103 protein-coding genes, 1 tRNA gene and 4 pseudogenes (2 of these 108 cut by a window edge) are annotated in these 111,533 nt (G+C 67.6%); 57 read left to right on the top strand and 51 right to left on the bottom strand.

All coding sequences use genetic code 11. The features are described 5' to 3' along the window. From dnaE to lpxB, 17 genes and pseudogenes are all read left to right on the top strand, one after another. On the top strand, positions 1–969 hold the end of the coding sequence (gene dnaE / locus AC52GN_RS08590) for a DNA polymerase III subunit alpha (RefSeq protein ID WP_496526785.1). It extends 2,487 nt beyond the left edge of the window; only the last 969 of its 3,456 coding nucleotides appear in the window; its start codon lies beyond the left edge, outside the window; it ends in the stop codon at positions 967–969. Next, positions 969–1,334 carry a GFA family protein gene (locus tag AC52GN_RS08585; protein ID WP_496526784.1) on the top strand — a complete coding sequence of 122 codons (366 nt, stop codon included), beginning with the start codon at positions 969–971 and terminating at the stop codon, positions 1,332–1,334. The genes dnaE and AC52GN_RS08585 overlap by 1 nt, the downstream gene beginning before the upstream one ends. Before the next feature lie 228 nt (positions 1,335–1,562). Beyond that, entirely contained in the window at positions 1,563–2,411 is an 849-nt protein-coding gene (gene rpsB / locus AC52GN_RS08580; RefSeq protein WP_291774577.1) for a 30S ribosomal protein S2, read from the top strand. A 102-nt stretch (positions 2,412–2,513) separates the two neighbouring features. Continuing rightward, a complete protein-coding gene (tsf, locus tag AC52GN_RS08575) occupies positions 2,514–3,452 on the top strand; it encodes a translation elongation factor Ts (RefSeq protein ID WP_338578516.1) in 939 nt (312 codons plus the stop codon). A gap of 138 nt (positions 3,453–3,590) precedes the next feature. After that, positions 3,591–4,329: pseudogene (gene pyrH / locus AC52GN_RS08570) on the top strand (UMP kinase). Positions 4,330–4,369: 40 nt separating this feature from the next. Beyond that, positions 4,370–4,927 (top strand): ribosome recycling factor, encoded by a 558-nt coding sequence (frr, locus tag AC52GN_RS08565; RefSeq protein ID WP_496526783.1) that lies wholly within the window; start codon positions 4,370–4,372, stop codon positions 4,925–4,927. 34 nt (positions 4,928–4,961) lie between these two features. Next, a complete protein-coding gene (gene uppS / locus AC52GN_RS08560) occupies positions 4,962–5,720 on the top strand; it encodes a polyprenyl diphosphate synthase (RefSeq protein WP_496526782.1) in 759 nt (252 codons plus the stop codon). A 1-nt stretch (position 5,721) separates the two neighbouring features. Continuing rightward, the gene (locus AC52GN_RS08555; RefSeq protein ID WP_312218650.1) at positions 5,722–6,540 is read left to right on the top strand and encodes a phosphatidate cytidylyltransferase; all 819 of its coding nucleotides are present in this window, start codon (positions 5,722–5,724) and stop codon (positions 6,538–6,540) included. Continuing rightward, on the top strand, positions 6,537–7,733 hold the full coding sequence (gene dxr, locus AC52GN_RS08550; RefSeq protein ID WP_496526781.1) for a 1-deoxy-D-xylulose-5-phosphate reductoisomerase: 1,197 nt from the start codon (positions 6,537–6,539) through the stop codon (positions 7,731–7,733). Before AC52GN_RS08555 ends, dxr begins: the two co-directional genes overlap by 4 nt. Before the next feature lie 15 nt (positions 7,734–7,748). Beyond that, a complete protein-coding gene (locus AC52GN_RS08545) occupies positions 7,749–8,966 on the top strand; it encodes a M50 family metallopeptidase (RefSeq protein WP_496526780.1) in 1,218 nt (405 codons plus the stop codon). 53 nt (positions 8,967–9,019) lie between these two features. Beyond that, the gene (gene bamA, locus AC52GN_RS08540) at positions 9,020–11,425 is read left to right on the top strand and encodes an outer membrane protein assembly factor BamA (RefSeq protein WP_343829590.1); all 2,406 of its coding nucleotides are present in this window, start codon (positions 9,020–9,022) and stop codon (positions 11,423–11,425) included. A gap of 34 nt (positions 11,426–11,459) precedes the next feature. Further along, on the top strand, positions 11,460–12,044 hold the full coding sequence (locus AC52GN_RS08535; RefSeq protein WP_312218643.1) for an OmpH/Skp family outer membrane protein: 585 nt from the start codon (positions 11,460–11,462) through the stop codon (positions 12,042–12,044). An 8-nt stretch (positions 12,045–12,052) separates the two neighbouring features. Continuing rightward, a complete protein-coding gene (gene lpxD, locus AC52GN_RS08530) occupies positions 12,053–13,072 on the top strand; it encodes a UDP-3-O-(3-hydroxymyristoyl)glucosamine N-acyltransferase (protein ID WP_496526779.1) in 1,020 nt (339 codons plus the stop codon). Further along, positions 13,069–13,533, top strand: coding sequence for a 3-hydroxyacyl-ACP dehydratase FabZ (fabZ, locus tag AC52GN_RS08525; protein WP_046653574.1), 465 nt, complete (start codon positions 13,069–13,071; stop codon positions 13,531–13,533). The genes lpxD and fabZ overlap by 4 nt, the downstream gene beginning before the upstream one ends. Continuing rightward, positions 13,530–14,318 carry an acyl-ACP--UDP-N-acetylglucosamine O-acyltransferase gene (gene lpxA, locus AC52GN_RS08520; protein WP_088411546.1) on the top strand — a complete coding sequence of 263 codons (789 nt, stop codon included), beginning with the start codon at positions 13,530–13,532 and terminating at the stop codon, positions 14,316–14,318. The genes fabZ and lpxA overlap by 4 nt, the downstream gene beginning before the upstream one ends. Further along, the gene (gene lpxI / locus AC52GN_RS08515; RefSeq protein WP_496526778.1) at positions 14,315–15,154 is read left to right on the top strand and encodes a UDP-2,3-diacylglucosamine diphosphatase; all 840 of its coding nucleotides are present in this window, start codon (positions 14,315–14,317) and stop codon (positions 15,152–15,154) included. Before lpxA ends, lpxI begins: the two co-directional genes overlap by 4 nt. Continuing rightward, positions 15,151–16,317, top strand: coding sequence for a lipid-A-disaccharide synthase (gene lpxB, locus AC52GN_RS08510; protein ID WP_346486648.1), 1,167 nt, complete (start codon positions 15,151–15,153; stop codon positions 16,315–16,317). The genes lpxI and lpxB overlap by 4 nt, the downstream gene beginning before the upstream one ends. A 153-nt stretch (positions 16,318–16,470) precedes the next feature. Here the strand turns inward: lpxB and trpC are convergent, their stop codons facing one another. From trpC to AC52GN_RS08495, 3 genes are read right to left on the bottom strand one after another with little or no spacing between them, the layout of a single operon-like run. Further along, positions 16,471–17,274 carry an indole-3-glycerol phosphate synthase TrpC gene (trpC, locus tag AC52GN_RS08505; protein WP_346486649.1) on the bottom strand — a complete coding sequence of 268 codons (804 nt, stop codon included), beginning with the start codon at positions 17,272–17,274 and terminating at the stop codon, positions 16,471–16,473. After that, the gene (trpD, locus tag AC52GN_RS08500; RefSeq protein WP_346486650.1) at positions 17,274–18,311 is read right to left on the bottom strand and encodes an anthranilate phosphoribosyltransferase; all 1,038 of its coding nucleotides are present in this window, start codon (positions 18,309–18,311) and stop codon (positions 17,274–17,276) included. The genes trpC and trpD overlap by 1 nt, the downstream gene beginning before the upstream one ends. Beyond that, on the bottom strand, positions 18,308–18,898 hold the full coding sequence (locus AC52GN_RS08495) for an anthranilate synthase component II (RefSeq protein WP_346486651.1): 591 nt from the start codon (positions 18,896–18,898) through the stop codon (positions 18,308–18,310). The genes trpD and AC52GN_RS08495 overlap by 4 nt, the downstream gene beginning before the upstream one ends. Positions 18,899–19,022: 124 nt before the next feature. Between AC52GN_RS08495 and AC52GN_RS08490 the strand changes: the two genes are divergently transcribed. Further along, entirely contained in the window at positions 19,023–19,211 is a 189-nt protein-coding gene (locus tag AC52GN_RS08490) for a hypothetical protein (protein WP_312218114.1), read from the top strand. Here AC52GN_RS08490 and trpE read toward each other — a convergent pair. From trpE to AC52GN_RS08475, 3 genes are all read right to left on the bottom strand, one after another. Continuing rightward, a complete protein-coding gene (gene trpE, locus AC52GN_RS08485; RefSeq protein ID WP_496526777.1) occupies positions 19,208–20,725 on the bottom strand; it encodes an anthranilate synthase component I in 1,518 nt (505 codons plus the stop codon). The two genes, AC52GN_RS08490 and trpE, sit on opposite strands and share 4 nt — an antisense overlap. Next, positions 20,725–21,699 (bottom strand): peptidyl-prolyl cis-trans isomerase, encoded by a 975-nt coding sequence (locus AC52GN_RS08480; RefSeq protein ID WP_496526776.1) that lies wholly within the window; start codon positions 21,697–21,699, stop codon positions 20,725–20,727. Before AC52GN_RS08480 ends, trpE begins: the two co-directional genes overlap by 1 nt. Positions 21,700–21,877: 178 nt before the next feature. Continuing rightward, positions 21,878–22,654: a SurA N-terminal domain-containing protein gene (locus AC52GN_RS08475; protein ID WP_496526775.1), complete on the bottom strand. Its 777-nt coding sequence runs from the start codon at positions 22,652–22,654 to the stop codon at positions 21,878–21,880. Between the two features lie 131 nt (positions 22,655–22,785). Between AC52GN_RS08475 and tpiA the strand changes: the two genes are divergently transcribed. The 4 genes from tpiA (at position 22,786) to AC52GN_RS08455 (ending at position 25,999) form a co-directional block, all read left to right on the top strand. After that, positions 22,786–23,535, top strand: coding sequence for a triose-phosphate isomerase (gene tpiA / locus AC52GN_RS08470; RefSeq protein ID WP_496526774.1), 750 nt, complete (start codon positions 22,786–22,788; stop codon positions 23,533–23,535). An 85-nt stretch (positions 23,536–23,620) separates the two neighbouring features. Further along, positions 23,621–24,025, top strand: coding sequence for a preprotein translocase subunit SecG (gene secG, locus AC52GN_RS08465; RefSeq protein WP_312218110.1), 405 nt, complete (start codon positions 23,621–23,623; stop codon positions 24,023–24,025). 123 nt (positions 24,026–24,148) lie between these two features. Continuing rightward, complete coding sequence (pyrG, locus tag AC52GN_RS08460; RefSeq protein ID WP_496526773.1) at positions 24,149–25,801, top strand: CTP synthase; 1,653 nt, start codon at positions 24,149–24,151, stop codon at positions 25,799–25,801. A 69-nt stretch (positions 25,802–25,870) separates the two neighbouring features. Continuing rightward, positions 25,871–25,999, top strand: coding sequence for a hypothetical protein (locus tag AC52GN_RS08455; RefSeq protein WP_291774648.1), 129 nt, complete (start codon positions 25,871–25,873; stop codon positions 25,997–25,999). Positions 26,000–26,003: 4 nt separating this feature from the next. On the opposite strand, the gene AC52GN_RS08450 is transcribed toward AC52GN_RS08455, so the two are convergent. The 3 genes from AC52GN_RS08450 to AC52GN_RS08440 all read right to left on the bottom strand — a co-directional run bounded on the left by AC52GN_RS08450 (position 26,004) and on the right by AC52GN_RS08440 (position 29,479). Next, entirely contained in the window at positions 26,004–26,723 is a 720-nt protein-coding gene (locus AC52GN_RS08450; RefSeq protein ID WP_496526772.1) for a LamG domain-containing protein, read from the bottom strand. Between the two features lie 171 nt (positions 26,724–26,894). Further along, positions 26,895–27,953: a GGDEF domain-containing protein gene (locus tag AC52GN_RS08445; protein ID WP_496526771.1), complete on the bottom strand. Its 1,059-nt coding sequence runs from the start codon at positions 27,951–27,953 to the stop codon at positions 26,895–26,897. 80 nt (positions 27,954–28,033) lie between these two features. Next, entirely contained in the window at positions 28,034–29,479 is a 1,446-nt protein-coding gene (locus AC52GN_RS08440) for a DEAD/DEAH box helicase (protein ID WP_496526770.1), read from the bottom strand. Positions 29,480–29,702: 223 nt separating this feature from the next. Here AC52GN_RS08440 and AC52GN_RS08435 point away from each other — a divergent pair, with 223 nt between their 5' ends. Next, entirely contained in the window at positions 29,703–30,071 is a 369-nt protein-coding gene (locus AC52GN_RS08435; RefSeq protein WP_291774660.1) for a hypothetical protein, read from the top strand. Positions 30,072–30,111: 40 nt separating this feature from the next. Here AC52GN_RS08435 and topA read toward each other — a convergent pair whose 3' ends face one another. Next, the gene (topA, locus tag AC52GN_RS08430) at positions 30,112–32,736 is read right to left on the bottom strand and encodes a type I DNA topoisomerase (protein ID WP_496526769.1); all 2,625 of its coding nucleotides are present in this window, start codon (positions 32,734–32,736) and stop codon (positions 30,112–30,114) included. 152 nt (positions 32,737–32,888) lie between these two features. Between topA and AC52GN_RS08425 the strand changes: the two genes are divergently transcribed. Beyond that, positions 32,889–33,074 carry a hypothetical protein gene (locus tag AC52GN_RS08425; protein WP_291774666.1) on the top strand — a complete coding sequence of 62 codons (186 nt, stop codon included), beginning with the start codon at positions 32,889–32,891 and terminating at the stop codon, positions 33,072–33,074. Here the strand turns inward: AC52GN_RS08425 and dprA are convergent. The 7 genes from dprA to AC52GN_RS08390 all read right to left on the bottom strand — a co-directional run bounded on the left by dprA (position 33,071) and on the right by AC52GN_RS08390 (position 38,997). Beyond that, the gene (gene dprA / locus AC52GN_RS08420) at positions 33,071–34,159 is read right to left on the bottom strand and encodes a DNA-processing protein DprA (RefSeq protein ID WP_496526768.1); all 1,089 of its coding nucleotides are present in this window, start codon (positions 34,157–34,159) and stop codon (positions 33,071–33,073) included. The genes AC52GN_RS08425 and dprA overlap by 4 nt on opposite strands. Beyond that, positions 34,156–34,794 carry a glycerol-3-phosphate 1-O-acyltransferase PlsY gene (gene plsY / locus AC52GN_RS08415; RefSeq protein WP_496526767.1) on the bottom strand — a complete coding sequence of 213 codons (639 nt, stop codon included), beginning with the start codon at positions 34,792–34,794 and terminating at the stop codon, positions 34,156–34,158. Before plsY ends, dprA begins: the two co-directional genes overlap by 4 nt. 14 nt (positions 34,795–34,808) lie before the next feature. Beyond that, positions 34,809–36,107, bottom strand: coding sequence for a dihydroorotase (pyrC, locus tag AC52GN_RS08410; protein ID WP_496526766.1), 1,299 nt, complete (start codon positions 36,105–36,107; stop codon positions 34,809–34,811). After that, the gene (locus AC52GN_RS08405; RefSeq protein WP_496526765.1) at positions 36,104–37,087 is read right to left on the bottom strand and encodes an aspartate carbamoyltransferase catalytic subunit; all 984 of its coding nucleotides are present in this window, start codon (positions 37,085–37,087) and stop codon (positions 36,104–36,106) included. The genes pyrC and AC52GN_RS08405 overlap by 4 nt, the downstream gene beginning before the upstream one ends. A 23-nt stretch (positions 37,088–37,110) precedes the next feature. Beyond that, on the bottom strand, positions 37,111–38,034 hold the full coding sequence (locus AC52GN_RS08400; protein ID WP_346486672.1) for an AEC family transporter: 924 nt from the start codon (positions 38,032–38,034) through the stop codon (positions 37,111–37,113). Between the two features lies 1 nt (position 38,035). Beyond that, on the bottom strand, positions 38,036–38,500 hold the full coding sequence (gene ruvX / locus AC52GN_RS08395; protein ID WP_346486674.1) for a Holliday junction resolvase RuvX: 465 nt from the start codon (positions 38,498–38,500) through the stop codon (positions 38,036–38,038). A gap of 197 nt (positions 38,501–38,697) precedes the next feature. Next, positions 38,698–38,997 carry a helix-turn-helix domain-containing protein gene (locus AC52GN_RS08390; RefSeq protein ID WP_291774686.1) on the bottom strand — a complete coding sequence of 100 codons (300 nt, stop codon included), beginning with the start codon at positions 38,995–38,997 and terminating at the stop codon, positions 38,698–38,700. Positions 38,998–39,168: 171 nt separating this feature from the next. On the opposite strand from AC52GN_RS08390, the gene gatC reads away from it, so the two are divergent. Genes gatC through gatB form a run of 3 tightly spaced genes read left to right on the top strand, consistent with a single transcriptional unit; the run spans position 39,169 to position 42,434 of the window. Next, positions 39,169–39,456, top strand: a complete 288-nt coding sequence (gene gatC / locus AC52GN_RS08385) for an Asp-tRNA(Asn)/Glu-tRNA(Gln) amidotransferase subunit GatC (RefSeq protein WP_046653549.1) — start codon at positions 39,169–39,171, stop codon at positions 39,454–39,456. Positions 39,457–39,459: 3 nt separating this feature from the next. Further along, the gene (gene gatA, locus AC52GN_RS08380; RefSeq protein ID WP_496526764.1) at positions 39,460–40,938 is read left to right on the top strand and encodes an Asp-tRNA(Asn)/Glu-tRNA(Gln) amidotransferase subunit GatA; all 1,479 of its coding nucleotides are present in this window, start codon (positions 39,460–39,462) and stop codon (positions 40,936–40,938) included. 2 nt (positions 40,939–40,940) lie between these two features. Further along, on the top strand, positions 40,941–42,434 hold the full coding sequence (gene gatB, locus AC52GN_RS08375) for an Asp-tRNA(Asn)/Glu-tRNA(Gln) amidotransferase subunit GatB (RefSeq protein WP_452111854.1): 1,494 nt from the start codon (positions 40,941–40,943) through the stop codon (positions 42,432–42,434). Between the two features lie 170 nt (positions 42,435–42,604). Here gatB and AC52GN_RS08370 read toward each other — a convergent pair whose 3' ends face one another. Together AC52GN_RS08370 and AC52GN_RS08365 are read right to left on the bottom strand one after the other, a co-directional pair. Continuing rightward, positions 42,605–43,630, bottom strand: coding sequence for an RcnB family protein (locus AC52GN_RS08370; protein WP_496526763.1), 1,026 nt, complete (start codon positions 43,628–43,630; stop codon positions 42,605–42,607). A 152-nt stretch (positions 43,631–43,782) separates the two neighbouring features. After that, positions 43,783–44,319: an RcnB family protein gene (locus AC52GN_RS08365; RefSeq protein ID WP_496526762.1), complete on the bottom strand. Its 537-nt coding sequence runs from the start codon at positions 44,317–44,319 to the stop codon at positions 43,783–43,785. A 202-nt stretch (positions 44,320–44,521) separates the two neighbouring features. On the opposite strand from AC52GN_RS08365, the gene AC52GN_RS08360 reads away from it, so the two are divergent. The 3 genes from AC52GN_RS08360 to AC52GN_RS08350 all read left to right on the top strand — a co-directional run bounded on the left by AC52GN_RS08360 (position 44,522) and on the right by AC52GN_RS08350 (position 45,318). After that, positions 44,522–44,824 (top strand): sel1 repeat family protein, encoded by a 303-nt coding sequence (locus tag AC52GN_RS08360; protein WP_312218086.1) that lies wholly within the window; start codon positions 44,522–44,524, stop codon positions 44,822–44,824. A 93-nt stretch (positions 44,825–44,917) separates the two neighbouring features. After that, positions 44,918–45,223, top strand: a complete 306-nt coding sequence (locus AC52GN_RS08355; protein WP_291774706.1) for an ETC complex I subunit — start codon at positions 44,918–44,920, stop codon at positions 45,221–45,223. Positions 45,224–45,241: 18 nt separating this feature from the next. Beyond that, positions 45,242–45,318, top strand: a tRNA-Arg gene (locus tag AC52GN_RS08350). Here the strand turns inward: AC52GN_RS08350 and metC are convergent. Beyond that, positions 45,277–46,470: a cystathionine beta-lyase gene (metC, locus tag AC52GN_RS08345; protein WP_496528790.1), complete on the bottom strand. Its 1,194-nt coding sequence runs from the start codon at positions 46,468–46,470 to the stop codon at positions 45,277–45,279. The two genes, AC52GN_RS08350 and metC, sit on opposite strands and share 42 nt — an antisense overlap. A gap of 78 nt (positions 46,471–46,548) precedes the next feature. On the opposite strand from metC, the gene AC52GN_RS08340 reads away from it, so the two are divergent. Together AC52GN_RS08340 and AC52GN_RS08335 are read left to right on the top strand one after the other, a co-directional pair. After that, positions 46,549–47,655 carry an amino acid ABC transporter substrate-binding protein gene (locus tag AC52GN_RS08340; protein WP_496526761.1) on the top strand — a complete coding sequence of 369 codons (1,107 nt, stop codon included), beginning with the start codon at positions 46,549–46,551 and terminating at the stop codon, positions 47,653–47,655. 33 nt (positions 47,656–47,688) lie between these two features. Beyond that, entirely contained in the window at positions 47,689–49,005 is a 1,317-nt protein-coding gene (locus AC52GN_RS08335; protein ID WP_496528755.1) for a dicarboxylate/amino acid:cation symporter, read from the top strand. Between the two features lie 64 nt (positions 49,006–49,069). On the opposite strand, the gene AC52GN_RS08330 is transcribed toward AC52GN_RS08335, so the two are convergent. From AC52GN_RS08330 to AC52GN_RS08315, 4 genes are all read right to left on the bottom strand, one after another. Beyond that, positions 49,070–49,966 carry a pirin family protein gene (locus AC52GN_RS08330; RefSeq protein ID WP_291774714.1) on the bottom strand — a complete coding sequence of 299 codons (897 nt, stop codon included), beginning with the start codon at positions 49,964–49,966 and terminating at the stop codon, positions 49,070–49,072. A 79-nt stretch (positions 49,967–50,045) separates the two neighbouring features. Continuing rightward, the gene (locus AC52GN_RS08325) at positions 50,046–50,687 is read right to left on the bottom strand and encodes a hydrolase (RefSeq protein ID WP_312218081.1); all 642 of its coding nucleotides are present in this window, start codon (positions 50,685–50,687) and stop codon (positions 50,046–50,048) included. 101 nt (positions 50,688–50,788) lie between these two features. Then, positions 50,789–51,478, bottom strand: a complete 690-nt coding sequence (locus AC52GN_RS08320) for a hydrolase (RefSeq protein WP_496528754.1) — start codon at positions 51,476–51,478, stop codon at positions 50,789–50,791. Between the two features lie 104 nt (positions 51,479–51,582). After that, positions 51,583–52,452, bottom strand: a complete 870-nt coding sequence (locus AC52GN_RS08315) for a pirin family protein (protein WP_496528753.1) — start codon at positions 52,450–52,452, stop codon at positions 51,583–51,585. 126 nt (positions 52,453–52,578) lie between these two features. On the opposite strand from AC52GN_RS08315, the gene AC52GN_RS08310 reads away from it, so the two are divergent. Both AC52GN_RS08310 and AC52GN_RS08305 read left to right on the top strand, forming a co-directional pair. After that, the gene (locus AC52GN_RS08310; RefSeq protein WP_452111774.1) at positions 52,579–53,499 is read left to right on the top strand and encodes a LysR substrate-binding domain-containing protein; all 921 of its coding nucleotides are present in this window, start codon (positions 52,579–52,581) and stop codon (positions 53,497–53,499) included. 97 nt (positions 53,500–53,596) lie between these two features. Beyond that, a complete protein-coding gene (locus AC52GN_RS08305; protein WP_496528752.1) occupies positions 53,597–54,604 on the top strand; it encodes a DNA topoisomerase IB in 1,008 nt (335 codons plus the stop codon). Here the strand turns inward: AC52GN_RS08305 and AC52GN_RS08300 are convergent. The 10 genes and pseudogenes from AC52GN_RS08300 to AC52GN_RS08255 form a co-directional block, all read right to left on the bottom strand. After that, a complete protein-coding gene (locus tag AC52GN_RS08300; RefSeq protein ID WP_338578546.1) occupies positions 54,601–55,206 on the bottom strand; it encodes a cysteine hydrolase family protein in 606 nt (201 codons plus the stop codon). The genes AC52GN_RS08305 and AC52GN_RS08300 overlap by 4 nt on opposite strands. Positions 55,207–55,246: 40 nt before the next feature. Further along, positions 55,247–57,911: pseudogene (gene metH / locus AC52GN_RS08295) on the bottom strand (methionine synthase). A gap of 127 nt (positions 57,912–58,038) precedes the next feature. Continuing rightward, positions 58,039–59,103 (bottom strand): homocysteine S-methyltransferase family protein, encoded by a 1,065-nt coding sequence (locus AC52GN_RS08290; RefSeq protein WP_496528789.1) that lies wholly within the window; start codon positions 59,101–59,103, stop codon positions 58,039–58,041. 11 nt (positions 59,104–59,114) lie between these two features. Further along, entirely contained in the window at positions 59,115–60,047 is a 933-nt protein-coding gene (metF, locus tag AC52GN_RS08285) for a methylenetetrahydrofolate reductase [NAD(P)H] (protein ID WP_496528751.1), read from the bottom strand. 28 nt (positions 60,048–60,075) lie between these two features. Further along, positions 60,076–61,038, bottom strand: a complete 963-nt coding sequence (locus tag AC52GN_RS08280) for an ArsR/SmtB family transcription factor (RefSeq protein ID WP_496528750.1) — start codon at positions 61,036–61,038, stop codon at positions 60,076–60,078. A gap of 136 nt (positions 61,039–61,174) precedes the next feature. Then, the gene (locus AC52GN_RS08275; protein ID WP_496528749.1) at positions 61,175–62,104 is read right to left on the bottom strand and encodes a 2-hydroxyacid dehydrogenase; all 930 of its coding nucleotides are present in this window, start codon (positions 62,102–62,104) and stop codon (positions 61,175–61,177) included. Between the two features lie 223 nt (positions 62,105–62,327). Beyond that, positions 62,328–63,995 (bottom strand): energy-dependent translational throttle protein EttA, encoded by a 1,668-nt coding sequence (gene ettA / locus AC52GN_RS08270; protein ID WP_291774745.1) that lies wholly within the window; start codon positions 63,993–63,995, stop codon positions 62,328–62,330. A 114-nt stretch (positions 63,996–64,109) separates the two neighbouring features. Then, positions 64,110–65,036: an alpha/beta hydrolase gene (locus AC52GN_RS08265; RefSeq protein WP_496528748.1), complete on the bottom strand. Its 927-nt coding sequence runs from the start codon at positions 65,034–65,036 to the stop codon at positions 64,110–64,112. Positions 65,037–65,104: 68 nt separating this feature from the next. Then, complete coding sequence (locus AC52GN_RS08260; protein ID WP_346486697.1) at positions 65,105–65,716, bottom strand: TIGR02466 family protein; 612 nt, start codon at positions 65,714–65,716, stop codon at positions 65,105–65,107. Between the two features lie 53 nt (positions 65,717–65,769). Beyond that, positions 65,770–66,540: a tRNA1(Val) (adenine(37)-N6)-methyltransferase gene (locus AC52GN_RS08255; protein ID WP_496528747.1), complete on the bottom strand. Its 771-nt coding sequence runs from the start codon at positions 66,538–66,540 to the stop codon at positions 65,770–65,772. Positions 66,541–66,683: 143 nt separating this feature from the next. On the opposite strand from AC52GN_RS08255, the gene AC52GN_RS08250 reads away from it, so the two are divergent. Both AC52GN_RS08250 and AC52GN_RS08245 read left to right on the top strand, forming a co-directional pair. Next, positions 66,684–67,658 carry a polyprenyl synthetase family protein gene (locus tag AC52GN_RS08250; protein WP_312220467.1) on the top strand — a complete coding sequence of 325 codons (975 nt, stop codon included), beginning with the start codon at positions 66,684–66,686 and terminating at the stop codon, positions 67,656–67,658. After that, the gene (locus tag AC52GN_RS08245; protein WP_496528746.1) at positions 67,658–68,110 is read left to right on the top strand and encodes a hypothetical protein; all 453 of its coding nucleotides are present in this window, start codon (positions 67,658–67,660) and stop codon (positions 68,108–68,110) included. The genes AC52GN_RS08250 and AC52GN_RS08245 overlap by 1 nt, the downstream gene beginning before the upstream one ends. 56 nt (positions 68,111–68,166) lie before the next feature. On the opposite strand, the gene AC52GN_RS08240 is transcribed toward AC52GN_RS08245, so the two are convergent. Beyond that, a complete protein-coding gene (locus AC52GN_RS08240; RefSeq protein WP_496528745.1) occupies positions 68,167–69,372 on the bottom strand; it encodes a pyridoxal phosphate-dependent aminotransferase in 1,206 nt (401 codons plus the stop codon). 122 nt (positions 69,373–69,494) lie between these two features. On the opposite strand from AC52GN_RS08240, the gene AC52GN_RS08235 reads away from it, so the two are divergent. The 8 genes and pseudogenes from AC52GN_RS08235 to AC52GN_RS08200 all read left to right on the top strand — a co-directional run bounded on the left by AC52GN_RS08235 (position 69,495) and on the right by AC52GN_RS08200 (position 77,504). Further along, positions 69,495–70,217 carry a TVP38/TMEM64 family protein gene (locus tag AC52GN_RS08235; protein WP_496528744.1) on the top strand — a complete coding sequence of 241 codons (723 nt, stop codon included), beginning with the start codon at positions 69,495–69,497 and terminating at the stop codon, positions 70,215–70,217. Between the two features lie 13 nt (positions 70,218–70,230). Then, positions 70,231–70,848, top strand: coding sequence for a glutathione S-transferase family protein (locus AC52GN_RS08230; protein ID WP_496528743.1), 618 nt, complete (start codon positions 70,231–70,233; stop codon positions 70,846–70,848). 254 nt (positions 70,849–71,102) lie between these two features. Continuing rightward, positions 71,103–72,143 (top strand): rod shape-determining protein, encoded by a 1,041-nt coding sequence (locus AC52GN_RS08225; RefSeq protein WP_291774770.1) that lies wholly within the window; start codon positions 71,103–71,105, stop codon positions 72,141–72,143. A gap of 118 nt (positions 72,144–72,261) precedes the next feature. Continuing rightward, positions 72,262–73,338: a rod shape-determining protein MreC gene (mreC, locus tag AC52GN_RS08220; RefSeq protein ID WP_496528742.1), complete on the top strand. Its 1,077-nt coding sequence runs from the start codon at positions 72,262–72,264 to the stop codon at positions 73,336–73,338. A 20-nt stretch (positions 73,339–73,358) separates the two neighbouring features. Then, positions 73,359–73,847: pseudogene (locus AC52GN_RS08215) on the top strand (hypothetical protein); the annotation flags it as partial. A 3-nt stretch (positions 73,848–73,850) separates the two neighbouring features. Continuing rightward, on the top strand, positions 73,851–75,845 hold the full coding sequence (gene mrdA, locus AC52GN_RS08210) for a penicillin-binding protein 2 (RefSeq protein ID WP_496528788.1): 1,995 nt from the start codon (positions 73,851–73,853) through the stop codon (positions 75,843–75,845). Next, on the top strand, positions 75,842–76,999 hold the full coding sequence (rodA, locus tag AC52GN_RS08205) for a rod shape-determining protein RodA (protein ID WP_291774782.1): 1,158 nt from the start codon (positions 75,842–75,844) through the stop codon (positions 76,997–76,999). Before mrdA ends, rodA begins: the two co-directional genes overlap by 4 nt. Positions 77,000–77,027: 28 nt before the next feature. Further along, positions 77,028–77,504 carry a DUF6173 family protein gene (locus tag AC52GN_RS08200; protein WP_291774785.1) on the top strand — a complete coding sequence of 159 codons (477 nt, stop codon included), beginning with the start codon at positions 77,028–77,030 and terminating at the stop codon, positions 77,502–77,504. Between the two features lie 15 nt (positions 77,505–77,519). Here the strand turns inward: AC52GN_RS08200 and pip are convergent, their stop codons facing one another. Then, entirely contained in the window at positions 77,520–78,482 is a 963-nt protein-coding gene (gene pip, locus AC52GN_RS08195) for a prolyl aminopeptidase (protein WP_496528741.1), read from the bottom strand. 27 nt (positions 78,483–78,509) lie between these two features. Then, the gene (locus AC52GN_RS08190; RefSeq protein WP_496528740.1) at positions 78,510–78,878 is read right to left on the bottom strand and encodes a DUF423 domain-containing protein; all 369 of its coding nucleotides are present in this window, start codon (positions 78,876–78,878) and stop codon (positions 78,510–78,512) included. A gap of 48 nt (positions 78,879–78,926) precedes the next feature. On the opposite strand from AC52GN_RS08190, the gene AC52GN_RS08185 reads away from it, so the two are divergent. Further along, positions 78,927–80,096, top strand: a complete 1,170-nt coding sequence (locus AC52GN_RS08185; RefSeq protein ID WP_496528739.1) for an MFS transporter — start codon at positions 78,927–78,929, stop codon at positions 80,094–80,096. Here the strand turns inward: AC52GN_RS08185 and AC52GN_RS08180 are convergent. From AC52GN_RS08180 to AC52GN_RS08170, 3 genes are all read right to left on the bottom strand, one after another. Then, positions 80,082–80,546, bottom strand: a complete 465-nt coding sequence (locus AC52GN_RS08180; protein WP_496528738.1) for a hypothetical protein — start codon at positions 80,544–80,546, stop codon at positions 80,082–80,084. The genes AC52GN_RS08185 and AC52GN_RS08180 overlap by 15 nt on opposite strands. A 256-nt stretch (positions 80,547–80,802) precedes the next feature. Then, positions 80,803–83,370 carry a coiled-coil domain-containing protein gene (locus AC52GN_RS08175; protein ID WP_496528737.1) on the bottom strand — a complete coding sequence of 856 codons (2,568 nt, stop codon included), beginning with the start codon at positions 83,368–83,370 and terminating at the stop codon, positions 80,803–80,805. A gap of 142 nt (positions 83,371–83,512) precedes the next feature. Beyond that, positions 83,513–83,824 (bottom strand): hypothetical protein, encoded by a 312-nt coding sequence (locus AC52GN_RS08170; RefSeq protein WP_346521589.1) that lies wholly within the window; start codon positions 83,822–83,824, stop codon positions 83,513–83,515. 34 nt (positions 83,825–83,858) lie between these two features. On the opposite strand from AC52GN_RS08170, the gene AC52GN_RS08165 reads away from it, so the two are divergent. Continuing rightward, entirely contained in the window at positions 83,859–85,337 is a 1,479-nt protein-coding gene (locus tag AC52GN_RS08165) for a phospholipase D-like domain-containing protein (RefSeq protein ID WP_343829656.1), read from the top strand. On the opposite strand, the gene AC52GN_RS08160 is transcribed toward AC52GN_RS08165, so the two are convergent. From AC52GN_RS08160 to folD, 5 genes are all read right to left on the bottom strand, one after another. After that, on the bottom strand, positions 85,322–86,077 hold the full coding sequence (locus AC52GN_RS08160; protein WP_496528736.1) for an endonuclease/exonuclease/phosphatase family protein: 756 nt from the start codon (positions 86,075–86,077) through the stop codon (positions 85,322–85,324). The two genes, AC52GN_RS08165 and AC52GN_RS08160, sit on opposite strands and share 16 nt — an antisense overlap. A gap of 70 nt (positions 86,078–86,147) precedes the next feature. After that, positions 86,148–86,837, bottom strand: a complete 690-nt coding sequence (locus tag AC52GN_RS08155) for a TPM domain-containing protein (RefSeq protein ID WP_291774814.1) — start codon at positions 86,835–86,837, stop codon at positions 86,148–86,150. Beyond that, entirely contained in the window at positions 86,831–87,697 is an 867-nt protein-coding gene (locus AC52GN_RS08150; protein WP_496528735.1) for a TPM domain-containing protein, read from the bottom strand. The genes AC52GN_RS08155 and AC52GN_RS08150 overlap by 7 nt, the downstream gene beginning before the upstream one ends. 7 nt (positions 87,698–87,704) lie before the next feature. Next, complete coding sequence (locus AC52GN_RS08145) at positions 87,705–88,403, bottom strand: LemA family protein (protein ID WP_496528734.1); 699 nt, start codon at positions 88,401–88,403, stop codon at positions 87,705–87,707. A 232-nt stretch (positions 88,404–88,635) separates the two neighbouring features. Continuing rightward, positions 88,636–89,559: a bifunctional methylenetetrahydrofolate dehydrogenase/methenyltetrahydrofolate cyclohydrolase FolD gene (folD, locus tag AC52GN_RS08140; RefSeq protein ID WP_496528733.1), complete on the bottom strand. Its 924-nt coding sequence runs from the start codon at positions 89,557–89,559 to the stop codon at positions 88,636–88,638. A 93-nt stretch (positions 89,560–89,652) separates the two neighbouring features. Here folD and AC52GN_RS08135 point away from each other — a divergent pair, with 93 nt between their 5' ends. The 3 genes from AC52GN_RS08135 to AC52GN_RS08125 are packed head-to-tail and all read left to right on the top strand — an operon-like array spanning position 89,653 to position 93,328. Next, a complete protein-coding gene (locus tag AC52GN_RS08135) occupies positions 89,653–91,467 on the top strand; it encodes a PPC domain-containing protein (protein WP_496528732.1) in 1,815 nt (604 codons plus the stop codon). Beyond that, positions 91,464–92,516, top strand: a complete 1,053-nt coding sequence (gene fni / locus AC52GN_RS08130) for a type 2 isopentenyl-diphosphate Delta-isomerase (protein ID WP_496528787.1) — start codon at positions 91,464–91,466, stop codon at positions 92,514–92,516. Before AC52GN_RS08135 ends, fni begins: the two co-directional genes overlap by 4 nt. A 50-nt stretch (positions 92,517–92,566) precedes the next feature. Then, positions 92,567–93,328, top strand: coding sequence for a peptidase (locus AC52GN_RS08125; RefSeq protein WP_496528731.1), 762 nt, complete (start codon positions 92,567–92,569; stop codon positions 93,326–93,328). Between the two features lie 68 nt (positions 93,329–93,396). On the opposite strand, the gene AC52GN_RS08120 is transcribed toward AC52GN_RS08125, so the two are convergent. From AC52GN_RS08120 to hutU, 3 genes are read right to left on the bottom strand one after another with little or no spacing between them, the layout of a single operon-like run. After that, positions 93,397–93,855 (bottom strand): hypothetical protein, encoded by a 459-nt coding sequence (locus tag AC52GN_RS08120; protein ID WP_496528730.1) that lies wholly within the window; start codon positions 93,853–93,855, stop codon positions 93,397–93,399. 56 nt (positions 93,856–93,911) lie between these two features. Continuing rightward, positions 93,912–95,444 (bottom strand): histidine ammonia-lyase, encoded by a 1,533-nt coding sequence (hutH, locus tag AC52GN_RS08115; protein ID WP_496528729.1) that lies wholly within the window; start codon positions 95,442–95,444, stop codon positions 93,912–93,914. A gap of 4 nt (positions 95,445–95,448) precedes the next feature. Next, positions 95,449–97,125, bottom strand: coding sequence for a urocanate hydratase (gene hutU / locus AC52GN_RS08110; protein WP_496528728.1), 1,677 nt, complete (start codon positions 97,123–97,125; stop codon positions 95,449–95,451). Positions 97,126–97,211: 86 nt separating this feature from the next. Here hutU and hutC point away from each other — a divergent pair, with 86 nt between their 5' ends. The 7 genes and pseudogenes from hutC (at position 97,212) to AC52GN_RS08075 (ending at position 104,270) form a co-directional block, all read left to right on the top strand. Beyond that, a complete protein-coding gene (hutC, locus tag AC52GN_RS08105; protein WP_496528786.1) occupies positions 97,212–97,913 on the top strand; it encodes a histidine utilization transcriptional repressor HutC in 702 nt (233 codons plus the stop codon). A 20-nt stretch (positions 97,914–97,933) separates the two neighbouring features. Continuing rightward, entirely contained in the window at positions 97,934–98,824 is an 891-nt protein-coding gene (locus tag AC52GN_RS08100; RefSeq protein WP_496528727.1) for an agmatinase family protein, read from the top strand. Continuing rightward, positions 98,824–100,035 carry an imidazolonepropionase gene (hutI, locus tag AC52GN_RS08095; RefSeq protein WP_496528785.1) on the top strand — a complete coding sequence of 404 codons (1,212 nt, stop codon included), beginning with the start codon at positions 98,824–98,826 and terminating at the stop codon, positions 100,033–100,035. The genes AC52GN_RS08100 and hutI overlap by 1 nt, the downstream gene beginning before the upstream one ends. 36 nt (positions 100,036–100,071) lie before the next feature. Further along, positions 100,072–100,357 (top strand): annotated as a pseudogene (locus AC52GN_RS08090) (FAD-dependent oxidoreductase); the annotation flags it as partial. Between the two features lie 46 nt (positions 100,358–100,403). Continuing rightward, positions 100,404–100,661: a hypothetical protein gene (locus AC52GN_RS08085; RefSeq protein WP_496528726.1), complete on the top strand. Its 258-nt coding sequence runs from the start codon at positions 100,404–100,406 to the stop codon at positions 100,659–100,661. Positions 100,662–100,798: 137 nt separating this feature from the next. Next, positions 100,799–103,540: a valine--tRNA ligase gene (locus AC52GN_RS08080; protein WP_496528725.1), complete on the top strand. Its 2,742-nt coding sequence runs from the start codon at positions 100,799–100,801 to the stop codon at positions 103,538–103,540. A 4-nt stretch (positions 103,541–103,544) separates the two neighbouring features. After that, positions 103,545–104,270 carry a TlyA family RNA methyltransferase gene (locus AC52GN_RS08075; protein ID WP_496528724.1) on the top strand — a complete coding sequence of 242 codons (726 nt, stop codon included), beginning with the start codon at positions 103,545–103,547 and terminating at the stop codon, positions 104,268–104,270. Positions 104,271–104,343: 73 nt separating this feature from the next. Here AC52GN_RS08075 and AC52GN_RS08070 read toward each other — a convergent pair whose 3' ends face one another. Continuing rightward, on the bottom strand, positions 104,344–104,988 hold the full coding sequence (locus AC52GN_RS08070; RefSeq protein ID WP_496528723.1) for a glycine zipper 2TM domain-containing protein: 645 nt from the start codon (positions 104,986–104,988) through the stop codon (positions 104,344–104,346). 153 nt (positions 104,989–105,141) lie between these two features. Here AC52GN_RS08070 and AC52GN_RS08065 point away from each other — a divergent pair, with 153 nt between their 5' ends. Further along, entirely contained in the window at positions 105,142–106,386 is a 1,245-nt protein-coding gene (locus AC52GN_RS08065; protein ID WP_496528722.1) for a class I SAM-dependent RNA methyltransferase, read from the top strand. On the opposite strand, the gene AC52GN_RS08060 is transcribed toward AC52GN_RS08065, so the two are convergent. Next, positions 106,387–107,463: a PA0069 family radical SAM protein gene (locus tag AC52GN_RS08060; RefSeq protein WP_496528721.1), complete on the bottom strand. Its 1,077-nt coding sequence runs from the start codon at positions 107,461–107,463 to the stop codon at positions 106,387–106,389. Between the two features lie 84 nt (positions 107,464–107,547). Further along, a protein-coding gene (locus tag AC52GN_RS08055; RefSeq protein ID WP_496528720.1) for a translocation/assembly module TamB domain-containing protein crosses the window boundary here: on the bottom strand, positions 107,548–111,533 show its 3' portion. Its footprint extends 253 nt past the window's final position; only the last 3,986 of its 4,239 coding nucleotides appear in the window; its start codon lies beyond the right edge, outside the window — the gene reads right to left on this strand; it ends in the stop codon at positions 107,548–107,550.

Here is a 111,533-nt window from a genome sequence, read left to right as displayed (position 1 = left end):
TATGCGCTGGGCGCCATCCGCAACGTGGGCCTTGAGGCGATGAAACACGTCATCGAGGTGCGCGAGACGGGCGGGCCGTTCGCCGACATCTTTGACTTCCTGGAACGGGTCGACCCCAAGGCGGTGAACAAGCGGGCGCTGGAAGGTCTGGCGCGGGCCGGAGCCTTCGACAGCATCCACCCGAACCGCCGTCAGCTGTTCGAACAGGCCGATGTGCTGATGGCCTATTGCCAGAGCGTGGCGGCGGAGCGCGCTTCGTCCCAGGTCAGCCTGTTCGGCGCCGATCAGGCCGCCGCCGCCCGGCCGCGCCTGAAGAGCATGGAGCCGTGGGCCGGGCCGGACAAGCTGGATCAGGAGCTTTACGCCGTCGGCTTCTACCTGTCCGGGCATCCGCTCGAGGAACTGACGCCGGCCCTGAAACGCAAGCGCGTGACCTTCGTGGCTGAGGCGCAAGGTCTGGCCGAGGCGGGGCACGAAGCCTTCCAGATGGCCGGTGTGGTGCGCCGCCGCCAGGAACGGGCCAGCGCCCGCACCGGCGAGAAATTCGCCTTCGTCACCTTCTCGGACCCGACGGGCGAGTTCGAGTGCCTGTTCCCGCCGGAACAGTTGCGGCGGTGCCGCGAGGTTCTGGAGGTCGGAACCTCTGTCCTGGTCAAGGTGCGGGCCAAGGCGGCTGACGGCGAGGTGCGCTTCTTCGGCGACGACGCCAGCCGCATGGACGTGCTGCTGGACGACGCCCAGATCGGATTGCGGGTGGTCCTGTCGGCCCAGTCGGCGGACGCCGAGGCGCTGAAGGCGCGGCTGGATCGGGCGCGGGCGCAGGGCAAGGGCGGCGAGGTGTGGCTGCAGGCGACGCTGGGCGGCCGCACCGAGGTGGAGATCAAGCTGCCCGGACGATACCGGCTGGACGCGGCGCTGCGCGGCGCGTTGAAATCGGCGCCGGGGGTGGTGATGCTGGAGGACGCCTGATGAGCGAGACGAGCGTAAAGACCCATGCCGGGTCCTGCCACTGCGGCGCGGTGGCCTATGAGGTCGATGTCGGGCTGGATGGACTGGTCGAGTGCAACTGCTCCCATTGCTACCGGAAGGGGTTCGTTCTGGCGTTCGCGCCGCGTTCGGCCTTTCGCCTGACGAAGGAAGAGGGCGAGACGACGTCCTACTTCTTCAATCAGCACAAGATCGATCACCGCTTCTGCAAGACCTGCGGCGTGCAGCCCTTCGGCTACGGCGTGGCGCCGGACGGCGGCGAGGTGGCGGCGATCAACATCCGCACCCTGACCGACGTCGAGCCGTGGGATTGGGCCGCCCAGCGCGTGGACGGCCGCAGCTTCTGATCCGGCCGGAACGTCGGCTCGCGAGATGACATCGGGCTCGCGGCGCCTGATGCGGCCATGTTGTTCGGCCGCTTGTGTTTTTCAGGCCTTTCGCCTATATGCGCGGCGCACTTCGCACGTGGGCGTGGCGCGGTCCGGGGAGACATCCCGGCCTGCACCGTTCCGAGGGATCAGCCGATCCTTTTAACCGCCCGCGCTAGGTTTGATCGGAAAAAGGAAAACACGATCATGGCTCTGCCTGAATTCTCGATGCGTACGCTGCTGGAAGCCGGCGCTCACTTCGGCCACCAGACGCACCGCTGGAACCCGAAGATGGACCGCTACATCTTCGGCTCGCGCTCGAACATCCACATCATCGACCTGTCGCAGACGATGCCGCTGCTGCACCAGGCCCTGGTCGCCGTGCGCGACGTGGCCGCCAAGGGCGGTCGCGTGCTGTTCGTCGGCACCAAGCGTCAGGCCGCCGATCCGGTCGCGCAAGCCGCCACGCGCTGCGCCCAGTACTACATGAACAACCGCTGGCTGGGCGGCACCCTGACCAACTGGCGCACCGTCTCCAACTCGATCCAGCGCCTGCGCGAACTGGAAGGCATCGTTGAAGGCGGCGGCGAAGGCCGCAACAAGAAAGAGCTGCTGACCCTGCAGCGCGAGAAGGACCGTCTGGAACTGTCGCTGGGCGGCATCAAGGACATGGGTTCGGTGCCGGACATCATGTTCGTGATCGACACCAACAAGGAAGCGATCGCGATCCAGGAAGCCCGCAAGCTGAACATCCCGATCATCGCCATCCTGGACACCAACTCGGATCCGGACGGCATCACCTATCCGGTGCCGGGCAACGATGACGCCGCCCGCGCCATTCAGACCTACTGCGACCTGATCGCCGACGCCGTCCTGGACGGCCTGGCCGCCGGCGCTGCCGCTCAGGGCATCGACCTGGGCGCTTCGGAAGCTCCGGTCGAGCCGGCCCTGCGCGAAGCCGTCGTGGTTGAAGCCGAGGCTGAAGCCGCTCCGGCCGGCGCCGAAGGCGCGGCTGAAGAGCTGGTCGCCGCCGAGGCCGAGAAGGTCGAAGGCTAAGGACGAAGCGTTCCGGCGCCGCCGCGCGCCGGACCGACGTCAACTTGACATGCGGCCGGGCTAAACAGTCCGGCCGCCCATTTTGAATTTCAGGAGAAAGACATGGCCGAGATCACTGCCGCCCTCGTGAAGGAGCTTCGCGAGCGTTCGGGCGTCGGCATGATGGACTGCAAGAAGGCGCTGGTTGAGAACAACGGCGACATCGAAGCGGCCATCGACTGGCTGCGCGCCAAGGGTCTGTCCAAGGCAGCCAAGAAGGCCGACCGCGTCGCCGCCGAGGGCCTGGTGGCCGTCGCCGTGCGCGAAGACGGCAAGGGCGAAGTCGCCTCGGCCATCGAGTTCAACGCCGAAACCGACTTCGTCGCCCGCAACGACCTGTTCCAGTCGGCGGCGAAGGAATTCGCTCAACTGGGCCTGCACCACGAGGGCGTCGACGCCATTCACGGCGCGACCCTGGAAAACGGCAAGACGGTTCAGGACGAAGTCACCAACCTGATCGCCACCATCGGCGAGAACATGCAGCTGCGTCGCGCGGCTCGCCTGTCGGTCGGTGAAGGCGTGGTTTCGACCTACGTCCACAACGCGGTGTCGCCGGGCGTCGGCCGCATCGGCGTGCTGGTCGCACTGGAAGGCGCCGGCGACAAGGAAGCCCTGCGCGAAGTGGGCCGCAAGATCGCCATGCACGTGGCGGCCACGGCTCCGCTGGCGCTGGACACCTCGGACCTGGATCCGGCCGCGATCGAGAAGGAACGCGCTGTCCTGATCGAGAAGGCCAAGGAAGAAGGCCGCCCGGAAAACATGATCGAGAAGATCGTCTCGGGCCAGATCGCCAAGTTCCAGAAGGACGTGGTGCTGACCAAGCAGCCGTTCGTCATGGACCCGGACGTGACCATCGAACAACTGGTCGCCAACACCGGCAAGGAGCTGGGCGCCGAGCTGAAGCTGGCGGGCTTCGTCCGCATGGCGCTGGGTGAAGGCGTCGAGAAGGTCGAATCCCCCGACTTCGCGTCGGAAGTCGCCTCGATGACGGGCGGCAACTAACTCGAAACCTCTTCCCGAAAGGGAAGAAATTTCAAAAGGGCGCGTTCGGCTTTGAAGGCTGACGCGCCCTTCGTCTATGATGAGCCGCCGATTCACCTCGCGCGGATGCCAACTCCCTGTATCCACGGACCCCTGACCATGCCCGACGCCCCCTCCGAGTTTCGTTACAAGCGCGTCCTGCTGAAGGTCTCGGGCGAGGTGCTGATGGGCGATCAGCCCTACGGCATCGACATGAAGACCGTGGACGTGGTCGCCGCCGCCGTCGCCGCCGTGGCGCGCCAGGGCGTCGAGATCTGCCTGGTCATCGGCGGGGGCAACATCTTCCGGGGCCTGTCCAAGGCCGCCGAGGGCATGGACCGCGCCAACGCCGACTACATGGGCATGCTGGCCACCATCATGAACGCGCTGGCCATGCAGGGCGCGCTGGAGAAGATCGGCGTCGACACGCGGGTCCAGAGCGCCATTCCGATGGCCGCGATCGCCGAACCCTACATCCGCCGCCGCGCCCTGCGTCACCTGGAAAAGGGCCGTGTGGTGATCTTCGCTGCGGGCGTGGGCGCCCCCTTCTTCACCACGGACTCCGGCGCCGCCCTGCGCGCCGCTGAAATGGGCTGCGACGCCCTGCTGAAGGGCACGAGCGTCGACGGCGTCTATACCGCCGATCCGAAGAAGGACCCGACGGCCACCCGCTATGACACGCTGACCTATCAGGATGTTCTGGCCAAGGACCTGCGCGTCATGGACGCCTCGGCCATCGCCCTGATGCGAGACAGCGGCATTCCGATCGTGGTCTTCTCGATTCTGTGAGGAAGGCTCGCTGCACAAGACCTTGACGGGGCAGGGCACTTTCACCGTCATCACCAACAAGCCCGCCTGAGCGGCTTCGCCATTCAACGACAGGACCAAGGATATTCGCCATGGCCAAACCCGATCTCAAGACGTTCCGCGACCGAATGGACAAGTCGGTCGCCGCGCTGAAGGATGACTACGCAGGCCTGCGCACGGGGCGCGCCAACGCCGGACTGCTGGAGCCGGTCGTGGTCGAAGCCTATGGCGCGACCTCGCCCCTGACGGCCTTGGCGGCCATCAGCGTGCCCGAGCCGCGCATGATCTCGGTCAGCGTCTGGGACAAGGGAATGGTGGTCTCGGTTGAGAAGGCGATCCGCGCCGCCGGCCTGGGCCTGAATCCCGTCGTGGACGGCCAGACCCTGCGCATTCCGATCCCGCCGCTGACCGAGGAGCGCCGCAAGGACCTAGTCAAGCTGGCCGGCAAATACGCAGAGGACAAGAAGATCGCCGTACGCAACGTGCGCCGCGACGCCAACGACGAGCTGAAGAAGGCTGAAAAGGCCGGCGAGATCAGCCAGGATGAACAGAAGAAGATGGAAGCCGAGGTCCAGAAGGACACCGACGCCGCCATCAAGCGCATCGACGAGACCTTGAAGACCAAGGAAGTCGAAATCATGCAGGTCTGACGACGTCGTCAGACCTGTCCAAGGAAGGTCCCATATGTCGGCCGAGCCCGTCGCCACGGCGCCTGCAAAGGGGCCTCGTCACGTCGCCCTGATCATGGACGGCAACGGCCGCTGGGCGCAGCGGCGGGGCCTTCCGCGCGCCGTGGGCCACCGCGAGGGGGTCCAGGCCCTGCGCCGGACCATCAAGGCCGCGCCCGAACTGGGCGTGCGATGCCTGACGGTGTTCGGCTTCTCGACCGAGAACTGGAGCCGCCCGGCGGATGAGGTGTCCGACCTGATGGGCCTGGTCCGCGCCTTTGTCTGCAGCGACCTGAACCGGCTGGACGCCGCAGGCGTGCGGGTGAAGGTGCTGGGCCGTCGCAAGGGCCTGCCGGACGATATCGCCGCCATCGTCGCGCGAGCCGAGGCCCAGACGGCGCACAATGAGAAATTCCTGCTGCAGGTGGCCTTCAACTACGGCGGGCGGGCGGATCTGGTCGACGCCGCTCAGCGGTTGGTCGATCGCGCCCGTGCGGGCGAGGAGGTGGTCGTGGACGAAGAGGCGCTGGGCGCCGGCCTCTCGACCGCAGGCGCGCCGCCGGTCGATCTGATCGTGCGGACGTCGGGCGAGCAGCGTCTGTCCAACTTCCTGCTATGGGAAGCCGCCTACGCCGAGATGGTGTTCCAGGAGATCCTGTGGCCCGACTATGGAGCCGAAGCCCTGGCCGAGGCTGTCGCCCAGTTCGGCTGCCGCGAGCGTCGCTACGGCGGACGCGAGGTCATGGACGCGGCCTATGGCGAGGCGGCGAGCTGATATGGCGTTGAAGCCTCGGGATATTGCTCTGCGCGCCGCCTCGGCGGTCGTGCTGGCGCCGGCGGCGGTCCTGGCGACCTGGGCGGGCGGCGACTGGTTCTGCGCCCTGGTGGTCGCGGGGGCGGTGCTGCTGGCCTTCGAGTGGGCGCGGATGTGCGCGCCGAACCTCTGGCGGCCGATCGGGGTCAGCGTAGCCCTGGCCCTGGTCGTGGCGGTGATCGCGGCCCATGTCGGACAGATTTCCCTGGCCCTGGTGCTGATGGTGTTCGGCGCCCTGGCGGCGGGCCTGTTCGCCCGCACGCGCGGCGAGTCCCTGCTGGATACGGCCTATGGGGTGCTCTACCTCGGCTGGCCCTGCATCCTGCTGATCTGGCTGCGCGACCTGCACGAGGTGCAGGGGCTGTACTGGACGGTGCTGGTCTTCGCCGTGGCCTGGTCGGCCGACATCCTGGCCTATCTGGTCGGCAGTTTCGTCGGCGGGCCCAAGCTGTGGCCGCGCTTTTCGCCGAACAAAACCTGGTCGGGCTTCATCGGCGGGCTGACCGCCGGGATGATCGCCGGCGCCGCCATGGCGGGCTGGCTGGACATGGGGCTGCTGAACGCCTTCTGGGGCGGGGTTCTGGGTCTGACGGCCGCCCTGGCCACCATGGGCGGCGACCTGTGGGAATCGGCGCTGAAGCGGCGCTTCGGGGTCAAGGACGCGGGCAACCTGATTCCCGGCCACGGCGGGCTGCTGGACCGCGTTGATGGCCTGATGTTCGCCGTGGTGGTGGTGTCGGCGGGGCGTCTGATCGTCCTGATGCTGGAGCGGGCGGCATGATCGCGCGGCGCGTCACTGTTCTGGGGTCTACCGGATCGGTCGGCTCGTCGACCCTGGACCTGATGGAGCAGGCGCAAGCGGCTGGCTCGGCCGCGTTCGAGGTCGAGGCCCTGACCGGGGGCGCCAACATCGCCCGTCTGGCTGAACAGGCCCGCCGGTGGCGGCCGCGCATCGCCGTGACGGCCGATCCGGCGCGCTTGAACGAACTGCGCGACGCCCTGGCGGGAACCGGGGTCGAGGCGGCGGCCGGGCCGGACGCCATCGTTGAGGCGGCCGTGCGGCCTGCCGACTGGATCATGGCCTCCATCGTCGGCGCGGCGGGCCTGCGCTCGGCGTGGGCGGCGGCGGGGACGGGCGCGACCCTGGCTCTGGCGAACAAGGAAAGCCTGGTCTGCTGCGGCCCGGCGCTGATCGAGCGGGTCCGACGAAGCGGCGGGCGGCTGATTCCAGTGGATTCCGAGCATTCGGCCATTTTCCAGGTGTTTCCGGCCGAGGCGCCGGAGCGGGTGTCCAAGCTGGTTCTGACCGCTTCTGGGGGGCCGTTCCGCACCCTGCCGCGCGCGGCCATGACGCGGATCACGCCGGAACAGGCTGTGGCCCATCCGAACTGGAGCATGGGCGCCAAGATCTCGGTCGACAGCGCCACCATGGCCAACAAGGGGTTGGAGCTGATCGAGGCCGCCTATCTGTTCGACATGCCGGAAGACCGGGTCGATGTGGTCGTCCACCCGGAATCGATCATCCACAGCCTTGTGGAATATGTGGATGGTTCGACCCTGGCCCAGATGGGCGCGCCGGACATGCGGACGCCGATCGCCTGCGCCCTGTCCTGGCCGGACCGTCTGGCCTGGCCGGCGCCCAGGCTGGACCTGGCGGCCCTGGGGCGGTTGACCTTCGAGGCCCCGGACGAGACACGGTTTCCGGCCCTGCGCTTGGCGCGCGAGGCCCTGGCGGCGGGCGGCTCGGCCCCCATCGTGTTCAACGCGGCCAATGAGGTGGCGGCCCTGGCTTTCCTTGACCGGCGGCTGGGCTTTCTCAATATTGCCGCAGTCGTCGCCGACACCCTTGAGAAGGCGACGGGCGCGGGCGTGTCTTGCGGTTCCGACGATGCCTGCGACGCGGCCCTGGCGGTCGATGCGGAGGCGCGACGGATCGCGGGCGACGTCATCGCATCGCTGAACATCGCGGCCTGAGGAGATACGAACGGCATGATAGGCGTGATCAGCCAGGTTCTGACCTATGTCGTGCCGTTCCTGCTCGTGCTGACGCTTGTCGTGACGGTGCATGAGCTGGGCCACTTCCTGACGGCGCGCGCCTTCGGGGTGAAGATGGACCGCTTCTCCATCGGTTTCGGGCGCGCGATCTTTCGCCGGACTGACAAACATGGCGTCGAGTGGCGGCTCGGCTGGCTGCCGCTGGGCGGCTATGTGAAGTTTTCCGGCGATCTGGATGCGACCGGCGTTCCGGATCGCGCGGGACTGGAAGCGTTGCGAAAGGCCGTGACGGCCGAGCACGGATCGGGCGCGGAGCGTGACTACCTCTATTTCAAGCCTTTGTGGCAGCGCGCCCTGGTCGTGGCGGGCGGGCCGTTCGCCAACTTCGTCCTGGCCATCTTCATCTTCACCCTGCTGTTCAGCCTGGTGGGCGTCGAATTGCGCCCGGCGCGGGTGATGGAGGTCCAGCCTCAGTCGCCGGCGGCGCAGGCGGGCTTCCTGCCGGGCGATCTGATCACCCATGTGAACGGCAAGCTGATCTCCGACGGCGGCGAGGTGACGCGCGTCGTGGCCCTGAGCAGCGGCGATCCGGTGCGCTTCACCGTGGAGCGCGGGGACCGGGCTGTGCAACTGACGGCCACGCCGGAACGCCGGGTCGAAACGGATCGCATCGCCGGTCGGGTCACCGTCGGCCGCATCGGCCTGGCCCTGGGTTCGAACCGGAATGAGATCCGCCACGTCCGCTATGGCCCCGTCGCGGCCGTGGGGCAGGGGGTGCGCGAAACCGGCGCCATCCTGAACACGACCCTGACCTATATCGGCCGCATCTTCACGGGGCGCGAGTCGGGCGACCAGTTCAGCGGCCCGTTGGGCATCGCCAAGGCTTCGGGCGCCCTGACCAACGCCGCCGTGGCGGCCAATCCCGAGCCCTGGGCCATTGTCCGCAATCTGTTGCTGACGCTGACGAGCTTCGCGGCCATACTTTCGGTCGGAATCGGCTTTCTTAATCTGATGCCCATTCCCGTTCTGGATGGGGGGCACCTGCTGTTCTACGCCTATGAAGCCGTGGCGCGCCGTCCGATGGCCGCCCGTGTTCAGGAAGCGGGATATCGGGTCGGTCTTGCTTTGCTGGCGGGTTTGATGTTGTTCGCGACCTGGAACGATCTGCAGAAGCTCAATCTCTTCAAATTCCTCGGCGGGCTCGTCTCGTGAGCCGACGCCAGCCCCCGATGGTATCCCGCATGAATCAAAACGACAGTCGCCTCATGACCCAGACTCCTGGCCGCATTCTCGGGGTCAGCGCCCTGGCCCTGACCTTCGCCGCCGGACTGGCGCAACCGGCCCTGGCCCAGGCCGAGACGGCTCCTGCGCCGACGGCCGCCGCCCAGACGCCGCAGGTGCAGATGGCGCAGCCGGAAGCCGAGCGCGCCCTGGTCAACCGCATCCTGGTGCGGGGCAATCAGCGCATCGATCAGACGACGGTGCTGTCCTATCTGCCGATCCAGCCTGGCGACACCATCGACGCCGTGACCATCGATGTGGCGGTTCGCACCCTGTCGCGCACGGGCCTGTTCGCGGACGTGCAGATCGGCCTTCAGGCCAATGGCGACCTGATCGTCGAGATCGCCGAGAACCCGATCATCAACCAGGTGACCTTCGAGGGTAACAAGGCCCTGGCCGAGAAGAAGCTGCGCGATGAAGTGACCATCCGCCCGCGCGGCATCTACACCCGCGCGCGGGTTCAGGAAGACGTCGGCAAGATCGTCGAGCTTTATCGTCTGTCCGGCCGCATCTCGGCGACGGTGACGCCCAAGCTGGTCCAGCTGGAGCAGAACCGCGTCGACGTGGTGTTCGAGATCGATGAAGGGCCCGAAACCGGCATCGCCGCCGTCACCTTCCTGGGCAACACCGCGTTTTCGGACAGCGACCTGCGTCAGGTCATGGTCACCAAGCAGTCGGCCTGGTGGCGTCTGTTCAGCTCGAACGACAACTATGATCCGAACCGGATCGACTACGATCGCGAGCAGCTGCGGAAATTCTACACCAACCGCGGCTATTACGACTTCCGCATCCTGTCCTCCGTGGCCGAGCTGAAGCCGGACAACAGCGCCTTCGGCCTGACCGTCACGGTGGATGAGGGCGATCGCTACAACTTCGGCGAGATCAAGGTCGTCACCGAGAACGACCGCCTGAACGCCGACTTCCTGCAGATGCTGCTGCCGATCCGCTCGGGCGACCTCTATGAGAGCGACCGCATCCAGGCGGCGGTCGACACCCTGACCTTCGCCGCCGGTTCGGCCGGCTACGCCTTCGTCGAGATCAACCCGACCTATCGCGCCGATCCCGAGACCGACACCGTCAACGTCACCTTCAACGTTCGCGAAGGCCAGCGCGTCTACATCGACCGCATCAATGTGGTCGGCAACACCCGTACCCTGGACACGGTCATCCGCCGCGAGCTGATGGTGGGCGAGGGCGACGCCTTCAACCGCTCCCTGGTCGAGCGTTCGCGCAACAACCTGCGCGCCCTGGGTTTCTTCAAGGACGTCAAGATCGAGGAGACGCGCGGCAGCGCGCCGGACCGTTCGGTCGTCAACGTCACCGTGGAAGAGCAGCCTACCGGCGAACTGTCGGTCGGGGCGGGCTTCAGCTCGGTCGACTCCTTCGTGCTGAACCTGGGCATCACCGAGCGCAACTTCCGCGGTCGCGGCCAGAACGTCGTGGCGCGCGCCGAGTGGGGCTCGCTGCGTCAGCAGATCGACTTCCGCTTCACCGAGCCGAAGTTCCTGGGACGAGACGTGCGGGCGGGCTTCGACCTGTTCCACATGCGCTACGACCTGAGCAAATACTCGTCGTATGACTATCGTTCGACCGGGGGCGGGGTGCGCATCACCTATCCGCTGAACGGCTACGCCTCCTTCAGCACCCGCTATTTCCTGAAGAGCGACGAAGTCGTCATTCCGTTCGGCTATTGCGGCGGCGTGGGCGCCGGTTCGTCGGCGCTGTGCGACCAGGCGGGCTCCTACATCAACTCCTCGGCGGGCTACACCCTGCTGGTGAACCGCCTGAACGACCCGGTGCGGCCGACGCGCGGCTGGACCGCGTCGCTGCGTCAGGACTTCGCCGGTATCGGCGGCGACGTGAACTACATCAAGACCGAGGCCGACGCCTCCTGGTACTATGGCATCCGCCCCAACTGGGTGGTCAGCGTTCAGGGCCAGACCGGCTATGTCAGCGGCTGGAACGGCGATCCGATCCGCATCAACGACCGTTTCTTCAAGGGCGGCAACACCTTCCGCGGCTTCGAGACGGCGGGCATGGGCGCGCGCGACCTGACCACGACCGATGCCCTGGGCGGCAACTTCTACGCCATCGGCACGGTTGAACTGACGGTGCCGAACTATCTGCCCGACGAATACGGCATCAAGACCTCGCTGTTCGCGGACTTCGGCACCATCGGCAAGCTGGACGATCGCTATCTGGTCGACCCGGCGACGGGGCTGCGTAACCCCAACATCGTCGATGATCTGGCCTTGCGCGCGGCGGCGGGCGTGAGCATCCACTGGCGTTCGCCGATGGGGCCGATCCGTTTCGACCTGTCCAAGGTTCTGAATCGCGAAGACTACGACAAGACCGAGACCTTCCGCTTCTCGACTTCCACCCAATTCTAACCGCGGTCTGACCGCCGCCACCAAGGCCTAGATTATGAAACTCATCGCTATCGGCGCCTTCGCCCTCGCTTCGCTGACCGCTTCGGCCGCCCTGGCCCAATCGCAAGGCCCGGCCAACCCCGGCCCGGCCATCCCCGGCGTATGCGTCTATTTCAACCAGCGCGTTCTGGCTCAATCGACCGCCGGTCAGGCCGTCCAGACCCGCATGGAGCAACTGGCGCAGGAAGTTCAGGGCGAACTCCAGCCCTACGCCACCGCCATCCAGACCGAGGCCCAGGCCCTGCAGCAGGGCCAGGCGACCATCCCGGCCGACCAGATGAACCAGCGCCGTCAGGCCCTGCAGACCCGCATCCAGGAAGCCCAGCAACTGGAAGGCACGCGCGACAACGAGTTGCGCTACACCCTGGCGGAACAGCGCCGCAAGATCTCGGAGGCCATCGAGCCTCTGCTGGTCGCCGTCTATCAGGAGAAGGGCTGCGGCATCATGATCGACCGCGAGAGCGTCTTCATCATGAACCCGGCCATGGACGTGACCGACACCGTCATCCAGCGCCTGAACGCCCAACTGCCGACCCTGAGCTTCAACCGCATGCCGGTTCCGGCCCAGCCGCAATCCTAAGGCGGGCCATGCCCGATCCGAGGTTCTTCCAGACCCTGTCGTCCCTGACGGTCGCCGCCCTCGCCGAGCACATCGGCGGGGAGGCGGTCCGGGGCGGCGAGGTCGTCATCTCGGCCGTCGCGCCCCTGTCCAGTGCGGACCGGGGCGCGATTGCGTTTCTGGGCGACCGCAAGTTCGCCGCCGCCCTGGCGCAGACGAAGGCGGGGTGCGTGATCGTACCGCCGTCGGCGCTCGATGCGGCCCCGGCTGACGCCGCCGTCATCCTATCAAACGAGGCTCAGGCGGCCTGGGCGCGGGCGTCGGCCCTGCTGCACCGGCCGATCCGTCTTGATCGCGCCATCACCGCCACCGAGGCCGCTGAGGACGACACTGTGGTGGTCGAGCCTGGCGTCATCCTGGGTGAGGGCGTCCGCATCGGACGCGGCAGCCGCATCGGCGCCAACACCGTCATCGGGCCCGGCGTCCAGATCGGCCGCGACTGCCTGATCAGCTCCGGCGTCACCGTGGGCTTCGCCCTGCTGGGCGACCGGGTGAAGCTGTTGGCTGGCGCGCGGATCGGCGAGGCGGGGTTCGGCGCCGCCGGATCGAAGGCCGGACCGGTGGACATCCCCCAGCTCGGCCGCGTCATCCTGCAGGACGGGGTGACGGTCGGGGCCAACTCCTGCATCGACCGAGGCGCCTATGACGACACCGTCATCGGCGAGAACACCAAGATCGATAATCTGGTCATGATCGGCCACAACTGCGTTATCGGCCGCAACAACCTGATGGCGGCGCACACCGGCATCTCGGGTTCGGTGACCAGCGGCGACAACTGCATCTTCGGCGGCCGGGCGGGCGTGGGCGACCACATCACCATCGGCGAGGGCGCGCGCGTCGCGGCCGGAGGCGGCGTTCTGGCCGACATTCCGCCGGGCGAGACCTGGTCCGGCTATCCCGCCAAGCCCATCCGCCAGTTCTTGCGCGAGACGGTCTGGCTGTCCAAACAGGCGTCCCAGAAGAAGGGCGCGAAGGAATCGAAAGAATGAGCGAAGACAACAACATCGACTACGCCGAGGTGATGCGTCGCCTGCCGCACCGCTATCCCTTCCTGCTGGTCGATAAGGCGCAGGACTTCGTGGCGGCGACCTCGATTGTCGGCATCAAGAACGTCACCCACAACGAGCCCTTCTTCCCCGGCCACTTCCCGATCGATCCGGTCATGCCGGGCGTGCTGATCGTCGAGGCCATGGCCCAGACCGGCGCCCTGCTGATGTCCAAGTCGCTGGACGTGGCGGTGGCTGACAAGGTCATCATGTTCATGTCGATCGACGGCGTGCGCTTCCGCAAGCCCGCGCGTCCGGGCGACCAACTGCGCATGGAGGTCAAGGTCATCAAGGCGCGCGGCGACGCCTACAAGTTCCGCGGCGAGACCTTCATCGACGGCAAGCTGGCGGCCGAGGCCGAATTCATGGCCATGGTCGTGACCGTGGCGGAGCCCGCCCAGTGACCATCCACCCGACCGCCGTCGTCGACGCCTCGGCGACCGTGGCGGACGGGGTCGAGATCGGCCCGTTCTGCACCGTGGGGCCGGGCGTGGCGCTGGCCTCCGGCGTGCGTCTGGTCAGCCATGTGGTGATCCAGCAGGACGCCAGAATCGGCGCCAACACGACGATCCATCCCTTCGCCGTCATCGGCGGCGATCCGCAGCACGGCGGCTACAAGGGCGAGCCGGTGCGGCTGGAGATCGGCGAGAACAACCTGATCCGCGAGCACTGCACCTTCAACCGGGGCACGCCTCAAGGAACGGGCGTCACCCGTATCGGATCGAACAACCTGTTCATGACCGGCGCCCATGTCGGCCACGACTGCGTGGTCGGCGACAGCGTCACCATGGCCAACAACGCCACCTTGGGCGGTCACGTCCATGTCGGCGACCGGGTGTTTCTGGGCGGCCTGTGCGCCATCCACCAGAACGGCCGGGTGGGGCAGGGCGCCATCGTCGGCGGCCTGGCCGCCGTGACGCGCGACGTCATCCCCTATGGCTCGGTCTGGGGCAATCACGCCAGCCTGCATGGCCTCAACTTGATCGGGCTGAAGCGCAAGGGCTACGGCAAGGACGCGGTGCGCCGCCTGCTGGCCGCCTATCGCGACCTGTTCGAGGGGCAGGGCGTCTTCGCCGAGCGTCTGGATCGGGTCGAGCAATCCTATGCCGACCTGCCCGAGATCATGGAGATCACCGCCTTCATCCGTGACGGCGGCAAGCGCCCGCTGTGCCTGCCGGGCGCGGAATGACGACCGCGCCCAAGCTGGCCTTGATTGCGGGGTCGGGCGATCTGCCCATCCGCGTCGCCCAGCGCTGCGAGGCGGAGGGGCGCGAGGTGTTCATCATCCGCCTGAAGGGCTTCGCCGACGCCCACCTGCACCGCTGGCCGGGACAGGACTTCGGCATGGCCGAGATCGGCAAGATCGTGAAGGCCATGCGCGCCGAGGGCTGCCGCGCGGTGTGTCTGGCAGGCTATGTCAATCGGCCGGATTTCAAGACGTTGAAGCCTGATCTGAAGGGCGCGTCCCTGTTGCCCGGCATCATCGCGGCGGCGTCAAAGGGCGACGACGCCCTGTTGCGCAAGATCTTGTCGGTGTTCGAGGATGAAGGCTTCGCCGTCGAGGGCGCAGACGATATTCTGGGCGGCGAGACGCTGGCGGCGGGCGCGCTGGGCCGCGTGGCGCCGACGGCGGAGCAACTGGCGGACCTGAAGAAGGCGCTGCACGTCGCTGAAAAATCAGGTGAACTGGATATCGGGCAAGGCGCGGTCGTCTGCGACGGCCTTGTGCTGGCGGTCGAGGCCCAGGAAGGCACGGACGAGATGCTGCAGCGCGTCGCTGGCCTGCCTGCGGACCTGCGCGGCTCGCCCGGCTTTGCGCGCGGCGCGCTGGGCAAGGCGCCCAAGCCGATCCAGGATCTGCGCGTCGACATGCCCGTTATCGGACCGACGACGGTCGAACTGGCTGCCGCCGCAGGTCTGGCCGGGATCGGCGGGTTCGAGGGACGGCTGATCGTCATCGACCATGAAGGTCTGGTCGAGGCGGCCGACCGCCTGGGCCTGTTCGTCTGGGGAGAACCGCGATGAGCCGTCCGTTGAAGGTCATGCTGGTGGCGGCCGAGGCGTCGGGCGATGCGCTGGGCGCCGGGCTGGCGCGGGCGCTGAAGGCGCGGCTGGGCAAGGACGTGGTCTTCGTCGGCGTGGGCGGTCCGAAGATGGCGGCCGAGGGCGTCGCTAGTCCCTTCGATATCGCTGAACTGTCGATCCTGGGCTGGATCGAGGGCCTCAAGGCCTATGGCCGGGTCAGGAAGCGCGTGGCCCAGACGGCGGCGCTGGCGGCGGCGGAAAAGCCGGACGCCGTGGTGCTGATCGACAGTTGGGGCTTCACCATCCGCGTGGCTCAGGCGATCCGGGCGGCCTCGCCGAAGACGCCGTTGATCAAATACGTCGGACCGCAGGTCTGGGCCTCGCGGCCGGGCCGGGCGAAGACGCTGGCCGGGGCGGTGGATCACCTGCTGGCCCTCTATGCGCTGGACGCGCCGTGGTTCGAGAAGGCGGGCCTGCCGACGACGGTCGTGGGTTCGCAGGCGCTGCACGTCGATATGGCGGGGGCCGACGGCGCCCGCTTCCGCGCGGCGCGAGGCATTGCGGCGGATGCGCCGCTGCTGCTGGTCCTGCCGGGCAGCCGCCCTAGCGAGATCACGCGCATGACGCCTGTCTATGAGCAGGCGGTGAAGCAGTTGAAGGCGCAGATTCCGGGGCTGGAGGTCGCGGTCGTCGCGGCAGGCACTGTCGCCGCCGATGTGGCGGGCCGGGTCGCCGCCTGGCCGTTCCGCGCCCATGTGGTGCAGGAGGCCGACAAGTACGACGCGATGAAGGCCGCAAACGCCGCCCTGGCCACCAGCGGCACGGTTTCGACCGAACTGGCGCTGGCGGGGGCGCCGATGGTCATCGCCTATAAGATCGACGGGCTGAGCTACGTCCTGATGAAGCGACTGGTGACGGCCAAGCACATCACCCTGTTCAACATCGCCGCCGACGAGGCCATCGCGCCGGAGTTCATCCAGCACGAAGCGACGCCGCAGGCCCTGGCCAAGGCGGTGGGGCGGCTGCTGACCGATCCCGAGGCGGCGGCCGATCAGGCGCGTCGTCAGACCGGGGCGCTGGACCTGATGGGACGCGGCGGGCCGGACCCGTCGGAACTGGCGGCGGACGCCGTGCTGCGGGTGATTGCGGCGAAGGCGGGGTAGGCACCCCTACTTCCGTTCATCCCGGCGGAGGCCGGGACCCAGTGCTTTGGCTAAGTGCGCAACAGTGGCCGTCCCAAGCTCGGTTCACTAAAAACTGCGCGCGTGGTTCTTACTGGATCCCGGCGTCCGCCGGGATGAGCGGGTTAGAAGGACTTAGGCCAGCAAGGCCCGCGTCGCGGCTTCCACGTCCGCCTGGCGCATCAGGCTTTCGCCGACCAGCAGGGCGCGGGCGCCGGCGTCGGATACGCGCGCTACGTCCTGGGGTGTGAACAGGCCGCTTTCGGCGACCAGCAGCGCGCCGTCGGGGCTCAGCGCCGCCAGTTGCTCCGTCGTCGCCAGATCGACCTCGAAGGTCCGCAGCGAGCGGTTGTTGACGCCGATCAGGGCGTCGTCGCTGCCTTGAACCAGCTTGGCGGCGCGGGCCATCTCGTCCGCGTCGTGCGTCTCGATCAGGGCGTCCATGCCCCAGCGGGTCGCCTCGGCCAGCAGGTCTGCGGCCAGGGCGTCGTCCACCATGTCCATGATGATCAGAATGCAGTCAGCGCCCAGCGCCCGGCTCTCGGCCACCTGCCACGCATCGACCAGGAAGTCCTTGCGCAGGCAGGGCAGGGCGACGGACGCACGCGCGGCGCTCAGGTAGGCGTCATCGCCCTGAAAGCTGGGGCCGTCGGTCAGCACCGACAGGCAGGACGCGCCGCCGCGCTCATAGGCCTGGGCCAGAACAGGCGGGTCGAAGTCGGCGCGGATCAGGCCCTTGGACGGGCTGGCCTTCTTGATCTCGGCGATCAGGGCCGGGCGGCCGGTTTCGACGAAACGGCTGGCCAGGGCGGCGCGGAAGCCGCGCGGGGCCGTGGCCTCCTTCGCGCGCGCCTCGATCGCGTCCTGCGAGACAGCGACCTTGCGGGCGGCGACATCCTCGCGCTTGTAGGCGGCGATGCGGTCCAGAACGTCGCTCATCAGGCGTCCTCGTCTTCGATCGGCGCGTGGGAGACGCGCACCAGTTCAGCCAAGGCGGCGGCGGCGCGACCGTCGTCGATGACGGCGGCGGCGATCTCGGCGCCCGATTTCAGGTCTTCGGCCCGCCCGGCCACCACCAGGGCGGCGGCGGCGTTCAGCAGAACGATGTCGCGGTAAGGGCCGCGCTCGCCCGCCAGCAGGGCGGTCAGGGCCGCCGCATTATGCTCGGCGTCGCCGCCGCGCAGATCGTCCAGCGTCGCCAGCGGCAGTCCGGCGTCGGCGGGCGTGACGGTGAAGCGGCGCACGGCGCCGTCCTTCCATTCGGCCACATCGGTCGGGCCTGTGGTGGTCAGTTCGTCCAGACCCTGGCCGTTGACGGTCCAGGCTCGCTTGGCGCCCAGTCGGCCCAGAACCTCGGCCAGAGGCTCCAGCAGGGCGGGGTCATAGACGCCCATGACCTGATGCGTCGCGCCTGCCGGATTGCACAGCGGCCCCAACAGATTGAACACGGTGCGGAAGCCGATCTCGCCGCGCACCGGCCCGACGTGGCGCATGGCCCCGTGATAGGTCGGCGCGAACAGGAAGGCGATGCCCGCCTGGTCCAGCGCCCGCGCCTGCTGGGCAGGCGTGGCGTCCAGATTGACGCCCAGCGCAGCCAGAACGTCGGACGAGCCGGACTTGGAACTGATGGCGCGGTTGCCGTGCTTGGCGACCTTCAGCCCGGCGCCCGCCAGAACGAAGGCGGCCGCCGTCGAGACGTTGTAGGTGTGCTGGCCGTCGCCGCCGGTGCCGCAGGTGTCGATCACCTGATCGAACGGGTGGTTCAGCGACAGGGCGGCTTCGCGCATGGCGCTGGCGAAGGCGACGATCTCGTCCACCGTCTCGCCCCGAATGCGCAGGGCGGTGACGGCGGCGGCGACCTGTGACGGGGTCGGCTCGCCGCGCAGGCAGGCGGCGAAGAAGCTCTTGGCCTCATCCAGGTTCAGCACCTGTCCGTCGACCAGCTTGGCCAGCAGGGGCTTGATGCTGTCCATCACACGCTCGCCAATCGCTTGACGCCCGCCAGATCGAGGAAGTTGGCGATCATCTCGTGGCCGTGCTGGGTGGCGATGGATTCCGGGTGGAACTGGACGCCGTGGATCGGTCGCGAGCGGTGCGACAGGCCCATGATCTCGCCGTCTTCGGTCCAGGCGGTGACCTCCAGTACGTCCGGTAGCGTCTCGCGGCGCACGGCCAGCGAATGATAGCGCGTCGCCGTGAAGGGCGAGGGCAGGCCGCCGAACACGCCGCGCCCTTCATGCAGGATGGGCGAGGTCTTGCCGTGCATCAGGGTCTTGGCGCGCACCACTTCGCCGCCGAAGGCCTGGCCGATCGATTGGTGGCCCAGGCAGACGCCGAGGATGGGCATGGTCTCGGCGGCGGTCTCGATCAGCGACAGGCAGATGCCCGCCTGATCAGGGGCGCAGGGGCCGGGGGACAGCAGAACGGCCTCGGGCTGTAAGGCCCAGGCTTCCTCGACCGTCAGGTCGTCGTTGCGGACGACGTGCGTCTGCGCGCCCAGCTCCGCGAGATAGTGGACGAGATTGTAGGTGAAGCTGTCGTAGTTATCGACGACGAGGATCATGGCGAGGGCTTCTTGAAGACGGGGAGGCAGGGCGGCCCAAGCATGGAAGGCAAACGGGCCGATTGAAAGCGGACGTTAAGCTGTCCGGGCGATAGAGGGGCATCGCCATCGGAAGAAATCCGTCTTGACCCCTGTAGAATGCATCCGTGACGCTCGCGCCCTGTTGAACGAGGCGCCGAGCGAACAACCCAAGCCGCTGCGCCTGCTGGCGGCGGCCGCCTTCGCCGCGACGACGGCGGTTCTTTTGGCCGGGACCATGGTCGTGGGCCCAGGCATATCATTTGACCAGGCTGCCATGGTTTCCAATCCCTAGCCGTCGGAACCCTGGCCGCGCGTGGTCGCGGTGAATCGCCAAGCTTCGCCGGCCGCCTTCATCGGCGCCCGGGCCTTGGCCAGGGTTTCAGCGTACTCGGCAGCAGGGTCGCTGTCGGCGACGACGCCGGCGCCGGCCTGAACGAAGATCTGGCCTTTCGCGAACATGGCGGTGCGCAGGACGATGCAGATGTCCGCCTCGCCATTGGCCGAGATGTAGCCGACGCCGCCGCCATAGCCGACGCCTCGCTTTTCGGTCTCAAGCTCGTCGATGACCTCCATCGCCCGCACCTTGGGCGCGCCCGACAGGGTGCCGGCGGGCAGGGCGGCCAGAAGCGTGTCCACCGCGTCCAGCTTGGGATCGGCTGAGCCGTTCACGTTGGAGACGATGTGCATGACCTGGCTGTAGCGCTCGACCACAAAGCTTTCCGTGACCTCGACAGAACCGGGCGTCGAGACGCGGCCCACGTCGTTGCGGCCCAGGTCCAGCAGCATCAGGTGCTCGGCCCGTTCCTTGGGGTCGGCCAGAAGTTCGACTTCCAGCGCCTTGTCCTGGTCGGGCGTGGCGCCGCGCGGACGGGTGCCCGCCAGCGGGCGGATGGTGACGCGTCCATCCTTCAGCCGGACCAGGATTTCCGGGCTGGAGCCCGCCAGTTGGAAATCCACATAGTCGAGGAAGAACAGATAGGGCGACGGATTGCCGCGACGCAGCGACCGATAGAAGGCGAACGGATCCTGGCCCCACGGCGCCGAGAAGCGGTGCGCCAGCACGACCTGGAAGATGTCGCCCGCGGCGATGTAGTCCTTGGCTCGCGCCACCATGCGGCCGAAGGCGGCCTCATCGACGGGGGAGTGGAAGTCGGGCGCGGGAACCGGCTCGACCTCGCGCTGGATCGGCAGGGGGCCGCGCAGGCGGTCCTCGAAGTCCTCCAGTCGGGCCTCGGCGGCGGCGTGGGCTTGGCTCGGATCGGCCGCCGTGTCGGGATAGGCGGCGGAGATCAGGACGATCTCGTGCTTCACCGAATCGAAGATGGCGACCAGGGCCGGACGCGCCATGACGGCGTCGGACAGGTCCAGAGGGTCGGGGTTGGCCGGACCCAGCGGCTCCAGCAGACGCACCATGTCATAGCCGAAGACGCCGAACAGACCGGCGGCCATCGGGGGCAGGTCGGTGGGCAACTCGAACTTCGTCGCCGCGATCAGGGCGCGCAGGGACTCCAGCGCGGGCCTGTCGTCCGGGGTGAAGACGTCGGCCAGGACGTCGGCGCCGCGCGCAATCTCCGCCTTGCCGTCGCGACAGCGCCAGACCACGTCCGGCGACAGGGTGACGAAGGAATAGCGGCCGTTGACGGCGCCGCCTTCGACCGACTCGAACAGGCTGGCGTAACGCCGCCCGTGCCCGACCTTCAGGAAGGCCGAGACGGGGGTCTCCAGGTCATCGACCAGGCGGCGGACCAGAACCTGAGGGCGGCCCGCCGACAGACCGGCGATGAAGGCGTCGCGTTCTTGCAGCATTACTTCTTGGCGGGAGCAGGCGCCGTAGCCGGAGCCGCCGCGACCGGAGCTTCGACGCCCAGAGCTTGCAGGGCGGCGGCCGGGTCATTGCGCGACTTGGTGCGTGCGGCGGCGGCGGCGATGGTGCGGTCGGCCAGGGTGTTGGCCAGCTCTTCGGTCAGACGCGGGCGAGCCTGCTCGGCCAGCGGCGCGGCCAGGGCCGGATCGGCGGCGTGGATGGCGTCGACGCGGCCGACCACGAAGGCGGTCTGCGACTGGGCGTCGGAGAAGACCTGACCCTTGCTCTGGCCGAACAGGCCGCGCAGCACGCCGTCGCCGACCTGGGCTTGCGACTCGCGGCTCTGCTGCACGCCGGTGCGGACGGTCAGTTGGGCGCCGGCCTCGGCGGCCACCTTGGCGATGTCCTCGCCGGCGCGGACGCGGCCGGCCAGTTGTTCGGCCTTGGCCGACAGCAGGCGGGCGTTTTCACGCAGGGTCCACTGCTGACCCAGCGGGCCGCGCACTTCTTCCAGCGTGGGCAGGGCCGAGGGGCGGATGTCGTCGAGGCGGACGGCGAAATACTGACCGTCTCCGGCGTCGATGACGTCGCTCTCGCCGCCCTTGGACAGGGCGTAGGCGCTTTCCAGAACCTGACGCGGGGCGTTCATCGGCTGGCCGTCGGGCAGTTGGCCCTGCTGGGTGAAGGGCGGCAGCTGGATGACGCGGGCCTTGGCGGCCGCGGCGGCGTCGGCCAGGTTCTTGCCTTCCTGACGCGCCTTCTCGAACTGCTCGACCTTGGCGTAGGTCGCGGCCTTGACCGCTTCGGCCTGCAGCTCCTGGGTCAGGGCGGGGCGGGCGCTTTCCAGCGTCACGGCCTGACCGGCCCGGATGGCGGCCAGCTTGGCGACGGTGAAGCCCAGGCGGCCCTGGATCGGCGCCGAGACCTGGTCGACAGCCAGACCGAACACGGCGGCGCCGACCGCGGGGTCGCCCACGGCGGCCTGCGGCGTGGCCTTGTAGTCGCCCAGTTGGATGTTGTTGGCCTTGGCGACCTCGGCCGGGTTCTTGCCGGCGCGCAGGTCGGCGGCGATCTTGTCGGCGGCTTCCTTGGTCGGAACCGTCAGGGTGACGAAGGTGCGCTTTTCCGGGTCGGCCAGGGCGGCCTTGCGGAACTCATAACGCTCGTTGATCTGCTCTTCGGTGACGGTCGGGCGCGAGATCGTTCGGGCCGGGCGTGAACAGGACCAGGGAGATCATGCGGAACTCGGGGCTGCGCAGGCGCGCCTCGTTCTCCTTCATGAAGGCGGTCAGCTGGGCGTCGGTCGGCGCGCCCGCGCGGCCGGCCATGTCCTGAGTCACCGAGAACCAGCGGCCGTCGCGGGTTTCCAGCGCCTGACCCGCCAGCAGGGCGGCGTAGACGCGCGGGGCCTGCAGGCCGGCGAAGACGGCCGAGCCGACGTGCGAGGTGACGTACTGGTCGCGCAGGTCCTGCTCGAGCATTTCCGAGGTCAGGTTCTGCTGGGCCAGGGCCTGAACGTAGAGGTCCTGGTCGAACTGGCCCGTGATCTGGTTGAAGAAGGCCGGAATCTTGCGGATCTCGGCCAGCACCAGCTCCTTGCCCGGACGGATGCCCGCCTTATAGGCCCAGTCCAGGAAGCCGAGACGCTGGGTCTGGCTGTCGAGATACTGCTGATGCAGGTTCTCCTTGACCATGTCGTCATAGCTGACGGGACGGCCGGCCTGCTCCTGCAGATTGGCGCGCACGCGCTCGAAGTCGGCGCGGAACTGGTTGGAATCGACGCTGCGGTCGCCGGCGCTGATGATATGGCGCGGCCCCAGGTTGGCGAAGATGTCGGATTGCGCGCCGACGATCAGGAAGCTGAGGATGATCAGGGCGAACAGGCCGGCGGCCCATTTCGACTTGGCGAAGTTGCGGAAGAGCGTGATCATCTAAGAAGAACCTGACGAGGGCCGGCGTCGAAAGGGCGCCAAGGGTCGCGTATAGGGGGTGCGGGGCCGCCGCCGCAAGTGAGGCTTGACGACATCTTGGCTTCCGCGACCGTCGCCACTAGACAGGCCGCATGAAACAATCTGTGAAGCTGGTCGCCGGCAACTGGAAAATGAACGGCCTGGGCGCGAGCCTGGCCGAGGCTGAAACCCTCGAAAAGGCGCTGAAGGAACAGGCTGCGGCCTGCCGCGTAGCCCTGTGTCCACCCGCCACCCTGATTGATCGGATGGCGCAGGCGCTGAAGGGCGGCGTCGTCGAAATCGGCGGGCAGGACTGCCACGCCGAGGCGTCGGGCGCCTATACCGGCTCGGTCTCGGCCGGGATGGTCCGCGATGCGGGCGCCGGCCTGGTGATTCTCGGCCACTCCGAGCGTCGCGCCGGTTTCGGGGAGACCGACGCCGATGTCGCCGCCAAGGTCCAGGCCGCCCTGGCTGCCGGTCTGGAGCCGATCATCTGCATCGGCGAGACGCTTCAGGAACGCGAAGCCGGACAGGCGGTCGAGGTCGTCAGCCGTCAGGTCGCCGGTTCGCTGCCGGCCTTGCTGGCGGGCAAGGCTTTCGCCGTGGCCTATGAGCCCGTCTGGGCCATCGGCACCGGCCTGACGCCGACGCTGGAGCAGATCGAAGAGGTCCACGCCGCCGTGCGCGCGGCCATGATCGCCAGGCTGGGGGAGGGCGGCCGCGCCGCGCCGATCCTGTACGGCGGCTCGGTCAAGCCGTCGAACGCGGCCGAGATCCTGGCCGTGGCCGAGGTCGGCGGCGCCCTGGTCGGCGGCGCCTCGCTGAAGGCCGAAGACTTCCTGGGCATCATCCGCGCGGTTTGACCGCCTGACAGTTTGCTCGAAACCCGCAACGGTGTTAGAGGCCGCCGCTTGATCGGCGCGTTTCTGCGCCCACATGAATGACGCCATGCTCCAGACCATTCTGCTCGTCGCGATGATCATCATCTCGGTCGCCTTGTCGGCCGTGATCCTGCTGCAACGTTCCGAGGGCGGCGCCCTGGGCATGGGCGGCGGTCCTTCGGGATTCATGACGGCGCGCGGCGCGGGCAATCTGCTGACCCGCACCACGTCCTTCCTGGCGGTGGCCTTCTTCGTCTGCGCCATCGGTCTGACGATCGCGGGCAACTATGCGCGCGGGTCGCGGTCGGTGATCGACGCTGACGCCGTCGGCTCGATCGCGCTGGACCAGCCGCAAGAAACGGCTCCGGCCGCTCCGGAAGCCGCACCGGCGACCCCGGCCGCTCCGGCCGCGCCGTCGCTGGACGATCTGGAAGCCAGCCTGCCGGCCGGTCAGGGCGCGCCCGCCCAGTAAGGGCGTCGCCGCCATCGAGTTTGGGGAAGCGCGCCGCGAGGCGCGCTTTCTTCTTTTGATCAACAGTTAGATTTGTTCAGGGCCTCTCCGCTCCGGACGAATCATGGAGTAAGGTGTCCGCCCATGGCTCGCTATGTGTTCATCACCGGCGGCGTGGTTTCCTCTCTTGGAAAAGGCCTCGCTTCCGCCGCTCTCGGCGCTCTTCTGCAGGCGCGCGGCTACAAGGTCCGCCTGCGCAAGCTGGACCCTTATCTCAACGTCGATCCGGGCACTATGAGCCCCTATCAGCACGGCGAGGTCTTCGTGACCGACGACGGCGCCGAGACGGACCTCGACCTGGGCCACTATGAGCGTTTCACCGGCGTCTCGGCGGCCAAGTCGGACAACATCACGACCGGCCGCATCTATCAGACGATCATCGAGAAGGAGCGTCGCGGCGACTATCTGGGCGCGACCGTCCAGGTGATCCCGCACGTCACCGACCAGATCAAGCAGTTCTGCCTGAACCCGGCCAAGACCGATGCGGGCGAGGATGTGGACTTCATTCTGGTCGAAATCGGCGGCACCGTCGGCGACATCGAGGGCCTGCCCTTCTTCGAGGCGATCCGCCAGCTGGAGCAGGACCTGCCGCGCGGCCAGTCGTGCTTCGTCCACCTGACCCTGCTGCCCTTCATCAAGACCGCCGGCGAGATGAAGACCAAGCCGACGCAGCACTCCGTCAAGGAACTGCGCTCCATCGGCATCCAGCCCGACATCCTGCTGTGCCGGTGCGAGGCGCCGATCCCGGCCGACGAGAAGCGCAAGATCGCCCAGTTCTGCAACGTCCGCCCCGACAGCGTCATTCAGGCGATGGACTCGGCCGACATCTATGCCGTGCCGCTGGATTATCACCGCGAGGGTCTGGACACCCAGGTGCTGGCCCACTTCGGCCTGGATGATGCGCCCGCGCCGGAACTGTCCGGCTGGAACGAGATCGTGCGCCGCCGCCTGCATCCGGACGGCGAGGTCACCATCGCCGTGGTCGGCAAATACACGGTTCTGAAGGACGCCTATAAGTCGTTGATCGAGGCGCTGCAGCACGGCGGCGTCGCCAACAACGCCAAGGTCAATATCGACTGGGTCGAGGCCGACACCTTCGAAGGCGACCCGCAGGCCTGCGCCGAGCGGCTGGAAGGCGCCCACGCCATCCTCGTGCCCGGCGGCTTCGGCGAGCGTGGGGCGGAGGGCAAGATCGAGGCGGCGCGCTACGCCCGCGAGCGCAAGATTCCCTATTTCGGCATCTGCTTCGGCATGCAGATGGCGGTGATCGAGGCGGCGCGAAACCTGGCGGGCTTCCCCAAGGCGACCTCGACCGAGTTCGGCCCGGCGGATGAACCCGTGGTCGGCCTGATGACCGAATGGGTCCAGGGCAATGAGCGCGTCAAGCGCGAGCATGGCGGCGACCTGGGCGGCACCATGCGTCTGGGCGCCTACGCCTCGACCCTGGCGCCGGGCTCCAGGATCGCCGAGATCTATGGTCAGACCGACATCAACGAACGCCACCGACACCGCTATGAGGTGAACATCAACTACCGCGAGGCGGTGGAGCAGAAGGGCGGGCTGTTCTTCGCCGGCATGTCGCCGGACGGCGTCCTGCCGGAAACGGTCGAGCGCCGGGACCACCCCTGGTTCATCGGCGTCCAGTACCACCCGGAGTACCGCAGCCGCCCCTTCGCCCCGCACCCGCTGTTCGCCAGCTTCATCGCGGCGGCCCTGGTGCAGAGCCGGCTGGTCTGATCACGAATCCTTGTTGGGGCGTTCGCCTAACCGTGTGTCATCATGTTGTTAACCTTTTGGGCAACGCAGATGGCAGGCGAGATTCTCTACTTTCTGCACCGGCATTTCCGCCTGGTGTTTCTGGTCGGCGCGACGGTCGGCGTGATGACGCTCGGCCTGATTTTTCGCAGCCTTCTGCGCCTGCTGTTCAGCGCTTAGACCTTCAGGGGCGCGGCAGGACGAACTGACTGGGCGTCAAGGCGGAGCGAGAGAAGGCGGCCGCCCGCACCGCGCCGTTGAAGTAGTTGACCCGATTGAACCGACATCCGATCGAGGACGCTCCGGGGCCCTGTGGCTTGAAGGCCAGCGGCGCCTCGCCTTCCAGTCGGCCGTTGACGTAGCTGCGGTAGGTCGCGCCGTCGAAGGTTTGAGCGACGTGAGCCCAGGCGCCGACGGGGTGCAATTTGTCCGGGAAGATCAAGGTGTGATTGTAGCCGGGCCCCTTGGTGAAGGCGTCCAGGCACCATTGCTCGCCGAAGACCCTGATTTCAAACAGAAAACGGGTGCCGGGCCAGTCGGGTCCGGCGTCAGGAGGCGGGGTTTCCTGAAGGTGGAACCAGCGCTGCTCATGCGCCCCGCCGTCGGGGCGAAACAGGGCTTCGAAGGTGAAGCGCGACGCTCCGGCCAGGGGATGGTTCTCGATGAAAAGAGCGTCGTCGACGCCGTCGAAGGACGTCGCCTGACCCCAGGGCGAATCCGTCAGGCGGGGGCCGCCCTCCGCCTTGACGGCGTGTCCCCCGATCTCGTCCAGCCGGTCGAAGGTCCAGAGATCGGCAGGCGAGCGGAGCGTCCCGCGACCCGGAGAGGAGGCGCACGCCGCCGTGGTCAGGGCCAGACCGCCCATCAGCGTCAGACGACGGGTCGGCAAGAGGGGCGCGCGCATGTCGGAACTCCTATGACACCGGTGACCATTCTGTTCGCTCCACCGGACCGGAAGGGCGTCGACGCGATCCTGACGGCCGCATCGGCGCGGTCAAGATCGATTCGGCTGTGATGGGCGACTCAAAGGACGTCTGCGGGAGCGCTCGCGCAGAAACGGGTTTGCTGAAACCGCTCAGGCGGCGGCGGAAGCGACCGCCTCAGCGTTGGTGACCCGGTTGCGACCCGTCCGCTTGGAGGCGTAGAGGGCCTCGTCGGCGCGCTCCAGGAACTGGGACGCCGCCTCGCCGGAGCGGCGCAGCGCGAAGCCGACGGAAATGGTCACGGCGCCCAGGTCGTCGTTGGTCGAACGGCGGCGCAGGCTGCGTGAAGCGATCTCTTCGCGGGCGGCGTTCAGCGCGGCCTCGATCGCGCCCGCCGTCTCGCGCGGGAAGATGACGGCGAATTCTTCGCCGCCATAGCGGGCGGCGATGCGCGGCGCCCGCGCGATGCGGCCCAGGACGCTGGCCACATAGCGCAGCACCTGATCGCCGGTCTGATGGCCCCAGGTGTCGTTGAACCGCTTGAAGTGGTCGATGTCGATCAGGGCCAATCCGATCGGGGTCGCGTCGCTCTCGGCCTCGTCGCACATGCGCTGCAGTTGTTCGTCGAACGCCTTGCGGTTGGCCAGGTTGGTCAGAGCGTCGGTCATGGCGTCGCGACGGACCTGCTCCAGGTGGTCGCGCAGCTTGACGACCTCGCGATTGGAAGATTCCAGACGACGTTCCAGCGCCGAAGTATGGCGACGGATTCGCCGCGTGGCGTCGCTGAGCGAGGAGACGATGACGCCCAGGCTGTCGGTGTCGGGCGCCGAGGCCATGCGGTCGGCCGCCTGGGCCAGGGTGTCGCCATAGTCCGCCTGGCTCTCGCGCGCCTTGTCGATGGCTGCGGCCACCGCCGCCAGTTCGCGGTTCAGAACGACGCCGGCGTCACGAATCTCTTCCGACAGGCGGCTGCGCGGCAGGAACTCGGCCGCAAGCATCTCGGCCGTGGTGTCGGTGAACGGCGCGCCGCTGGACAGCAGGCGCGCCATTTCCTGGCTTAGCGGGCTGTCAGGCGCGCTTAGGTAGTGCAGCCAGAGTTCGAAATTCAAAGGCGTCGGCCAGACCGCCCCCGCCTGCATGGCGTCCACCGCCCGGCGCGCCAGGGCATAGGCTTCCGGACTGCGGACCGTGGTGTCGACCTGAGTGGCCATGCCTTGAGCGCCCCTGGGAAGTTCAGGCCGGAACGTTAGCCCGGCCTTCCGTAACGCAGGGTTAAACTAGGAACTGGCCGTCAGTCAGCAAAAACGACCGGTCGTCGCAGGAAGGCCGGCACGTCGTCACCAAAGGCGCTGCCGCGAACAGTCTCGGCGGGTTTGGAGACAGTCTGGGCGGCGGGAGCGCGATCTTCGGATTTCTTGCGGCTGCGCGAACGGCGGGGCGCTTCGTCGGCTTGCGGCGTCGATGTTTCGGGCGCAGCGGGAATCTCGCTGACCTCGACGGCCTCGAGCGATTTGCGCGAGCGGCTGCGTTCGCTGCGCTCGCCGCGCCCACGGCCGCGGCTGGAGCGGCTGTCGTCGCGCGGGCGGTCCTTGATCGAGGCGAAGTCGATGTCGTCCAGCGGCAGTTCGACCGGCTCCTTCTTGATCAGCTTCAGCACCTTGTCCAACGACTTGTCGTCGGCGGGCGTCACGATCATGAAGGCCTCGCCCAGGCGTCCGGCGCGCCCGGTGCGGCCGATGCGGTGGACGTAGTCGTCGGCGTGGTGTGGAACGTCATAGTTGAAGACGTGGCTGACGGCCGGGATGTCTAGGCCGCGCGCGGCGACGTCGGACGCGACCAGCAGCTTCAGCTCGCCGCTGCGGAAGTCGGACAGGGTCTTCATCCGCAACGACTGGTCCAGGTCGCCGTGAATCGGCGCGGCGTTGAAGCCGTGGACCTGAAGCGACTTGGCGACGATGTCGACTTCGGACTTGCGGTTGCAGAAGACGATGCCGTTCTGGACCTCGCCGCGCTCGACCAGGGCGCGCAGGGCGGTGCGCTTGGCCTTGGGGTCCGAGGTCGGCAGGCGGGTGATGTGCTGGGTGATGGTGTCGGCGGTCGTGGCCGGGCGCGCCACCTCGATCCGGGTCGGATCCTTGAGGAACTGCTGGGTCAGGCGCGTGATCTCCGGCGGCATGGTGGCCGAGAAGAAGAGGGTCTGGCGGCGCGGCGGCGTCAGCTTGAAGATGCGCTCGATGTCCGGGATGAAGCCCATGTCCAGCATCCGGTCGGCTTCGTCGACCACCATCATCTCGACGCCGGTCAGCAGCATCTTGCCGCGATCGAACAGGTCCAGCAGGCGGCCCGGCGTGGCGATCAGAACGTCCACGCCCTTGTTCAGGGCGGCGACCTGGTCGCCCATGGAGACGCCGCCGATCAGCAGAACCCAGTTCAGGCGGGTGCCCTTGGCGTATTTGGCGAAGCTTTCCGCCACCTGGTCGGCCAGTTCGCGGGTCGGCGCCAGCACCACGGCGCGCGGCATCCGGGCGCGAGCGCGGCCCGAGGCCAGGCGGTCGACCATGGGCAGGGTGAAGGCGGCCGTCTTGCCGGTGCCGGTCTGGGCGATGCCGAGGACGTCGCGTCCGGCCAGGGCCACCGGAATGGCTTGTTCCTGGATCGGCGTGGCGGTCGTGTAGCCGGTATCGGCGACCGCCTGAAGGGTCGTGGGCGAAAGGCCCAGCTTGGAGAATTCAGTCATGCAGTCCTGAAGGGACGGAGGATAGCGTTCGCAAACGCCTTCAGCTGACGGAACCGCCCCTCGTGGGCGAGCGGGCGGCGCGCATCGCCAGTCCTGTTCCGAGCCTGCGGCCGTATATGGAAGGCCCTACGCCTCAGTCAAGTATTTCTGTTCGGAACAGCCCGCTTGGCGCCAGCGTTTCGGCCTGTATGGTCCCGCGTCGGGACTGGGAGAGGGACGCCGAATGCGCGTAGCCGTATGGATCGCGGTGATGCTGGCTGCGCCGACAAGCGCCTGGGCGTCCGGCGGGCGCGAGGCGGACGCCATGAGCGCGGCGTTCGGCAATACCGTCGTTTCCTACTATGCCGACGGGAACTGGGTGAAACACTGGTTCGACCGCGACGGTGCCTATAGCGCCCTGTTTTCAGATGGACGCCGCCTGACCGCCCGCTGGGCGCGCGAGGGCGACAAGGTGTGTCTGAACGGGATTCGTCCGCGCATGATTCTGTCACGCTTCTGCACGCCCCTGGTCGACGCTTCGGTGGGCGAGAGCTGGCCCGGACGCGACCCTCTGGGACGCCGCGTCCGCAACGAGCTGATTGCAGGGCGGTAAGAAAAAACGCCCCCGTTCGTGAGAACGAGGGCGCTTCGTCTTATTCGGCTTCCGCAGCCTTCTTGGCGGGAGCCTTCTTTGCAGCCGGCTTCTTGGCCGCAGGCTCCTTCTTCGCCGCGGGCTTTTTCGCAGCGGCCTTCTTGGCGGGCGCCTTCTTCTTGGGCGCCGCGCCGGCCTTGGCGGCCAGCAGGGGCAGGGCGGCCTCCATCGTCATGTCTTCGGGCGCCGTGCCCTTGGGCAGGGTGGCGTTGATCTTGCCCGACTTGACGTAGGGGCCGTAGCGTCCGGCCATGACCTGAACGGCCTCGCCCGTTTCCGGGTGGGCGCCCAGCTCCTTCAGCGGCGCGGCGGCCGAGGCGCGACCCGCACGACCTGCACGCTTTTCAGCCAGCAGGGTGACCGCGCGGTTCAGGCCGACGTCGAACACTTCCTCGATGTCCGCGACGTTGGCGTAGGTGCCCGCGTGCGCCACGAACGGGCCGTAGCGGCCCAGGCTGGCGGTGATCATCTTGCCGTCCTCGGGATGCGGACCCACGTCGCGCGGCAGGCTGAGCAGGCGCAGCGCCTTCTCCAGGTCGATCGAGGCCGGGGACCAGCCCTTGGGCAGGGACGAGCGCTTGGGCTTGTCCGCGTCCGGCGGCGTGGTTTCGACATAGGGGCCGAAGCGGCCGATCTTCAGGTGCACGGGCTGGCCGGTCGCCGGATCGACGCCCAGTTCGCGATCGCCGCTCTCCGCGCCGCCGTCGGCGGCGTCAGGCGAGGCCACCGGGCGGGTGTATTTGCACTCAGGATAGCGCGAGCAGCCGATGAAGGCGCCGAAGCGGCTGGTCTTCAGGCTCAGTTGCCCCTGATGGCACAGGGGGCATTCGCGCGGGTCCGAACCGTCGCCCTTGTCGGGGAAGATGTGCGGGCCCAGCGCCTCGTTCAGGTGGTCGAGGATGGCCGTGGTGCGCAGTTCGCCTGCGGCCTGGGTCGCGGCGTGGAAGTCCTGCCAGAAGCGGCGCAGCAGGGTCTTCCAGTCCAGATCGCCCGCCGACACTTCGTCCAACTGGGTCTCCAGCGCGGCGGTGAAGTCGTACTCGACCCATTTGGCGAAGAACTGCTCGAGGAAGGCCGTGACCAGCCGTCCCTTGTCCTCGGGGAAGAAGCGGTTCTTGTCCATGCGGACGTATTCGCGGTCGCGCAGGGTCGTCAGGATGGAGGCGTAGGTCGACGGGCGGCCGATGCCCAGTTCTTCCAGCTTCTTGACCAGGGTGGCTTCCGAGAAGCGCGGCGGCGGTTCGGTGAAGTGCTGATCGGTGCGGATGGCCTCGACCTTGGCCTTGACGCCTTCCTTCAGCGCAGGCAGGCGGCCGCCTTCGTCGTCCTCGTCCTCGGCGCCCTTTTGCTTGTCGTCGCGGCCTTCTTCATAGGCGGCGATGAAGCCGTCGAAGACCACGACCTGGCCGGTGGCGCGAAGGCCCGTCTGGCCGTCGGGCGTCTCGATCTCGACCGTAGTGCGGTCCAGACGCGCCGATTCCATCTGCGAGGCGATCATCCGCTTCCAGATCAGTTCGTACAGACGCTGCAGATCGCTATCAAGCCGCAGGGTGTCGGGGCTGCGCAGGATGTTGGTCGGACGAATGGCCTCGTGCGCTTCCTGGGCGTTCTTGGCCTTAGTCTTGTAGTAGCGCGGCTCGGCCGGGACATAGGCGGGGCCGAAACGCTGGCCGATGGCCTCGCGCGCCTGGGCGATGCCCTCGGGCGTCACATAGACGCCGTCGGTCCGCATGTAGGTGATCAGGCCGCCGGTGTCGTCGACGCCCTCATACAGCTTCTGCGCCGCCTGCATGGTGCGCTGGGCGGTGAAGCCCAGCTTGCGCGCGGCTTCCTGCTGCAGGGTCGAGGTGGTGAAGGGCGGGGCGGGGGACCGCTTGGCGGGTTTCTTCTCGACCGACTTGATGGTGAAGTCGCCGCTGTGGACGGCTTCGCGCGCCGCCATGGCCATGGCCTCGGACACGATGTCCAGGCGCTGGACGCGCTTGCCTTCATGCTTGACCAGGCGGGCGGTGAAGGGGCTGTCGGCGACCAGATCGGCCTCGACCGACCAGTACTCCTGCGCCTTGAACCGCTCGATCTCCATCTCGCGATCGACGACGATGCGCAGGGCGACCGACTGGACACGCCCGGCCGAGCGTGCGCCCGGCAGCTTGCGCCACAGCACCGGCGACAGGTTGAAGCCCACCAGATAGTCCAGCGCCCGGCGCGCCAGATAGGCGTCCACCAGCTCCATATCCAGCTGGCGCGGGTTGGCCATGGCCTCCAGCACCGCCGACTTGGTGATGGCGTTGAAGGTGACGCGCTGGACGTCCTTGTCCTTCAGCGCCTTCTTCTTGTTCAGGATTTCCAGAACGTGCCAGCTGATCGCCTCGCCCTCGCGGTCGGGGTCGGTGGCCAGGATGACGCGGTCGGAGGCCTTGGCGGCCTCGGCGATCTCGGACAGGCGCTTGGAGGCCTTGGCGTCGACCTCCCAGTGCATGGCGAAGTCATCGTCAGGCAGGACGGAACCGTCCTTGGACGGCAAGTCGCGGACGTGGCCGTAGGAAGCCAGAACCTTATAGTCCGAGCCCAGGTACTTATTGATGGTCTTGGCCTTGGCGGGGCTCTCGACGATGACGAGATTCATGGCGCTCTATCGGGGAAAACGGGGCGCGAACGTGGTTGCGGCGGGCGCGGAAGTCAATCGGCGCGTTGAAGATGGGCAACCATTCCGGGTAACGTGAGTTTACAAGATACCTTAAGTTGTGTTCCTCTCAGACGTTCTCGGGAGGGTTGACGATGAACAAGACAGCGCAGCGACGCCGCAAGGCGGCGAGCCCTGATCTGACGGACTATCCGGTTCGCGAATACGTGGCCGCCATGGCTACGGAACTGGCTGGAATGGCCCGCTGGGACGGGGATGAGCGATTGGCCGGACTTCTTGAAAGCGCGGCGGATCTGGCCCGCCGGACGGCCCCCGCCTAGGTCGAGGCCAGACCGCCGGGCAACAGGGTCGCCCGCCCTGCGAGGTGAAGCTCCAGCAGGGCGGCGGCCGTTTCTGCAATCGATAGCCTGGCGGCGCGCGCCAGTTCGTCGCGGCCGATGGGCGTTGGCGACAGCAGGGCCTCGACGCGGTCCAGAACTGCATCGTCGACCTGATCCGGCGATCCGGCGCCGAACGGCGAATCAGCGGGCGGTTCGCGCAGGGTCCGCAAGGACGCGAAGGCCCGCTCGATGTCCTCGATCCCTTCGCACAGGATGGCGCCTTGCCGCAGCAGTTCGTTGGGGCCTTTGGAGCGAGGGTCCAGCGGCGATCCGGGCACGGCGAAGACATCGCGGCCCTGCTCGCCCGCCAGTCGGGCGGTGATCAGGGAGCCGGAACGGATTTCGGCCTCGACCACCACCACGCCGCGCGACAGGCCGGAGATGATGCGATTGCGGCGTGGGAAGTCGCGCGCCTGCGCCCGCGCGCCGACGGGGCTTTCCGAGACGATGCAGCCGCGCTCGACGATCTGGCGATACAGGTCGGCGTTGTCTGAGGGATAGATGTCGTCCACCCCGCCGCCCAGCACCGCGACCGTGCCGGTTTCCAGCGCGCCCAGATGCGCCGCCGCATCCACCCCTCGCGCCAGACCCGAGACCACGACGTGGCCGCTTTCGCCCAACTGCTGGGCCAGGCCGCGCGCGATGCGTTGCCCGCCCGCTGAGGCGATGCGCGCGCCGACGATGGCCATGCAGGGCCGCTGCATCAGCGACGGATCGCCCAAGGTCCAAAGCAGGGGCGGTGGCGGATCGACTGCAGCCAGGGCTTCGGGATAGGCGGCCTCGCCCCACAGGATCAGCCGCGCGCCGATGCGGGCGCCGGCCTCCAGTTCGGCCTCGACGGTTTCGGGCGTCGGGATGGAATAGCCGCTGCGCCCCCGGCTGCGGATCAGGTCGGGCAGGGCGTCCAGCGCGCGCTCGGCCGAACCGAACCGCTGCAACAGCTGGGAAAAGGCCACGGGGCCGACGCGGTCGGTCCGGGCGAGCCGGAGGCGGGCGAAACGCTCGGCCTCCGACAGCGCCGTCACGCCTTCTTCGCCCCGATCTTGGGCTCGGCGCCTTTCAGCAGGCGGCCGATGTTTTCATGGTGGCGGATGAAGATCAGCACGGCGGTGAAGACCGCCATGATGAAGATGGGCTGTGGCGCCGGCAGGCCCAGCGCAGGCAGGGGCAGCAGGGCGTAGAACGGCGTCAGCGCCGCCGCCACCAGGGCCGACAGGGAGGAATAGCGCAGGGCGAAGGCCATGATCAGCCAGGTCGCCGCCGCCAGCAGGCCCAGCGGCCAGCACGCGGCCAGGATCAGGCCGAAGAAGGTCGCCACCCCCTTGCCGCCCTTGAACCCCAGCCAGACGGGGAACAGGTGGCCTAGGAAGGCCGCGCCCCCGGCGATGGAGCCTGCGACGTCAGTCCCCAGCAGATGCCGCGCGATCAGCAGGGCGACCGCGCCCTTGCCCGCGTCCAGGATCAGGGTGGCGATGGCCAGATCCTTGCGCCCGGTGCGCAGGACGTTGGTCGCGCCGATATTGCCCGAGCCGATGTTGCGCACGTCGCCCGCGCCCGCCGCGCGGGTCAGGACCACGCCGAACGGAATGGAGCCCAGCAGGTATCCGCCGACAGCCACAAGCCCGAGCGTAAGGAGCGCCGGCCCCGTCAGATCGTGCAAGTGATTCGCTCCCCTTAACGTGCGTCGTGGACGATGCGGCCCGAAACGACGGTGAGCAAGACCTTGCCTTGCAGTCGCCGCCCGTCAAAGGGCGAATTCTTCGACTTGGAGCGCAGCGTGGCGGCGTCGATCACCACCGGCGCCCCCGCGTCGAACAGCACCAGATCGGCAGGCGCGCCTTGCGACAGCTCTCCGGCCTCCAGCCCCAGCAGGGCGGCCGGGCCCTGTGTCATCGGCCGCAGCACGTCCAGCAGGTCGACGCCGTATTCGTGGTGCAGCGTCAGGGCGGCGGGCAGCAGGGTCTCCAGACCCACGGCGCCCGGCTCGGCCTCGGCGAAGGGGCGGCGCTTGTTTTCGGCCGGTTCGGGGCAATGGGCCGAGGTGATGACGTCGATCAGGCCGTCGCGCACCGCCTCGACCAGGGCCTGCCGGTCGCTCTCGGCGCGCAGCGGCGGGTCCAGGCGGTAGAAGGTCCGGTAGTCGCCGATATCGATCTCATTGAAGCACAGGTGATTGATCGAGGCCGAGGCCGCGACCTCCAGCCCCCGCGCACGGGCGCGCGCCAGCGTCTCCAGCGCGCCCTCGGTCGAGATCTGGTCGATCAGGAAACGCGCGCCGGTTTGCTCGACCAGGGCCAGGTCGCGCTCCAGTTGGATGCGCTCGGCGATGGCCGGGGCGCCCGACAGGCCCAGCCGCGTCGCCAGTTCGCCCGAGGTCGCGACCGCGCCCTCCGACAGCCACGGCTCGGTCGGGCGACAGGCGATCAGGGCGTTGAACGATGCGGCGTAGGACATCACCCGTTGCAGGGTGCGGGTGTTGCGGATCACCCGGTCGCCGTCGGTGAAATACAGTGCGCCCGCCTCGTGCATCAGGCCGATCTCGGCCATGCGTTCACCGTCGCGCGATTGCGTGGCCGCGCCCGCCGCGCGGACGTGGACCAGATCGAGCGCCGCGCCGCGCCGCTGGATGTGGTCGATGAGGGCCGGGTCGTCGATGGCCGGGTCGGTGTCGGGCTGGACGACGATGGTGGTGACGCCGCCCGCCGCTGCTGACAGGCTGGCCGACTTCAGCGTTTCCTTGGGTTCATTGCCCGGCTCGCCGGTCTTGACCCGAATGTCGATCAGACCGGGCGCCAAACAGCGGCCCTCGGCGTCGATGATCTGCACGCCCTCCGGGCGTTGCGTCGCCTGTCCGTGGATGACCTCGACGATGCGGCCGTCCTCGATCAGGACCGCGCCGGGGCCGTCATAGTCGCTGGCCGGATCCAGCAGGCGGGCGTTGATGATAGCGATGGGCTGTTGAGAGGCGGTCATGCGGAGCCTCCCGCGCGGCGGTGGGCGAGGGCGGCCAGAACGGCCATGCGGGCGGCGACGCCCATCTCGACCTGATCCTGGATCAGGGAGACGCTCAGGTCGTCGGCCACGTCGGAATCGATCTCCACGCCCCGGTTCATCGGGCCGGGGTGCATGACCTTGGCGTTCGGTGCGGCCCAGGCCAGCTTTTCGCGGTCCAGACCCCAGAACCGAAAATACTCGCGCGTCGAGGGGATCAGCGCGCCCGCCATCCGCTCAAGCTGAAGGCGCAGCATCATCACCACGTCGCAACCGGCCAGACCTTCCTTCATGTCGTGGAAGACCTCGCAGCCCCAGCGGTCGGCGTCGCCGGGCGCCAGCGTCGGCGGTCCGATCAGCCGCACCCGTGCGCCCATCATCTGCAGCAGGGCGACGTTCGAGCGCGCCACGCGGCTGTGGGCGATGTCGCCGCAGATGGCGACCGTCAGCCCGCCCACGTCGCCGAAGGCGCGGCGCAGGGACAGCAGGTCCAGCAGGGCCTGCGTAGGGTGTTCATGCCGCCCGTCGCCCGCGTTGACGACGGCGCAGCCCACCTTCTGCGACAGCAGGTCCACCGCACCGGAAGAAGCGTGGCGCACCACCAGAATCTCCGGCTTCATGGCGTTCAACGTCACGGCGGTGTCGATCAGCGTCTCGCCCTTCTTCACCGAGGACGAGGCGACCGGCATGGTCACGACGTCGGCGCCCAGACGCTTGGCCGCGATCTCGAAGGAGGAGCTGGTCCGCGTCGAGTTCTCGAAGAACAGGTTCACGACCGTCTGGCCGCGCATCAGGTCAACGCCCTTGGCCGATTGTCGGTTGAAGTCGACGAAGGCGTCGGCCAGGTCCAGCAAGGCCAAGGCGGCCGGCGGATGGAGGTCTCCGGCGGCGAGGAAGTGGTCGCGGGGGAACGGCGTCAGCCGTTCCTTGATGAGGTCGGAGACGGGCGCTGCATGGGTCATTGAGACGTGGCTATAGGCGGGACTCAGGCCAGATGGAATAGCAGCAGGGCCGCGGGGATGCCGATGACTGAGAATACCGTCGTCGCCGCGATGATCCCGGCCATCAGCGGAGCGTCGCCGCCCATCTGACGCGCCAGCACATAGGCCGAGGCGGCGCCGGGCGCCGCGCCGCACAGCAGGGCGATTCCCTGCGCCAGTTCATCGCCGCCGTACAGGCGCGCCAGCTGCCACATGGCCAGCGGCGTCACGATCATCTTGACCGCGACCACGGCGCTCACCGTGACGCGGGTGCGCGCCAGTTCGCGGAAGCTGAGACCTGCGCCCGCCACGATCAGACCCAGCGGCAGGGCGGCCGATCCCAGCAGTTGCAGCGTTTCGGCTACGCCCGGCGGCCTTGGCGCGCCAGAAAAATTCAGCGCCAGCCCCGCCAGACAGGCCAGAAGTATGGGATTGGACATCATCGCCCGGAACAGGGCCTTGGGCGAGGCGCCGCGCTGGTCCGCGCCCCACTTGGCCAGGACGATGACGCTCAGGATGTTGCTGACCGGGATCATGGCGGCGATCACCACGGCGGCGAGGCCCACGCCCTCCGCCCCGAACACCGCCTGCACGACCGGCAGGAAGACGAAACTGTTCCAGCGGATCATGCCCTGGAAGACGCTGGTGTAGGCAGGGCCGCTGAGGGGCAGCAGCGGCTTGGACAGCAGGGTCAGGGTCGAGACGATGATGGACACGGTGACGGCGGCGGCGCCCGCCGCGCCCGCGGCCGAGCCCGACAGGTCCGCGTTCCAGATCGCCGGGATCAGGAAGCCGGGATAAAGGACATTGATGGCCAGCTTCTCGATCGGCCGCCAGGCGGCGTCAGGCAGATAGTCCGATTTCTTCAGCCCATAGCCGAGCGCCAGAAGCAGGAAAACCGGCAGGACGCCCGAGAGGAGGGCCGTCATCTCAGTCGCGCAGCCGATCCAGCGCGCCTTGCAGGATCCAGGCGGCGGCGGTGCGGTCCACCACATCGGCGCGGCGCTTGCGGGTCAGGTCCAACTCGTCGATCAGGAACCGCTCGACGGCGGTGGTCGACAGCCGCTCGTCCTGAAAGGCGACGTTGACCGGCCGGAACCGCTCCAGATTACGGGCGAAGGCGCGGCACGACTGGGCGCGGGGCCCCTCGGTCCCGTCCATGTTCAGCGGCAGGCCGATGATCAGGGCCGAGACGTTGCGGCCGTCCATGATCTTGAACAGGCGTTCGGCGTCCTGGGTGAATTTGGTCTTGCGGATGAGTTCCAGCGGGCTGGCGATGATGCGCCCGGCGTCGGAGGCGGCGACGCCGATGGTGTTCTCGCCCAGATCCAGGCCCAGCCACGGGGTGTTGGGCGGGCAGGCGGCGGACAGTTCGGAGAGATCGAATACAGGCACGGGCGGGCGTTAGGCCCAGATGGGGCGCGTGTCAAAGCGGTCCCATATACTCCCGCTCATCCCGGCGGACGCCGGGATCCAGTCCTTTGGCTTCAAGCAAGAACCTTGATCACATTGCATGATGGTCGTGAACCGTTGCGTGTGCTGCTCTTACTGGATCCCGGCGTCCGCCGGGATGAGCGGAGTTAGAGACGGACTCACACGTCGTCGTCCCCGACCGGCCCGCCTTCGTTCTCCATGCTGCGGATCGAGCGCACTTCCTTGCGCGTGAACTTCAGCCGCACGCCCAGACCGCCGTCGGTCTCGTGCAGGAAGACGGCGCCGCCTTCCTCCAGCGCGGCTTGAAGGCGGCTGCGGGCCTCGTCGCCGGGATCGACGTTCTCGCGCTCGAAGTCTGCGAGGACATCGACCGTCAGGCCGGACAGGCGGGCCACATGATCGCGCGGCCATTGCACCAGGGCGCGGGCGGCGCGGACTTGAGGGCCGGTGATCTTCATGGTCGCATCTCCTTCGATCCGCCTCTCATACTTAGGCGCCGTTGCAGCCGTCAAAAGGGGGCGTTTGGCCGCAACGGCCAGGCTCATTTCGCGCCTGCACCCAAATCCTTGTCGAAGCGGCGTCGAGACGCTAATCCCGACCCCTTAGACTCTCATGCTTTGGAGGGCCGCATGGCCATCGACGCCGCGACGGTGCGCAAGGTTGCGCATCTCGCCCGCATCAAGACCCCCGAGGACCGTCTGGAGCCCCTGGCCCAGGAGCTGAACGGCATCCTGAAGTGGATCGAACAGCTGGACGAGGTGGACGTGCAGGGCGTCGAACCGATGACCTCCAACGTGTCCCAGCCGCTGCGTCTGCGCGACGACGTGGTGACGGACGGCGACAAGGTCGCCGACGTCCTGTCCAACGCGCCCAAGTCCGCCGACGGTTTCTTCGTCGTGCCTAAGGTCGTGGAGTAAGTCATGACCGATCTGACCAAGCTGACGCTGGCCGACGCCGTCGACGGCCTGAAGGCCAAGACCTTCTCGTCCGAAGAACTGACCCAGGCTTTCCTGACCAACATCGAGGCCTCGAACCCGACGCTGAACGCCTATGTCGAGGTGACGGCGGACAAGGCGCTGGAACAGGCGCGCGCGTCCGACGCTCGTCTGGCCAAGGGCGAGGGCGGGGTGCTGGAAGGCGCGCCGCTAGGCATCAAGGATCTGTTCTGCACCGAGGGCGTGCAGACGACGGCCGGCTCCAACATGCTGCGCGGCTTCGTCCCGCCGTATGAATCGACCGTCACCGCCAATCTGTGGCGCGACGGGGCGGTCATGCTGGGCAAGCTGAACATGGACGAGTTCGCCATGGGCTCGTCCAACGAGACCTCGGCCTTCGGTCCGGTGAAGAACCCGTGGAAGTCCAAGGGCTCGAACGCCGACCTGACGCCGGGCGGCTCGTCCGGCGGTTCGGCCTCGGCCGTGGCGGCGGATCTGTGCCTGGCCGCCACCGCGTCCGACACCGGCGGCTCGATCCGCCAGCCCGCCGCCTTCACCGGCACCGTGGGCATCAAGCCGACCTACGGCCGCGCCAGCCGTTACGGCATGGTCGCCTTCGCCAGCTCGCTGGATCAGGCCGGGCCGATCGCCAAGACGGTCAAGGATTCGGCCCTGCTGCTGAACTCCATGTGCTCGTTCGACGCCAAGGATTCGACCAGCCTCGACATCCCGACCCCCGACTGGACCCAGTCGGTCGGCCAGTCGGTCAAGGGGCTGCGCATCGGCGTGCCCAAGGAATACGTCCTCGACGGCATGCCCGCCGAGATCCAGAAGCTGTGGGAGCAGGGCGTCGAGTGGCTGAAGGCCGCCGGTTGCGAGATCGTCGAGATCAGCCTGCCGCACACCAAATACGCCCTGCCGACCTATTACATCGTGGCCCCGGCCGAGGCGTCGTCGAACCTGGCGCGCTATGACGGCATGCGCTTCGGCCACCGCGCCGAAGAGTTCACCTCGCTGGACGATCTCTATGCGACCTCGCGCGCCGAGGGCTTCGGCAAGGAGGTTCAACGCCGCCTGACTATCGGCGCCTATGTGCTGTCGGCGGGTTTCTACGACGCTTACTACGTCAAGGCGCTGAAGGTGCGTCGCCGCATCGCCCAGGACTTCGATAATGTCTGGGGTCAGGTGGATGCCATCCTGACGCCGTCCACGCCGTCGGCCGCCTTCGCCATCGGCGACAAGCAGATCGACCCCCTGACTATGTATCTGAACGACGTCTTCACGGTGACGACCAATCTGGCCGGTCTGCCGGGCATCTCGGTCCCCGCCGGCCTCAGCGCCGACGGCTTGCCGCTGGGCCTGCAGGTCATCGGCAAGGCCCTGGATGAAGCGACCGTCTTCCAGGTCGCGGGCGCCCTCGAAGACGCGGCGGGCTTCGTCGCCAAGCCGGACCGTTGGTGGTGAGCATGACTGAGAACTCCAAACTGATCCAGGGCCGCACGGGCGCTTGGGAAATCGTCATGGGTCTGGAGATCCACGCCCAGGTCGCTTCGAACGCCAAGCTGTTCTCGGGCGCGGCGGTCGGCTTCGGCGCCGGGCCGAACGAGCAGGTGTCGCTGGTCGACGCAGGCTTCCCCGGCATGCTGCCGACCCTGAACAAATACTGCGTCGAGCAGGCGGTGAAGTCGGGTCTGGGCCTGCGCGCCCAGATCAATCTGAAGAGCCAGTTCGACCGCAAGAACTACTTCTATCCCGACCTGCCGACCGGCTATCAAATCAGCCAGTTGTATCACCCCATCGTGGGCGAGGGCGTGGTCGAGGTGGAGGCCGAAGACGGCAGCTTCTTCAACGTCGGCATCGAGCGCCTGCACCTGGAACAGGACGCGGGCAAGCTGATCCACGACCTGTCGCCGACCGAGTCCTACGTCGACCTGAACCGTGCGGGCACGGCGCTGATGGAGATCGTCTCGCGCCCCGACATCCGCACGCCGGAAGAGGCGGTCGCCTACGTCAAGAAGATCCGGACCATCCTGATCTACCTTGGCACCTGCGACGGCGACATGGAGAAGGGCAATCTGCGCGCCGACGTGAACGTGTCGGTCTGCCGCGCCGGGAACTACGGCAAGTTCAAGGAAACGGGCGACTTCAGCTTCCTGGGGACGCGCTGCGAGATCAAGAACGTCAACAGCTTCCGCTTCATTTCTCAGGCGATCCAGTATGAGGCGCGCCGCCAGATCGAGATCCTCGAAGACGGCGGTTCGATCACGCAGGAGACCCGTCTGTTCGACGCGGTGAAGGGCGAGACCCGCTCCATGCGCTCCAAGGAAGAGGCGCAGGACTATCGCTACTTCCCCGACCCCGACCTGCTGCCGCTGGTGCTGGAACAGGCCTGGATCGACGAGATCAAGGCCAGCCTGCCGGAACTGCCGGACGACAAGCGTCGCCGCTTCATGAGCGAGTACGGCCTGTCGCAATACGACGCGGGCGTGCTAATCTCGGAACAGGCCAAGGCCGACTATTTCGAGGCCGCCGCGAAAGGTCGCGACGCCAAGCTGGTGTCCAACTGGGTGACGAACGAGGTCTCCGCCCGGCTGGCTGCGGACAGCAAGGACTTCAGCGACAACCCGCTGCCCGCCGCCCATGTGGCCCAGCTGGTCGAACTGATCGAGACGAACGTCATCTCGTCCAAGATCGCCAAGGAAGTCTTCGACTACGTCTGGAACGGCGAAGGCTCGCCCGCCGAGGTGGTCGAGAAGCACGGCCTGAAGCAGGTCACGGACACCGGCGCCATCGAGAAGGCGGTGGACGAGATCATCGCCGCCAATCCCGACAAGGCCGCCGCCGTCGCCGAGAAGCCCCAGGCCATCGGCTGGTTCGTCGGCCAGGTCATGAAGGCCACCGGCGGCAAGGCCAACCCGGCTGCGGTGAACGACATCCTTAAATCAAAGCTGGGGCTTTGATGCTTGGGGGCTGCAGCCCCCAAACCCCCGGCTGGTCGCTAACGCTCGCGACGCGGTCGCTCGCTGCTTGAGCGACAGGGGAGTGCGTCGGGTCGAGTAGGCGAAGCCTTTCTGACCGCAGCCCGTTAAAAAGCCCCGGAGATCGCTCTCCGGGGCCTTCCTGTTTTGCGCTACCAGCGCCAGGCGTCGCGGACGACTTCGATGATGTAGCCGTTGTAGTCGTCGATCAGATAGATCGCGTTGTCGACATAGACCCACCGCGTGCCCGGAGGCGGATAGCCCAGGCCGTAGGTGCGCCAGTCGTTCACCTGATAGCGCCAGAAGATGTCCGGCAGGTACTGGCCGACGTAATACTGCCGGTTCCAATAGCTGCGCGGCACGCTGTAGTAGCCGTAGCCGGGGGCGAAATAGAAGCCGATGCGTACGCCGCTCCAGCCCCGGAAGCGTTGGTCATGACGCCACCAGTCGCTGCGATGGCGGCGATCCCAGTCCCGGCGCCACTGGTCGCGGTTCCAGCGGTTGTGGAATTCGCGATAGTCGCGATCCCGATTTCCGTTCCAGCCGGGGCGGTTCGGCCGATTGGGCCGATTGGCGTCGGGACGGCCGGGACGGTTCCAATCCGGCCGGTTCGGTCGATTGGCGTCCGGTCGGCTCGGACGATTCCAGTCGGGGCGGTCCGGTCGGTTGGCGCCGGGACGATCAGGACGATCCGGTCTCGACTGGTCGGGACGGTTGGGCCGGTTCGGGCGGTCGGGGCGTCCCGGCCGATCCGGTTGGTTGGGTCGATTCCAGTCGGGGCGATTAGGCCGGTCCGGTCGATCTGGGCGGTTGGGACGTTGCGCTTCCGGACGAGACGGACGATCCGGCCTTGATGAGTCGGGACGCTGACCCGTCGGGCGTTGACCGTCAGGGCGTTGAGGCCGTTGGCCGTCCGGCCGTGCTTGAGGCCGCGTTTGATCGGGGCGTGATTGCGGGCGAGGCGAATTCTGGCGGGGCGCTTCCTGGCGCTCGCGCGGGCGCACGGCCATGTCGCCGCGTTCACGTTGCGGCGCGGCGCGACGTTCGGCGCGGCGCGGGCTGTCTCCGCGCGTTTGAGCACGGTGCTCGGGCCGGTCCTGGGCCAGGACGGACAGAGGTGCTGCGGCGGGCACGAGGAAGGCGGAGACCGCCGCGAACATGAGAAGGGAACGTTTCATGGTCAAAGTCCTCGCACGCCCAGATTGGGCGGCTTGGGAGGAAAATGCACGAGGGCCCATGAACTGCGGCTGAACGTCGATCACAGAGCATTGTCATGAAAAATCCCCGCAAGACAGGATCTTGCGGGGCGGAAAAGACAGCAGGCGCTGCCTTAATAGACGTTGTTCATCACACTGGCGATCAGGCCGGTCGCGACCGCGATCATCAGGATGTCGTTGCCGGCGTGGACATAGCGATAACCGCGCGGCGCGGGGCGCAGGCCATAGAAGTAGGGGTCGCTGACGTAGTAGTTGCGATAGGCCGACGGCAGGTAGCCGCCCGTGCGCCAGCGATAGCCGTAGTAGCGCGGCTCGACCCGATAATAGCCATGGCCGGGGGCGTACCAGTAGCCGTTCCGGGCGCCGCGATAGTCGCGGAATTCCGGCCGCCCGCGCCACCAGTCGCGATTGTCGCGACTCCAGCGGTCATGGCGGCGTTGGTCCTGGCGCCAGTCGCGACGGTCGTGGCGGCGGTCCTGACGCAATTCACGCCGGTCATCCCGACGGTCCTGGCGCCATTCGCGGCGATCGTCACGGCGATCCTGACGCCATTCACGGCGATCGTGTCGATCCTGGGCCTGCGCCATCATGGGAGCGGCCGTGGTCGCCAGCGCCAGGGCGATGACGGCGGCCTTGGTGAGGCGGTTCATATTCAACTCCATTCGAAGCGGCGAAACCCTGTCTGAAGCCCAACTTCGGCGTCCGCGAATGAATGGCGCCTGAACCGCGCTTTCAGCTTGCGCATCGCGCCGCGCGCGGGAGGAAGGCGCGTTAACGCTAATTTCAAACCGCCGGTATTTGAATGCGTTTCCGAGGGCGGCGCAGAAGGTGCTGCTCAGGAGGGACCAAGCGATGAACGCCCACGAAACGGCGCACGAACCGACGGACCGCACGGCCTTGCCGTTGCCGACGCCGGACATGGACGGCGATGCCCTGTTCCGGTTGGGCCTGGCCTATTCGGCCGGCCTGGATGGATGCCCCATCGACCGGGTGTCGGCTCACATGATCTTCAACCTGGCGGCCATGAAGGGGTCGCTCGAGGCGAGGGGATACCGCCGCGACCTCAGTCAGGAGATGGAGCACGACGAGATCGCGGAAGCCCAGCGCGCCGCGCGGCGCTGGATCGACGCCGGCTCATCGTCTCTGGCGGCCTGACCTTTGGCGGCCTGAGAAGGCTTTCGGCGTCTGGACCGGGCGGCGGCGGCGGGGTATGCACCCGGCGAGTTCCCCGTCCGAAGGATTCCGTCCATGCTCGCTCGCATCTACCGCCCGGCCAAGACCGCGATGCAGTCCGGCAAGGCCAAGACGCGCGACTGGCGTCTGGAGTTCGAGCCGGCTTCGGCCCGCACGATCGATCCGCTGATGGGCTGGACCAGCTCGACCGACATGAACGGCCAGGTCCGCCTGTCCTTCGACACCAGGGAAGAGGCGATCGAGTACGCCGAACGCCACGGCATCCCCTTCCGCCTGCATGAGCCGAATGAGGCGCCGGTCATCATCAAGGCCTACGCCGACAACTTCGCCACCAACCGCAAGCAGTCCTGGACCCACTGAGTCCGACTGCGGCCTCCGGCGCCCTTAGCTCAACCGGATAGAGCACCCGCCTTCTAAGCGGACGGTTGCAGGTTCGAGTCCTGCAGGGCGCGCCACGCCTCCAGACCCTTCTCGAGATCGGCGACCAGGTCGGCGGGGTCTTCCAATCCGATATGCAGGCGCAGCAACTGGCCGGGCAGGTCGGGCGCGTGTTCGCGATAGACTAGTTGCGGGGTCTCAAAGGTGATCAGGCTTTCGAATCCGCCCCAGGAATAGCCCATGCCGAACAGGCTGAGCGCGCGCATGAAGGCGTGGGCGGCCGCCGTGTCGCCGCCCTTCATGATCACGCCCATCAAGGAGGCGGCGCCCTCGAAATCGCGTCGCCACAGGTCATGGCCGATCGAGCCGGCCAGGGGCGGATAAAGGACGTCGGCGACCTCTGGCCGCGCCTTCAGCCATCGGGCGATCTCCAGAGCCGAGCGGGCCTGGGCTTCATAGCGCAAGGGCAGGGTGCGGACGCCCCGCAGCGCCAGCCAGGCGTCATCCGGCGACACGTGCCAGCCCATGTCTTCGATGGCGTGGGCGATGGCGCGAACGATCTCGGGCGCGCTCGCCGCGACGCCGCCCATCAGCAGGTCGGAATGGCCGCCGACGTATTTGGTCAGGGCCTGGACGCTGACGTCGACGCCGTGCGCCAGAGGGCGGAAGGCCAGCCCGGCCGCCCAGGTGTTGTCCATGACGGTCAGGACGCCGCGCTCGCGACAGGCGGCGGCCAGCGCGGGAACGTCCGTCATCTCGAAGGTCAGGGAGGCGGGCGCCTCGATCAGCACAAGCCGCGTACGGGGCGTCAGGGCGGCCTGGACGGTCTCGATCGAGGCGTCGGCGGGGTGGAAGCGCGCGCTGATGCCGCGCGCGGCGAGATGGCGCGTCAGGAACCGGCGCGTCGGGCCGTAGACGGCGTCTGTGGTCAGCACCTCGTCGCCAGGCCGGAGCAGGGCGACCAGGGGCACGGTCACGGCGGCCAGGCCCGAGGGGACCAGGAAGGCGTCGGCGCCCCCCTCCATCTGGGCCAGCAGGGCGCGCAGTTCGCGCGCGGCGCTCGTGCCGTCCAGGCCATAGACGGGGCCGTCCGAACCATCCTGCATTCGGGCCGGGTCGTCGCTCAGCATGGTCGAGGCGCGTTCGAGCGGTGGATTGACCGGGCGGCGGCCCTGGCCGCGCCGGGTGGCGCCGGCGATCAGCCGGGTTCGGTCGGAAATGGGCGGCATGGCGGCTCCGGCGGGTTGCGGTTCGGCGCCTAGAGGGCTCTAAACTGTTCAGGGGTGCAAGACGGAGCGGCGGAACGGATGCGGAAATGGCGAGGCGGAGCGGCGGCGGCGGGCGTGGCGGCGCTCCTGGCGACAGGAGCCTGTCAGAGGACGGCTGAACCACAGGCGCCCGAGTCGCGCGAACCGTCCCGCCAGGCGCCGGTCGCCGCCGGCGAGGCGGAGCCCAGCCCGACCCTGGCGGCCGTGCGTCAGCGCGGGCGTTTGAACTGCGGCGTGCACGAGGGACTGGTCGGCTTCGCCTATACGGACAACAGAGGCGCCTGGCGGGGGTTCGACGTCGACTTCTGCCGGGCGACGGCGGCGGCTATCTTCGGCGATCCGGACGCCGTGCGCTTCGTGCCGCTGACGACGGAGCAGCGCTTCGACGCCCTGCGGGACGGGCGGGTGGACGTGCTGTGGCGCAACACCTCCTGGACCATGAGCCGGGATACGGGGGCGCAACTCAGCTTCGCCGGGATCAACTATTATGACGGCCAGGGCTTCATGGTGCGGCGCTCGCTCAATCTGAGCAGCGCGGCCGAACTGAACGGCGCGCGCATCTGCGTGCAGTCGGGCTCGACCACCGAACTGAACGTCGAGGACTATTTCCGTCGCCGGGGCATCGAATATCGACCCGTCGTGGTGGCGACCGAGGGCGAGGCGCGTCAGGCCTATGCGCGAGAGGAATGCGACGCCTTCACCGCCGACATCTCGGCCCTGGCGGCGGCCCGCACGACCCTGCCGAACCCGCAGCAGCACGTCATCCTGCCCGACGTCATCTCCAAGGAGCCTCTGGGCCCTGTGGTGCGCAGCGGCGACGATCGCTGGACAGCGGTGATCCGCTGGACGCTCAACGCCCTGATTCTGGCTGAGGAATTGGGCGTGACGCGCGCAAATGTCGCAGACCTGGGCAAGAATTCCGCTGACCCCAGAGTGCGTCGCCTTCTGGGCGACGAAGGTGACTTCGGACCCAGCCTTGATCTATCGAGAACATGGGCGAAAGACGCGGTTTCCGCAGCTGGAAACTACGGTGAGATATTCAGTCGGAATCTGGGCTCTCAGTCGTCGCTTGATCTGGAGCGCGGGCTGAATGCTCAATGGTCATCGCGACCCGGCGGGTTGATCTATGGCCTTCCTGTCCGTTAGTCCAAGGGGATGAGGGAATAGGGAAGGGACCGGATGGAGACCACGGCCAAGCGCGGACTGCCGCTTCATGTGTTGATGCTGATCGGGTTTCTGGTCGGTCTCACAGGCGGCCTCATCGTCAATCTGACCGTCGGGGGCGACGTCGGTTGGGTGCAGTGGCTGACCTCCAACATCACGGGCCCGGCGGGACAGATCTTCCTGCGCCTGCTGTTCATGCTGGTCCTGCCCCTGCTGTTCTCGGCCCTCCTCATCGGGGTGGCCGAGATGGGCGACCTGAAGGCCCTCGGTCGTGCGGGGTCCAAGAGCCTGGGCTTCACCGTCTTCATTTCGGCCGTGGCCGTGCTGATCGGCATGGTGATGGTCAATGTCTTCCGTCCGGGCGACGGGGTTGATCCGGCCCTGGCGCAACAGCTGCTGGATCAGGGGCGTGCGGGCGCCGCATCCATCGTCGGCAGCGCGCCGACCTCGGTGCAGGCGGGCGACTTCTTCCTGGACCTGATTCCGTCGAACGTCTTCACGGCGGCGGCCGAGAACCAGATCCTGCCGGTGATGGTCTTCGCCCTGTTCTTCGGCGTCGGCCTGGTCATGACCAAGAGCCCCGCCACCGACCGGCTGCAGCAGACCATCGAGGGTCTGTTCGAGGTGATGATGAAGCTCATCAACCTCGTCATCCGCATCGCGCCCATCGCCATCGCCTGCCTGATGTTCAACCTGGCGGCCCTGTTCGGCTGGGAGTTGCTGATCCGTCTGGGCGCCTTCGTGGCCGTGGCCGTGGGCGCCATGGCGATCCATATGTTCGTGGTCTATCCGCTGGTGATCTGGCTGTTCGGCGGCATGTCGCCGCTGAAGTTCTTCCGCGACATCCGCGAGGCCATGGTGGTGTCCTTCTCCACCGCCTCCTCGAACGCCAGCCTGCCGGTGTCCCTGCGCGTCGCCGAACAGGAACTGGGTCTGCCGCGCAAGATCGCTCGTTTCGTCCTGACCGTCGGCGCCACCGCCAACCAGAACGGCACCGCCCTGTTCGAGGGGGTGACGGTGCTGTTCCTGGCCCAGTTCTTCGGAGTCGACCTGACCCTGGGCCAGCAGGTGATCGTCATGCTGGTGTGCATTCTGGGCGGAGTGGGCACTGCGGGCGTGCCTGCGGGCTCCCTGCCGGTCATCGCCATGATCTTGGCCATGGTGGGGGTGCCGCCGGAAGGGATCGGCCTGATCCTGGGCGTCGATCGCTTCCTGGACATGTGCCGGACGTCGCTGAACGTCACCGGCGACCTGGTCGTCGCGGCGGTGGTGTCGCGCGGGGAAGAGGATGCCGACGCCGACGAGCCGCCTGCAGCGCCGGCCGCCGCCTAGGAAAAAGGCCGACGCAGGATCGCCTGCGTCGGCCTTGGCCTTGTCCCTGGCGCCCGGTCCCCGGTCAGGACATGGGCGGCGCGGGCGGCGTCGGATCGGGAGGCAGGGGGATGAATTCCTGATCATCCATGTCGGGCAGCTTGATGCGGCCCGCGCGCCAGTCGGCCTTGGCCTGCTCGATGCGCTCCCTGGAGGACGAGACGAAGTTCCACTCGATGAAGCGCTCGCCCACCGGCTCGCCGCCCAGCACCATGACGGTGGTCGGCTGCAGGGCATGGATCACGGACGGCGCGCCCGAGGAGAGGACCGCCATCTGGCCGTGACCCAGGGGCTTGCCGTCGTCGATCTCGACCAGGCCCTGGACGACATAGACGGCGCTTTCCGAATGATCGGTCGGAGTCTGGAAGCGGGCGCCGGGCTCAAGCTCCAGGTGCAGGTAGTGCAGCGGCGAGAAGGTGCTGACTCCGGCCTTCATGCCCATGGTTTCGCCCGCGACCAGGCGCCCCTTGACCCCGCCCTCGACCCAGGTCGGCAGATCGCCGGGGACGACATGCTGGAAGGACGGGTCGATCTCTTCCTGACCATTGGGCAGGGCGACCCAGGCCTGGATGCCTTCCAGACGCGCGCCTTCGCGGCGAGCGCGTTCGAAACGCTCCGAGTGGGTCACGCCGCTGCCTGCGGTCATCCAGTTGACCTCGGCGGGCCGGATGTCCTGCTGCACGCCCAGGCTGTCGCGGTGCGTGATCTCGCCCTCGAACAGATAGGTCAGGGTCGAGATGCCGATGTGCGGGTGGGGACGCACGTCGACCGTCTTGGGCAGGCCCGCCGGCATGTCGACCGGCCCCATGTGGTCGAAGAAGGCGAAGGGGCCGACCATGCGGCGCTTGGCGAAAGGCAGGACGCGGCCGACCTCAAAGCCGCCGAGATCCTTGCGGCGCTGGTCGATGACGAGTTCGATCATATTGATTTTCCTGGAGTAAGAAACGCTGCAACGACGCACGGGGGCGACCCGCGCACTATGGCCCGGATCGCCCGAAAGGTCAGTCCTCCTTGTCGTAGGAGAATTGGATTCCGGCCGTGCCGCCGGTTTCGATGAACAGGTTCATGAAGGCGGGGACGGTTTCCGACCGTTTCCAGTCACGCTGCAGCTCGCAGAAGAGCTGAGGCACGGAAATCATCTTTCCGCCGGCCTGTTCGATGCGGCGCAGACCCATTTCGTGGGCGGCGACCGAGGTGCCGCCGACGGCGTCGGCCACGACATAGACCTCATATCCCTCACGCAGGGCGTCCAGAGCAGGGAAGGTCAGGCAGGCCTCGGTCCACAGGGCCGTCATGATCAGCTTCTTGCGGCCGGTCGCCTCGACCGCCTTGCGGAATTCCACGTCTTCCCAGGAGTTGATCGTGGTGCGGTCATAGGTCGGGTAGTCTTTCAGGACCTTACGCAGTTGACCGATCGGCGGCTTGTTCAACCCTGTCTCGACGTTGACGGTCGAGTGGACGATAGGCAGGCCGTAGGCGACGGCGGCCTTGGCCGTGCCGACGATGTTGTTCACCAGCAGTTGGCGGTCCATCGAGGCGATGGAGTTCACCTGGACCGGCTGATAGTCGATGATGACGAAGGCCGAGTTTTCGGGGGTCAGAAGGTGATCCGACTTCGGATCGCGGATCGGTTCGCTGGCCATTGGGTGGTTCCTTTCCGGGAGAATGCGCCTGGGGCGAGGCGCGCGCATGACGCCGGGCTCCGCCCCGTCGGAGGGGGCGAGGCGAAGCCGACGCGCATGGGTCAGTCGCGTTGCGAGTCGAGCATCTCGTGATCGGTGGCGACCTGCTGAGCCTTGCCGTAGCTTTCGATCAGCAGTTGGTAGGGCGGGAAGATCTGGGTGTAGACCTCGGCCCATTGGGCGGCGTCTTCACGGCGCCAGGTCTTCTGCAGTTCCGAGGCGACGGCCGCCATGTCCATCGGCACGACGCCGGCCTGGACCACGCGGGCCAGGGTGATTTCCTGGGCCATCTTGGAATAGGTGCCCGAGGCGTCGACCACCACGAAGACCTTGTAGCCTTCATAGGCGGCGCTGATGGCGGGGAAGGCCATGCAGACGCTGGTGATGGTCCCGGCGATGATCAGGGTCTTGCGGCCCGTCGCCTTCACGGCGGCGACGAAGTCGGGGTTGTCCCAGGCGTTGATCTCGCCCTTGCGCGCCACATACTGGGCGTGGGGGGCGTTGGCGTGGATTTCCGGGATCAGCGGACCGTTCGGGCCCTGCGGCACCGAAGCGGTGGTGATGACCGGCAGCTTGGCCAGGGTGGCCATCGAGGCCAGGGCGGCGGCGTGACGGCGCAGGGTGGTCATCGGCATGTCGGCCACGGTCTGGAACAGGCCGCTCTGATGGTCGATCAGCAGCATGACGGCGTCGTTCGGGTCGATGACCGGACGCTGACCGTTGAAGTTGGCGGGCAGGGCGGAAGAGGACATGGGTCTTTCCTTTCAGGCAGGGGGCCGCGCTCGGACAAATGTCCGTTCGGGGCGGGGGTTGCGGCCCGGTCCGAAGACCGGGCCTTACGTTTCTGTGAGGGGGATCAGGCGGCCGGAATGTCGCCGAAGCGGCCGCTGTTGAAGTCCGTGATGGCGGTGCGGATCTCGTCCTCGCTGTTCATCACGAACGGGCCGTAGCCGACGATGGGCTCGTCGATGGGCTCTCCGGTCAGGATCAGCAGGGTCGTGTCCGCATCGGCGTTCAGGGTCACGCTGTCGCCCTGACGGTCCAGCAGCAGGGCTTCGGCGGCGCCGGCCGGCTGGTCGCCGTTGACGGTGACATGGCCTGACAGAACCACCACCATGGCTGTATGGCCTTCGGGCAGGTCCAGCGTCGTCTCGGCGTCCCGGTTCAACCGCACGTCCCACACATTGATGGGCGTGAAGGTGCTGGCCGGGCCTTTCGAGCCGTCCATCGCGCCGGCGATGATCCGGGCCGTGCCTGCGTCATCCGGCAGGGAAACGGTCGGAATGTCGGCGTTCAGGATCGACTGGTAGCCGGGACGGGTCATCTTGTCCTTGGCGGGCAGGTTGACCCACAGCTGAACCATGCGGAACGGGCCGCCGGTGCGTGAGAAGGCCGGGGAGTGGAACTCCTCGTGCAGGATGCCGCCGCCCGCCGTCATCCACTGGACGTCGCCGGGACCGATGACGCCGCCCCGGCCGGTCGAGTCGCGATGCTCGACCTCGCCGTCATAGACGATGGTCACGGTCTCGAAGCCGCGGTGCGGATGCTGGCCCACGCCGCGCCGCTCGGTCGTCGGCTCGAAGTTGTACGGACCGGCGTAGTCGAGCAGCAGGAAGGGGCTGACCTGCTTGCCGACGGCGTTGTAGGAAAACAGCGAACGGACAGGGAAGCCGTCGCCGACCCAGTGGCCGCGGTCGTTGCCGTAACGGCCCAGAACCTTCTTCATGGTCTAGTCTCCATTCGTTGGATCGGCCGCTGGAGGCAGGGCCGATCGCGTTGAAGACTTTATGGCCCTGGAACGCCGGCCTGTGCAGATTGCGAAATCGCCTCGCTGCGTCCTATCAATAGGACGATGAGAGACCTCAACGACCTCTATTACTTCGTCCAGGTGGTGGATCACGGCGGCTTCGCGCCCGCCGCGCGAGCGCTGGGCATGCAGAAGTCCAAGCTCAGTCGACGTATCGCCTTTCTGGAGGACCAACTGGGCACGCGCCTGATCCAGCGATCGTCCCGCAAATTCTCGGTTACGGAGGTCGGTCAGGAATATTACCGCCACTGTCTGGCCATGCTGGTCGAGGCCGAGGCGGCCCAGGCCGTGATCGACAATGTCGCGGCCCAGCCGCGCGGCGTCATTCGCGTCGCCTGCGTGCCGGGGCTGCTGACCTATCAGATGGGCGGGCTGATCGCGCGCTTCATGGCCGTCTATCCCGAGGTCGAGGTGCATCTGCACAGCACCAGCCGCCGGGTGGACGTCATCGGCGAGGGTTTCGACCTGGCCATCCGCGTGCGCGAGCCGCCGCTGGAGATGACGGACCTGGTTATGCGCAAGCTGGACGAGAGCGTGCACCGCCTTGTGGCTGCGCCCGATCTGATCACGCGGTTTGCGCCGCCTTCCGGCCCGGCCGACCTAGCGGGCTGGCCCAGCCTGGATTTCGGTCCGGCGCACCGCGACCACGTCTGGTCCCTGCACCACAAGGACGGCATGACCGCCTCGGTTCGCCATTCTCCGCGTCTGGTGACCGACGATCTGCACATGCTGCATGAGGCGGCGGTGCAGGGGCTGGGCGTCGCCCTGTTGCCGACCGTGGCGGTGGTGCGCGATCTGCATGACGGGCGCCTGGTCGACCTGCTGCCGGATTGGCGGCCGAAGAAGTGGATCGTCCACGCCGTCTTCCCCTCACGACGAGGCCTGCTGCCGTCGGTGCGGATGCTGCTCGATTTCCTGGCCGAAGGCTGTGCGGAACAGCAGGCGCATGGCGAAGCGGTGAGGTGAGCGGCTCAGACCGACGGCTGACGACGTCTTCAGGGAGCCGAAGTCCAGCCCTGGCGTTGCCTAGACGCTAGACCGGGCAAGGGCCGCGATGATGCTGATGAAGACGACCGAGGCGCCGTGTTCCGAGGGACTGACCTGGTCCAGCGACGACCAACCGGGTTTGACGCGGCGACGGAGCGGTCGCGGTTTCTGTTATCGTGAGCCGAACGGCCGCCTGATCCGCGCGAGAGAGGTTCTGGAGCGCATCCGCGCCCTGGCCATCCCGCCCGCCTGGGAAGAAGTTTGGATCTGCGCCGACGCCAGGGGCCATATTCAGGCGACCGGCCGCGATGCGCGAGGCCGCAAGCAATACCGATATCACCCCGATTGGACGGCCCATGCCGCCTCGCACAAGTTCGCGCGCCTTCCGGCTTTCGCGAGTCGCTTGCCGCGCCTGCATGATCGGGTTGAACAGGATCTGTCGCTGCGGGGGCCGCGCAAGGACAAGGTGCTGGCCACCGCAGTGCGTCTGCTGGAGCTCACCCTGATCCGGATAGGCAACGCCGCCTATGCCCGCCAGAACCGCAGTTTCGGTCTAACGACCCTGTGCAAGCGGCACCTGGAGGTCGACGGCTCGGTCCTGACGTTCGAGTTTCGCGGCAAGAGCGGCAAGGAACATCGGGTGAAGGTCAGCGATCGGCGCCTGGCGCGGGTGTTGCGCAGCCTGGAGGGTCTTCCGGGCCAGCATCTGTTCAAATACCGCGACGCCGAGGGGACGCTGTGTGCGATCAGTTCGGACGACGTGAACGCCTATATTCACGAAGCCATGGGCGAGCAGTTCTCCGCCAAGGATTTTCGCACCTGGGCCGCCACCGTCTCGGCTGCGCGAGCCTTTTGCGAGATGGCGCCGCCCGCCTCCCAGGCTGAGGCCCGACGCAATGTCTCGACCTGCATGAAGGCGGTGGCGGGTCTGCTGGGCAATACGCCTACGGTCTGCCGGGCCTCCTATGTCCATCCGCGCGTGATCGAACTGTATGAAGCCGGGAGCATCGCGAACCTGCTGCCGGGGCCGGACGCCCGGCGGTTCGACGCCCGGCTGGCGAAACTGCTGGATGAGGCCGCCTAGGCCCAGGCCTCCAGAACCTCGTCGCACTCCGCCGTTTCGATCTGCTGGCCGAAACGGTCGTGGTAGAGGTCGAGCAGGGCGTCGTGCGACTGATCCGAGGAACTGCACAGGGCGTCGGAGACCACCACCACCCTGAACCCAAGGTCCACGGCCCCCAGGACGGTCGCCAGCACGCACATGTCTGTTTCCGCCCCCGTCACCACCAGGGTGTCGACCTGGCCCGTCATGAGGGCCGTCGCCAGGCCGGTGTCGAGCCAGGGCGAATAGTGCGCCTTGTCCAGCACCCTGGCGGGCGGGGTGAATGCCTGAAGCTCGGGCAGCAGCTCGACGCGCTCCTCGCCGAGGTTCTCGAGCGTGATCGACGCCCATCGCTCCCAATAGCGCCGCCAGGTCCCTCGTCCGTCGCCAGGCGAGCGAGCGGGTATGAAGCGGGTGAAGCAGGTGCGCTCGGCCTTGCGCTCGCACAGGCGCACGACCACCGGCAGGACGCGGGGCATCCACGGCGTGCGCCACGCCGTGTCCTCGGCGAACAGCCTTTGCATGTCCACGCACAGATGGACCGCGTTGGCCGGGATGCGGCCGAAATGGATGCCGGAAGCCATGCCTGCGCCAAAGCTCAGGGCTGCGACTGGTTCCCGCCGATCAGGCCGCGTCCCGCGTCGCCGCCTGAGGATCGTAGTTGAGGATGGGCGCCAGCCAGCGCTCGGCCGTCTGCACGTCCCAGCCCTTGCGGGTCGCGTAGTCCTCGACCTGATCGCGGTCGATCTTGCCGACGCCGAAATAGTGGCTGCCCGGATGACCGAAGTAGAGGCCGCTGACCGAGGCCGGGGGCGACATGGCGAAGGATTCCGTCAGGCTCATCCCGGCGTTGATCCCGGCGTCCAGCAGGCGGAACAGTGTCGCCTTTTCCGTGTGGTCGGGCTGGGCCGGATAGCCGGGCGCGGGGCGGATGCCCTGATACTTCTCCTCGATCAGGTCCTGCACCGAGGTCTGTTCGTCAGGGACGTAGCCCCACAACTGGGTGCGGACTTCCTTGTGCAGCCGCTCGGCGAAGGCTTCGGCCAGACGGTCGGCCAGGGCCGTGGCCATGATGGCGGAATAGTCGTCGCCCGCCGCCTTGAACTCGGCGGCCTTTTCCAGCTCGCCGTGCCCGGCGGTGACGGCGAAGGCGCCCAGATAGTCGGCGCCGTCTTCCGCCACGAAGTCGGACAGGCACAGGTTCGGCTTGCCATTGGACTTCTTGATCTGCTGGCGCAGGCCGTGGAAGCGGGCGGCTTCGGTCGTGCGCGTTTCGTCGGTCCAGACCACCACGTCGTCGCCGCGCGCATTGGCGGGCCAGAAGCCGACGACCCCCTTGGCGGTGAACCACTTCTCCGCGACGATCCGCTTCAGCATTCCTTGCGCGTCGCGGAACAGGTCCTGCGCCGCCTCGCCGACGATCTCGTCCTCAAGGATCAGCGGATAGCGCCCGATCAGCTCCCAGCTGGCGAAGAAGGGCGTCCAGTCGATGTGGTCGGCCAGATCTTGCAGGTCCCAGGCTTCATAAGCACGCACGCCGAGGAAGGACGGCGCCCGGGCAGGGCTTTGCCCCGCGTCGGGCCGCCAGCGGTTGTCCCGGGCCTGTTCGAGGGTGGCGCGGGCCTTCACCTCCTGCCCACGGGCGTACTGCTCGCGGATGCGGACGTATTCCTCGCGGGTGGCCGCCTCGTTCTTGGCTCGGTCGGTCGGGGACAGCAGGCCAGAGACCACGCCCACGGCCCGGCTGGCGTCGATGACATAGGTGGTCGAGCCCTTGCGATAGGCCGGTTCGATCTTCACCGCCGTATGGGTGCGGCTGGTTGTGGCGCCCCCGATCAGCAGGGGGATGTCGAAGCCGCGCCGCTCCATTTCGGCGGCGACGAAGGTCATTTCGTCCAGCGACGGCGTGATCAGGCCCGACAGGCCGATGATGTCGACCTTGTGCTCGATGGCGGCGTCCAGAATCTCGGTCGGCCGGGACCATGACGCCCAGATCGACCACCTCGTAGTTGTTGCACTGAAGCACGACGCCGACGATGTTCTTGCCGATGTCGTGGACGTCGCCCTTGACCGTGGCCATCAGGATCTTGCCCGCCGCCTGCCGCTCCTGACCGGCCTTTTCGGCCTCCATGAAGGGCTCCAGGTGGGCCACGGCCTGCTTCATGACGCGGGCCGACTTCACCACCTGAGGCAGGAACATCCGGCCCGAGCCGAACAGGTCGCCGACCACGTTCATCCCGTCCATCAGGGGGCCTTCGATAACGTGCAGCGGACGTTCGGACGCCTTACGGGCCTCTTCGGTGTCCTCGACGATGTAGTCGGTGATGCCGTGGACCAGGGCGTGTTCGATGCGCTTGGCGACCGGGGCGTCGCGCCATCTCAGATCGACTTCCTTGACCGCGCCTTTTTCGCCTTTGTAGCGGGGCGCCATGTCCACCAGTCGCTCGGTGTTGGACACGTTCGTCCGCTGCGGCCGGTTCAGGATCACGTCCTCGACGGCTTCGCGCAGTTCGGCGTCGATGTCGTCATAGACGGGCAGGTCGCCGGCATTGACGATGCCCATGTCCAGACCCGCGTTGATGGCGTGATACAGGAAGACGCTGTGGATCGCCCGGCGCACCGGCTCATTGCCGCGGAAGCTGAACGAGACGTTCGACACCCCGCCCGACACGCGGGCGTGGGGCAGGGTGGCCTTGATAACCTTGACCGCCTCGATGAAGTCGACGGCGTAGTTGTCGTGTTCCTCGATCCCCGTCGCGATGGCGAAGATGTTGGGGTCGAAGATGATGTCCTCGGGCGGGAAGCCGACCTCGTTGACCAGGATGTCATAGGCGCGGGTGCAGATCTCGATCTTGCGTGCGGCGGTGTCGGCCTGGCCCACCTCGTCGAAGGCCATGACCACCACGGCGGCGCCGTAGCGCAGGCACTGGACGGCGTGGTGGCGGAAGGCGTCTTCGCCCTCCTTCATCGAGATCGAGTTGACGATCGGCTTGCCCTGAACGCACTTCAGGCCCGCCTCGATCACCTCCCATTTGGAGCTGTCGATCATGACCGGCACGCGGGCGATGTCCGGCTCGGCCGCGATCAGGTTCAGGAAGGTGCGCATGGCGACGGGGCCGTCCAGCAGGCCTTCGTCCATGTTGACGTCGATGACCTGGGCGCCCGCCTCGACCTGCTGGCGCGCGACCGACAGGGCGGCGGGATAGTCGCCTGCGATGATCAGTTTCTTGAACTTGGCTGAACCAGTGACGTTGGTCCGCTCGCCGACGTTGATGAAGACGGGTCTCAACGCAATTCTCCGCTCATCCCCGCGGAGGCGGGGACCCAGGCTTGAGCCGCGCGCGAGCGGTCAATGATCTGGATGCAGCCAAAGTACTGGGTCCCCGCCTCCGCGGGGATGAGCGGGTGGGGACGCATCACGACACCAACTCGAACGGTTCCAGGCCCGACAGGCGAAGGGCCACAGGGCGTTGCGGCACGGCTCGTGGGGTCACGCCCGCGACCTCTTCGGCGACGTGGCGGATGTGGTCGGGGGTGGTGCCGCAGCAGCCGCCGACGATGTTGACCAGACCAGACTGCGCCCATTCCTCGAGGAAGTGGGCCGTCTCGTGCGGCTGTTCGTCATACTGGCCCATGGCGTTGGGCAGACCCGCGTTGGGATAGGCGCTGACGAGGGTGTCAGCCACACGGCTCAGTTCAGCGATGTGCGGCCGCATCAGCTCGGCGCCCAGGGCGCAGTTGAAGCCGACGGCGAACGGCTTGGCGTGGCGGATCGAGTTCCAGAAGGCTTCCGCCGTCTGGCCGCTGAGGGTGCGGCCCGAGCGGTCGGTGATGGTGCCCGAGATCCACAGGGGCAGGGGCTCCAGCCCCTCATCCTCCAGGTCCTTGATCGCCTTGATCGCGGCCTTGCAGTTCAGGGTGTCGAACACCGTCTCGATCAGGAAGAGGTCGACGCCGCCGTGGTGCAGGGCGCGCGCCTGCTGCTTATAGGCCTCATAGACCTCGTCATAGGTGACGGCGCGATAGCCTGGGTCGTTGACGTCGGGGCTCAGCGACAGGGTGCGGTTGGTCGGACCGATGGCACCGGCGACGAAGCGGGGCTTGTGCGGCTCCTTTTCCGTCCAGCAGTCGGCGACCTCGCGCGCGATGCGGGCGCCTTCATAGTTCAGGTCATAGACCGCGTCTTCCAGACCGTAATCCGCCTGGGCGATGGTGGTCGAGGAGAAGGTGTTCGTCTCCGAAATGTCGGCCCCGGCGGCGTAATAGACATCGTGCAGGTCGGCGATGATGTCGGGCCGCGTCAGGATCAACAGATCATTGTTGCCCTTTTGCGGGTGGTTGTGCTGGCGGAAGCGCTCGCCGCGAAAATCTTCTTCCGTCAGCTCGCGACGCTGGATCATCACGCCCCAACTGCCGTCCAGCACCAGGATGCGCTCTTTCGCCGCCGCGTGCAGGGCGGCGATGCGTTGGGCGCGGGTCAGGGGGAAGTCATCTACGCAACAGCCTTGGTTTCACGCACGCCCAGAACCCGACAGATCGCATAGACCAGCTCGGCCCGGTTCAGGGTGTAGAAGTGGAAGTCCGAAAAGCCCTCTTCCTGAAGGCGGGCGCAGGTCTCGGCGGCGATGGAGGCGGCCAGCAGCTTGCGCGTCTCCGGGTCGTCGTCCAGCCCGTCGAAGTGGCTAGCCAGCCAGTCGGGCAGGGCCGCGCCGCACGCCGCCGTCATCCGCTTCAGACCCGCAAAGTTGGACACCGGCATGACGCCGGGGATCAGGGGAATGGTCACGCCCGCCGCCCGCACCCGGTCGCGGAAGCGCAGGAAGGCCTCGATGTCGAAGAAGAACTGCGTCACGGCGCGCGTGGCGCCTGCGTCCACCTTGGCCTTCAGCACCTCGATGTCGTGGTCGATGGAAGGGCTTTCCGGGTGCTTTTCCGGATAGGCGCCGACCGTGACCTCGAACCCGCCGATGCGGCTGAGGGCGGCGGTCAGTTCGGTGGCGTTGGCGTAGCCGTCGGCGCGCGGCGTATAGGCGCCGCCGATGCCTGCGGAGCCCGGCGGGTCGCCGCGCAGGGCGACGATGTGGTCGACGCCGATGGCCTTGTAGCCCTCGATGACCTCATCGACCTCGGCGCGGCTGGCCTCGACGCAGGTCAGGTGGGCCGCGGGACGCAGGGTGGTCTCGCTGATGATGCGCTGGACCGTGCGGTGGGTCCGCTCGCGCGTCGAGCCGCCCGCGCCGTAGGTGACGGAGACGAAGGCCGGGTTCAGCGGCTCCAGCCGCCGGATCGCCGACCACAGATTGGCCTCGGCTGCGTCCGTCTTGGGCGGGAAGAACTCGAAGGAGACGTTGACGCTGCTGCGGTTGGAACCGGCGCGCGCGACCGGGCCCAGCGGCGACAACAGCAGGGCGCGGGCTTCGGCCAATTCAGCGAGGATGCGGAGGAGGGGGCCATCAGGCAATCTTTCGGGCAGGGCTTGCGGCGCGTTCGCCGGTCCAGATGTGAACGGTCAGGCCCTCGGTGTCGGGGGGCAGGGCGATGGGCACCGAGGGCGTCAGGCCCGCCTCGGTCAGCCATTCGCGGATCTCGGCGTCCGGGAAGCCCAGACGGCGGTGCTGATGCGCCTCGCGCAGGTGCTCGAAATTGTGGGGTGCGAAATCGACGATCAGCAGCTTGCCGCCCGGCATGACCAGACGCGCGGCCTCGGCCACGGCGGCGGCGGGATCGGCTAGGTAGTGCAGCACCTGATGCACGATCACCAGATCGGCGCTTTCGTGAGGCAGGCGGGTCGAGAAGATGTCGCCGTGGCGCAGTTCGACCTTGTCCAGCCCGGCCTTGGAGACGTTGGCGCGGGCGATGTTCAGCATGTTCTGCGACAGGTCGAGGCCGACCGACATCTTCGCCTTCCTGCCGAACAGGGTCAGCATCCGGCCCGAACCGGTGCCCAGATCGACCACGCGCTCGAACGGACCGGAGCCGGCGGCGCGCTCAACCGCCGCCTCGACGGCGCTTTCGCAGACATAGAGGCTGCGCATCTGGTCCCACTGAGGCGCGATCTGTTCAAAGTAGCGGGCGGCGTCGATGGCGCGCTCCTTGCGCACCTCGTCCAGACGGCGATGGTCGGCCTCGCCCTCGCCGTCGTCCAGCAGGTCCAGCACGGTGTCGATCAGCCGCCGCGACAGGGCGTCGTGCGACAGGCGGTAGAAGACACGCGCGCCGTCGGGGAATCGCTCGATCAGACCGGCGTCGGCCATCAGCTTCAGATGGCGCGAGACACGCGGCTGGCTCTGGTCCAGAACGCGCGACAGCTCCATCACCGACAGCTCTTCCGCAGCCAGCAGGGACAGGACGCGCAGGCGGGTCGGTTCGCCGGCGGCGCGCAGGGCTTCAACAGTCTGGTCGGCGGTCAGCGTCATAGGTCGTATAAAGATATCCTTATGCGCTTATGCAAGCAAAATCTGGTCGCGCGCGTCTTCTATCCGCGTAATGCAGGCACGGATCGTTCGTTCTGCGTCTGGAATAGGGGGTGAGACCGCCCCGAGGAGCAGAGTTTCAGTCTGCGACAGGCGTCTTCAGCGGCTCGTCCGCGAAGTGGGCGGAGAGATTCTGCAGAAGCAGCATCAGCATTCCCTGCACCGCCTCGGTCGTGGCGCCGCCGGTGTGGGGCGTCAGGACGGTGTTGGGCACCCCCGACCAGCGTGCGGCCTCGGTCGGTTCCTGGGCGAAGACGTCGAGGGCCCCGCCGCCCAGACGGCCGTCCTTCAGGGCGGTGATGAGGGCATCCTCGTCCACCAGCTGCCCGCGCGCGACGTTGACCAGCAGACCCGACGGCCCGAGCGCCTCGATCACTTCGGCCGAAATCAGTCCCCGGTTGCTCTCGTCCGCCCGGCAGGCGACGACGAGGATGTCGGAACCGCGCGCCAGTTCGATCAGGCTGTCGGCGCGTGGCCACGCGGCTTCCTTGGCGCGCGGCGCCCACCAACGGATATCCATGCGCATGACCACGGCGCGGCGCGCCACCGCTTCGCCGATGTGGCCCAGGCCGACGATCCCCAGTCGCTGACCGCCCAGTGAGGTGGTGATGCTGCGTGTGGATAGGCTCCATTCGCCCGCACGGATGGTGCGGTCGCCCTCGGCGATCTGGCGGCGTGCGGCCAGGATCAGGCCGATGGCGTGGTCGGCCACGTCTTCGTGGTTTACGCCGGGCGCATGGGTGACGGGCAGGCCGCGCGAGCGGCACCACTCGACGTCGATGCCGTCGTATCCAGCCGTGAAGCAGGCGATCAGCGACAGATTGGGCAGGCGCTCGATCAGCGCCTTGTCCAGTTCGAACTCGCCCGCGACGATCAGGGCGCGGATGTCTCCGGCCGCCTCGACCGGAGGGCCTTCCCAGAAGCGATAGACATCGTAGGCGCTTTCCAGGAAAGCGCTCAGCGGGGCCAGATGCCGCTGCATGATCAGGACGGCGGGATGCTGGGTCATGAACGCAGACTATCCCGCTTTCGCCGGAGCGCCAGCCTTCTCATTCACCGCTCATCCCGGCGGACGCCGGGATCCAGTGTTTTGGCGACAGGAGCGACGTTCGGCCCTCTGGTGTCTTGGGCTCTTACTGGATCCCGGCGTCCGCCGGGATGAGCGGGAGAGGGGGCATAGAAAAACGGCCCCCCGATTGCTCGGAGGGCCGCTTGTCAATCTGTCTGCTGGATCAGCGACCGAACTTCTGGTGCTGGATGCGCTTGGGAATGATGCTGTCCGCGCCCAGGCGGCGCATCTTGTCCTGTTCATAGGCTTCGAAGTTGCCCTCGAACCATTCCACATGGCCGTCGCCTTCGAAGGCCAGGATGTGGGTGGCCAGACGGTCCAGGAACCAGCGGTCGTGGCTGATGACCACGGCGCAGCCAGCGAACTCTTCCAGCGCCTCTTCGAGGTTCTGCAGGGTTTCGATGTCCAGGTCGTTGGTCGGTTCGTCGAGCAGGATCAGGTTGCCGCCGGTGGCCAGGGTCTTGGCCAGGTGGACGCGGTTGCGCTCACCGCCCGACAGCTGGCCGACCTTCTTCTGCTGGTCGCCGCCCTTGAAGTTGAACGAGCCGACATAGGCGCGGGTGTTGATCTCGCGCTTGCCGACCATCATGACGTCGGTGCCGCCCGAGATGGCCTGCCAGATGGTGTCGTCCGGCTTCAGGTCATCGCGCGACTGGTCGACATAGGCCAGCTTGACCGTCTCGCCGACCTTGATCGTGCCGCCATCGGGCTGTTCCTGGCCGGTGATCAGCTTGAACATGGTCGACTTGCCGGCGCCGTTTGGGCCGATGACGCCGACGATGCCGTTGGGCGGCAGCTTGAAGTTCAGGTCGTCGAACAGAACCTTGTCGCCATAGGACTTCTTCAGGCCGCTCACTTCCAGCACGACGTTGCCCAGGCGGGGGCCGGGCGGGATTTGGATGGCGGCGAAGGTTTGGGCCTTGGCGGAGTTCTCCTGCTCGGCGACCATCTTCTCATAGGCGGCCAGACGGGCCTTGGACTTGGCCTGACGAGCCTTGGCGCCCGAGCGGACCCATTCCAGTTCGCGGGTAAGGGCGCGCTGGCGGGCTTCGGATTCCGACTGCTCCTGAACGACGCGCTTGGTCTTGGCTTCCAGCCACGAGGAGTAATTGCCCTCGTGCGGGTGGCCCTTGCCGCGGTCCAGCTCCAGCGTCCACTTGGTCACCTGATCCAGGAAGTAGCGGTCGTGGGTCACCAGGATGACGCAGCCGGGGAAGTTCTCGAGGTGGTGCTGCAGCCAAGCCACCGACTCGGCGTCCAGGTGGTTGGTCGGTTCGTCCATCAGCAGCATGTCGGGCTTCGACAGCAGCAGGCGGGCCAGCGCCACGCGGCGCTTTTCACCGCCGGACAGGTTGGTGACTTCCCAGTCGTCGGGCGGGCAGCGCAGGGCGCCCATGGCCTGATCGATGCGGCTGTCGATGTCCCAGACGTCGCCGGCGTCGATCTTCTCCTGGAGGGCGGTCATCTCCTCCATCAGCTCGTCGGTGTAGTTTTCACCCAGTTCGTTGGCGACTTCGTTGAAGCGGTTGACCCACTGCTTCTCTTCGCACCAGGCCTCGACGTTCTGGCGGACGTTCAGGTTCGGGTCGAGCTGCGGCTCCTGCTCCAGATAGCCGCGCTTGACGCCGTCGGCGGCGCGGGCCTCGCCCTGAAACTCGTGGTCCAGGCCGGCCATGATCTTCAGCAGGGTCGACTTACCCGAGCCGTTGACCCCGACGACGCCGATCTTGGCGTCGTTGTAGAAGCTGAGCCAGATGTTCTCGAAGACCTTCTTGCCGCCGGGATAGGCCTTGGTCAGGCCCTGCATCTGGAAGATATATTGCTGCGCCATGCGTCGCGTCGCGCCCTTGATTCAGTGCGGATGGGGAAGTTGCCGGGGGATGTAGCGATCCCGAGGGCTTTGGGCAAATCTTCGGACGCCGACGCGGCTTTTCGATGGCGGTCTTCAGCGAGCGGGAAGAACGGCTTCCAGGGCGCGGGTGAAGCCGACCGGGGCGACGGTCAGGTGATCCTCGTCGTCCAGAACGACGGAACTGATCTTCAGGCCGGGATAGCCGCGCGATTCCAGATCCCGCTGCAACGTCTGCATGTCGCCGACCATGTCGGCCTCGCTGTTGCGGCGGGTGGGGCCGGGTTTCTCGTGACCGCCCACATACATGAAGACCTGGGCCTGAAGATCGCGATGGTTGCGGGCGTAGTCGGCCTCGACCCCCATCATGTAGCCTTTGTCGTACCAGAGCGACGGACTGCCTAGGACGTAGGACTGGAACATCGCCGGGTCGCTGAACAGGATCTGCGCGCCCAGCAGGCCGCCGTAGGAATGGCCCAGCAGCATGCGGCGCGACGGATCGGCGCGGAACGTCTTCTCGATGAAAGGCAGGGCCTGGGTCTTCAGATAGGTCTGATAGGCCGCGCCGCCGCCATGCACGGCGGCGCCTGAACTGCGCGGGCCGTTGGGAGTCGGGGTGTAGTCGCGGCGGCGGCTGTCGGCGCCCTTGTCGCCCTCGGCGTAGGACAGGCCGACCAGGATGAACTCCTCCACGACCGGCCCGTCCAGATTCACACGACGGGCGATCTGGCGGATGATGGGGAAGGCGTAGTCCGCGTCGGTGACGTAGAGGGTCGGGTAGCGGCGGCCGGGGTTGGCTTCATAACCGGCGGGCAGGCTGACGAAGACCTGATAGTTCCGGCCGGACACGGGGTCGGGCACGCTCCAGACCTGGGTGCCGGTCAGCACATAGGGGGCGCCTTCGGCGGCGGCGCCTGGCTCGGAGAGCGGTGTCCCGGCGTCGGCCTTCTCGCTGCAGGCGCCGAGAAGAAGGGCGCCTGTCGTGAACATGGCGATCGCCGCCGCCGCGCTGAAAACCCGCATCCATTCCCTCCAAGCTGTGCCGTTGGCGCAGGTTTCGGGGCAAATGCGGCGAGGGAAGGGCGAGGACGTCAGGCGTAGTTGAAACTGATGGAAATGCGCTGCTCCTCGGCGCGATTGGCGGGCACCTCGTGGCGCAGCCAGCTTTCCCACATCAGCACCGTGCCGGGCGCGGGCTTCAGATAGACGAAGGGCTGTTCGGCCTCGCCGGCGTCGGCGGTCAGGCCGGGACGGGCCATCATCATGGCGAGGCGCGGGTCTTCGATCTTCAGGGAAGAGGCGCCGTCGGGCACGTGAATATAGATCGTGCCGGACAGGACCGCGTGCGGGTGGATATGGCCGGTGTGGCCGCCGCCGGGCATCAGGACGTTGACCCACAGATTGTCGAGCTGAAGCTTCTTGGCCAGGTCGAAATTCAGGGCCTTGGCGAAGGCCGCCGCCTGCTTGTCCAACAGGCGTTTCAGCGCCGCGAACTCTGGAAACCGCTGCGGCAGGTCGTTGATCGAGCCGTAGGACGTATAGCCCGGATAGTGATTGGCCCGGCACCATTCGATCCCGGCTTCGTCCTCCTCGGCCATGACCAGGCAGAGGTCGAGCAATTCCTCATGCAGTTCGGCCCAGCCGCGCGAAGAGGCGAGGGAGGCGTCGTAGACCTGGGTGGCGAAAAGGGATCGCAAGGGCATGGCGGGTGCAATAGCCCTTCTCCCACAAGGGGAGAAGGGTGAGAAAGCCGGTTCTAGAAGCCGAGATCAGCCTCGCCGCGCAGGATCGCCTCCGCTTGCTGACTATGCTTGGCCCCGGCGCGGTCATGCAGGATCAGGGGCGGCAGCAGGCGCAGCGGCGCCTTGCCGGTCTTGATCGCCTGGACCAGCACGCGCTTGGCCGGCTGATCGGCGTAGGGCTGGATCGGGCGGATGGCGAACGATCCCGCCTTGGGCGACAGCAGGCTCAATATGTCGGCCAGGCGGTCGGCGCGGTGGATGATGACGATGCGGCCTCCCTCGCGAACAGCCTTCAGCAGGAAGCCGGCCCAGGCGGTCAGGCCGTCGTCGGCCATCCAGGCGCCGAGTTTGTCTTCTGCGGGCGCGCGCAGGGCGGCGGGATCGTCGAAGAAGGGCGGGTTGCTGATCGCCCAGTCGAACGGCGGCAGGCCCAGGGCGCGAAAGCCGCGCGCCACGTCGCCGTTCACGATTGTCGTGCGCGCCTCGGCGCCGTTCAGCCCGGCGTTCTCCCGCGCCAGCGCGGCCGCGGCCGCGTCGCGCTCCAGCCCGGTCAGTTGGACGTCGGGGCGCCGGGCGGCGACCTGCATCAGCACGGCGCCCGCGCCGCAGCCGGCCTCGATCAGCCGTTCGCCGGGCCGGGCTTCGATCGCTGCGGCCAGCAAGGCGGCGTCCATGCCCGCGCGATATCCCTTGGCGGGTTGGCGCAAGCGGACGCGGCCGCCCAGAAGAGCGGATTCGGTCACCTCTGCGGCGACAGTAAGGGATGACTCGGCTTGACCCGTCATGGCGCCGCCACCATTGTGCGCCGCATCGCGTCCGGGCAAGCGGATGCGTGTGAATTTCGGGCGAGATCTCCCCCTTCGCCCCTGTGCTGAAAGAGATTTTCGTGGACGCAGCTCTCGCCGTCGCCTCCCGTCCCAAGGGCGATGTGGACGCCCTGGTTCGTCTGGCCAAGGACGACATGGCGGCGGTCGACGCCCTGATCATCGCGCGGATGCAGTCCGACGTGCCGGTGATCCCCTTGCTGGCGGAGCATCTGGTGTCGGCGGGGGGCAAACGTCTGCGCCCCCTGCTGACCGTGGCCGCCGCCCGAGCGGTGGGGCAGACCGGCCCCATCGAAGGCCCCAAGAAGCTGGCCGCCTCGGTCGAGTTCATCCACACCGCCACCCTGCTGCACGACGACATCGTCGACGGCTCGGAAATGCGCCGGGGCAAGGTCGCGGCGCACCTGATCTGGGGCGCGGCCTCGTCGGTGCTGGTTGGCGACTTCCTGTTCGCGCGCGCCTTCGAACTGATGGTCGAGACGGATTCCCTGCGCGCGCTGGGCATTCTGGCCACAGCGTCGGCCGTGATCGCCGAGGGCGAGGTGCTGCAGCTGACGCGCGCCCACGACCTGAACCTGGACCTGGACACCTATCTGCAGATCATCCGCGCCAAGACGGCCGAGCTGTTCGCCGCGGCCGCCGAATCGGGCGCGGTCGGCGCGGGTGCGACGGACGAACAGGTTGCGGCCCTGCGGGACTACGGCATGGCCCTGGGCATCGCCTTCCAGCTGGCGGACGACGCGCTGGACTATGGCGGCGCGACCGAGACCCTGGGCAAGAACGCCGGAGACGACTTCAACGAGGGCAAGGCCACCCTGCCGCTGCTGCTGGCAGTTCAGCGCACCAAGGGGACAGAAGATCTGTTCTGGGATCGTGTCATCACCAAGGGCGACCGCAAGCCTGAGGATTTCGACCGCGCCCGCGAACTGATCATCGGCAGCGGCGCTGTCGCCGCCACGCTGGACACGGCCGGCGACTACGCCGACCGAGCCAAGGCGGCCTTGCAGGTCCTGCCCGCCGGGCCGTGGCGCGCGGCGCTCGAGGCCCTGGCCGACTTCGCCGTCAGCCGGGCGACCTGATGCTGGCGGGCGTCCTGCTGGCCGGAGCGATCCTCGCCATGCAGGATGCGCCGCGTTTCACCATGCCTGCCTCGCCCGGCGACGCCCTGACCGCCGAGGTGTTTCGCCTGAACCCGGATGCGGTCGAGGCGCAGGTGAAGGCCTTGTTGGGTTCCGCCGCGGATGCGGAGGCGGATGAAGCCGACCCGGACCAGCCGCGTCCACCTCTCGACGAGATCATGATCCAGTCTTCCGGTTTGCTGAACATGGCCTATCGCCAGGGTTCGCTGCCGGTCGGGCCGGTGGTCCTCTATGCGGGCCCCGACGCGGATCACGCTCCCGACGCCGCCTGCCGCCTGACCCGCCGCCTGGACGCCGAGATAGACAACTCCGCCGAGGCGACGGAATGGTGCCTCGGGTTCGTGCTGAAGCTGGCGCCGACCCTGGTGTTGCCGCCGGCGCCGATTCATTAGGGTTCATTGGACGGCCTGTGACCCTCCCCATCGAGGGGGAGGGCTTTCAGGGCCTCTTACTTCAGGCTGGCGCAGAAGCGCTGGATGCGGGTGCAGGCCTCTTCCAGCACCGCGTCTGAGGTCGCGTAGCTGATGCGGAAATAGGGGCTCAGGCCGAAGGCCGCGCCCTGGACCACGGCCACGCCCTCGGCGTTCAGCAGTTCGGCGGTGAAGATCTCATCGTCCGCGATGACCACGCCCGACGGCGCCGTCTTGCCGATCAGACCCTCGATCGACGGATAGACGTAGAAGGCGCCTTCCGGCTTCGGACAACGGATGCCCGCCGCCTGATTCAGCATGGAGACGACCAGGTCGCGGCGCTTTTCAAAGGCTGCGGCGCGGACGGGCAGGAAGTCCTGCGGGCCGTTCAGGGCCTCGACCGCCGCCCACTGGCTGATGGACGAGGGGTTGGAGGTCGTCTGGCTGGCCACCTTGCGCATCAGATCGATCAGGGGCTTGGGGCCGCCCGCATAGCCGATGCGCCAGCCGGTCATGGCATAGGCCTTGGACACGCCGTTGACCGTCAGGGTGCGGTCGTAGAGGTCGGGCGCGACCTGGGCGATGGTGACGTAGTCGAAGCCGCCGTAGACGAGGTGCTCGTACATGTCGTCGGTCAGGATCCAGACCTGCGGATGCTTGCGCAGCACCTCGGCCAGGGCTTCGAGTTCGGCGCGGGTATAGGCGGCGCCGGTCGGGTTCGACGGCGAGTTGAGGATGATCCACTTGGTCCTGGGCGTGATGGCGGCGTCCAGAACCTCGGGACGCAGCTTGAAGCCGTCGGCTTCCTGACCGATCACAGTGACGGGCTCGCCGCCGGCCAGCAGCACCATGTCCGGGTAGGAGACCCAGTAGGGCGCGGGGACGATCACCTCGTCGCCGGGGTTCAGCGTCGCCACCAGCGCGTTGTAGATCACCGGCTTGCCGCCCGAGGCGACGTGGATCTGGTTGGTTTCGTAGGTCAGGCCGTTTTCACGGGCGAACTTGGCGACGATGGCGGCCTTCAGTTCGGGCATGCCGTCGGCGTCGGTGTATTTCGTCTCGCCGCGGTTGATGGCTTCGATGGCCGCCGCCTTGACGTTGTCCGGGGTGTCGAAGTCCGGCTCGCCGGCGCCCAGGCCGATGACGTCGCGGCCCTGACGTTTCAGCTCGCGCGCCTGGGCGGTCACGGCCAGGGTGGCCGAAGGCTTGACGCGGGCGAGGGAGGCGGACTGAAGGCTGGACATGGCTATCCTGTCTGGAGGATGTGGAGAGTGCCGGGGAGGCGAAGGCTTGATACGCAACCCCGCAGGGCCGCACAACGTTTGTGCGCGTCGCGGACGATCAAAAGGCGATTTGGGCGAAATTTATGCGGCGCGTCGTCGATTTCCTGCTGAACATGGAGGCCAGACGGTGGCGAACCCTGGCCGTCACCCTGCTGCTGCTTGCGGGAATCATCGCTCTGTTCGCCCTGGGCAAGACCCAGTTGGCGCTGGGCGCAGAGGACCGGCTGGAAGACTGGCTGGCGGGCTATCGCATCGGCCCGTGGGGCCTGGTTGCGGCGGTCGTGGTCTTCACCCTGTCCGCTTTCATCGGCGTGCCGCAGTTCCTGCTGATCGCCGCCTGCGTGGTGGCTTTCGGCCCGTGGTTCGGCTTCCTCTATAGCTGGATCGCCACTATCGCCTCGGCGGCCGTGACCTATTGGCTTGGTCGCGGACCGACCGCGCGCACGCTGGAACGCTACGGCGGCGGGACGGTGGAGCGCATCCGCCGGTTTGTCGGCCGCAACGCCTTTTCGGCCAGCTTCATCATCCGCAACGTGCCCTCGGCGCCCTTCATCGTCGTGAACATGGCGTTTGGGGCGGTGCGCGCTTCATTCCCGGCCTACCTGGCGGGATGCGCCCTGGGGGTGCTGCCCAAGACGGCGCTGGTGGCCTTCTTCGGAGGCTCATTCATGGCGGCGGTCAGCGGCGACGGCGTGTGGACCTCGGTGATCCTGGCGGCCGTCGCAGGCGTTTGGCTTGTATTGATGCTGGCGGTGCGCGAGTGGGTGAAGCGCCGCGAGGCCGCACGCAATCTGTCAGTCGATTGATCGGAGAACGACCATGCTGAAGCTCTACTATTCCCCCGGCGCCTGTGCTGTCGCCTCGCATATCGGCCTGGAAGAGGCGGGCGCGGATTATGCGATCGAGAAGATCGACCTGCGCGCCGGCCAGCAGCGGACGCCGGAGTATCTGGCGATCAACCCGGCGGGCGTGACCCCGGCGCTCCAGACCTCCGAGGGCGTGATCACCCAGAACGCCGCCATCCTGGCCTATGTCGCCCAGACGCATCCGCACGCTCAACTGGCCGACCTGGATAATCCGTTCGAATTCGCGCGACTGCAGGCTTTCAACGGCTGGCTGGCGTCCTCGCTGCACCCGGCCATCGGCAAGGCGCTGTTCTCCAAGCCGCCGCTCGAAGGCGAGGCCAGGGACGAGGCCGTCAAGGTCGCGTTGGAGAAGTACGAGCTGGCCGAGAATCATCTGCTGGCCGGTCCCTGGGTCATGGGCGAAGATCATTCGATGGCGGACGGTTATCTGATGGTTTTCACCCGCTGGGCGCGCCAGGCGGGCCTGTTGGACAAGACCCGTTTCCCGAAGCTCAACGCTCATCTGGACCTTGTTCAGTCGCGCCCGGCCGTGCAGCGCGTGCTCCATGCCGAGGGTATTCCGGCCGTCTGATCCGAACGCCCCGCAAGCGGGGCTGGAAAGCTTGACCGGCAAGGCTTTCAAGCCTTGCCGTGACAAGCCTGTGATCGAGAAGTCATAGGCGCTTGCAATCCCTGCGGCATGAGGGCAAACGGGCCTGTAGTCGGCTCGGCGAAGACGGTCAGGACAGCTTTGCGGTCAGCGTGAAGCGGGGGTAGGGCGTCGCCACAGCGGACGAATGAAATTCACGCCCTTGCAGGCCCGAACTAAAGCGGTAACCGACGCCCATGCTTTCACCCCTCTTCGGCATGATTTCCAATGACATCGCAATGGATCTGGGGACGGCCAACACCTTGATCTACATGCGCGGCAAGGGGATCGTCCTGAACGAGCCGTCGGTCGTCGCCCTGCGCAACGTCGGCGGCCGCAAGATCGTCCACGCCGTCGGCCTGGAAGCCAAGCAGATGCTGGGCCGCACCCCCGGCCACATGGAAGCCATCCGCCCGATGCGCGACGGGGTCATCGCCGACTTCGAAGTCGCCGAAGAGATGATCAAGCACTTCATCCGCAAGGTTCATAACCGCAAGGGCTTCGTGAACCCGAAGATGATCGTCTGCGTCCCGTCGGGCGCCACGGCCGTCGAACGCCGCGCCATCAACGATTCCTGCCTGAACGCCTCGGCTCGCCGTGTCGGCCTGATCGACGAGCCGATGGCCGCCGCGATCGGCGCCGGCCTGCCGATCCATGAGCCGACCGGTTCGATGGTCGTCGACATCGGCGGCGGCACGACCGAAGTCGCCGTGCTGTCGCTGTCCGGCATCGTTTATTCGCGTTCGGTCCGCGTCGGCGGCGACATGATGGACGACGCCCTGATCGCCTATATGCGCCGCAACCATAACCTGCTGATCGGCGAGACGACCGCCGAGCGCATCAAGAAGGACATCGGCACCGCCCGCGTCCCGGCCGACGGCGAAGGCCTGTCGATCGAGGTCAAGGGCCGCGACCTGATGCAGGGCGTGCCGCGCGAAGTGAAGATGAGCGAACGTCAGGCGGCGGAAGCCCTGGCCGAGCCGGTCTCGCAGATCGTGGAGGCCGTGAAGGTCGCCCTGGAGGCCACGCCGCCGGAACTGGCCGCCGACATCGCCGACAAGGGCATCATGCTGACGGGAGGCGGCGCCCTGCTGCGCGGCCTGGACGCCGAGATCCGCGACCACACGGGCCTGCCGGTGCAGGTGGCGGACGACCCGCTGTCCTGCGTCGCCATCGGCTGCGGCAAGGTGCTGGAGCACCCGTCGTGGATGAAGGGCGTGCTCGAGTCGTCGCTCTGAGGCTGATCGGCCTGTCGTCGGCGCCGCAATCCTGAAGAGGGGGCGGTTTCAGCGACAGGCCCGCACCGTCGGCGGGCCTCGGTCTGCCGATTTCTAAGCTCTAGCAGGAAGGCTGGCCGTGGCGTTTCGCGACGGACCGTTCGAGAATCTGAAGGTGCCGCTGGCCTGGACGGCCGCGGTCATGGTCGTCGGCGGCATCGTCGCTGCGATCATGCTTCTGCTCGCCGATCGACCACAGCCGGGCGCGGATGACCTTCAGCCGGCGCAGGCCGCGTTTGACACCGCCGCAGGAACCACGGGCGGCGTCCTCGCCGCTCCGGTGCGCTGGACCGGCGACGCCGTCGATTACGTCAAAGGCTATTTCTTCGCCGTGTCGGAGAACCGTCGCCTGCGTCGCGAACTGGCGGAGATGAGCGCCTGGCGGGACGACGCCATGGCGCTGAAGAATCTGAACGCACGCTACGAACAACTTTTAGGCCTTCAGACCGAGCCGCCCATCGCCATGACGGCCGGCCGCGCCATCACCGACGTGCGCGGTCCGTTCGCCCGGTCGCGCCTGCTGAACGTCGGCACCGGCAAAGGCGTGCGTGTCGGCAATCCGGTGCTGAGCGAGCACGGCGTCGTCGGCCGCATCTCGGGCGTTTCCGGCGTGCACAGCCGCATGGTGTTGCTGACCGACGTGGCCTCGCGCATTCCGGTCATGGTCGAGCGCACGGACGCCCGCGCCATGCTGACCGGCGACGGCAGCCGCAGCCCGCGCCTGGACTATGTGCGGGGCCAGGGGGCGGTGCAGGACGGCGATCGCATCCTGACTTCAGGCGACGGCGGCGGCTTCCCGCGCGGCCTGCCGGTCGGCGTGGTGGCGAAGGGGGTCGACGGCTCCTGGCGGGTCAAGCTCTACAGCGACCGCACGGCCATCGACTATGTGCGGGTGCTGCTGTTCCAGGACTTTGGCCAACTGGCCGACCAGAACGCCCTCAACGCCGCGCCCCTGGCCAGCCTGAACACGGCGCCGCCGCCGAATGCAGCGCAGGCGGCTGCGATCCAGGACGTGGCTGTTCGCCGCGCCGCCGCCGCCCGCGCCGCCGCTGAACGCGTCCGCGCCGCCAACGCCGCTCCGCCGCCTGCGCCGGTCGCGTCGCCGCCTCAACCCACGACGCCGGCGCCGACCGCGCCCGACGGAGGCCGCGAGTGAGACGGACGATCACGGTGCGGATGGTCGGTCCGATGCAGTGGATCGGCTACCCGGCGCTGATCGCCGTCGCCGCCACCATCCTGTTCGCCATTCCGCTGCGCCTGTTCGGCCTGACCCTGCCCGAGCCGGTCTGGCCCATGGTTCTGGCCTTCGCCTGGCCGTTGATCCGTCCGTCCATGCTGGCGCCGGCGGTGTTGTTCGGCCTGGGCGTCTTCCTGGATTTCTTCTGGGGCGGTCAGGTCGGGATGTGGGCCCTCAGCCTGCTGCTGATCTACGGCGCGATGCTGCTGGCGTCCAAATATCTGGCCGGTCAGGCGACCATCGTCCTGTTCGCCCTTTATGTCGCGTCGACGGGCCTGGCGTTCGCGGTCGCCTATTTCGTGACGCGCGGCAGCCTTGGGAATGCTCCCAATCTACTGGCTGTTATGGGGCAGATGATCCCGACGCTGTTGCTCTTCCCCCTGGCTGACTGGCTGATCGAGCGTTTTGACGACGCGGACGTGCGATTCCTGATGAGCAGCGAACCGCATATCTTCTTTTCCGATGTGAACGAGCGGCAGGGCTCCTTCCTGCGGCGCACCATGCTGCTGGGCGGGGCGACGGTCGTGGGCGGGCTGGCCCTGGTCGGACGCCTGGCGCACCTGCAGCTCTTCAAGTCGGAAGAGTTCGCCACCCTGGCGACGCGCAACCAGTTCAACTTCCGCCAGGTGCCGCCGCCGCGCGGTCTGATCAAGGACCGCAACGGCGTCGTCATCGCCGGCAACCGCCCCAGCTTCCGCGTTCTGGTCGTGCGCGACGAAACCAAGGATCTGGACCAGACGCTGGATCTTCTGGGTCAGCTTCTGCCCGACACGCTGGACCGTCGCCGCACCATCATTCGCGAGGTGAACGCCGCGCCGCGTTTCTCACCTGTTCCGGTCAAGAGCGACCTGACGTGGGAAGAGTTCTCCAAGGTCAACCTGCACGCGGCGGAGCTGCCGGGCGTCATGGCCGACATGAACGAGGCCCGCTACTATCCGCACGGCGGCGCCTACGCCCATGTGGTCGGCTATGTGGCCAAGGTGTCGGACCGCGACGTGCAGGCCATCCGCGACAAGGGCGAGCAACCGCCCGCCATCCTGTTCAACCCCGGCTTCCGCATCGGCCGTCAGGGCATTGAAAGATCTCTGGATCTTGATCTGCGCGGCGTGGAGGGCGGCAAGCGGGTCGAGGTCAATGCGCGCGGTCGCGTCGTGGCCGAGGACATCGCCGGATCACGCCCGGCGGTGCAGGGCTCCGAGGTCGTCCTGACGCTGGACAACGACGTCCAGCAACGCGCGCTGGAGGTCTTCGGCGAAGAGGCGGGCAGCATCGTCGTCATGGACGTCCGCAACGGCGACATCCTGGCCATGGTGTCGTCGCCGTCGTTCGACCCCAACCTGTTCGTCTCGGGCGTGCCGTCCAAGATCTATCGCGCCCTGGCCGATTATGAGCGTCGTCCTCTGTTGGACAAGGCTCTGAGCGGCACCTTCGCGCCGGGCTCGACCTTCAAGCCGATCGTCGGCCTGGCGGCGATGAAGCGGGGCCTGGACCCCAGCCGCCGCATCGTCTGCAACGGCAGCTTTTATCTGGGCCGGCGGTTCGCCTGCCTGGGACGGCATGGAGCGCTGGATCTGCGCGGCGCCATCAAGGCGTCTTGCAACGTCTACTTCATGACCCTGGCGAGCGAGATGGGGCCGGACGCCATCGCCGAGACCGCGCGCGACATGGGCTTCGGCCAGACCTTCGATATCGGCATTCCCGGACAGAAGGCGGGGTTGGTCCCCGACCGGGAATGGCGCCGGAAGAATCCGGTGCGCGGCGACGGCAAATGGTATCCGGGCGAAAACCCCAGCTATGGCATCGGACAGGGAGCCCTGACCGTGAACGCCTTGCAGTTGGCGGTCTACACGGCGCGGATCGCCAACGGCGCCAAGGCGGTGTCGCCGCGTCTCATCAAGTCTGTCGGCGGAGTAGAGCAGGGCGGCAGCGCCTTCGCCGACCTGCCTTACGATCCCCAGATGCTGCAGGTCCTGCGCGACGGGATGGAGGCGGTGACCGCCGCCGGGGGGACGGGCTTCCGAAACAGCCAACTGGGGCTGGGCACGGTCAAGATGGCGGGCAAGACCGGCACCGCTCAAGCGCGTAACTACGGCTCCGGGTCGCGCAAGGGGGCCGGGCGCCCCTGGGACCAGAAGGACCATAACCTGTTCGTCGCCTATGCGCCGACCGACAATCCGCGCTACGCGGTCTCGGTCATCGTCCAGCACGGCGGCCTGGGCGGCGGTACGGCCGGGGCGCCGCGTGCGCGTGAGGTGATGAAGGTCGCCCTGCTGAAGGACCCCGAAATCCGCGCCCGCATTGAAACGGCCGGCTTCGAGGCCCAGGAAGACGCCGGCGTCCGTGAGGCCGAGGCCCGGGGCGAGCCGATCGACAGCGCGGATGTCGGCGCCGCCGTCCCGCCGCCCCTGACGGAGCCCGGACAATGACCGCATCCGCCCTGACCCGTCCCGGCGAGCGCGACCGCCTGTCCAGCAAGTTCGCCGAGCTGGATTGGCGCATCATCGGCCTGTTGTGCATCCTGGCCGGGATCGGCACGGCCATGCTGTATTCCATCGCGGGCGGTCACTGGCAGCCGTGGGCGGTCAAGCATCTGATCCGTTTCGGCGTCCTGCTGGCGGCCATGATCGGCATGGCCATGATCCATCCGAAGTGGTGGTTTCATGCGGCCTATCCGTTGTACGGCGTGCTGCTGTTCATGGTCATGCTCGTGGAGTTCACGCCGTTGGGCTACACGGCCGGCGGGGCAAAGAACTGGCTGCACCTCGGCTTCATCCGCATTCAGCCCGCCGAGTTCGTGAAGATCGGCCTCGTACTGGCCCTGGCGCGTTGGTATCACAGCCATTCGGCTCAGGACGCCCGCTGGTCGTGGAAGCTGCTGATTCCAGCAGGGCTTGTCGGCGTCCCCTTCATCCTTGTCGCCAAGCAGCCGGACCTGGGCTCGGCCATGATCATCGGCCTGACCGGCGCGGTGATGATGTTCATGGCGGGGTTGAGTTGGCGCGTCATCGCCGCGGGCGTGGCGGCCGCCGTGGCGGTCATTCCGCCCTTCGTCATGTTTGGGATGCACGACTATCAGCGCAATCGCGTGCTGACCTTCCTGAACCCGGAAGCCGACCCGTCGGGCACGGGCTACAACATCATCCAGTCCAAGATCGCCCTGGGCTCAGGCGGCCTGATGGGCAAGGGTTACGGCCTGGGCAGTCAGAGCCAGCTGGAATTCCTGCCCGAGCGCCACACCGACTTCATCTTCTCGACCGTGTCGGAGGAGTTCGGTTTTCTCGGCTCCTTCACCGTTCTGGCCTGCTATGTCGCGCTGATCCTGATCTCGCTGCGGATCGCGGCGTTGTCGCACAGCCACTTCGGCCGTCTGAGCGCGGCGGGAATGACGGCCTTCGTCGCCCTGTTCGTCCTGATCAACGGCGCCATGGTGATGGGGCTGGCGCCGGTCGTCGGCGTGCCCATGCCGATGCTGTCCTACGGCGGCTCGTCGATGATGACGGTGATGGTCGGCTTCGGCCTGGTCCTGTCGACGCGGGTGCATCGCTATGTCGAACTGCCGAAGGGGCAGGGGCTGTTCTAATCACCCGCGCGGGCGTTAGGCTGTCGCCATGACCGTTCAGACGCCCGCCGCCGAAGTCGCCGACATCCCCAAGGCCGATCCGTCCATGTTCTCGGACTGCGGCGACACGCCCTGTCCTCAGCCCGTCATGGCCGACCCCAGAAATGAGGCGGCGGTGCAGGCCGAGGGCGTGCGGATGCGCGACAACCCGGCGGAATGGGCCTTCGTCCGCCTGTCCAAGCTGATCGAGGAGTTCGAAGCCAATCTCGACAAGGATGAGGAGATCGGCGCGCGCGTGGTCGGCCTGCCGGGCGACGGCACGATGCAGATCATGGACGTCGGCTTTTGGGGACCGGACTTGATCATGTTCTTCGGCCGGAACGCCGATGGCAAGCCGGTCCGACTGATCCAGCACTACAGCCAGATCAATGTGGTGCTCAGCGCCGTAAAGAAGCCGGAGGAACGCGAGGCGCGCCGCATCGGCTTCCAACTCAGCGAGATGGTCCAGAAGACCAATCCGAAATAGCCGATGCGATGACGCTTAAAGCGTCGCAGCCCAGTCGGTGGCGCGGACCAGGCTGTCGATGATGCCGGGCTCGGAAGAGGCGTGGCCGGCGTCGCCGATGATCTCAAGCTTGGCTTCGGGCCAGGCGCGGTGCAGGGACCAGGCGCCCGCGATCGGCGTCACCACGTCAAAGCGGCCTTGGGCGATCCAGCAGGGGATGTCGCGGATGGTCTCGATGTTCTCGAGGATCCAGTGCTCGCTGTCGAAGAAGCCGCCGTTGGTGAAGTACCAGTTCTCGATCCGGGCGAAGGCGACGGCGAACTCGGGATCGGCGAACTTGTCCGGCTTGCCTGACGGCCCCTGGATGCTGACGGTCTCGCCTTCCCAGGTCGCCCAGGCCACGGCGCAGCGGTTGCGTTCCTCCACCTCGTCGCCGGTCAGGCGCTTGTAATAGGCGGCCATCAGGTCGCCGCGCTCGGCTTCGGGGATCGGAGCCAGGAAGCGTTCCCAGGCGTCGGGGAAGATCATCGAGGCGCCGTCCTGATAGAACCAGTGCAACTCCTTCTTCGTCAGCAGGAAGATGCCGCGCAGGACCAGGGCCAGACAGCGATCAGGGTGCTTGATGGCGTAGGTCATCGACAGGGTCGAACCCCAGGAACCGCCGAAGACCACCCATTTGTCGATGCCCAGCAACTCGCGCAGGCGCTCTATATCGGCGACGAGGTCCCAGGTCGTGTTGTCTTCCAGCGACGCGTTGGGTCGCGACAGGCCGCAGCCGCGCTGGTCGAACATGACGATGCGGTATCTGGCCGGGTCGAAGTAGCGGCGCATGCCCGGGTTGACCGCCCCGCCGGGGCCGCCGTGCAGGACGATGACCGGCACGCCGTGCGGATTGCCGCTTTCCTCGTAATAGATCTCATGGACGCTGTCGGTGGACATCCAGCCCGAGGCGTAGGCTTCGATTTCCGGATAGAGGTCGCGGCGCTCGGTGTTGATCACGTGGGATGCCTCTTTGAAAGGATGGTCTCAGGTCTTGGCGAGATTGGACTGGAAGGCGGCGAAGAGGATCAGGAGCCAGCCGGCGATCATCATGGCGCCGCCGACGGGGGCCACGGCGCCCATGACGGGCAGGCTCAACAGGCCGACCATGGCCAGGGCCACACAGAAGACCAGTCCGCCGGCGCTCGCCAGCCAGCCCGCCAGATGCAGGCGGCGGCTTGATCCGAACAAGGCCAGCGCGGCGGCGAGGGCGGCGTGCACCATCTGATAATGGCCGCCTGTGGTCAGCAGGGTCTTGACGGCGGGAGCGGCGCCGTGGGCCGCGAAGGCGCCCAGGGCTACGGCCATGGCGCCGTTGAAACCGGCGAAGGCGAGCAGTTTGCGGTCAGGGCTCATGCCTAATGTCTAGACCACAAAATCGGCGAAGTCTGCTATCGCGCGCCGATGAAAGCCGCATCGCGCATGGCGCTGCAATATATCCTGCTGTTCGGCGCCAGCGGCGTGACCCTGCCGTTCGCCGGCCTGTGGTTCCGCGATCAGGGGCTGAGCGGCGCCCAGATCGGGGCCCTGCTGGCGATTCCCATGCTGGCGCGAGCCCTGAGCGGTCCGCTGCTGGCGGTCTGGGCTGATGGTTTCGCCCTGCGCCGGACCCCGATCGCCTTGCTGGGCCTGGTCATGGCCGTCGGCTATGGCGGGGCGGGACTGGTCGAGGGCTTCATTCCATGGGCCCTGTTCTGGCTGGTCGGGGCGACGGCGGCGGCGGCCTTGATCCCGCTCAGCGATGTGATGACCCTGCGCGTTGCGGGGCGCGAGGGGTTCGCCTTCTCCCTGCCGCGCGGCTGCGGTTCGGCGGCCTTCGTCGTCGCCAATCTGACCATGGGAGCCCTGCTGACGCAGGTCTCATCCGACGCCGTCATCCTCTGGGCGGTGACCGCCGCGGTGCTGATCGCGGTCACCGCCTGGCGTGTGCTTCCGGTAGAGCCGGTGGCCGAGGGCGGTCCAGCTTCGCGGTTGGAGCGCTTTCAGGGGCTGGGACGGTTGTTGCGCCGTCCGGTGTTCATGGCGGCCATCTTCTCCGTCGGCGCGGTGCAGGCGACGCACGCCTTCTATTACGGCTTCTCGGCCATCGCCTGGCGCGCGCAGGGGCTGGCCGAGAGCGTGACGGGCCTGTTGTGGGGCTTCTCGGTCGTGGTCGAGATCGGCTTCATGTGGTGGATCGAGCCGTGGCGTCGCCGCATCGGGATCGGTCCGTGGACCATGTTGTTCATCGGCGCGGGCGCGGCGATCCTGCGCTGGGGTCTGATGGCGTTCGCCCCGCCGCTGTGGATGCTCGTCCCGTTGCAGATGCTGCACGCCCTGACCTTCGCCGCCACCTATCTGGCCGGGGTGCAGATCGTCGAACGCCTGTGTCCGCCGGATAGCCATACCGCCGCTCAGACGCTGAGTTCGGCGCTGTCGGCCGGGGTGCTGATCGGTCTGGCGACCTTGGCCAGCGGGCCGCTGTACGACGTCGTTGGGCTGAAGGCCTATCTGGCCATGGCCGGATTGGCGCTGATCGGCGCCCTGGTCGGGCTGTGGGTTCGCGCGCAGGAAGCCGCGTCAGGCCACGACTGAGCGGGGCAGGGGCGCCAGGCGCCGCGCCATGGCTGAGGCCGCTGTCTTCACTGCGGTGCGGACGATGGTTTCGCTGGTCCCGTCGGGAATCCGCAGCAGGCCGATGGACGGCGATTCCAGATTGTCCGGAAGATCCGCCAGGACGCGATAGAGGATGTAGCTTCCCGCATCATCCTCGGCGTCGGAGGCGGCGATGGCCGAAACGCCCGCCGCCGTGAGGTCGCGAAGCATGTCGGCGACCGGCGCCGTCACACGGGCAATGCTGGGGCTGGTGCTGTCCAGGCGACCCGGCTCGCCCAGGCGGCGGTTTTCCGCACGCATCTGAACCCGCACCGGCCCGGCGTGGACCGTGCGGCCGACCAGGAGCAGGGCCGAGCATTCGCCTCCCGACAGCAGGTTCGTCAGAGTGTCCGCCAAGGTCTCGGCCGAGGCGTCGCCGGGGGTGGCCAAGGTGCGGGCGCCAGGCGGGTTCCAAGGCTCCCCGGACAGATCCTCGACAGGATCCCAGGCCCGATACGACGGCGACCAGGCGCAGATGGAAATAGCGGGGCGCCGATCAGGACGACCGTTGGAATCCAGACCCGTCAAAGGAAATAGACCCCCTCTAGCGCCACGATGGCGCGCCGCAGCCGGAACGGTGCTTTGAAATGCGGCGTCAGGTCAAGCCTGACCGGCGCCGCGATGGCGAGATGAAAAGGCGAAACGGTCAGCTCAGGTCGCCTACGGCGGCGTCGAGAAGCATGAAGGCGCGGCCCTCGTCGGTGGCCAGCCGCATCTGGACGTCGTCGGCGCTGCCGCGTTCCGCCTGGATCTTCAGGCCCTGGGCGAAGGCGCGGACGTAGGCCTCGGCGTCGGCGCGCAGGGCGTCGTCGCCAAGAATACGGCGCGAGACGCTGCGGACGGCGGCCGGCGCGACGCGGCGGACGATCTGACGGGCTCGCGCCGGATCGTGGCTGGAGAAGGCCTGGGCGGCTTCCTCCACGCGGGGGCGCGGCAGCAGGGCGTTGGGATCGACCCCCATGCGACGGATGGCCGAGGTCACGCGCGCCGCCAGGGCGTCGATCTCTTCGGGCGTGCCGATGGCGGCGTTCAGCTCCAGCGGCGGGCTGGGCTCGGGCGGGGCGGCGGGCGTCTGTTCCGGCTGGACCAGATCGCGCCAGCTGAGGGCGTCGCCGATGCGCGCGGGGTCGACTGGAGCCGTTTCGGGCGGCACGGCGGGGGCCGCAGGAATCGGTTCGATTTCCGATTCGGCCGGATGCTCGGGGCGCAGGCGGCCGCGCAGGCTGGAGGCGGGGGGCGGGGCGGCCTCGCGCGCTGCGGGCGTCGCCGGGCGACGACGGGCGCCGCCTTCGCCGGACACGGCGCCCATCAGACGCACGGCCTCGGTCAGCATCTCATAATTGCGACGCACGCGGTCCTGGAAGCCGGCGTCCAGGGCCTCGGTGTCCTGGGCCGCCTTGCGCGAGGCGGCGGTCAGGGCGCTCAGGCCCTCCTCGACGCTGAGGCGTACGGATTCGACACGGGCGCGCGCTTCGTCGGGCAGGCGGGCGGCGCGCTGATCCATCTCGGCGACCGCCTGTTCGACGGATGTCAGGGCGTCGGTGACCTGAGCCAGGGTCGCCTGGAGGCTGTCGACCAGCTTCTGTCCGGTCAGATCGACCATGTCGGCGGTCTGGGCGACGATGCGGCGGGCGCCGTCGATGCGGGCCTCGGCCGCCTCGTCGGCCTTCTGGGCGGCGTCGAACAGGGATTCGCCCAGGCGGTCGGCGCGGATCTGAGCCTGCTCGATCGCGGCCTGCGCTGCGGCGCGCTGCTCTTCGGCCGTGGCCTGAAGCGCCTCCAGCGAACGCCGCGTCTCCTCGACCAGCAGGTCGCGGGATTCGGCGGCCAGACTCTCGAAGCGGTCCAGCGACAGCTTGGTGGCGTGGTCGAAGCCGTCAGCCTCGCGCTGCGACATCTCCACCAGGGCCTTGAACTGGTCGATCACGGCCTCGACCTGCGCCTTGATGGCGGCGGCGGCGTCGTCGCCCCGCTGGTTCAGATCGTCGGCGGCGGTGCGGGTCTGGGACAGGTGGTCCAGAAGCTGGGCGCGCTGGCTCTCGATCTGGGCGGAGAAGTCCTCCTGGTCCGTGCGCAGGGCGTAGGCGGCCGTGACCAGGGCGGCGCGCTGCTGGCCCAGGCCTTCCTCGACCGACTGAATCTGTTCTGCGACTCCGGAGCCGGCCGTTTCCAGACGGAGGGTCTGGCGCGCCAGATCGTCGGAGGCGGAACGGGCGGCTTCCTGGGCCTCGTTGGCCGCAGCGGCCAGATCGGCGGCGCGGGCGGCCAGGGCGGCCTCGGCCTCGCGCAACTGGGTCTGGGCCAGGTCGGAAGCGTCGGCCACCATGCGCGACTGACGTTCGACCGTCTCGACCACGGCCGAGGCCTGGCCTTCCAGCTTGCCGCCCAGAACCCCCATCTGCTCGCGTTCATGCGACAGCTGTTCGGCCAATCGACGGGCCGTACCGCCCGCCAGGTCCGCCGCCTCGTTCAGGAGGTTGGACTCCTTGACCAGGGCCTCGCGCAGCGACGCCAGGTCGTCGCGGGCGCGCTCGGCCGACTGTGCGGCGCGGTCGATATCCTCACGCAGGGTGTTCAGCACCTGTCCCGCCTGATTGGCGGCCAGGGCGGTCGGTCCCACCAAGGCGTCGGCCATCTCCCGCGCACGCTTGGTCTCCTGCGCCAGTCCCGCGCCCTGGCGAACGGCGTGGGCCAGCAGGATGGACAAGCCGACCGGCGCCAGCAGGATCAGGGCGTAGACCGCCAGGCGCAGGGGATCGAGCTCCATCATCCCCGAGCCCAGCTCATAGGCGAACCACGACGCCAGACCGCCGACCCACAGGGCTGAAGCCAGGCCGGCGATCAGATAGGCGTTGGCCGCGCCGTTCGAGGCCTTGCCCTTGCGTCGCTTGGCGGACGTTCGGGCGGGAGGCGCGGCGGGCGCTATCGTGGCGGGCGGCGCGTCGGCGGATTCGGCCAGGGGCGACAGGGCGCGCGCAGCCTTCTCGGCCTCGGCGGCGCGTTGCTCGGCCAGGGCCTGTTGCTCGGCCAGACGCCGACGCTGGCGCTCCGACATGGGACGCGGAGGCGCCTCGGGCAGGGGCTCAAGGGTCGGATCGGGCTTTGTCGGCGCCGCCTCGGCGGCTTCAGCCGTGTCCGACGCGGGCAGGGGCTCCGTCTCCGAGACAGGTTCGGATTCGGTCAGGTTGAGCGGCGGCCGATGGCGGGATTTCATGGGCGTCGGTCTCGATCACTGATCGCCAGGAAGGCGGCGAAGGGGCGCAGGGCACGGACCCTAACGGCTGGATCGTAAGGCGAAAAGGCTCGAGCGCGGATTAGATCGCCCTTAGCCGACAGGGATCAGCGTGATCTGTGGATCAGCAGGACGGCGGAGCGGTCACGTGGACCACGGCCGCAGGCTTGGCGTCGCCGCAATCCTGCACCCGTTGGATTTCACGATCCGACTTGCGCGGAGCATTCATGTCGACGCCGAATTGCGACAACGCCGCTGCGGCGAGCAGGGCGATCAAACCGGCCAGCATCTCAATCAGAGCTTGCATAATTGGACTATGCCAGAAACATCTTCGGGCGACAATGCGGCGAACAGATGAAGCGTCGCCATTGATCTGAGTGATGCGAAAATGGAACGATCCGGCCGCGCTGGCGTCTGATGAGATCAGGACGCCCATTGGGTCGTCACGCGAATCAGCCATTGCAGGGGGTATGGGAGCAGACCAGTTCTATGAGGGCAGCCTGCTGGAGACGGCCACCGGAGTGTGGCGGTCCGCGACGGCGCATCGGTTCGCCCCCCTGATGGAGAACAAGGCCTACTTCGACGCCCTGGCGTCGGCGTTGCACAAGGCCGAACGCTCCATTCTGATTCTGGGCTGGCAGTTCGACCCGCGCACGCGCCTGGATCCCGAAGGGCCGCTGACCGATCGTCGAGCCGAGATCGGCCATCAGCTGAAGGCCCTGGTCCGCCACAAGCCGGAGCTGGACGTTCGGCTGCTGATCTGGCGCTCGCCGTTGCTGATCGCAGCTTCGCAGGGCTTCTATCCGCACAAGGCGCAGCGCTGGTTCCGGCGTCGCATCGTCGAGTTCAGACTGGACGGCCCAGGCATCCTCGGCGCCTGCCACCATCAGAAGGTGGTGGTGATCGATAATCAGATCGCCTTTTGCGGCGGCGGCGATATCTCGACCGACCGCTGGGACACCGACGAGCATTTCTCGGGCGATCCGCGCCGGTGCGAGCCGACCGGCGTCATCCCCGCGCCCCGCCATGAGGTCATGTGCGTGATGGACGGGCCGGCCGCCCAGGCTCTTGGCGATCTGGCGCGCGAGCGGTGGAGAAGAGGGACGGGCGAGGTCCTCTCCCCGGTTACGGCCAGATGCGGGGATTCCTGGCCAGACGGCGTGTCGCCCTCGATGACGCAGGTGCAGATCGGCGTATCGCGCACCGAGCCCAAGGTGCGCGGTCGTCCCGAGGTGCGTGAGAACGAGGCCCTGCATCTGGAGGCGATCCGGCGGGCGCGTTCGCTGATCTATATGGAGAACCAGTATTTCACCTCGCCCCTGCTGGCGGCGGCCCTGGCTGAACGGCTGGCCGAGCCGGACGGGCCGGAGGTGGTGTTGGTGTCGACCGGGCGCAGCCCCAGCTGGTTCGACGGCCTGACCATGGATACGGCGCGGGCCGAGGTCCTGTATCGGCTGGAGCAGGCGGACCGCCACGACCGCTTCACCGCCTTCTATCCGGTGACGGACGAGGGCGAGCGGATCATCGTCCACGCCAAGATGACGATCATCGACGACAAACTGTTGCGGATCGGGTCCAGCAATCTGAACAACCGCTCCATGGGGCTGGATACGGAATGCGACGTCTCGGTCGAGGCGGAGACGGAAGAACAGCGCGACGTGATCCGGCGTTTTCGTCGTCGATCCCTGGGTCACTTCATCGGGGTGTCGGGCGAGGCCTTCGCCGAGGCCGAGACGCTGATGGGGTCGGTCGGTCAGGCGATCCAGACCTTCGGACAGGGCCGGATGAAGCCGCTGGGCGCCGCCGAGCCGACGCGGGTGGAGCGGATGTTCGCCGAGTGGCAGTTCGGCGATCCGGTTTCCTCCACCGACGCCTGGCGGCCGTGGAAGCGCCTGAACCGTTCGCACCGCACCCGGCCCAGGTCCGAGGGCGGTCAGGCGCCGGGCTGATTGCCGGGCTGATCGATTTCGAAATCGATGATGAGCGGCAGGTGATCAGACGCTGCTCGCGCCAGGGGCGATGACGCCGCGCTGGCGCTGATCACGCGAATCTCGCGGCTGACGAAGCAGTGGTCGATGCGGATCGCCGGGAAGCTGGACGGGAAGGTCTTGATCGAGGGCTTCAGGCCCAGGCGTCGCTGAGCATCGTCCAGCCGCCGGGTCAGAGCCTGATAAGGGCGGGTGATCGAGGTGGCGTTGAAGTCGCCGGTCAGGATGGTCGGTCCCTGACACATGGGATCGCCCAGCCATTCATCGCCGATCAATGCGGCGGCCTGAAGCCGCTGCTCGCGCGGGACCAGGCCCAGGTGGGTGTTCATGATGTTGACGATCACCCCGTCGAAATCGACGGCTGACCACAGGGCGCCGCGCGGCTCCAACCCCTTGATGCCGGGCAGGGTCGGCAGCGAGGCTGCGCGCACCAGTCGTTCGGGACGGTGGGTCAGTATGGCGTCGCCGTAAAGCTCGGCCTCGACCTTCATGGCGGGGTGGAATTGCACGCTCATCGCCAGCCGTTGGGCGATGGCGTCGGCCTGGTCGACCCAGCCGGTGCGCGCGCGGCCGACGTCCAGCTCCTGCAGGCAGACCACGTCGGGTTCATGCTCGGCGATGACGTCGGCGATCCGCTGCACATCCAGTCTGCGATCGACGCCGACGCAGCGATGAACGTTGTAGGTCAGAAGTCTCGGCATGAATTCCTTGCCCGCGATCGCAGCGACTGTCGCGCCTCAATGCGGCGGTCGCGAGGCCCTGATAACCGGACTAGATGACAACCAGCTTGTCGGGGATCTCATTTTCATCAGCGGGCTTGGGCGGAAAGCGTTCCGCCAGCACCTGACCGCACAGGGCGACGGCCTTCTCGAAGCCTTCGACCGGTCGGTCGCGACGCAGGGCCCCGGTGAGAGCGGCGACCGCGTCGGCCCAGACCTCTGGACTGACGCAGGAATGGATGCCCTCATCGGCCACCACCTCGACCTGATGATCGGCTAGGGCGGCGAAGATGAGGACGCCGGTGCGCGCTTCGGTGACGTGCAGACCGTGGGCTAGGAACTGCTGCATGGCGGCGCGGCGGACCCGCGTGCGACGCAAGGCGGCCGGCGTCAGCAGCCGTCGCACGACCGGGATCAGAGACAGCAGGAACACGGCCAGGAAAACCCCGGCCTGCACCAGCCCATAAGCCGCCAGCGCGCGCCCGATCTCGGCCGAGGCGGCGGGCGCGTGGGCGATCTCCCAGCCGCCGCCGAAGGTCAGCCAGTCGCCGTTGAAGCCGAACGGGATCAGCCCCAGCGGCAGCAACAGGGCCGCAGCCGCCGCCCAGCCCAGGCTGACGTCGCGATAGGAGGACACCTGGCGCGCTACGACGCAGAAGATCTCGCCGGAGGTGTTCGCCTCGGCCTGAGCGATGGCCTGGGCCACGCGGGCATGGTCGTCGTTCGTGAATTGCATCACCATCCCCCCGAGGCGCCGCCGCCGCCGAAGCCGCCGCCGCCTCCGCCGAAACCACCGCCGCCGAAACCGCCGCCGCCCCAGCCTCCGCCGCCGCCCCAGCCGCCGCGATCATCGTCGTCGCGGTGGCGCAGGGCTTCGCTGGCGGCCCAGATCAGGATGGGCGACAGGCCGTCGCCGCGACCGCGTCGTTTCCGACCGCCTGCGGCGGCGCCGATCATGCCGAAGAAGATGAAGGCGAAGACCGCCAGGATGACGATGGCGGGCAGGACCGGCTTGGTCGTCCGGGACGCCGCGCTTTTGGCCTCTTCCGCCCGCGCCTGGGCCTCCGCCGGATCGGCGGTCAGTTGGGTGATGATGGCGTCCGTCCCGGCGATGATCCCGGCCGCGTAGTCGCCCTGGCGGAAGGGCGGCAGGATGTCGTTGCGGATGATCAGGGACGAATAGGCGTCGGTCAGCACGCCCTCCAGCCCATAGCCGACCTCGATCCGCACCTTTCGCTCGTTCGGCGCGACGATCAGCAGGGCGCCGCCGTCGTTTTCCTTCTGACCGATGCCCCAGTGACGTCCCAGCTGATAGCCGAAGTCCTCGATCTCCTGATCCTGAAGCGAGGGCAAGGTGACGACGACCAACTGGTCGCCGGTCTGCTGCTCCAGCGTCGCCAGTTTGCCGGTCAGGGCCTGTTCCTGTTCGGGCGTCAGCAGTTGGGCGTCATCGACCACGCGGCCGGTCAGCGCCGGAAAACTGATTTCGGCGGCCAGGCCGGCGCCGGGCAGGGCGGCCAGCCACAGGATGAGGCACAGCATCAGCGCGGGGAGGAGGCCCCGCGCCGCGCCTTCCCTCAGGGCGAGGGCGGAAGGGTTCATTTCAGGCTTACTGCGCCGCCGGGGCGGGCGCAGCCGCAGGCGGCGTCGAACCGGGCGCGGCGCCGGGCGCCGTCGCAGGCGCGCCGCCGCCGGGTTGGACGCCCAGGTCGAAGTTCACGGTCGGCGCCGACTGGGCCTCAGCCGTGGCGGTGAACAACTGCATGGGCTTGGAGCCGCCGTGCAGCGTCTTGGCCCAGATCACGCTCGGGAAGGTGCGCAGGGTGGTGTTGTAGTCGCGCACGGCTTCGTTGTAGTCGCGCCGCGCCACGGCGATGCGGTTCTCAGTCCCTTCCAGCTGCGACTGCAGGGTCAGGAAGTTCTGGTTGGCCTGGAGCTGAGGATAGGCCTCGACCGTCATCAGCAGTTGCTTCAGGGCGCTGGAAAGCTCGCCCTGCGCCTGCTGGTATTGCTGGAAGGCGGCGGCGTCATCGAGGTTCGAGGCGTCGATGTTGACGCTGGTGGCCTTGGCGCGCGCCTCGATCACCTGGGTCAGGGTGGTGCGCTCCTGAATGGCCGCGCCCTGAACGGTGGCGACCAGGTTCGGCACCAGGTCGGCGCGGCGTTGATACTGGCTCTGAACGTCGGCCCAGGCGGCCTCGGCGCGTTCCTGCTTGGTCGGAATGGTGTTGTAGCCGCAGGCGCCCACGGCGGGGGCCAGGACGACGACAGCGGCGACGGCCGCGATGCGAGGCGAGAAACCAGCCATGAAGAAGCTCCTGCGGGCGGTCGTCGGGACCGCTGATCGCTAAAGACTATCGAGGCCGAAAGGCTCCGCTTCAAGGCTGGATTTTTGCAACTTGATCCGCTCATCCCGGCGGACGCCGGGATCCAGTTCTTTGGCCGTCAATCGCACCGTCAAGTCGTTGGGCGTCGCCAGGCGTGCGAGGCTCTTACTGGACCCCGGCGTCCGCCGGGGTGAGCGGAAGAGGGAGCGATCTTCAGCCGTTCAGGTCTTCCGGCTCCACGCCCGCCGCGCGGCAGGCGGCGGTGTAGGTGTTGGCCAGCAGGCAGGCGATGGTCATGGGGCCGACGCCGCCGGGAACGGGGGTGATGCGGCCGGCGACCTCAACCGCCTGGTTGAAGTCCACGTCGCCGACCACGCGGGTCTTGCCTTCGGCGGCTTTGACCGGATCGCGCGAAGGGACGCGGTTGATGCCCACGTCGATGACGGCGGCGCCGGGCTTGATCCAGTCGCCCTTGATCATTTCCGGGCGGCCGACGGCGGCGACCAGAATATCGGCGGTGCGGCACAGGGCCGGCAGGTCGCGGGTGCGCGAGTGGGCGATGGTGACTGTGCAGCTTTCGCCCAGCAGCAGTTGCGCCATCGGCTTGCCGACGATGTTGGAGCGGCCGACGATGACGGCGTTCAGGCCTGACAGGTCGCCGAGTTGATCCTTCAGCAGCATCAGGCTGCCCAGGGGAGTGCAGGGGATCATGCCCGGCAGGCCGACGGCCAGGCGTCCGGCGTTGACGACGTGGAAGCCGTCCACGTCCTTGTCCGGCGAAATGGCGTCCAGAACAGCAGCCGAATCGATGTGCTTGGGCAGGGGCAACTGCACCAGCACGCCGTGGATGCCCGCGTCGGCGTTCAACTGGGCGATCAGGGCCAGCAATTCGTCCTGGGTCGTTTCGGCGGGTAGGCGGTGGGTGTCGGACCGCATCCCGGCCTTCAGCGTCGTCTCGCCCTTGTTGCGGACATAGAGCTGGCTGGCGGGGTCCTCGCCGACGATGACGACAGCCAGGCCGGGCTTGACGCCATGAGCGGATTCCAGCCGGGCGGCGGCGGCGGCGACGCGCTCCACCAGGGTCTGTGAGAAGGCCTTGCCGTCGATCAGCGAGGCGCGGGCGGGTTCGACAGCCATATTTGGCTCCATCTGCCGGGAACTGGAAAGCGTGGCCGCGATTTACAGGCGCTGCGGTTCGGCGTCTATGATGACGCCAGCAAAGAGGTTTTTATGCGTTATTCCCTGTTCGCGGCGGCCAGCGCCGTCGCCATCCTGTCCACCGGCGCAGCCTGGGCCCAGACGGTGTCTGACGCCCGGCTGGGCGACGACATCCGGGGGCGGCTGGAAGAGGGAGACGCCCGCACCCGTGGAAGCGACGGCTATCGCTACGACGACTATCGCGTGAACCTGCGCGCCGGACAGCGGCTCGAGGCCGAGATGACGGCGGACGATTTCGACGCCTATCTGGAAATTTACGCCGAGGGCTCCTTGCGGGACTCCCTGGCCAGCGACGACGACAGCGCAGGGGCGCTGAACGCGCGTCTGCGCTTCACCGCACCGGAGGCAGGGGCGTATATCGTCCGTGCTCGCACCTTCTCGGGCATCGAGACCGGCGACTATCAGTTGTCGTTGAAGGAACGGGCCGCGCCGCGTCTGCCGCGTCCCGGACGGATCGCTGTCGGCCGAGACGCGACGGGCAGCCTGGGATCGAACAGCGCCGAGGATGACGACGGCGCCCGTTATGACGCCTACGCCTTCCGCGCGTCGGCGGGCGAACGGGTCAAGATCGACCTGGAATCCGACGATTTCGACGCCTTCCTGCGCGTCGGACGCGTCGTCAACGGCGCCTTTGTCCAGATGGCCGAGAACGACGACGGCGGCTCCAGCCTCAACGCCCGTCTGGTGTTCACCGCGCCGCAGGCCGGGGAATATCTGATCCGCGCCACGTCCTATAACAGCTCGGCCCAGGGCGATTATCGGCTGGCGCTGGAGCAGGGACCGCCTGCGCCGACCGCCACGTCGGTGACGGTTGGCGAGGAGACGCGCGGACGCCTGACGCCAGACAGCGCAAGCAGCGATTCCGGGGCGCCGGCGGACCTCTATCGCTTCAGCGGGCGCGCCGGCCAGCGGGTGGCCATCACCATGAAGGCCGATGGTTTCGATACTTACCTCGAACTGTTCGACGCCAACCACAACAGTCTGGCGACCGATGACGACAGTGCGGGCGACCTGAACTCCCGCCTGACGCATACCCTGACCGAGGATGGCGATTATCTGATCGAGGCGCGCGCCTTCTCCAGCGGCGAGGGTCCCTATACGCTGAACATAGAAGAAATCGCGCCGCCGCCGCCGCCGTCGGCCATTGCTTTCGGCCAGACGGTCGAGGGCGAACTGACCAGCAGCGACGCCACCGACGACGACGGCCGCCTGTATGACGCCTTCATCTTCAGCGGGACCGAGGGGCAGCGCGTCCAGGCCGTCATGCGGTCCGGCGATTTCGACGCCTATCTGCAGCTCGGGCAGGGCGAAGAGGACTTCAGCGAGATCGCCAGCGATGACGACGGTCTGGGCCAGGGAACGGACGCGCGCCTGATCTTCACCCTGCCAGAGACCGGCGACTATGTTCTGCGCGCACGTTCGTGGTCGCGCGACGCCAAGGGGCTCTATGCGCTGGAGCTTCAGGATCTGGGCGGCGAGCCTTCGCCGGGCAGCCTGCTGATCGGCTCCACCGTGCGAGGCCGGCTGACCGAGCGGGCCAGCATCACTGACGACGGGATCTACTACGACGCCTATCATTTCAAGGCCAAGGCGGATGAGAAGCTGCGCTTCACCCTGATCGCCAGCAGCTTCGACGCGGTGATTGAGGTCGGCGAAGAGAAGGACGGCGACTACTTCAAGCTGGAGGAGGACGACGACAGCCTGTCCGACACCCACGCCCGCCTGAACTGGACCGCGCCGCGCGACGGGACCTATGTCCTGCGGGCCCGTAGCTTCGGCGCCAACTCGACCGGCGACTATGTCCTGATCACGGAGCGGCAGCCCTGAGCGAAACCGGCGACGACGCTGCTTCGGCCCTGATCCTGGGCCGGAAGGACCAACACCTTGACGTGGTGCTGGCCGGCGGCGGTCGTCATGCGCTGTCGGCCGGGTTCGACGATTGGCGTTTCGTGCACGAGGCCCTGCCGGACCTGGATCATGCTCGAATCGACCTGGGCGTCGACTTCCTGGGGCGGCGGCTGAAGGCGCCTTTCCTGATCAGCGCCATGACCGGCGGCCCTGCGCGGGCCGAGGCGATCAACGCCCGTCTGGCCGAGGCGGCCCAGCATCTGGGCATTGCCCTGGCGGTCGGGTCGCAGAGGGCGGCGCTGGAAGGCGGGGCCGCAGGCGGTCTGGACTTCTCACTGAGGCTGAAGGCGCCGGACACGCCGATCCTGGCCAATATCGGCGCGGCCCAGCTGACGCGCGGATTCGGCCGTGATGAGGCGCGTCGCGCGATGGACATGATCGGCGCTGACGCCCTGGTCGTTCACCTGAACCCGCTTCAGGAGGCCTGCCAGCCGGAAGGGGACCGCGACTGGTGGGGCGTGGGCGCGGCGCTTCAGGCCCTGATCCGCGGTCTGGACGCGCCTGTCATCGTCAAGGAGACGGGCGCCGGGATTTCCGCCGTCACGGCCCAGCGTCTGATCGCCATGGGCGCGGCGGGCGTCGATGTGGCCGGAGCTGGCGGCGCCAACTGGGGCCTGATCGAAGGCGAGCGCGCGACCGATGCGGCGGACCAGGCGCACGCCCTGGCCTTCGCCGATTGGGGTATACCGACCGCGCGCGCTCTGGCTGAGACGCGCAACGCCCTGCCGGACGCCTTGCTGATCGGATCTGGAGGCGTGCGCGACGGGGTCGACGCGGCCAAGGCGATCCGGTTGGGCGCGGATGTGGTCGGCATGGCCTCGGGCGTCATTCAGGCCGCCACCGTCTCGACCGAGGCCGTCATCGAGCGCTTCCAGTTGACTATCCGGCAACTGCGCACCGTGTGTTTCTGCGTAAACGCTTCAAATTTAGCGGCGTTGAAACGAGTTCCATTGCTTCCTGTCAAATAAGTCGGGCATTTCCGCCCGCACGTTTTTGCGTCGCACCCAAGGAGATTCCCATGCGCGCCCTGCTGATGTCGTCGATCCTGACGTCGTCCCTGCTTCTGGCCGGCGCCGCCGCCGCCCAGAGCACCATCCGCCCCGGCCAGACCGTGACCGGCAATTTCAGCAGCAAGGACGCGCGCATGGACGATGGGTCCCATTACCGTTGCTACGTCGTCCAGACGCAGGCAGGTCAGGCCTACACGGTGACGATGCAGTCCGAGGACTTCGATACCTATCTGATGGCGGGCGCCGGTGCAGATTGCGATGAAACGTCGGTGACGAACGACGACGGTCCGGACATGGGCACCGACTCGCAGTTGCGCTTTGTTTCCAATGGCGGAAACTGGATCATCCGCGCCAATACGCTCAGCGAGGGCGAGACCGGTTCCTTCCGTCTCAGCGTCTCTGAAGGTCAGCGCCTGCGCCCGACCACTCAGGTCGTGCCGATTTCGGTCGGCGAAAGCCGCCAGGGCCGCCTCGAGTTCAGTGACCGCCAGGCGGATGACGGCTCCTTCTACGACTGCTACGCACTAAGCGTCAGTCGCGGAGGGAATGTCTCGGTTCGCATGGATTCGGCGCAGTTCGACGCCTACCTCTCGCTGCACGAAGGGCCGCAGTGCGACGGCGAAAGCCTGGCCTCCGACGACGACAGCGGCGGCGGCACCAGCGCCATGGTCACCCAGAACCTGCGTCCCGGCTCCTATTCCTTCCGCGCCAACAGCCTCAGCTCGGCGCAGGAAGGCGACTACACCGTCTCCGTCACGACAATGCGCTGACGCGGAAAGGCCCCGGCGAAACCGGGGCCTTTTTCAATAGAAGACGCTGTCCGATGCGCGCCGCGTTTCTAACGGTTCCCTGAGCGCGGACTGGCGCGCCTCGCGTTCGGCGGCGTAGTCGGGCTGGGGGCGTCAAAGCCGAAGCCGTAGTCATCCCCTTCCAGCTGTGGCGCAGGCTGCGGCGGCGAGAGGCGGATAAGGGGCGGCGGCGTTTCCTGTTCGGGCGGCGGCGGCGGGTCGGGCGTCAACTCCAGCCAGGCGCTTTCGACATAAGGTTCGTCATCCCCCGTGACGCCGGCGAGCCGGTCGGGATCATGGTCGTATCCATCTCGCAATTCTCCAACAGCCATGATGGAGCCGACCGGAAGGTCAGGTTCAACGGGCGGAACGACTTCGATAGCGACAGCCGGGCCTGATCCTCGTCCGCCATGCGCTACGGAAGTCGAGTTCCACGCAGCCCAGCCGGCCGCCCCCAGTCCCATTAGAACCAGGGCGGCGGAGGCCAGAATGACGGCATTCCTGTTCATGCTCGGGGGCGGTCCGCGTTCACGTTGCCTATGAAAGCGCTCAACCGCCGTCCGGTTCAAGCTGAGGGCAGGAGATCGCCTGCGAAGGCGCGATAACGGCCCGCGCGGACGCCTTCCGTCGCACGGGCGATGTCCGGCGCGAAATAGCGGTCTTCGGTGTAGGGGCCGCAGGCCTCGCGCACGATGGCGTAGGTCTGCTCCAGTTCCGGCGAGGAGGTCAGGGGGCGACGGAACTCGATGCCCTGCGCGGCGGCCAGAAGTTCGATGCCGACCACCGTCGCCGTATTAGCGGCCATGTCCAGCAGGCGGCGGGCGCCGTGGGTGGCCATTGAGACATGGTCTTCCTGGTTGGCGCTGGTCGGCACGGTGTCGATAACGCAGGGGTGGGCCACCATGCGGTTCTCGGCCACCAGGGCCGCCGCCGTCACCTGGGCGATCATAAAGCCTGAGTTCACGCCGCTGTCCTTGACCAGGAAGGCGGGCAGGTCGGTCATCTTCGGGTCGACCAGGATGGAGGTGCGGCGCTCGCTGATGTTGCCGATCTCGCACAGGACCATGGCGATCTGATCGGCTGCATAAGCAACGGGTTCGGCGTGAAAGTTGCCGCCCGAGATGACGTCGCCGTCTTCGATGAAGACCAGCGGATTGTCGGTCACGGCGTTGGCTTCACGCTCCAGCATGGCGGCGGCGTTGCGCAGCACGTCCAGCGTCGCGCCCATGACCTGCGGCTGGCAGCGCAGGGAGTAGGGATCCTGTACCTTGGCGCAGTCGTGGCGGTGGCTGTCGCGGATGGCGCTGCCGTTCAGTAGTTCGCGCAGGCGGTGGGCGACGTCGATCTGCCCCGGCTGGCCGCGCAAGGCGTGGATGCGGTGGTCGAACGGGGCGTCCGAGCCCAGCAGGGCGTCGACCGACAGACCGCCTGCAGCGATGGCGGCGGCGAAGACATCCTCGGTCGCGAACAGGCCGGTCAGGGCCAGCGCCGTCGAGCACTGGGTGCCGTTCAGCAGGGCCAGGCCTTCCTTGGGGCCGAGCACGACCGGCTTCAGTCCGGCCTTGGCCAGCGCCGAAACAGCGTCCAGCGTCTGGCCCTGATAGCGGGCCTCGCTGACGCCGATCAGGACGCATGACATATGGGCCAGCGGCGCCAGATCGCCTGAGGCGCCGACCGAACCCTTGGACGGGATCAGCGGCAGGACGCCCGCATTGACCATGCCGATCAGCGTTTCCAGCGTGTGACGACGCACGCCCGAGGCGCCCTTCGACAGGCTGGCGATCTTCAGCACCATCAGCAGGCGGGTGACGTTCTCATCCAGCGGCTCGCCGACGCCGCAGGCGTGGCTGAGCACCAGGTTCTTCTGAAGGGTTTCAAGGTCTTCCGCCGCGATGCTGGTGTTAGCCAGCAGGCCGAAGCCGGTGTTGATGCCATAGACCGTGCGGCCTTCGTCCAGGATGGCGGCGACGGTCGCCGCGCCCTTTTCGACATTGGCCCAGGCGGCGTCGGTCAGGCTGACCGTGATCGGACCGTTCAGGACGGCGCGAAGCTGGGCGAGGGTGAGCGGCGCGGCGCCGATTTCAATGGAGGTGGTCATAAGCTTACAGGTCCAGCGAGGGCAGGTTCAGGCCATGTTCGCGCGCGGCGTCCTTGGCGATGTCGTATCCGGCGTCGGCGTGGCGCATGACGCCGGTGGCCGGGTCGTTCCACAGCACGCGCTCCAGGCGCCTGGCGGCTTCCTCGGTGCCGTCGGCGACGATGACGACGCCCGAGTGCTGGCTGTAACCCATGCCGACCCCGCCGCCGTGGTGCAGCGACACCCACGAAGCGCCCGACGCGGTGTTCAGCAGGGCGTTCAGCAGCGGCCAGTCTGACACGGCGTCCGAGCCGTCCATCATGGCCTCGGTCTCGCGGTTCGGGCTGGCGACGGAGCCGCTATCCAGATGGTCGCGGCCGATGACGATGGGGGCGCTCAGTTCGCCCGAAGCGACCATCTCGTTGAACATCAGGCCCGCACGGTGACGGTCGCCCAGACCGATCCAGCAGATGCGCGCCGGCAGGCCCTGGAAGGCGATGCGCTCGCCCGCCATGTCCAGCCAGCGGTGCAGGCCTGCGTTGTCGGGGAACAGCGTCTTCATCGCCTCATCCGTCTTGCGGATGTCCTCGGGGTCACCCGACAGGGCGGCCCAGCGGAACGGCCCGATGCCGCGGCAGAACAGCGGGCGGATATAGGCGGGGACGAAGCCGGGGAAGTCGAAGGCGTTCTCGACGCCCTCATCGAAGGCGACCTGACGGATGTTGTTGCCGTAGTCGGTGGTTGGGACGCCCATCTTCTGGAAGTCCAGCATGGCCTTGACGTGGGTCGCCATCGAAGCGCGGGCGGCGGTCTCGACGGCGGCCGGGTCGCTGACGCGCTTTTCTTCCCACTCGGCGACGGTCCAACCCGACGGCAGGTAGCCGTTGACCGGGTCGTGGGCGCTGGTCTGATCCGTCACCAGATCGGGGCGGACGCCGCGCTTGACCATTTCAGGCAGAAGATCAGCCGCATTGCCCAACAGGCCGATCGACAAGGCTTTCTTGTCTTTGAATGACTGCTCCAACAGGGCCAGCGCCTCGTCCAGGGTCTCGGCCATGACGTCGACGTAGCGGGTGCGCAGGCGGAACTCGATGCGGCTGCGTTGGCACTCGATGGTGATGCAGGACGCGCCGGCCATGGTCGCGGCCAGAGGCTGGGCGCCGCCCATGCCGCCCAGGCCGGCCGTCAGGATCCACTTGCCCGACCAGTCGCCGCCATAGTGTTGGCGACCCGCCTCCATGAAGGTCTCATAGGTGCCCTGAACGATGCCCTGGGTGCCGATATAGATCCACGAACCGGCGGTCATCTGGCCGTACATGGCCAGGCCCTTCTTATCGAGCTCGTTGAAGTGGTCCCAGGTCGCCCACTTGGGCACCAGGTTGGAGTTGGCGATCAGCACGCGCGGGGCGTCGGCATGGGTGCGGAAGACGCCGACCGGCTTGCCCGACTGGACCATCAGGGTCTCGTCGGCTTCGAGCTTCTTGAGTTGGTCGACGATGACGTCGAAAGCCTGCCAGTTGCGGGCCGCCTTGCCGATGCCGCCATAGACGACCAGATCCTCGGGGCGCTCGGCCACCTCGGGGTCGAGGTTGTTCATCAGCATCCGCATGGCGGCTTCGGCCGCCCAGGTCTTGGCGGTTTTTTCTGGCCCGCGCGGGCTACGGATCACTCTGGTATTCTGGCGAGTGTCAGGCGTGGACATCGAATCCTCCATGCGGCTTCGGCCGTCGAATGTTAGGCTCAGTGTTATGTCTAGACATTAATGCGCGCAAGGGGCAGTTTCGCATGATGGATCAGGAGCCGCTTCATCGCCGCATCGCGGGCGACATCGAGCGCCGCATCGCCTCGGGCGAATGGCGGCCGGGTTTCCGCATCCCGACCGAGGCTGAACTGACCGCAGAATACGGCTGTGCGCGGATGACGGTGTCGCGCGCCATGTCCGATCTGGCGGCGCGCGGGTTGGTGGTGCGTCGCCGTCGTGCGGGAACCGTGGTGGCCCATCCGCCCGTGCATTCCTCGGCCCTGGTCGCCATTCCCGACATTCAGTCCGAGGTCGAGGGGCGCGGGCTGGCCTATTCCCACCGTCTGCTGGGCCGGATCGTGCGCCCGGCCGGTGAGGACGAAGAGGGGCTGGGCGAGCGGCTGATCGAACTGCAGACCCTGCACCTGGCGGACGATCTGCCATTCGTGTTCGAGCGGCGCATGATCTCCCTGACGGCGGCGCCGGAGGCGGAGACCGCCGACTTCACGACGCAGCCGCCGGGCGGCTGGCTGTTGGCCCACATGCCCTGGACCGAGGCGGAGCATCGCATTTCTGCCGTCGGCGCCGATCATGAGACGGCGGCGGGTCTGGGTTTGGCCGACGGCGCGCCCTGTCTGCGGCTTGAGCGCCGCACCTGGCGCGACGGTCAGGGCGTGACCTGGGCCTCACAGATTTTCCCCGGCGCGGCCTATGATCTGGTCGCGCGCTTTTCCCCGACTAAAGGCTGATTGGCCAAAGGATGACATCCATGAGCGAACCGTCTGAGGCCCTCGGCTGGCGTTGTGTCGGCGATCTGGTCGGCCAGCATCCCGAGGCGCGCGTCGCCCTGATCGGCGCGCCGCTGAACGAGCGGTCGTTGACGCCGGGGCGTTGCGATCTGGGACCGAAGGCCCTGCGAGGCGTGCTGCCGCGTTTGTCGACCTATGATGTCGAGACGGGGCTGGAACTTGAGATCAAGGTCCATGACGCGGGCGATGTGGCGCTGAAAGCTGTCTCGCCCTTCGACGCTTTTGAGCCGGTGCGCGACGCGGTGGCGGCGCAGGCCCATCGCGACCTGACCATTCTGGTCGGCGGCAACAACGCCATCACCCGTCCCGGTGTTCATGCTCTGGGACTAGAGCGCGTCGGCGTGCTGACGCTGGACGCCCACTTCGACCTGCGCGACACGGATCAGGGCCTGACCAACGGCAACCCGATCCAGGCGCTGCTGGATGACGGCATGGACGGCCGCCGCATCAGCCAAGTCGGCCTGGCCCCCTTCGCCAACACCCGCCGCGCCCATGAAAAGGCTGAGGCAGCGGGCATCAGCGTCCGCACCGCCCGCGAGTGCCGCCAGCGCGGTCTGGCCAACATCGTGGTCGAGGAACTGGAGCGCCTGTCGTCCCTGTGCGAGGTTATTTACGTCGACTTCGACATCGACGTGATCGACCGCAGCCAGTGGCCCGCCAGCCCCGGCGCGCGGCCGGGCGGGGTGTCGGTGCACGACTTTTTCGACGCCGCCCGCGCCATCGGCGCCCACGCCAAGGTCCGCGCCGTCGACCTGACCGAATACGACCCGTCGCTGGAAGTCGGCGACCTCGGCTCCCTGACGGCGGGGCGCTGGTTCTGTGAAATTCTGGCTGGAGTGGCTGCGCGATGATCGACGCCGATCTGCTGGTCACCGACTGCCACGTCGCCGCCATGACCGAGAGCGGCGCCCCCTATGGCGCGATCGAAGACGCCGCCATCCTGATCAAGGACGGGCGCATCGCCTGGGTCGGGCCGCGCGCCGATCTGCCTGTGCACAAGGCTGTGGAAGCCGACAGTCTGGGCGGGCGCTGGGTCACGCCGGGGCTGGTGGACTGCCACACCCATCTGGTCTTCGGCGGCGACCGCTCGGGCGAGTTCGAGCGGCGGCTGGAAGGCGCGACCTATGAAGAGATCGCGCGCGCCGGCGGCGGCATCGTCTCGTCCGTGCGCGCAACGCGCGAGGAGAGTGAGGATCAGCTCTACGCCTCGGCCGTGGCGCGGCTGGAAGGGCTGAAGGCCACCGGCGTCACCACGGTCGAGATCAAGTCCGGCTATGGCCTGGATCACGACAGCGAACTGAAGATGTTGCGCGTCGCTCGCCGGATCGGTCGCGAGGCGGGGGTGCGGGTGCGCACCTCCTATCTCGGCCTTCATGCGATGCCGCCGGAGCATAAGGTCGACCGCGTCGTCTATGTGGACAAGGCTGTGGACGAAATCCTGCCCGCCGCCCATGCCGAGGGACTTGTCGACGCCGTCGACGCCTATTGCGAGCCCATCGCCTTCTCGGTGGAGGAGGTCAGCCGCCTGTTCGACAAGGCCGAGGAACTGGGCCTGCCGGTCAAGCTGCACGCCGACCAGTTGTCGGACGGCGGCGGGGCGGCGCTGGCTGCCCGCTATCAGGCGCTGTCGGCCGACCATATCGAGCACACGACCGAGGCGGGCGTGAAGGCGATGGCCGAGGCGGGCGTTGTGGCGGTGCTGCTGCCCGGCGCCTTCCTGATGCTGCGAGAGACGCAGGCGCCGCCGATCGCCCTGCTGCGCCAGCATGGCGCGCGCATGGCGGTGGCGACGGACTGCAACCCCGGCACCTCGCCGGTCGCCTCGATGACGGCGGCGATCAACCTGGCCTGCGTCCAGTTCCGCCTGACGCCGGAAGAGGCGCTGGCGGGCGCCACGCGCAACGCGGCCCGCGCGCTGGGCCTGCAGGACGAGATCGGCACGGTGGAGGCGGGCAAGGCCGCCGATCTGGCCGTCTGGAACATCAGCCGCCCGGCGGAACTGGCCTATTGGCTGGGCAAGCCGCTGCTGCATCGCCGCTATCTGGCGGGACGCGCGGCCTAGGACTAGCGTCGCTCCCTCAAGCGGGAGGGAGCGCGCATGGCGCAGACGGAAACGGACGTCGTCATCCTGGGCTGCGGGCACAACGGACTGGTCTGCGCCTTCTATCTGGCGCGGGCCGGGCTGAAGGTCACGGTGCTGGAGCGGCGCGGCGTCGTCGGCGGGGCGGCGGTGACCGAGGAATTCCATCCCGGCTTCCGCAACTCGACCGCCAGCTACACCGTCAGCCTGCTGAACCCGCGCGTCATCGCCGACATGGAGTTGCCGCGCCACGGGTTGCGGGTGGTGGAGCGACGGGCGGCGAACTTCCTGCCCTTTGACGACGGGCGTTACTTGCTCAAGCCGGCCGGATCAAGGCGTCCGCGCGCGCCGTGCAGATCGAGGCGTCGCTCGACAAGGTGAACCCGCGCAAGCCCTTGCCCGAAGCGCCCGCAGTCCTGGCCGGCGTGCTGCTGGAAGAACTGCGCCGCGAAGGCCGGCCGCTACAGCCTCTTGAACTGGCGCGCCGCTTCGATGGTCGGATCGGCCGTCGCAAGACGGACCGGATCGAGCAGACCCTGGCCGTCCTGGCTGTGGCGGGGTCGGTTCAGCGGACGGACGACGGCTGGTTCTCACCGCGGCGTCACTGATTTGACCTAGCCGCCGGGCGCGGCGATCATTAAGTCACATAAGGGCGGTTCCGGCGGGACCGCCCTTTGCTTTACCGAAGAATTCCAGCCCCGATCGGCGGCGCATTCACGCGACGCCTCGGGGAAACGAGATGACCATGCTTGAGAAGACGTTCGAACCCAAGGCCGCCGAGCCGCGCATCTACGCCCAGTGGGAGGACAGCGGCCTGTTCGCTCCGCGCGCGGCCAAGCCGACCGACGGCGCCGCCGACGCTTATTCGATCGTCATTCCGCCGCCGAACGTAACGGGCAGCCTGCACATCGGCCACGCCCTGAACAACACGCTTCAGGACATTCTGGCTCGCTATCACCGGATGAAGGGCAAGGCCGTTCTGTGGCTGCCGGGCACCGACCACGCGGGCATCGCCACCCAGATGGTGGTCGAGCGCAAGCTGGCGGCTGAGGGCAATATCGGCCGCCGCGACATGGGCCGGGACGCCTTCATCGAGAAGGTGTGGGAGTGGAAGGCCGAATCCGGCGGGACCATCGTGCGCCAACTGCGCCGTCTGGGCTCGTCCTGCGACTGGTCGCGCGAACGCTTTACGCTGGACGAAGGGCTGAACGCCGCCGTCCGCAAGGTCTTCGTCCAGCTGCACAAGGACGGGCTGATCTATCGCGACAAGCGTCTGGTGAACTGGGATCCGCATTTCCAGACCGCCATCTCGGACCTTGAGGTCGAGCAGAAAGAGGTCGACGGCGCCTATTGGCACTTCGCCTATCGCCTTTCGGACGGCGTGACCTATGAGCACCCGGTCGCCTTCGACGAAGACGGCAAGGCGACCGAGTTCGAGACGCGCGACTTCATCGTCGTGGCGACGACCCGGCCGGAGACCATGCTGGGCGACACCGGCGTGGCCGTTCACCCAGAGGACGAACGCTACAAGGGTCTGGTCGGCAAGTTCGTGACCCTGCCGATCACGGGGCGCCGCATTCCGATCGTCGCCGACGACTACGCCGACCCGACCAAGGGGTCGGGCGCGGTGAAGATCACGCCTGCCCATGATTTCAACGACTTCGGCGTCGGAAAGCGTGCGGGACTTGAAGCGCTGAACGTCATGGACGCCTTCGGCCGGATCACCGCCGCCGACACGCCCGACGTGCCTGCCGAATACGAAGGCATGGACCGCTTCGCCGCGCGCAAGGCCATCGTCGCCCGCGCCGAGGAAGAAGGCTGGCTGCGCGAGATCGAGAAGACCAAGCACATGGTCCCGCACGGCGACCGCTCGGGCGTCGTCATCGAGCCGTGGATGACGGACCAGTGGTACGTCGACGCCAAGGTCATGGCCCAGCCGGCCCTGAAGGCGGTCGAGGAGGGCACGACCGTTTTCGAGCCGAAGTCCTACGAGAAGATCTACTTCGAATGGCTGCGCAACATCGAGCCGTGGTGCATCTCGCGCCAGCTGTGGTGGGGCCACCGTATCCCGGCCTGGTATGGCCCCAACGGCGAGATCTACGTCGCCGAGACGGAAGATGACGCCCGCGAACAGGCATTGTCGGACTATGATTCCGAGGTCGTGCTGACCCAGGACGAGGACGTTCTGGACACCTGGTTCAGTTCCGCCCTGTGGCCGTTCTCGACCATGGGCTGGCCGGAAAAGACCGAGGATCTGGAGCGCTTCTATCCGACCAGCGATCTGGTCACGGCGGCGGACATCATCTTCTTCTGGGTCGCCCGGATGATGATGATGGGCCTGCACTTCATGGACGGAGAAGTCCCGTTCAAGCGTGTCATCATCAACGGTCTGGTCCGCGACGAGAAGGGCCAGAAGATGTCGAAGTCCAAGGGCAACGTCATCGACCCGCTGAACATCATCGACGAACTGGGCGCCGACCCGCTGCGCTTCACCATGGCCATCCTGTCGGGCACGCGCGACATCAAGTTGTCGAAGCAGCGCATTGAAGGCTATCGCAATTTCGGCACCAAGCTGTGGAACGCCGCCCGCTTCAGCCAGATGAACGAGGCGCGTCGGGTGGAGGACTTCGACCCCGCGACTGTGCAGCAGACGATCAACCGCTGGATCCGCGGCGAGCTGACCAAGGCCGAGCGTCAGGTGTCGGACGCTATCGAAGGCGGCCGTTTCGATGATGCGGCGGGCGCGCTTTACCGCTTCATCTGGAACGTCTTCTGCGACTGGTATCTGGAACTGGCCAAGCCGGTGTTCAACGGTTCGGACGAAGCCGCCAAGGCCGAGACTCGCGCCATGACCGCCTGGACCATCGATCAGACGCTGAAGCTGTTGCACCCGGTCATGCCCTACATCACCGAGGAGCTGTGGGCCGAACTGGGCAGGGAAGGCCCGGCTCGCGAGGGATTGCTGATGGGCGAGACCTGGCCGGTGCTGCCGGACGCTTTCGTGGATACGGACGCCGAGGCCGAGATCGGCTGGCTGGTCGATCTGATCGGCGAAATCCGCGCGCTGCGGGCCGAGATGAACGTGCCGCCGTCGGCCAAGCCGCCGCTCGCCTTTGTCGCCCCGGACCCGGCCACGGCTGAACGCATCGCACGTCACCGCGACCTGATCCTGACCCTGGGCCGCGTGTCCGAGGTCGCCGTGGCCGAGGCCGCGCCCGCCGGAGCCGTGACCTTCGTCTCGGGCGGGGCGACGGTCGCCCTGTCGTTGGCCGGAATCATCGATCTGGACGCCGAACGCGCGCGCCTTGAGAAGGAGATCGCCGTCTTCGACGCTGACATCGGCCATGTGAACAAGAAGCTGGGCAACCCCAACTTCGTCGCCCGCGCCGCCGCCGAAGTGGTCGAGGAGCAGCGCGCCAAACTGGCTGAAGCCGAAGAGGGCAAGGCCCGGCTGCAGGCCGCGCTGAAGCGGCTGGAAACCCTGTAAGGGCGTGAGGATCGACCAGCTTCTCGTCGCGCGCGGCGTCTTCGACAGTCGCGCCCGCGCCCGCGCCGCCATCGAGGCGGGGCGGGTGAGGGCGGACGGCCGCGTCGTCGCCAAGCCTTCCGAAAAGGTCGCGGAAGACGCCGTCATCGAGGCCGAGGCCGCCCATCCCTGGGTCGGTCGCGGCGCCTTGAAGCTGGCGCACGCGCTGGAGCTGTGGCCGGTCGCGATTGAGGGGCGCGTGGTGCTGGATGTCGGCGCCTCGACCGGCGGCTTCACCGAGGTCTGTCTGGATCGCGGCGCGGCGCAGGTTTTCGCCGTGGATGTCGGCACAGGGCAGCTGCATCCCTCGGTCGCCGCCGATCCGCGTGTCGTGAATCTGGAGAAGACTGACGCACGCCACCTGACCACGGCTCTGATCACCGAGACGCCGTCGCTGATCGTCTGCGACGCCAGCTTCATCAGCCTGTCGAAGGTTCTGCCCGCTGCGCTGGCTCTGGCGGAGCCGGAGGCGGATCTGATCACGCTTGTGAAGCCTCAGTTCGAGGCGGACGGCCCCAAGGCGGTCGGCAAGAAGGGCGTGGTCAAGGATCCGGAGGCGCATGCCGCCGCCGTGGCCAGGGTGCGCGCCTGGCTGGAAGAGAGCGGCTGGACTGTGCGCGAGATCGCCGACAGCCCCATCACCGGCGGCGACGGCAACGTCGAGTTCCTGCTCTGGGCTCAGAAAGCCTGAGCCCAAACGATTTGAGGGCCGCCGGTGATCCGGCGGCCCTCTTCACATCGTCGATTGACAGGGGGGCTGAAACTTAATCGACGACGCGATAGCGGCCCGATTGGTCCATGCAGGTGCGCACGTAGCGCGTCTCCATGCGACCGTCGGGAAGACGGATGTTGCTCTCGGCCAGGCGGCACTGATCGGCGTCGCGGGGCGTGGAGGCGTAGGTATCGGGATCGTCCCGGTAATAGTCGTAAGCATCGCGACGGTCGTCGTAGCGACGATCGTAGTCATAGCCGCGATTGTCATAGCCTCGGTTGTCGTAACCATAGGCAGGCGGGACGTAGGTTCCCTGATAGCCATAGTTGGCGTCGCGGCGATAACGGCTGTCGCAGGCGGCCGAGCTGTTTCCCACGCCGGCGCCGATCGCGGCGCCCAGGACGCCGCCCAGAGCGCTGCCTTCGGTGCGGCGGCCGCGGGCCGCCATCTGGGAGCCGGCGACGGCGCCGATGGCGGCGCCCAGCAGGCCGCCGGTCGTGGCGCGCTGGCGCTGATCACGCACGCAGGGATCGTAATAGGTCCCCTGGCCGTAGCCGCTGTTTCCATAGCCATAGGCGGGCGGATAGTCATAGCCGTAGCTCTGGGCCGAGGCGACGCCGGGCAGGGCGACGGCCGAGGCGCAGGCCAGGGCGGCGATGGCGGCGACCGAGGCTTTTTTCGAGATGAGAGCGATCATCGTTTCTGTTCCTTCGACGGACGTTCTCTGAACGGGTCAGGCCGCCGTCTGTTGCAGCCATTGATAGGGCCGCGAAGCTGAACGGCTTTTGATCGCGTCGTTCATCTTCGTTCATGTTTCGATTTTCGCGCGGAAACCGTTAGAAGCCGCCGCATGACGCAAACGCTGACCATCGCCCGCATGGGCCATCAGGGCGACGGGATCGCCGACACCGCCGACGGCCCGGTCTTCGTACCGGGCGCCTTGCCGGACGAGGTGATCGCGGCCGAGGTCAAGGGCGGGCGGGCCGAGCGATTCGAGTTGATCGAGGCCAGTCCCGAACGGCGTCCGATTCACTCGCAAACCTATGCCGAATGCGGTGTCGCGCCGTTGCAGCACTGGGCCGACGCGCCCTACCTGGCCTGGAAGCGCGAGGTGGTGCTCCAGACCCTGGCGCGCGAAGGGCTGGAGACTGAGGTGGAGGCGACGGTGGCCACGCCGCTGGCCAGTCGCCGGCGCCTGGCGTTGCACGCGCGCCAGGGGCCGGACGGGCGAGTCATCCTGGGCTTCAAGGCGCGCAAGTCGTGGCGAGTGGTGGAGCTTACGGACTGCCCGTTGTCGGACTCGCTCCTGACGGCGGCTCTGCCGGCGCTCGCCAAGGTCGCGGCGCCTTTCCTGGGCCATCCCAAGTCGGCGCCGACCCTGCACGTCACCCTGACCGACAGTGGTCTGGACGTCGATGTGACGGGGGTGGAGAAGCGTTCCGGCGGCCTGAACGGCGACCAGCTGGCGCTCGCCATTGCAGCGGCGGCCGCAGCGGATCTGGCGCGCCTCAGCCTGGACGGCGATACGCTGGTGATGGCGCGTCAGCCTCGCGTTCGGTTCGGACGGGCGTCTGTGCCCTTGCCGCCGGGCGCCTTCCTGCAAGCGTCGCCGGCCGCCGAGGCCGCCATGGTCGAACGCGCCGTCGAGGCGGTGAGGGGGGCCAGGAAGGTCGCCGACCTGTTCTGCGGCGCGGGAACCTTCACCTTTCCGCTGGCCGAGGTCGCCAGCGTCACGGCGGCCGATTCCGCCGCCGCCTCCATCGCCGCCCTCAAGGCGGGCGTGAGCACGGCGCAGGGGCTGAAAGGAATCGAGGCCCAGGCGCGCGATCTGTTCCGTCGTCCTCTATCGCCCTACGACCTGAAGGGGTGCGAGGCCATCGTCCTTGATCCGCCGCGCGCGGGCGCCCTGGAGCAGACGCAGCAACTTCCGGGGACCAAGGCCTCGGTCATCGTCGGCGTATCCTGCAATCCCCAGACCTTCGCTCGCGACGCGCGCGTTCTGGTCGATGCCGGTTTCCGGCTCGAGAAGGTCACGCCTATCGATCAGTTCATCTGGTCGACGCATATCGAACTGGTGGGCGTCTTCCGGCGCTGATCAGGATGCCAGGTCGAACAGGTCCAGTTGGGGACGGGCGTCGGCGGGAATGCGAAACTGGGTCACGTCCAGCGTATGACGAGGGCCGTCCAGACCGTAGCGTTTGACCGCCGTCTTGAAGCGCGCGGCGATCAGTTCGGCGACGGGACCCGTTCCCTTCATTCGCTGCGACCAGTCCGGGTCGTAGTCCTTGCCGCCTCGCGTCTGGCGGATCAGCGACATGACGCGCGCCGCGCGGTCGGGGCGGGCGTCGGCCAGCCATTCGCGGAACAGGTCCTTGATTTCGAGCGGCAGGCGCAGGGTCACGTACATGGCCGAGGTCGCCCCGGCCTTCTGCGCCGCCTCCAGCACCGCTTCGAGTTCATGATCGTTCAGGCCGGGGATGACCGGGGCGAAACCGACGCCGACCGGGCATCCAGCTTCGGCCAGGCGGCTGATCGCTTCCAGTCGTTTGGCGGGCGTGGAGGCGCGCGGCTCCATCGCCCGCGCCAGCTTGCGGTCCAGGGTGGTGATGGAGACGAAGGCCGAGGCCAGGCCTTGTCTTCCCATGTCGCCCAGAATGTCTGCGTCACGCGCGATCAACACCGACTTGGTGATGATGCTGAACGGCTGTTTGAACCGTTGCATGACCTCCAGGATCGAACGGGTCGATTTCGTTTCGCGCTCGACCGGCTGATAGGGGTCGGTGTTGCCGCCTATGTGGATGCGCCGGCAGACGTATCTGGGTTTTGAGAGCTCCTGTTCCAGCAGACGCGCGGCGTCCGGCTTGAAGAAGATCCGGCTCTCGAAATCCAGGCCCGGGGATAGGCCCATCCAGGCATGGGACGGACGGGCGTAGCAGTAGATGCAGCCATGTTCGCAGCCCTTGTAGGGGTTGATGGAGCGATCGAAGCCGACGTCGGGACTCGTATTACGGGCGATGATGGTGCGGGCGTGTTCCGGGGACAGGGTGGTGCGGAGCGGCGGGGCCGCTTCGTCCTGATCCGTCCAGCCGTCGTCCCAAGCCTCGCGTCGGTCGGCTTCATACCGACCCGAGGCGTTGGAACGTGCGCCGCGTCCATTGATCGCCTTGTTCATGGCCGCATGATGCGGAACGAAGTGGAACAAATCAAGAACAAATTGGTCGAAGAACAACCCGGCGGTCAGGCCGGGTTGTCTGTTCTAGCGTCGCGTGGAGGCGTTGGGGCGGCGATCTCGACGATCGCCGCCGGGACGAGGGCCTTCGCGCCGCCACCGGACGGATAGGGAGGTGTCGCCTTCGCCGCCGAACTTCGAGGTGATGGCGAGGTTGCGCCGGACCTGCCACTCGACGCTGACTGCGGCTCCGCGTTCGGCGCCGCCGATCACTTCGAGGTAGACGTCGTCCGTGATGTAGCGGCCGCCAGCCACGGTCAGGCTGGACGCTTCGCCGCTGAAGGAGAGGCGATCCAGACCGGCCAGTTCTCTCAGGTTGCCGATCACGTCGAACCCGCCGCCTCCCGCCAGGGAGGCCACGGCCGAGGCCAGTTGGGCCGCCTCGAACGGCGACAACTGCGCCGCCGATCGGCCGAACAACACCTGCGACAGGATTTCGTCCTGGGGCAGGGCGGGCGTGGAGGTCAGCTCGATCTTGGGTTCGGCGGCGCTGCCGGTGACCTTGATCACGGCGGTCAGGGCCGGGTCTTCGCGCACGGCCTGAAGATTCAGCCGGATGCGCGCTGGATCGGTGGACAGGATGACCGAGCCGCGATCATCGAAGACGAAACGCTTGCCTGCGAATTCATAGTCGCCGCGCACCACATTGGCCGTGCCGGTCAACTGAGGCTGGGCGATGGTGCCGCGCACCCTGGCGTTGGCGGCCAATTCGACGTTCAGTCCGCGGCCGCGAAGATGAATTTCGCGCCCTGTCAGGGTCAGATCCAGGCCGATCTGGGGGCCGCCCGCCGTCTTCTTCTCGGTTTCGACCGGATCGCCGCCGGGGCGATTGATCTCGACCACGTCCATCTTGACGATGCCGTTGGAGCCAGGCAGCTCCGGCGAGATTTCGGCCTCGTCGATATTCACGGCGCCTGTCAGGCGGATGTTGCCGTCGGCGCCGCGCACTGCGGTCAGGCGGCCGTTTGCGCGGGCCTGGGCGATATCGTTGTCGATGACGCGGAAGCGCGTCAGCTCGAGCTGCAGGGTCGAGGGCGATCCCTGGCGCAGGCCCAGATCGCCGCTGCCTGACACCTCGCCCTTCAGTCCGTCAGTGGCCTGGAAACGTTCGATCACGGCCTGGCTGTCGTTGAAGCGGCTGGCCAGGGTCACGCTTTCGAGGCGGAGCCCCGTGGCGCTGTCGCGGAATGCGCCCTGTTCAAGATCCAGGCGACCGTTCAGGCGCGGGGCGTTCAGCGTGCCGGCCAGGGTCGCCTGACCGTTCACCTGGCCGGACAGCGACTGGGCGCCGCCGAGGAACAGGTCCCAGATCGGCTGTATCTGACCACGAATGGCGACCTGACCCGACATGTCGCGGGTGCGGGCGATGGCGAGGCGCAGAGGCGCGGCGGAAGCCTCGACCGGCAGGCTGACATCAGCGGTCGCCTGAACGGCCGTGCCGTCGTTGGCCTGGGCGCGCAGCCTAAGGATGTTGTCGCCGAGGTCGGCGTTCAACGTGCCGTCGACGGCCAGTCCTCGAGGGGCGTCCACGCTGCGAAGCTGTTTCAGGTCGATGTTGGCGGAGCCGCGCAGCGTGTCGCCCTGGCCTTGCATCGAGACGCGGCCCGTCACCTGCCCGCGCAGGTCGGGCGCGAGAGAGCCCATTTCGACATTGGTCATATCGGCCTGAATGACGCTGCCCTGGCTATCCTGCTTCAGTTCGCCGGTCAGGACGCCGCCGCCGACGCCCAGGTCCAGGCGTGCGACGCGGCCGTCGCCGTTGATGGCGAAGACGGCGGGCGCACGGGTGGTGAAGGCGATCTCGCGCACGCGGCCGCCGCCGCGCAGGGTCAGGCTCTGGGCTGCGTCCTGGCGGGAATACTCGCCCGAACCATTGAACTGCACGGGATTGGCGCCGCCCACATCGGCCGCCAGGGTGAAGGGCAGGCGGTCCAGCGTGCCCTGACCCTTCAGCGACAGGTTGCGCAAGGTCCAGTCCTGGCCGATCAGGCGCACGTTGCGGCCCGTGACGTCCAGCACGGCGGTCTGGTCGCCGGCGCCTTCGGTCAGACGTACGCGGCCATTGGCCTCGCCGGAGGCCAGGAAGGCGCCTTGACGCGCGGTGAAGGTCAGGTCGGCGCTGGAGGGAAAGTTATTCGACAGGGCGACGTCGCCCTGGGCCGCCACGCCGCCCGCGTTCACATCGACGTCCGACAGCCGCAGGCGCGGTCCGCCCAGGTAGAAGTTGCCCGAGGCGTGGGCCGGTCCGTAGTTGGAGCCGGAGTTCAGGACGACACGCCCGTCCGAGGCGTCGGCGCCCTTGCGGAAGCTGAGCACCAGATCGGCGTTGGTTAGGGTCAGGCCGCCCGCCGCCACCTTGTCGAAGGCGGCGCGCAGGTCGGCGCGCGGCTGGGCCAGGGTGCCGGTCAGGGCGCCGTCGCCCGACATGGCGCCGTCGATGGCGACCGGGCCGACGCCGAACGGGCCCTGGGCGTTCCAGTCCAGCGCCAGCCGCAACTTGGCCCCCTCGATCAGGCCCTTGGCCCCCGCACGCCCGGCGGCGCCGGTCAGTTCGCCGCGATCGATGGAGACGACGCCGTCATTCAGGGAACCGGCCAGTTGCAGGCGCGGCGTCGCGCCCAGAAGACGGTCTAGCTCTTCCATGCCGACGGCCATGCGCGAACCGCGCCCGTCGAAGCTGAGGGTCCAGGGCGCGCCGGCCTTGGCTGAGGCGGCGCGGATCGGGCCGCCGAACGCGCCGCGCGCGCCGGGCTGGATGCGCGATAGGTCGGTCAAGTCGGCCCGGCCGGTGAAGTTCAGGCCGCCGTTCAGGCCGCGCCCGCCCGACCCGACCAAGGTCAGGCCCTGGCCGCGTGCGTCGATCTTCTTCAGCAGCATGGCGCCGTCGGCCATGCGCGCGCCTTCCATCTGGATGCGCGGCGAAGAGCCCAACAGTCCGCCGATGATGCCCGCCGCAGAGCCGCCGACGGCGCGCACGTCGGTCGTCACGTCGATACGGCCCTTGTTGGCGGCGATATTGACCGGGCCTGAGATGCGCGTGGCGCGATAGGAGGCGATGTCGGCGTTCAGCAGGCTGGCCGAGCCTTGCAGGGTCCAGACCTGGGCGTCGCCCTTGAACACGCCCGTATAGGCCGCCGGACCGGCGACGGGGTTCCCCACCAGGCGGCTGAGCGAGGGGGTGTTCAGCTCCAGGCTGATGCCGTCGGGCGAGGTGTTGTCCGTAGTGCGGATCAGGCCTCGCGCGCTGGATTCGATGTTGTCAGCGTACAGGCGCCAGGCCACGCCCTGATAGCCTTCACGCTTGGCGTCCGGCGTCATGGCGAAGCCGAAGCGGGCGGTGCGGCCGATACGCTCGACGAAGGGCTCCAACAGGTCCGAGCCGGAGAAGTCGGCGTAACCCGACACCTTGGCGCCGGTGTCGCCATAGGTCCCCTTCACCAGAAGCGGGCGAAACTGGCCGGTTTGGACGGCCACGTCGATGACCTCGCCGTTGACCACGGCGACGGCCGAGAAGGGTTGATCCGGCGAATAGCCCAGCGATCCGGCGATAGGGCCGCCCTGGGCTTCATTGGCGCGCAGGTTGACCCGCAGGTCTTCGGGTTTGTCGCCGAAGGCGGCGGCCAGACGGAGATAGTCGCCCTTGCGGTTCAGGCTGTAGGCGTTGACGTTGGCGCTCTTGACGCCCTTGCGCGGAATGGCGGCGTCGCCGCTGAGGGTCCAGCGGCCGTATTCCTTGGAGAAGCCTTCCAGCAGTTCGACATTGGCGCTGAAGCGGTCGATGTCGATGGAGATGGCCTGCGGCCCGCCCGGCTCGCTGGGCGGCTCCAATTCGGGTCGGCGTAGCAGGCGAATCTGGCCCGCGCTGATTTCGGTCGCATGGAAGCGGCGAGCCAGAAGAGGCCAGTAGGACCAGTCGACACGGACATCGGTCGCTTCCAGCCAGACGCCCTTCTCGTCGGTCACGGTGACGCGCTTCAGGCGGAAGTCGTTGAACAGGTCGCCCTGCAACCCTT

This window comes from Brevundimonas sp. SS2672 (assembly GCF_059579685.1).
This window is presented reverse-complemented; position numbering and strand designations above follow the sequence as displayed.

What these genes read in the sequence shown, in the direction of transcription:
- lpxI (WP_496526778.1), top strand. Translation starts at nt 14,315, where the DNA reads ATGACGACCGCGCCCAAGCTGGCCTTGATTGCGGGGTCGGGCGATCTG.
- AC52GN_RS08475 (WP_496526775.1), bottom strand. Translation starts at nt 22,654, where the DNA reads ATGATCACGCTCTTCCGCAACTTCGCCAAGTCGAAATGGGCCGCCGGC.
- AC52GN_RS08450 (WP_496526772.1), bottom strand. Translation starts at nt 26,723, where the DNA reads ATGCGCGCGCCCCTCTTGCCGACCCGTCGTCTGACGCTGATGGGCGGT.
- uppS (WP_496526782.1), top strand. Translation starts at nt 4,962, where the DNA reads ATGTCGGCCGAGCCCGTCGCCACGGCGCCTGCAAAGGGGCCTCGTCAC.
- AC52GN_RS08440 (WP_496526770.1), bottom strand. Translation starts at nt 29,479, where the DNA reads ATGACTGAATTCTCCAAGCTGGGCCTTTCGCCCACGACCCTTCAGGCG.
- AC52GN_RS08125 (WP_496528731.1), top strand. Translation starts at nt 92,567, where the DNA reads ATGCGCGCCCTGCTGATGTCGTCGATCCTGACGTCGTCCCTGCTTCTG.
- tpiA (WP_496526774.1), top strand. Translation starts at nt 22,786, where the DNA reads ATGAAACAATCTGTGAAGCTGGTCGCCGGCAACTGGAAAATGAACGGC.
- AC52GN_RS08245 (WP_496528746.1), top strand. Translation starts at nt 67,658, where the DNA reads ATGCTGGCGGGCGTCCTGCTGGCCGGAGCGATCCTCGCCATGCAGGAT.
- pyrC (WP_496526766.1), bottom strand. Translation starts at nt 36,107, where the DNA reads ATGACCGCCTCTCAACAGCCCATCGCTATCATCAACGCCCGCCTGCTG.
- AC52GN_RS08435 (WP_291774660.1), top strand. Translation starts at nt 29,703, where the DNA reads ATGCGCGTAGCCGTATGGATCGCGGTGATGCTGGCTGCGCCGACAAGC.
- AC52GN_RS08120 (WP_496528730.1), bottom strand. Translation starts at nt 93,855, where the DNA reads ATGAACAGGAATGCCGTCATTCTGGCCTCCGCCGCCCTGGTTCTAATG.
- AC52GN_RS08235 (WP_496528744.1), top strand. Translation starts at nt 69,495, where the DNA reads ATGCGGCGCGTCGTCGATTTCCTGCTGAACATGGAGGCCAGACGGTGG.
- tsf (WP_338578516.1), top strand. Translation starts at nt 2,514, where the DNA reads ATGGCCGAGATCACTGCCGCCCTCGTGAAGGAGCTTCGCGAGCGTTCG.
- hutC (WP_496528786.1), top strand. Translation starts at nt 97,212, where the DNA reads ATGGATCAGGAGCCGCTTCATCGCCGCATCGCGGGCGACATCGAGCGC.
- AC52GN_RS08255 (WP_496528747.1), bottom strand. Translation starts at nt 66,540, where the DNA reads ATGACGGGTCAAGCCGAGTCATCCCTTACTGTCGCCGCAGAGGTGACC.
- AC52GN_RS08365 (WP_496526762.1), bottom strand. Translation starts at nt 44,319, where the DNA reads ATGAACCGCCTCACCAAGGCCGCCGTCATCGCCCTGGCGCTGGCGACC.
- AC52GN_RS08585 (WP_496526784.1), top strand. Translation starts at nt 969, where the DNA reads ATGAGCGAGACGAGCGTAAAGACCCATGCCGGGTCCTGCCACTGCGGC.
- pyrG (WP_496526773.1), top strand. Translation starts at nt 24,149, where the DNA reads ATGGCTCGCTATGTGTTCATCACCGGCGGCGTGGTTTCCTCTCTTGGA.
- AC52GN_RS08445 (WP_496526771.1), bottom strand. Translation starts at nt 27,953, where the DNA reads ATGGCCACTCAGGTCGACACCACGGTCCGCAGTCCGGAAGCCTATGCC.
- gatA (WP_496526764.1), top strand. Translation starts at nt 39,460, where the DNA reads ATGACCGATCTGACCAAGCTGACGCTGGCCGACGCCGTCGACGGCCTG.
- AC52GN_RS08230 (WP_496528743.1), top strand. Translation starts at nt 70,231, where the DNA reads ATGCTGAAGCTCTACTATTCCCCCGGCGCCTGTGCTGTCGCCTCGCAT.
- AC52GN_RS08080 (WP_496528725.1), top strand. Translation starts at nt 100,799, where the DNA reads ATGCTTGAGAAGACGTTCGAACCCAAGGCCGCCGAGCCGCGCATCTAC.
- AC52GN_RS08160 (WP_496528736.1), bottom strand. Translation starts at nt 86,077, where the DNA reads ATGCCGAGACTTCTGACCTACAACGTTCATCGCTGCGTCGGCGTCGAT.
- AC52GN_RS08170 (WP_346521589.1), bottom strand. Translation starts at nt 83,824, where the DNA reads ATGGGCGTCCTGATCTCATCAGACGCCAGCGCGGCCGGATCGTTCCAT.
- AC52GN_RS08185 (WP_496528739.1), top strand. Translation starts at nt 78,927, where the DNA reads ATGAAAGCCGCATCGCGCATGGCGCTGCAATATATCCTGCTGTTCGGC.
- dxr (WP_496526781.1), top strand. Translation starts at nt 6,537, where the DNA reads ATGATCGCGCGGCGCGTCACTGTTCTGGGGTCTACCGGATCGGTCGGC.
- hutH (WP_496528729.1), bottom strand. Translation starts at nt 95,444, where the DNA reads ATGACCACCTCCATTGAAATCGGCGCCGCGCCGCTCACCCTCGCCCAG.
- AC52GN_RS08330 (WP_291774714.1), bottom strand. Translation starts at nt 49,966, where the DNA reads ATGATCGAACTCGTCATCGACCAGCGCCGCAAGGATCTCGGCGGCTTT.
- AC52GN_RS08495 (WP_346486651.1), bottom strand. Translation starts at nt 18,898, where the DNA reads ATGATCCTCGTCGTCGATAACTACGACAGCTTCACCTACAATCTCGTC.
- AC52GN_RS08300 (WP_338578546.1), bottom strand. Translation starts at nt 55,206, where the DNA reads ATGGCTTCCGGCATCCATTTCGGCCGCATCCCGGCCAACGCGGTCCAT.
- secG (WP_312218110.1), top strand. Translation starts at nt 23,621, where the DNA reads ATGCTCCAGACCATTCTGCTCGTCGCGATGATCATCATCTCGGTCGCC.
- AC52GN_RS08275 (WP_496528749.1), bottom strand. Translation starts at nt 62,104, where the DNA reads ATGACCCAGCATCCCGCCGTCCTGATCATGCAGCGGCATCTGGCCCCG.
- AC52GN_RS08225 (WP_291774770.1), top strand. Translation starts at nt 71,103, where the DNA reads ATGCTTTCACCCCTCTTCGGCATGATTTCCAATGACATCGCAATGGAT.
- AC52GN_RS08165 (WP_343829656.1), top strand. Translation starts at nt 83,859, where the DNA reads ATGGGAGCAGACCAGTTCTATGAGGGCAGCCTGCTGGAGACGGCCACC.
- AC52GN_RS08265 (WP_496528748.1), bottom strand. Translation starts at nt 65,036, where the DNA reads ATGCGGGTTTTCAGCGCGGCGGCGGCGATCGCCATGTTCACGACAGGC.
- AC52GN_RS08065 (WP_496528722.1), top strand. Translation starts at nt 105,142, where the DNA reads ATGACGCAAACGCTGACCATCGCCCGCATGGGCCATCAGGGCGACGGG.
- lpxD (WP_496526779.1), top strand. Translation starts at nt 12,053, where the DNA reads ATGCCCGATCCGAGGTTCTTCCAGACCCTGTCGTCCCTGACGGTCGCC.
- AC52GN_RS08200 (WP_291774785.1), top strand. Translation starts at nt 77,028, where the DNA reads ATGACCGTTCAGACGCCCGCCGCCGAAGTCGCCGACATCCCCAAGGCC.
- AC52GN_RS08060 (WP_496528721.1), bottom strand. Translation starts at nt 107,463, where the DNA reads ATGAACAAGGCGATCAATGGACGCGGCGCACGTTCCAACGCCTCGGGT.
- lpxB (WP_346486648.1), top strand. Translation starts at nt 15,151, where the DNA reads ATGAGCCGTCCGTTGAAGGTCATGCTGGTGGCGGCCGAGGCGTCGGGC.
- AC52GN_RS08325 (WP_312218081.1), bottom strand. Translation starts at nt 50,687, where the DNA reads ATGGCCAGCGAACCGATCCGCGATCCGAAGTCGGATCACCTTCTGACC.
- AC52GN_RS08305 (WP_496528752.1), top strand. Translation starts at nt 53,597, where the DNA reads ATGAAGACGACCGAGGCGCCGTGTTCCGAGGGACTGACCTGGTCCAGC.
- bamA (WP_343829590.1), top strand. Translation starts at nt 9,020, where the DNA reads ATGACCCAGACTCCTGGCCGCATTCTCGGGGTCAGCGCCCTGGCCCTG.
- AC52GN_RS08320 (WP_496528754.1), bottom strand. Translation starts at nt 51,478, where the DNA reads ATGTCCTCTTCCGCCCTGCCCGCCAACTTCAACGGTCAGCGTCCGGTC.
- ettA (WP_291774745.1), bottom strand. Translation starts at nt 63,995, where the DNA reads ATGGCGCAGCAATATATCTTCCAGATGCAGGGCCTGACCAAGGCCTAT.
- AC52GN_RS08145 (WP_496528734.1), bottom strand. Translation starts at nt 88,403, where the DNA reads ATGGCTGGTTTCTCGCCTCGCATCGCGGCCGTCGCCGCTGTCGTCGTC.
- AC52GN_RS08360 (WP_312218086.1), top strand. Translation starts at nt 44,522, where the DNA reads ATGAACGCCCACGAAACGGCGCACGAACCGACGGACCGCACGGCCTTG.
- AC52GN_RS08535 (WP_312218643.1), top strand. Translation starts at nt 11,460, where the DNA reads ATGAAACTCATCGCTATCGGCGCCTTCGCCCTCGCTTCGCTGACCGCT.
- AC52GN_RS08315 (WP_496528753.1), bottom strand. Translation starts at nt 52,452, where the DNA reads ATGAAGAAGGTTCTGGGCCGTTACGGCAACGACCGCGGCCACTGGGTC.
- AC52GN_RS08355 (WP_291774706.1), top strand. Translation starts at nt 44,918, where the DNA reads ATGCTCGCTCGCATCTACCGCCCGGCCAAGACCGCGATGCAGTCCGGC.
- AC52GN_RS08260 (WP_346486697.1), bottom strand. Translation starts at nt 65,716, where the DNA reads ATGCCCTTGCGATCCCTTTTCGCCACCCAGGTCTACGACGCCTCCCTC.
- AC52GN_RS08370 (WP_496526763.1), bottom strand. Translation starts at nt 43,630, where the DNA reads ATGAAACGTTCCCTTCTCATGTTCGCGGCGGTCTCCGCCTTCCTCGTG.
- AC52GN_RS08405 (WP_496526765.1), bottom strand. Translation starts at nt 37,087, where the DNA reads ATGACCCATGCAGCGCCCGTCTCCGACCTCATCAAGGAACGGCTGACG.
- AC52GN_RS08070 (WP_496528723.1), bottom strand. Translation starts at nt 104,988, where the DNA reads ATGATCGCTCTCATCTCGAAAAAAGCCTCGGTCGCCGCCATCGCCGCC.
- gatC (WP_046653549.1), top strand. Translation starts at nt 39,169, where the DNA reads ATGGCCATCGACGCCGCGACGGTGCGCAAGGTTGCGCATCTCGCCCGC.
- gatB (WP_452111854.1), top strand. Translation starts at nt 40,941, where the DNA reads ATGACTGAGAACTCCAAACTGATCCAGGGCCGCACGGGCGCTTGGGAA.
- AC52GN_RS08175 (WP_496528737.1), bottom strand. Translation starts at nt 83,370, where the DNA reads ATGAAATCCCGCCATCGGCCGCCGCTCAACCTGACCGAATCCGAACCT.
- mrdA (WP_496528788.1), top strand. Translation starts at nt 73,851, where the DNA reads ATGAGCAGCGAACCGCATATCTTCTTTTCCGATGTGAACGAGCGGCAG.
- AC52GN_RS08390 (WP_291774686.1), bottom strand. Translation starts at nt 38,997, where the DNA reads ATGAAGATCACCGGCCCTCAAGTCCGCGCCGCCCGCGCCCTGGTGCAA.
- AC52GN_RS08400 (WP_346486672.1), bottom strand. Translation starts at nt 38,034, where the DNA reads ATGACGGCCCTCCTCTCGGGCGTCCTGCCGGTTTTCCTGCTTCTGGCG.
- AC52GN_RS08310 (WP_452111774.1), top strand. Translation starts at nt 52,579, where the DNA reads ATGAGAGACCTCAACGACCTCTATTACTTCGTCCAGGTGGTGGATCAC.
- AC52GN_RS08335 (WP_496528755.1), top strand. Translation starts at nt 47,689, where the DNA reads ATGGAGACCACGGCCAAGCGCGGACTGCCGCTTCATGTGTTGATGCTG.
- trpE (WP_496526777.1), bottom strand. Translation starts at nt 20,725, where the DNA reads ATGCTGCAAGAACGCGACGCCTTCATCGCCGGTCTGTCGGCGGGCCGC.
- metC (WP_496528790.1), bottom strand. Translation starts at nt 46,470, where the DNA reads ATGCCGCCCATTTCCGACCGAACCCGGCTGATCGCCGGCGCCACCCGG.
- topA (WP_496526769.1), bottom strand. Translation starts at nt 32,736, where the DNA reads ATGAATCTCGTCATCGTCGAGAGCCCCGCCAAGGCCAAGACCATCAAT.
- rodA (WP_291774782.1), top strand. Translation starts at nt 75,842, where the DNA reads ATGACCGCATCCGCCCTGACCCGTCCCGGCGAGCGCGACCGCCTGTCC.
- trpC (WP_346486649.1), bottom strand. Translation starts at nt 17,274, where the DNA reads ATGAGCGACGTTCTGGACCGCATCGCCGCCTACAAGCGCGAGGATGTC.
- AC52GN_RS08340 (WP_496526761.1), top strand. Translation starts at nt 46,549, where the DNA reads ATGCGGAAATGGCGAGGCGGAGCGGCGGCGGCGGGCGTGGCGGCGCTC.
- fabZ (WP_046653574.1), top strand. Translation starts at nt 13,069, where the DNA reads ATGAGCGAAGACAACAACATCGACTACGCCGAGGTGATGCGTCGCCTG.
- AC52GN_RS08135 (WP_496528732.1), top strand. Translation starts at nt 89,653, where the DNA reads ATGCGTTATTCCCTGTTCGCGGCGGCCAGCGCCGTCGCCATCCTGTCC.
- AC52GN_RS08100 (WP_496528727.1), top strand. Translation starts at nt 97,934, where the DNA reads ATGAGCGAACCGTCTGAGGCCCTCGGCTGGCGTTGTGTCGGCGATCTG.
- frr (WP_496526783.1), top strand. Translation starts at nt 4,370, where the DNA reads ATGGCCAAACCCGATCTCAAGACGTTCCGCGACCGAATGGACAAGTCG.
- AC52GN_RS08155 (WP_291774814.1), bottom strand. Translation starts at nt 86,837, where the DNA reads ATGGTGATGCAATTCACGAACGACGACCATGCCCGCGTGGCCCAGGCC.
- folD (WP_496528733.1), bottom strand. Translation starts at nt 89,559, where the DNA reads ATGGCTGTCGAACCCGCCCGCGCCTCGCTGATCGACGGCAAGGCCTTC.
- hutU (WP_496528728.1), bottom strand. Translation starts at nt 97,125, where the DNA reads ATGTCCACGCCTGACACTCGCCAGAATACCAGAGTGATCCGTAGCCCG.
- AC52GN_RS08190 (WP_496528740.1), bottom strand. Translation starts at nt 78,878, where the DNA reads ATGAGCCCTGACCGCAAACTGCTCGCCTTCGCCGGTTTCAACGGCGCC.
- AC52GN_RS08555 (WP_312218650.1), top strand. Translation starts at nt 5,722, where the DNA reads ATGGCGTTGAAGCCTCGGGATATTGCTCTGCGCGCCGCCTCGGCGGTC.
- AC52GN_RS08455 (WP_291774648.1), top strand. Translation starts at nt 25,871, where the DNA reads ATGGCAGGCGAGATTCTCTACTTTCTGCACCGGCATTTCCGCCTGGTG.
- AC52GN_RS08545 (WP_496526780.1), top strand. Translation starts at nt 7,749, where the DNA reads ATGATAGGCGTGATCAGCCAGGTTCTGACCTATGTCGTGCCGTTCCTG.
- rpsB (WP_291774577.1), top strand. Translation starts at nt 1,563, where the DNA reads ATGGCTCTGCCTGAATTCTCGATGCGTACGCTGCTGGAAGCCGGCGCT.
- AC52GN_RS08150 (WP_496528735.1), bottom strand. Translation starts at nt 87,697, where the DNA reads ATGAACCCTTCCGCCCTCGCCCTGAGGGAAGGCGCGGCGCGGGGCCTC.
- AC52GN_RS08240 (WP_496528745.1), bottom strand. Translation starts at nt 69,372, where the DNA reads ATGTCCAGCCTTCAGTCCGCCTCCCTCGCCCGCGTCAAGCCTTCGGCC.
- AC52GN_RS08280 (WP_496528750.1), bottom strand. Translation starts at nt 61,038, where the DNA reads ATGACGCTGACCGCCGACCAGACTGTTGAAGCCCTGCGCGCCGCCGGC.
- AC52GN_RS08425 (WP_291774666.1), top strand. Translation starts at nt 32,889, where the DNA reads ATGAACAAGACAGCGCAGCGACGCCGCAAGGCGGCGAGCCCTGATCTG.